This window comes from Pantoea sp. 18069 (genome assembly GCF_902706035.1).
GTDB lineage: Bacteria > Pseudomonadota > Gammaproteobacteria > Burkholderiales > Burkholderiaceae_C > Comamonas.
Genome location: NZ_CACSJA010000007.1, coordinates 55,468 through 166,457, shown reverse-complemented (window position 1 = coordinate 166,457; position 110,990 = coordinate 55,468). Strand labels below are relative to the sequence as shown.

The 110,990-nt window shown below is 66.1% G+C and carries 106 protein-coding genes, 2 pseudogenes and 1 riboswitch (2 of these 109 only partly in view); of the genes and pseudogenes, 44 read left to right on the top strand and 64 right to left on the bottom strand.

Annotated elements, in window-relative coordinates; translation table 11 throughout:
- Nucleotides 1–638: the 5' portion of a tripartite tricarboxylate transporter substrate binding protein gene (locus GVL12_RS08310; RefSeq protein WP_159912739.1), read on the bottom strand. It extends 328 nt beyond the left edge of the window; the window shows 638 of its 966 coding nt (coding positions 1–638); its start codon is at nucleotides 636–638; its stop codon lies beyond the left edge, outside the window.
- Nucleotides 639–690: 52 nt separating this feature from the next.
- Complete coding sequence (locus GVL12_RS08305) at nucleotides 691–1,743, bottom strand: lactonase family protein (RefSeq protein ID WP_159912737.1); 1,053 nt, start codon at nucleotides 1,741–1,743, stop codon at nucleotides 691–693.
- An 85-nt stretch (nucleotides 1,744–1,828) separates the two neighbouring features.
- Between GVL12_RS08305 and acnA the strand changes: the two genes are divergently transcribed.
- From acnA to GVL12_RS08290, 3 genes are read left to right on the top strand one after another with little or no spacing between them, the layout of a single operon-like run.
- A complete protein-coding gene (gene acnA, locus GVL12_RS08300; protein ID WP_159912735.1) occupies nucleotides 1,829–4,477 on the top strand; it encodes an aconitate hydratase AcnA in 2,649 nt (882 codons plus the stop codon).
- Nucleotides 4,478–4,505: 28 nt separating this feature from the next.
- Entirely contained in the window at nucleotides 4,506–5,405 is a 900-nt protein-coding gene (locus GVL12_RS08295; RefSeq protein ID WP_159912733.1) for a GntR family transcriptional regulator, read from the top strand.
- Nucleotides 5,406–5,428: 23 nt separating this feature from the next.
- On the top strand, nucleotides 5,429–6,166 hold the full coding sequence (locus tag GVL12_RS08290; protein ID WP_159912731.1) for an ABC transporter substrate-binding protein: 738 nt from the start codon (nucleotides 5,429–5,431) through the stop codon (nucleotides 6,164–6,166).
- A 206-nt stretch (nucleotides 6,167–6,372) separates the two neighbouring features.
- On the opposite strand, the pseudogene GVL12_RS08285 reads toward GVL12_RS08290, so the two are convergent.
- Nucleotides 6,373–7,656, bottom strand: a pseudogene (locus GVL12_RS08285) (ankyrin repeat domain-containing protein); the annotation flags it as partial.
- Between the two features lie 13 nt (nucleotides 7,657–7,669).
- Nucleotides 7,670–7,843 carry a hypothetical protein gene (locus tag GVL12_RS08280; protein ID WP_159912727.1) on the bottom strand — a complete coding sequence of 58 codons (174 nt, stop codon included), beginning with the start codon at nucleotides 7,841–7,843 and terminating at the stop codon, nucleotides 7,670–7,672.
- Nucleotides 7,844–8,282: 439 nt separating this feature from the next.
- Between GVL12_RS08280 and GVL12_RS08275 the strand changes: the two genes are divergently transcribed.
- The gene (locus GVL12_RS08275; protein WP_159912725.1) at nucleotides 8,283–9,260 is read left to right on the top strand and encodes a tripartite tricarboxylate transporter substrate binding protein; all 978 of its coding nucleotides are present in this window, start codon (nucleotides 8,283–8,285) and stop codon (nucleotides 9,258–9,260) included.
- 238 nt (nucleotides 9,261–9,498) lie between these two features.
- Nucleotides 9,499–10,872, top strand: a complete 1,374-nt coding sequence (locus GVL12_RS08270; RefSeq protein WP_159912723.1) for an MATE family efflux transporter — start codon at nucleotides 9,499–9,501, stop codon at nucleotides 10,870–10,872.
- A 105-nt stretch (nucleotides 10,873–10,977) separates the two neighbouring features.
- Here the strand turns inward: GVL12_RS08270 and metG are convergent, their stop codons facing one another.
- From metG to GVL12_RS08210, 12 genes are all read right to left on the bottom strand, one after another.
- Nucleotides 10,978–12,672: a methionine--tRNA ligase gene (metG, locus tag GVL12_RS08265; protein ID WP_200843590.1), complete on the bottom strand. Its 1,695-nt coding sequence runs from the start codon at nucleotides 12,670–12,672 to the stop codon at nucleotides 10,978–10,980.
- A gap of 29 nt (nucleotides 12,673–12,701) precedes the next feature.
- On the bottom strand, nucleotides 12,702–13,895 hold the full coding sequence (locus GVL12_RS08260; protein WP_159912721.1) for a YcaO-like family protein: 1,194 nt from the start codon (nucleotides 13,893–13,895) through the stop codon (nucleotides 12,702–12,704).
- Entirely contained in the window at nucleotides 13,892–14,431 is a 540-nt protein-coding gene (locus tag GVL12_RS08255; protein ID WP_159912719.1) for a DUF6817 domain-containing protein, read from the bottom strand. The genes GVL12_RS08260 and GVL12_RS08255 overlap by 4 nt, the downstream gene beginning before the upstream one ends.
- Nucleotides 14,424–15,011 (bottom strand): 2OG-Fe(II) oxygenase, encoded by a 588-nt coding sequence (locus tag GVL12_RS08250; protein WP_159912717.1) that lies wholly within the window; start codon nucleotides 15,009–15,011, stop codon nucleotides 14,424–14,426. The genes GVL12_RS08255 and GVL12_RS08250 overlap by 8 nt, the downstream gene beginning before the upstream one ends.
- Nucleotides 15,008–15,943 carry a hypothetical protein gene (locus tag GVL12_RS08245; protein ID WP_159912715.1) on the bottom strand — a complete coding sequence of 312 codons (936 nt, stop codon included), beginning with the start codon at nucleotides 15,941–15,943 and terminating at the stop codon, nucleotides 15,008–15,010. Before GVL12_RS08245 ends, GVL12_RS08250 begins: the two co-directional genes overlap by 4 nt.
- Nucleotides 15,940–16,974, bottom strand: a complete 1,035-nt coding sequence (locus GVL12_RS08240) for a SagB/ThcOx family dehydrogenase (protein ID WP_159912713.1) — start codon at nucleotides 16,972–16,974, stop codon at nucleotides 15,940–15,942. Before GVL12_RS08240 ends, GVL12_RS08245 begins: the two co-directional genes overlap by 4 nt.
- Before the next feature lie 13 nt (nucleotides 16,975–16,987).
- Nucleotides 16,988–18,073 carry a SagB/ThcOx family dehydrogenase gene (locus tag GVL12_RS08235; protein ID WP_159912711.1) on the bottom strand — a complete coding sequence of 362 codons (1,086 nt, stop codon included), beginning with the start codon at nucleotides 18,071–18,073 and terminating at the stop codon, nucleotides 16,988–16,990.
- A 35-nt stretch (nucleotides 18,074–18,108) separates the two neighbouring features.
- Nucleotides 18,109–18,915, bottom strand: a complete 807-nt coding sequence (locus GVL12_RS08230; RefSeq protein ID WP_159912709.1) for a nitroreductase family protein — start codon at nucleotides 18,913–18,915, stop codon at nucleotides 18,109–18,111.
- Between the two features lie 26 nt (nucleotides 18,916–18,941).
- The gene (locus GVL12_RS08225; RefSeq protein ID WP_159912707.1) at nucleotides 18,942–19,850 is read right to left on the bottom strand and encodes an McbB family protein; all 909 of its coding nucleotides are present in this window, start codon (nucleotides 19,848–19,850) and stop codon (nucleotides 18,942–18,944) included.
- A gap of 62 nt (nucleotides 19,851–19,912) precedes the next feature.
- Complete coding sequence (locus GVL12_RS08220; protein ID WP_159912705.1) at nucleotides 19,913–20,089, bottom strand: hypothetical protein; 177 nt, start codon at nucleotides 20,087–20,089, stop codon at nucleotides 19,913–19,915.
- Nucleotides 20,090–20,561: 472 nt separating this feature from the next.
- Entirely contained in the window at nucleotides 20,562–22,676 is a 2,115-nt protein-coding gene (locus tag GVL12_RS08215) for a TonB-dependent siderophore receptor (protein WP_235033828.1), read from the bottom strand.
- A 353-nt stretch (nucleotides 22,677–23,029) separates the two neighbouring features.
- On the bottom strand, nucleotides 23,030–24,019 hold the full coding sequence (locus tag GVL12_RS08210) for a LysR family transcriptional regulator (protein WP_235033825.1): 990 nt from the start codon (nucleotides 24,017–24,019) through the stop codon (nucleotides 23,030–23,032).
- Between the two features lie 55 nt (nucleotides 24,020–24,074).
- Between GVL12_RS08210 and GVL12_RS08205 the strand changes: the two genes are divergently transcribed.
- The 5 genes from GVL12_RS08205 (at nucleotide 24,075) to GVL12_RS08185 (ending at nucleotide 29,103) form a co-directional block, all read left to right on the top strand.
- Nucleotides 24,075–25,385 carry an FAD-binding oxidoreductase gene (locus GVL12_RS08205; RefSeq protein WP_159912699.1) on the top strand — a complete coding sequence of 437 codons (1,311 nt, stop codon included), beginning with the start codon at nucleotides 24,075–24,077 and terminating at the stop codon, nucleotides 25,383–25,385.
- 49 nt (nucleotides 25,386–25,434) lie between these two features.
- Nucleotides 25,435–26,403 (top strand): tripartite tricarboxylate transporter substrate-binding protein, encoded by a 969-nt coding sequence (locus GVL12_RS08200; protein WP_159912697.1) that lies wholly within the window; start codon nucleotides 25,435–25,437, stop codon nucleotides 26,401–26,403.
- Nucleotides 26,404–26,439: 36 nt separating this feature from the next.
- Nucleotides 26,440–26,790: a cupin domain-containing protein gene (locus tag GVL12_RS08195; protein ID WP_159912695.1), complete on the top strand. Its 351-nt coding sequence runs from the start codon at nucleotides 26,440–26,442 to the stop codon at nucleotides 26,788–26,790.
- A gap of 214 nt (nucleotides 26,791–27,004) precedes the next feature.
- A complete protein-coding gene (locus GVL12_RS08190; RefSeq protein ID WP_159912693.1) occupies nucleotides 27,005–27,673 on the top strand; it encodes a response regulator in 669 nt (222 codons plus the stop codon).
- Nucleotides 27,670–29,103: a sensor histidine kinase gene (locus GVL12_RS08185; protein ID WP_159912691.1), complete on the top strand. Its 1,434-nt coding sequence runs from the start codon at nucleotides 27,670–27,672 to the stop codon at nucleotides 29,101–29,103. The genes GVL12_RS08190 and GVL12_RS08185 overlap by 4 nt, the downstream gene beginning before the upstream one ends.
- On the opposite strand, the gene GVL12_RS08180 is transcribed toward GVL12_RS08185, so the two are convergent.
- Nucleotides 29,072–30,052 carry a tripartite tricarboxylate transporter substrate binding protein gene (locus GVL12_RS08180; protein WP_159912689.1) on the bottom strand — a complete coding sequence of 327 codons (981 nt, stop codon included), beginning with the start codon at nucleotides 30,050–30,052 and terminating at the stop codon, nucleotides 29,072–29,074. The genes GVL12_RS08185 and GVL12_RS08180 overlap by 32 nt on opposite strands.
- Nucleotides 30,053–30,191: 139 nt before the next feature.
- Between GVL12_RS08180 and GVL12_RS08175 the strand changes: the two genes are divergently transcribed.
- Nucleotides 30,192–31,208 carry a tripartite tricarboxylate transporter substrate binding protein gene (locus GVL12_RS08175; protein ID WP_159912687.1) on the top strand — a complete coding sequence of 339 codons (1,017 nt, stop codon included), beginning with the start codon at nucleotides 30,192–30,194 and terminating at the stop codon, nucleotides 31,206–31,208.
- On the opposite strand, the gene GVL12_RS08170 is transcribed toward GVL12_RS08175, so the two are convergent.
- The 9 genes from GVL12_RS08170 to GVL12_RS08130 form a co-directional block, all read right to left on the bottom strand.
- Nucleotides 31,195–31,749: a VWA domain-containing protein gene (locus tag GVL12_RS08170; protein WP_200843588.1), complete on the bottom strand. Its 555-nt coding sequence runs from the start codon at nucleotides 31,747–31,749 to the stop codon at nucleotides 31,195–31,197. The genes GVL12_RS08175 and GVL12_RS08170 overlap by 14 nt on opposite strands.
- 98 nt (nucleotides 31,750–31,847) lie before the next feature.
- Nucleotides 31,848–32,909, bottom strand: a complete 1,062-nt coding sequence (locus GVL12_RS08165) for an ATP-binding protein (protein ID WP_159912685.1) — start codon at nucleotides 32,907–32,909, stop codon at nucleotides 31,848–31,850.
- Nucleotides 32,906–36,718 carry a cobaltochelatase subunit CobN gene (gene cobN, locus GVL12_RS08160; protein WP_159912683.1) on the bottom strand — a complete coding sequence of 1,271 codons (3,813 nt, stop codon included), beginning with the start codon at nucleotides 36,716–36,718 and terminating at the stop codon, nucleotides 32,906–32,908. Before cobN ends, GVL12_RS08165 begins: the two co-directional genes overlap by 4 nt.
- Complete coding sequence (cobW, locus tag GVL12_RS08155) at nucleotides 36,718–37,791, bottom strand: cobalamin biosynthesis protein CobW (protein ID WP_159912681.1); 1,074 nt, start codon at nucleotides 37,789–37,791, stop codon at nucleotides 36,718–36,720. The genes cobN and cobW overlap by 1 nt, the downstream gene beginning before the upstream one ends.
- Nucleotides 37,792–37,822: 31 nt before the next feature.
- Nucleotides 37,823–38,614, bottom strand: a complete 792-nt coding sequence (locus GVL12_RS08150) for an ABC transporter ATP-binding protein (protein WP_159912679.1) — start codon at nucleotides 38,612–38,614, stop codon at nucleotides 37,823–37,825.
- Nucleotides 38,614–39,654 carry an iron ABC transporter permease gene (locus GVL12_RS08145; protein WP_200843587.1) on the bottom strand — a complete coding sequence of 347 codons (1,041 nt, stop codon included), beginning with the start codon at nucleotides 39,652–39,654 and terminating at the stop codon, nucleotides 38,614–38,616. Before GVL12_RS08145 ends, GVL12_RS08150 begins: the two co-directional genes overlap by 1 nt.
- Nucleotides 39,651–40,502 (bottom strand): ABC transporter substrate-binding protein, encoded by an 852-nt coding sequence (locus tag GVL12_RS08140; RefSeq protein ID WP_159912677.1) that lies wholly within the window; start codon nucleotides 40,500–40,502, stop codon nucleotides 39,651–39,653. The genes GVL12_RS08145 and GVL12_RS08140 overlap by 4 nt, the downstream gene beginning before the upstream one ends.
- Entirely contained in the window at nucleotides 40,502–41,131 is a 630-nt protein-coding gene (cobO, locus tag GVL12_RS08135) for a cob(I)yrinic acid a,c-diamide adenosyltransferase (protein WP_159912675.1), read from the bottom strand. Before cobO ends, GVL12_RS08140 begins: the two co-directional genes overlap by 1 nt.
- Before the next feature lie 114 nt (nucleotides 41,132–41,245).
- Nucleotides 41,246–41,462, bottom strand: a riboswitch (cobalamin riboswitch).
- Nucleotides 41,463–41,595: 133 nt separating this feature from the next.
- The gene (locus tag GVL12_RS08130) at nucleotides 41,596–42,789 is read right to left on the bottom strand and encodes an MFS transporter (protein ID WP_235033824.1); all 1,194 of its coding nucleotides are present in this window, start codon (nucleotides 42,787–42,789) and stop codon (nucleotides 41,596–41,598) included.
- Between the two features lie 145 nt (nucleotides 42,790–42,934).
- On the opposite strand from GVL12_RS08130, the gene GVL12_RS08125 reads away from it, so the two are divergent.
- From GVL12_RS08125 to GVL12_RS08115, 3 genes are all read left to right on the top strand, one after another.
- Entirely contained in the window at nucleotides 42,935–43,831 is an 897-nt protein-coding gene (locus GVL12_RS08125; RefSeq protein WP_159912771.1) for a LysR family transcriptional regulator, read from the top strand.
- A gap of 113 nt (nucleotides 43,832–43,944) precedes the next feature.
- Nucleotides 43,945–44,223 (top strand): type II toxin-antitoxin system RelB/DinJ family antitoxin, encoded by a 279-nt coding sequence (locus GVL12_RS08120; RefSeq protein WP_159912673.1) that lies wholly within the window; start codon nucleotides 43,945–43,947, stop codon nucleotides 44,221–44,223.
- Nucleotides 44,195–44,524 (top strand): type II toxin-antitoxin system YafQ family toxin, encoded by a 330-nt coding sequence (locus GVL12_RS08115; protein WP_159912672.1) that lies wholly within the window; start codon nucleotides 44,195–44,197, stop codon nucleotides 44,522–44,524. Before GVL12_RS08120 ends, GVL12_RS08115 begins: the two co-directional genes overlap by 29 nt.
- Here GVL12_RS08115 and ada read toward each other — a convergent pair.
- Entirely contained in the window at nucleotides 44,446–45,636 is a 1,191-nt protein-coding gene (gene ada, locus GVL12_RS08110) for a bifunctional DNA-binding transcriptional regulator/O6-methylguanine-DNA methyltransferase Ada (RefSeq protein ID WP_159912671.1), read from the bottom strand. The genes GVL12_RS08115 and ada overlap by 79 nt on opposite strands.
- Nucleotides 45,637–45,824: 188 nt before the next feature.
- Here ada and GVL12_RS08105 point away from each other — a divergent pair, with 188 nt between their 5' ends.
- Nucleotides 45,825–46,304, top strand: a complete 480-nt coding sequence (locus GVL12_RS08105; protein ID WP_159912670.1) for a VOC family protein — start codon at nucleotides 45,825–45,827, stop codon at nucleotides 46,302–46,304.
- A gap of 1 nt (nucleotide 46,305) precedes the next feature.
- Here the strand turns inward: GVL12_RS08105 and GVL12_RS08100 are convergent, their stop codons facing one another.
- Nucleotides 46,306–47,130, bottom strand: coding sequence for an N-acetyltransferase (locus GVL12_RS08100; protein WP_159912669.1), 825 nt, complete (start codon nucleotides 47,128–47,130; stop codon nucleotides 46,306–46,308).
- 188 nt (nucleotides 47,131–47,318) lie between these two features.
- Between GVL12_RS08100 and GVL12_RS08095 the strand changes: the two genes are divergently transcribed.
- The 4 genes from GVL12_RS08095 to GVL12_RS08080 all read left to right on the top strand — a co-directional run bounded on the left by GVL12_RS08095 (nucleotide 47,319) and on the right by GVL12_RS08080 (nucleotide 51,994).
- Nucleotides 47,319–47,834 carry a sigma-70 family RNA polymerase sigma factor gene (locus GVL12_RS08095; protein WP_200843586.1) on the top strand — a complete coding sequence of 172 codons (516 nt, stop codon included), beginning with the start codon at nucleotides 47,319–47,321 and terminating at the stop codon, nucleotides 47,832–47,834.
- Complete coding sequence (locus GVL12_RS08090; protein ID WP_159912668.1) at nucleotides 47,834–48,841, top strand: FecR domain-containing protein; 1,008 nt, start codon at nucleotides 47,834–47,836, stop codon at nucleotides 48,839–48,841. Before GVL12_RS08095 ends, GVL12_RS08090 begins: the two co-directional genes overlap by 1 nt.
- 134 nt (nucleotides 48,842–48,975) lie before the next feature.
- Complete coding sequence (locus tag GVL12_RS08085; RefSeq protein WP_159912667.1) at nucleotides 48,976–51,387, top strand: TonB-dependent receptor; 2,412 nt, start codon at nucleotides 48,976–48,978, stop codon at nucleotides 51,385–51,387.
- 79 nt (nucleotides 51,388–51,466) lie between these two features.
- On the top strand, nucleotides 51,467–51,994 hold the full coding sequence (locus GVL12_RS08080) for a Fur family transcriptional regulator (protein ID WP_159912666.1): 528 nt from the start codon (nucleotides 51,467–51,469) through the stop codon (nucleotides 51,992–51,994).
- A gap of 33 nt (nucleotides 51,995–52,027) precedes the next feature.
- On the opposite strand, the gene GVL12_RS08075 is transcribed toward GVL12_RS08080, so the two are convergent.
- From GVL12_RS08075 to GVL12_RS08055, 5 genes are all read right to left on the bottom strand, one after another.
- Nucleotides 52,028–53,002, bottom strand: a complete 975-nt coding sequence (locus GVL12_RS08075; RefSeq protein WP_159912665.1) for a tripartite tricarboxylate transporter substrate binding protein — start codon at nucleotides 53,000–53,002, stop codon at nucleotides 52,028–52,030.
- Between the two features lie 74 nt (nucleotides 53,003–53,076).
- Entirely contained in the window at nucleotides 53,077–53,835 is a 759-nt protein-coding gene (locus tag GVL12_RS08070) for an SDR family oxidoreductase (protein ID WP_159912664.1), read from the bottom strand.
- Nucleotides 53,836–53,848: 13 nt separating this feature from the next.
- The gene (locus tag GVL12_RS08065) at nucleotides 53,849–54,577 is read right to left on the bottom strand and encodes a fumarylacetoacetate hydrolase family protein (RefSeq protein ID WP_159912663.1); all 729 of its coding nucleotides are present in this window, start codon (nucleotides 54,575–54,577) and stop codon (nucleotides 53,849–53,851) included.
- Nucleotides 54,574–55,557, bottom strand: coding sequence for a tripartite tricarboxylate transporter substrate binding protein (locus tag GVL12_RS08060; protein ID WP_159912662.1), 984 nt, complete (start codon nucleotides 55,555–55,557; stop codon nucleotides 54,574–54,576). The genes GVL12_RS08065 and GVL12_RS08060 overlap by 4 nt, the downstream gene beginning before the upstream one ends.
- Nucleotides 55,558–55,597: 40 nt before the next feature.
- Nucleotides 55,598–56,551 carry a 2-hydroxyacid dehydrogenase gene (locus GVL12_RS08055; protein WP_159912661.1) on the bottom strand — a complete coding sequence of 318 codons (954 nt, stop codon included), beginning with the start codon at nucleotides 56,549–56,551 and terminating at the stop codon, nucleotides 55,598–55,600.
- Nucleotides 56,552–56,657: 106 nt separating this feature from the next.
- On the opposite strand from GVL12_RS08055, the gene GVL12_RS08050 reads away from it, so the two are divergent.
- The gene (locus GVL12_RS08050; RefSeq protein WP_159912660.1) at nucleotides 56,658–57,815 is read left to right on the top strand and encodes a citrate synthase family protein; all 1,158 of its coding nucleotides are present in this window, start codon (nucleotides 56,658–56,660) and stop codon (nucleotides 57,813–57,815) included.
- 88 nt (nucleotides 57,816–57,903) lie between these two features.
- Here the strand turns inward: GVL12_RS08050 and GVL12_RS08045 are convergent, their stop codons facing one another.
- From GVL12_RS08045 to GVL12_RS08035, 3 genes are all read right to left on the bottom strand, one after another.
- Complete coding sequence (locus GVL12_RS08045; RefSeq protein ID WP_200843585.1) at nucleotides 57,904–58,065, bottom strand: DUF3526 domain-containing protein; 162 nt, start codon at nucleotides 58,063–58,065, stop codon at nucleotides 57,904–57,906.
- A 97-nt stretch (nucleotides 58,066–58,162) separates the two neighbouring features.
- Entirely contained in the window at nucleotides 58,163–58,528 is a 366-nt protein-coding gene (locus tag GVL12_RS08040; RefSeq protein WP_159912659.1) for an SH3 domain-containing protein, read from the bottom strand.
- A gap of 161 nt (nucleotides 58,529–58,689) precedes the next feature.
- Nucleotides 58,690–58,908: a RidA family protein gene (locus GVL12_RS08035; protein WP_159912658.1), complete on the bottom strand. Its 219-nt coding sequence runs from the start codon at nucleotides 58,906–58,908 to the stop codon at nucleotides 58,690–58,692.
- A 48-nt stretch (nucleotides 58,909–58,956) separates the two neighbouring features.
- Here GVL12_RS08035 and GVL12_RS08030 point away from each other — a divergent pair, with 48 nt between their 5' ends.
- Nucleotides 58,957–59,949 carry a D-2-hydroxyacid dehydrogenase family protein gene (locus tag GVL12_RS08030; RefSeq protein WP_159912657.1) on the top strand — a complete coding sequence of 331 codons (993 nt, stop codon included), beginning with the start codon at nucleotides 58,957–58,959 and terminating at the stop codon, nucleotides 59,947–59,949.
- Between the two features lie 51 nt (nucleotides 59,950–60,000).
- Here GVL12_RS08030 and GVL12_RS08025 read toward each other — a convergent pair whose 3' ends face one another.
- Together GVL12_RS08025 and GVL12_RS08020 are read right to left on the bottom strand one after the other, a co-directional pair.
- Nucleotides 60,001–60,978: a tripartite tricarboxylate transporter substrate binding protein gene (locus GVL12_RS08025; protein WP_159912655.1), complete on the bottom strand. Its 978-nt coding sequence runs from the start codon at nucleotides 60,976–60,978 to the stop codon at nucleotides 60,001–60,003.
- Between the two features lie 41 nt (nucleotides 60,979–61,019).
- Entirely contained in the window at nucleotides 61,020–62,186 is a 1,167-nt protein-coding gene (locus GVL12_RS08020; RefSeq protein WP_159912653.1) for a mandelate racemase/muconate lactonizing enzyme family protein, read from the bottom strand.
- 322 nt (nucleotides 62,187–62,508) lie between these two features.
- On the opposite strand from GVL12_RS08020, the gene GVL12_RS08015 reads away from it, so the two are divergent.
- A complete protein-coding gene (locus GVL12_RS08015; RefSeq protein ID WP_159912651.1) occupies nucleotides 62,509–63,519 on the top strand; it encodes a LacI family DNA-binding transcriptional regulator in 1,011 nt (336 codons plus the stop codon).
- A gap of 19 nt (nucleotides 63,520–63,538) precedes the next feature.
- Here GVL12_RS08015 and GVL12_RS08010 read toward each other — a convergent pair whose 3' ends face one another.
- From GVL12_RS08010 to GVL12_RS07965, 10 genes are all read right to left on the bottom strand, one after another.
- Complete coding sequence (locus GVL12_RS08010; RefSeq protein WP_159912649.1) at nucleotides 63,539–64,681, bottom strand: hypothetical protein; 1,143 nt, start codon at nucleotides 64,679–64,681, stop codon at nucleotides 63,539–63,541.
- A 317-nt stretch (nucleotides 64,682–64,998) separates the two neighbouring features.
- Nucleotides 64,999–65,973 (bottom strand): tripartite tricarboxylate transporter substrate binding protein, encoded by a 975-nt coding sequence (locus tag GVL12_RS08005; RefSeq protein ID WP_159912647.1) that lies wholly within the window; start codon nucleotides 65,971–65,973, stop codon nucleotides 64,999–65,001.
- A gap of 94 nt (nucleotides 65,974–66,067) precedes the next feature.
- Nucleotides 66,068–66,796, bottom strand: coding sequence for a class II aldolase/adducin family protein (locus GVL12_RS08000; protein ID WP_159912645.1), 729 nt, complete (start codon nucleotides 66,794–66,796; stop codon nucleotides 66,068–66,070).
- Nucleotides 66,793–67,173 (bottom strand): nuclear transport factor 2 family protein, encoded by a 381-nt coding sequence (locus GVL12_RS07995; RefSeq protein ID WP_159912643.1) that lies wholly within the window; start codon nucleotides 67,171–67,173, stop codon nucleotides 66,793–66,795. The genes GVL12_RS08000 and GVL12_RS07995 overlap by 4 nt, the downstream gene beginning before the upstream one ends.
- Nucleotides 67,174–67,176: 3 nt before the next feature.
- Nucleotides 67,177–68,016 (bottom strand): fumarylacetoacetate hydrolase family protein, encoded by an 840-nt coding sequence (locus GVL12_RS07990; RefSeq protein WP_159912641.1) that lies wholly within the window; start codon nucleotides 68,014–68,016, stop codon nucleotides 67,177–67,179.
- A gap of 16 nt (nucleotides 68,017–68,032) precedes the next feature.
- Entirely contained in the window at nucleotides 68,033–69,007 is a 975-nt protein-coding gene (locus tag GVL12_RS07985; RefSeq protein ID WP_159912639.1) for a tripartite tricarboxylate transporter substrate binding protein, read from the bottom strand.
- Between the two features lie 75 nt (nucleotides 69,008–69,082).
- Entirely contained in the window at nucleotides 69,083–70,720 is a 1,638-nt protein-coding gene (locus tag GVL12_RS07980; RefSeq protein WP_159912637.1) for a bifunctional 3-(3-hydroxy-phenyl)propionate/3-hydroxycinnamic acid hydroxylase, read from the bottom strand.
- Nucleotides 70,717–71,499, bottom strand: coding sequence for an IclR family transcriptional regulator (locus GVL12_RS07975; protein ID WP_159912635.1), 783 nt, complete (start codon nucleotides 71,497–71,499; stop codon nucleotides 70,717–70,719). The genes GVL12_RS07980 and GVL12_RS07975 overlap by 4 nt, the downstream gene beginning before the upstream one ends.
- A 7-nt stretch (nucleotides 71,500–71,506) precedes the next feature.
- Nucleotides 71,507–72,331, bottom strand: a complete 825-nt coding sequence (locus tag GVL12_RS07970) for a VOC family protein (RefSeq protein WP_159912633.1) — start codon at nucleotides 72,329–72,331, stop codon at nucleotides 71,507–71,509.
- Nucleotides 72,332–72,739: 408 nt separating this feature from the next.
- Nucleotides 72,740–73,768 carry a LacI family DNA-binding transcriptional regulator gene (locus tag GVL12_RS07965; protein WP_235033823.1) on the bottom strand — a complete coding sequence of 343 codons (1,029 nt, stop codon included), beginning with the start codon at nucleotides 73,766–73,768 and terminating at the stop codon, nucleotides 72,740–72,742.
- Between the two features lie 206 nt (nucleotides 73,769–73,974).
- Between GVL12_RS07965 and GVL12_RS07960 the strand changes: the two genes are divergently transcribed.
- The 7 genes from GVL12_RS07960 to eda all read left to right on the top strand — a co-directional run bounded on the left by GVL12_RS07960 (nucleotide 73,975) and on the right by eda (nucleotide 80,592).
- Nucleotides 73,975–74,466 carry a gluconokinase gene (locus tag GVL12_RS07960; protein ID WP_159912629.1) on the top strand — a complete coding sequence of 164 codons (492 nt, stop codon included), beginning with the start codon at nucleotides 73,975–73,977 and terminating at the stop codon, nucleotides 74,464–74,466.
- Between the two features lie 28 nt (nucleotides 74,467–74,494).
- The gene (locus GVL12_RS07955; RefSeq protein WP_159912627.1) at nucleotides 74,495–75,001 is read left to right on the top strand and encodes a TRAP transporter small permease; all 507 of its coding nucleotides are present in this window, start codon (nucleotides 74,495–74,497) and stop codon (nucleotides 74,999–75,001) included.
- Between the two features lie 11 nt (nucleotides 75,002–75,012).
- Complete coding sequence (locus GVL12_RS07950) at nucleotides 75,013–76,293, top strand: TRAP transporter large permease (RefSeq protein ID WP_159912625.1); 1,281 nt, start codon at nucleotides 75,013–75,015, stop codon at nucleotides 76,291–76,293.
- Nucleotides 76,294–76,357: 64 nt separating this feature from the next.
- A complete protein-coding gene (locus GVL12_RS07945; protein ID WP_159912622.1) occupies nucleotides 76,358–77,365 on the top strand; it encodes a TRAP transporter substrate-binding protein in 1,008 nt (335 codons plus the stop codon).
- A complete protein-coding gene (locus tag GVL12_RS07940) occupies nucleotides 77,362–78,132 on the top strand; it encodes an SDR family oxidoreductase (RefSeq protein ID WP_200843584.1) in 771 nt (256 codons plus the stop codon). Before GVL12_RS07945 ends, GVL12_RS07940 begins: the two co-directional genes overlap by 4 nt.
- Before the next feature lie 13 nt (nucleotides 78,133–78,145).
- Complete coding sequence (gene edd / locus GVL12_RS07935) at nucleotides 78,146–79,954, top strand: phosphogluconate dehydratase (protein WP_159912620.1); 1,809 nt, start codon at nucleotides 78,146–78,148, stop codon at nucleotides 79,952–79,954.
- Nucleotides 79,955–79,962: 8 nt separating this feature from the next.
- On the top strand, nucleotides 79,963–80,592 hold the full coding sequence (eda, locus tag GVL12_RS07930) for a bifunctional 4-hydroxy-2-oxoglutarate aldolase/2-dehydro-3-deoxy-phosphogluconate aldolase (RefSeq protein ID WP_200843595.1): 630 nt from the start codon (nucleotides 79,963–79,965) through the stop codon (nucleotides 80,590–80,592).
- A 220-nt stretch (nucleotides 80,593–80,812) separates the two neighbouring features.
- On the opposite strand, the gene GVL12_RS26255 is transcribed toward eda, so the two are convergent.
- The 6 genes from GVL12_RS26255 to GVL12_RS07900 all read right to left on the bottom strand — a co-directional run bounded on the left by GVL12_RS26255 (nucleotide 80,813) and on the right by GVL12_RS07900 (nucleotide 85,843).
- Complete coding sequence (locus GVL12_RS26255; protein ID WP_200843583.1) at nucleotides 80,813–81,484, bottom strand: helix-turn-helix transcriptional regulator; 672 nt, start codon at nucleotides 81,482–81,484, stop codon at nucleotides 80,813–80,815.
- Nucleotides 81,485–81,727: 243 nt separating this feature from the next.
- Nucleotides 81,728–82,198 (bottom strand): MarR family winged helix-turn-helix transcriptional regulator, encoded by a 471-nt coding sequence (locus tag GVL12_RS07920; RefSeq protein ID WP_159912616.1) that lies wholly within the window; start codon nucleotides 82,196–82,198, stop codon nucleotides 81,728–81,730.
- A 78-nt stretch (nucleotides 82,199–82,276) separates the two neighbouring features.
- Nucleotides 82,277–83,242 carry a PDR/VanB family oxidoreductase gene (locus GVL12_RS07915; RefSeq protein ID WP_159912614.1) on the bottom strand — a complete coding sequence of 322 codons (966 nt, stop codon included), beginning with the start codon at nucleotides 83,240–83,242 and terminating at the stop codon, nucleotides 82,277–82,279.
- Complete coding sequence (locus tag GVL12_RS07910; RefSeq protein ID WP_159912765.1) at nucleotides 83,239–84,309, bottom strand: aromatic ring-hydroxylating dioxygenase subunit alpha; 1,071 nt, start codon at nucleotides 84,307–84,309, stop codon at nucleotides 83,239–83,241. Before GVL12_RS07910 ends, GVL12_RS07915 begins: the two co-directional genes overlap by 4 nt.
- Before the next feature lie 161 nt (nucleotides 84,310–84,470).
- On the bottom strand, nucleotides 84,471–85,433 hold the full coding sequence (locus GVL12_RS07905) for a glyoxylate/hydroxypyruvate reductase A (protein WP_159912612.1): 963 nt from the start codon (nucleotides 85,431–85,433) through the stop codon (nucleotides 84,471–84,473).
- Nucleotides 85,430–85,843, bottom strand: coding sequence for a VOC family protein (locus tag GVL12_RS07900; RefSeq protein WP_159912610.1), 414 nt, complete (start codon nucleotides 85,841–85,843; stop codon nucleotides 85,430–85,432). Before GVL12_RS07900 ends, GVL12_RS07905 begins: the two co-directional genes overlap by 4 nt.
- Nucleotides 85,844–85,959: 116 nt before the next feature.
- Here GVL12_RS07900 and GVL12_RS07895 point away from each other — a divergent pair, with 116 nt between their 5' ends.
- From GVL12_RS07895 to GVL12_RS07885, 3 genes and pseudogenes are all read left to right on the top strand, one after another.
- Nucleotides 85,960–86,820 carry a LysR family transcriptional regulator gene (locus GVL12_RS07895; RefSeq protein ID WP_159912608.1) on the top strand — a complete coding sequence of 287 codons (861 nt, stop codon included), beginning with the start codon at nucleotides 85,960–85,962 and terminating at the stop codon, nucleotides 86,818–86,820.
- 156 nt (nucleotides 86,821–86,976) lie between these two features.
- A complete protein-coding gene (locus tag GVL12_RS07890; RefSeq protein WP_159912606.1) occupies nucleotides 86,977–87,150 on the top strand; it encodes a hypothetical protein in 174 nt (57 codons plus the stop codon).
- A gap of 179 nt (nucleotides 87,151–87,329) precedes the next feature.
- A pseudogene (locus tag GVL12_RS07885) lies at nucleotides 87,330–87,865 on the top strand (flavin reductase family protein).
- A 40-nt stretch (nucleotides 87,866–87,905) separates the two neighbouring features.
- On the opposite strand, the gene GVL12_RS07880 reads toward GVL12_RS07885, so the two are convergent.
- From GVL12_RS07880 to GVL12_RS07860, 5 genes are all read right to left on the bottom strand, one after another.
- A complete protein-coding gene (locus GVL12_RS07880) occupies nucleotides 87,906–88,301 on the bottom strand; it encodes a GFA family protein (protein ID WP_159912604.1) in 396 nt (131 codons plus the stop codon).
- A 62-nt stretch (nucleotides 88,302–88,363) separates the two neighbouring features.
- Nucleotides 88,364–89,788 (bottom strand): RNA-guided endonuclease IscB, encoded by a 1,425-nt coding sequence (iscB, locus tag GVL12_RS07875; RefSeq protein ID WP_306770583.1) that lies wholly within the window; start codon nucleotides 89,786–89,788, stop codon nucleotides 88,364–88,366.
- Between the two features lie 316 nt (nucleotides 89,789–90,104).
- Entirely contained in the window at nucleotides 90,105–90,767 is a 663-nt protein-coding gene (locus GVL12_RS07870; protein WP_159912600.1) for an NAD(P)H-binding protein, read from the bottom strand.
- 144 nt (nucleotides 90,768–90,911) lie between these two features.
- On the bottom strand, nucleotides 90,912–91,892 hold the full coding sequence (locus GVL12_RS07865) for an alpha/beta fold hydrolase (protein ID WP_159912598.1): 981 nt from the start codon (nucleotides 91,890–91,892) through the stop codon (nucleotides 90,912–90,914).
- The gene (locus tag GVL12_RS07860) at nucleotides 91,889–92,872 is read right to left on the bottom strand and encodes a tripartite tricarboxylate transporter substrate binding protein (protein WP_200843580.1); all 984 of its coding nucleotides are present in this window, start codon (nucleotides 92,870–92,872) and stop codon (nucleotides 91,889–91,891) included. Before GVL12_RS07860 ends, GVL12_RS07865 begins: the two co-directional genes overlap by 4 nt.
- 94 nt (nucleotides 92,873–92,966) lie before the next feature.
- Here GVL12_RS07860 and GVL12_RS07855 point away from each other — a divergent pair, with 94 nt between their 5' ends.
- Both GVL12_RS07855 and GVL12_RS07850 read left to right on the top strand, forming a co-directional pair.
- On the top strand, nucleotides 92,967–93,926 hold the full coding sequence (locus GVL12_RS07855; RefSeq protein WP_159912594.1) for a LysR family transcriptional regulator: 960 nt from the start codon (nucleotides 92,967–92,969) through the stop codon (nucleotides 93,924–93,926).
- Nucleotides 93,927–93,954: 28 nt separating this feature from the next.
- Complete coding sequence (locus GVL12_RS07850) at nucleotides 93,955–94,881, top strand: LysR family transcriptional regulator (protein WP_159912592.1); 927 nt, start codon at nucleotides 93,955–93,957, stop codon at nucleotides 94,879–94,881.
- A gap of 65 nt (nucleotides 94,882–94,946) precedes the next feature.
- Here the strand turns inward: GVL12_RS07850 and GVL12_RS07845 are convergent, their stop codons facing one another.
- From GVL12_RS07845 to GVL12_RS07830, 4 genes are all read right to left on the bottom strand, one after another.
- Nucleotides 94,947–95,936 carry a D-2-hydroxyacid dehydrogenase gene (locus tag GVL12_RS07845; RefSeq protein WP_159912590.1) on the bottom strand — a complete coding sequence of 330 codons (990 nt, stop codon included), beginning with the start codon at nucleotides 95,934–95,936 and terminating at the stop codon, nucleotides 94,947–94,949.
- A 13-nt stretch (nucleotides 95,937–95,949) separates the two neighbouring features.
- Nucleotides 95,950–96,960, bottom strand: coding sequence for a tripartite tricarboxylate transporter substrate binding protein (locus GVL12_RS07840; protein WP_159912588.1), 1,011 nt, complete (start codon nucleotides 96,958–96,960; stop codon nucleotides 95,950–95,952).
- A 103-nt stretch (nucleotides 96,961–97,063) separates the two neighbouring features.
- Nucleotides 97,064–97,858, bottom strand: a complete 795-nt coding sequence (locus GVL12_RS07835; RefSeq protein WP_159912586.1) for a class II aldolase/adducin family protein — start codon at nucleotides 97,856–97,858, stop codon at nucleotides 97,064–97,066.
- A 173-nt stretch (nucleotides 97,859–98,031) separates the two neighbouring features.
- Nucleotides 98,032–99,078, bottom strand: coding sequence for a LacI family DNA-binding transcriptional regulator (locus GVL12_RS07830; RefSeq protein WP_159912584.1), 1,047 nt, complete (start codon nucleotides 99,076–99,078; stop codon nucleotides 98,032–98,034).
- 140 nt (nucleotides 99,079–99,218) lie between these two features.
- Between GVL12_RS07830 and GVL12_RS07825 the strand changes: the two genes are divergently transcribed.
- The 6 genes from GVL12_RS07825 (at nucleotide 99,219) to GVL12_RS07800 (ending at nucleotide 106,549) form a co-directional block, all read left to right on the top strand.
- On the top strand, nucleotides 99,219–100,205 hold the full coding sequence (locus tag GVL12_RS07825) for a tripartite tricarboxylate transporter substrate binding protein (protein WP_159912582.1): 987 nt from the start codon (nucleotides 99,219–99,221) through the stop codon (nucleotides 100,203–100,205).
- Nucleotides 100,202–101,035, top strand: coding sequence for an HpcH/HpaI aldolase/citrate lyase family protein (locus tag GVL12_RS07820; RefSeq protein ID WP_159912580.1), 834 nt, complete (start codon nucleotides 100,202–100,204; stop codon nucleotides 101,033–101,035). The genes GVL12_RS07825 and GVL12_RS07820 overlap by 4 nt, the downstream gene beginning before the upstream one ends.
- Nucleotides 101,036–101,049: 14 nt before the next feature.
- Entirely contained in the window at nucleotides 101,050–102,474 is a 1,425-nt protein-coding gene (locus GVL12_RS07815) for an FAD-binding oxidoreductase (RefSeq protein WP_159912578.1), read from the top strand.
- Between the two features lie 72 nt (nucleotides 102,475–102,546).
- Nucleotides 102,547–104,274, top strand: coding sequence for an L-arabinonate dehydratase (gene araD / locus GVL12_RS07810; RefSeq protein ID WP_159912576.1), 1,728 nt, complete (start codon nucleotides 102,547–102,549; stop codon nucleotides 104,272–104,274).
- 13 nt (nucleotides 104,275–104,287) lie between these two features.
- Nucleotides 104,288–104,998, top strand: a complete 711-nt coding sequence (locus GVL12_RS07805; RefSeq protein WP_159912574.1) for a ribonuclease activity regulator RraA — start codon at nucleotides 104,288–104,290, stop codon at nucleotides 104,996–104,998.
- 108 nt (nucleotides 104,999–105,106) lie between these two features.
- Nucleotides 105,107–106,549, top strand: coding sequence for an NAD-dependent succinate-semialdehyde dehydrogenase (locus GVL12_RS07800; RefSeq protein ID WP_159912572.1), 1,443 nt, complete (start codon nucleotides 105,107–105,109; stop codon nucleotides 106,547–106,549).
- A 21-nt stretch (nucleotides 106,550–106,570) separates the two neighbouring features.
- Here the strand turns inward: GVL12_RS07800 and GVL12_RS07795 are convergent, their stop codons facing one another.
- A complete protein-coding gene (locus tag GVL12_RS07795) occupies nucleotides 106,571–107,452 on the bottom strand; it encodes a LysR substrate-binding domain-containing protein (RefSeq protein ID WP_159912570.1) in 882 nt (293 codons plus the stop codon).
- A gap of 131 nt (nucleotides 107,453–107,583) precedes the next feature.
- Between GVL12_RS07795 and phnD the strand changes: the two genes are divergently transcribed.
- The 4 genes from phnD to psrA form a co-directional block, all read left to right on the top strand.
- Nucleotides 107,584–108,459 carry a phosphonate ABC transporter substrate-binding protein gene (gene phnD / locus GVL12_RS07790; RefSeq protein ID WP_159912568.1) on the top strand — a complete coding sequence of 292 codons (876 nt, stop codon included), beginning with the start codon at nucleotides 107,584–107,586 and terminating at the stop codon, nucleotides 108,457–108,459.
- Complete coding sequence (gene phnC, locus GVL12_RS07785) at nucleotides 108,456–109,250, top strand: phosphonate ABC transporter ATP-binding protein (protein WP_159912566.1); 795 nt, start codon at nucleotides 108,456–108,458, stop codon at nucleotides 109,248–109,250. The genes phnD and phnC overlap by 4 nt, the downstream gene beginning before the upstream one ends.
- Nucleotides 109,247–110,077: a phosphonate ABC transporter, permease protein PhnE gene (gene phnE / locus GVL12_RS07780; protein ID WP_159912564.1), complete on the top strand. Its 831-nt coding sequence runs from the start codon at nucleotides 109,247–109,249 to the stop codon at nucleotides 110,075–110,077. The genes phnC and phnE overlap by 4 nt, the downstream gene beginning before the upstream one ends.
- 108 nt (nucleotides 110,078–110,185) lie before the next feature.
- Nucleotides 110,186–110,990 carry the 5' portion of an iron-containing alcohol dehydrogenase PsrA gene (psrA, locus tag GVL12_RS07775; protein WP_159912562.1) on the top strand. Its footprint extends 284 nt past the window's final position, so the window shows 805 of its 1,089 coding nt (coding positions 1–805); its start codon is at nucleotides 110,186–110,188; the stop codon falls past the right edge of the window.

The following is a 110,990-nucleotide window of genomic DNA, read 5'->3' as shown; positions in this document are numbered from 1 at the left end:
GTGGCGCCGGCCAGGCTCACGAAAGTGATGTCGACATTGCCCGAAGCGACATCGACCAGCTGGTTGGCCGCGCCCTTGTAGGGCACATGCTGCATCTTGATGCCGGTGAGCATCTGCAGCAGTTCGCCGTTGAGGTGCTGGGGATTGCCTACGCCGCTGGTGGCGTAGGTCAACTTGCCCGGGTTCTTCTGCGCATGGGCGACGAGTTCGGCGACGTTCTTCGCGGGAAAGCCCGGGTGGGCGACCAGCACATTGGGCACGCGCGTGATGGCCGTGATCGGCGCGAGGTCGCGCTGCGGCACGTACTGCATCTTTTCCTTGAAGATCAAGGGATTGATCGCGGTCTCGCCGGCCGAGCCCAGCAGCAGCGTGTAGCCATCGGGGTTGGCCTTGGCGACCACGCCCGCGCCGAGCATGCCGCTGGCGCCCGGCTTGTTGTCGACGACCACCGACTGCCTGAGCGACACGCGCAGCTTGTCGGCCAGCAGCCGGGCCATGGTGTCTACGCCGCCGCCGGCGGAAAACGGCACGACGATGGTGAGGGTACGGGCGGGATAGTCCTGGGCGAGCGCGCCCAGGGGCAGGCCGGCCAGGGCCAGGGCAGAGCAAAGAAGTGCGCGGCGAGATGTGGTGTGCATGGGGTGTCCTGCGTTCAGAAGTGGGGTGGGAAAGGGGCGGTGGTGCGCGGGCTCAGCGCGAGAACACCATGCAGACCGGGCTGGCGCAGCGCACGCTGGCGCCCGTGGGCTGCAGCCGTCCGGAGGCGGCATCGATGGCAAAGCTGACGATGGAGTCGCTGTCTTCATTGAGCGCAAACAGCAGGCGGGCGTCGGGGCTGGTGGTCACAAAGCGCGGTGTCCTGCCCATGCTGGACACGGACTCGACGCTGGCCAGCGCGCCCGTCGCGGCATCGATGTGGAACACCGCCATGCAGTCCGCGCCGCGGTTCGAGGCATAGAGAAAGCGCCCGCTGGCGTCGATCTGGATCTCGGCCGCGCGGCTGTTGCCGGTGAAGTGCTCGGGCAGGGCCGGGACGATCTGAAAAGGCGTGAGTGCGCCCGAGTCCGCATCGAAACGGTAGGCCGTGACCGTGGAGTCGAGCTCGTTGACCACATAGGCCCATGCCTGGCACGGATGGAAGGCCAGGTGGCGTGGCCCCGCGGCTTCGCGTGTCGGTGTGAACGGCTGGGCCGCAGGAGTGAGGCGCCCCTGCTCGAAACGGAACATGAACACCCGGTCCAGCCCCTTGTCCGCGACGGCGACGAAACGTCCGCCGGGATCGAACGGGTTGCAATGCGGCTTGGCCTGCCTTTGCTCGACGCGGTGCGGCCCTAGCGGGCCATTGAGCGCGACCTGCTGCAGCAGACCGCCGAGCGCGCCGTCTTCGTCGATGGCCAGCACGCTCAGGCTCGCGCCCAGGTGGTTGGACACCACGAGGTAGCGGCCCGAAGGGTCGAGCGCGAGATGCACGGGGTTGTGGCCCTGCGTGTCCTGGCGGTTGAGAAACGTCAGGCGGCCGCTTGCGCGATCGACGCGAAATGCACTGACTTCGCTCGCGTCGCCATGCACGGTGTAGAGGCACTGGCCGTCATGGCCCATGGCCAGGAACGAAGGGTTGACCAGCCCGCCGACGACATCGACCAGGCGCAGCGCGCCGCTGCGCGTATCGACCTCGAAGATGCTGATGCCGTCGCCTCGTGCCTGGCGTTCGCGGGTGGTTCGGCTGCCTACATAGGCGTACATGGAAAGTCCTCGGGTTGGCTGCGGCGCAGACATAAGGGTTTGCGCTTGATTGCATTTTATGAATACAAAATGCAAAATAAGTCCTATGGAAAACACTGATACGCCACCGTTGCTGCACCTTGCGATTGCCAACCGCCGCTATTGCGCGGTCGATCTGAAAGCCCTGTGCGGGGAAAAATGGACGCAGCTGCCCGTGGTGCTGCGGCTGCTGCTGGAGAACGCCGCGCGCAATATGGCGGGCGCCGAGCGCACGGCTGCCATCGCGGCGCTGCTGGCCTGGACCGATACCGCGAGCAGCGCCGCCGAAATCGCGTTCCAGCCCGGGCGCGTGCTGATGCACGACACCACCAGCACGCCGGCGTTGGTCGATCTCGCGGCCATGCGCAGCACGCTGGCCGAAGCCGGAGTCGATCCCACGGTGCTCAACTCCAGCCTGCCGGTCGATGTGTCCATAGACCATTCGCTGGCCGTCGAAGCGTTTGCGCGTGCGGACGCACCCGAGCACAACATGGCCTTCGAGATACGGCGCAATGCCGAGCGCTATGCGTTCCTGCGCTGGGCCTCGCAGGTGCTGCGTGGCGTGCGCATCCATGCGCCGGGCACGGGCATCATGCACACCATCAACCTCGAGCAGCTCGCGACCGTGGTCACGACGCAGGAGCGTGAAGGTGCGACCTGGCTGGTGCCCGACATGATGATAGGCACCGACAGCCACACGCCCATGGTCAATGGCATTGGCGTGCTGGGCTGGGGCGTGGGCGGGCTCGAAGCGCAGACGGTGATGTTCGGCATGCCGACCATGCTGCGCATTCCCGACGTCATCGGCGTGCGCCTCACGGGGCGGCTTGCGGCCGGCGTGCTCGCGACCGATCTGGCGCTGGCCGTGACCCAGCGCCTGCGCGCGATCGGCGTGTCGGGCGAATTCGTGGAGTTTTACGGCACTGGCGTGGCCACGCTCACGGCCGGTGACCGCTGCGTGGTGGCGAACATGGCGCCCGAATACGGCGCGACCACGGGATTTTTCCCCGTGGACCAGCAGACGCTGGACTACCTCGCGGCGACGGGGCGCTCGGCGCAGCAGATCGCGCAGGTCGCGGCCCTGACCCAGGCCACAGGCCTGTGGTTCGACCCCGCGGCCGAGCCCACTTATACGCGCGCCATCCATATCGATCTGGACACCGTTGCCATGCATGTCGCGGGCCCGCGCCGGCCCCAGGATTTGCTGGGCTTTGGCGAGACGCGCAGCGCGCTTGCGGCGCTGGCCTTCCAGCCGGCCGTGGCCGATGCGCAGATGCCGCGCCACCCGGTGGCGATTGCCGCGATCACCAGCTGCACCAACACGTCGGACCCGCGCCTGCTGATCGCCGCCGGTCTGGTGGCGCGCAAGGCGCGCGCGCTCGGGCTCAAGGCCGCGCCCTGGGTCAAGACCTCGCTGGGCCCGGGCTCGCCCGCGGCCGCGGCCTATCTCGAGCGCGCAGGCCTGACCGACGACCTAGCGGCCGTGGGCTTCGATATCGTCGGCTACGGCTGCACGACCTGCATTGGCAACTCGGGCCAGCTGCCCGCGCAGATACAGGAAGCGATGGGCCGGCAGTCGATTTTTCCCGTGGCCGCGCTGTCGGGCAACCGCAACTTTCCGGGCCGGGTCCACCCCGACCTCGAGCTGGGCTTTCTGATGTCGCCGCCGCTGGTCGTGGCGTTTGCGCTCGCCGGCGATGCCGAGCGCGATCTGCGCATCGATGCCGTGCAGACCACGCCCGAGGGTCGGCCTGTGTTCTTGAACGAGCTCTGGCCGTCGCCGCAGGAAATCGATGCCGCGCTTGCGCGCTCGCAGGACCCGCATGACTACCGGCGCAGTTTCGCCATTGCCGCCGCCAACCCGCTGTGGCATGCGCTCGACGCGCCGCAGTCGGCGCTGTACCCCTGGAACCCGGCGTCGACGGCCTTGCGCCGCCCGCCGTTTGCGCAGCTGTCCGAAGGCAGCTTGCTGGGCCGCTACCAGGCCTATGCGCTGCTCGTGGTCGGCGACGACATCACCACCGACCATATTTCGCCGGCCAGCGCGATTCCGCCGGACAGCCTGGTCGCGAATTTCCTCGTGGAGCGCGGCGACGACAGAGGTGACCTCAATGTGTTCGCCTCGCGCCGCGGCAACTGGGAAGTGATGGTGCGCGCGGCCTTCCACAGCAAGACGCTCAGGAACCTGCTCGCGCCCCAGGCGCCGGTCGCGCATACGGTGCACCAGCCCAGTGGCGAGATCCTTCCTTTATGGGATGCGGCCCAGCGCTACCGCGCCGCGGGCGCGTCGGTGGTGCTGGTCGCGGGCGAACGCTATGGCACGGGCTCGTCGCGCGACTGGGCGGCCAAGGGCCAGCGGCTGCTGGGCATACGCGCGGTGCTGGCCAACAGCTTCGAGCGCATCCACCGCTCGAACCTGATCGGCATGGGCATTCTGCCGCTGCGCATGCCCGCGGGCGTGACGCCGTTCACGTTGGCGCTGCAGCCCGGCGACCGCATCGAAATCGACGCCCAGTCCGAGGCCATTGCGCCGCGCAGTGCGGTCAAGGTCTGGATTCGGCGTGCCGATGGCCGCAGCGAAGCGCTGGCGGCGACGGCTGCCGTCGAGACCCAGCTCGAAGTCGCGCTGCTGCGCGCCGGCGGCGTCATTCCCTCGACCTTGCAGCAGATGCTCGCAAGGCACGGCCCCGCGCAGGCGACGAAAAATGCAGCATGAGGCGGCCGGGGAGGTGAGAATCCTATCCATGTGGCCAGAGCAATCCCTTCCTTCGCAAATCCTGCAACTTCTCCAGACCGACGCCATGCCCGCGGGCAGCCATCTGCCCGCGCAGTCGCTGGCCGACCGGCTGCGCGTCTCGCGCTCCCCCGTCAACGACGCGCTGTCGCTGCTTGCCGACAAGGGCGTGCTGCGGCGCCAGCCCAATCGCGGCTACTTCCTGGTCGAGGCGATTGCCGATGAAAGCATAGACGCGCTGGCCGCGCGGCTGAGGCTCGAAGCCGCGGACGCGGTCTCGGCCGTGTATTTCCGGATCGCCGACGACCGCCTGCGTGGGCAGCTGCCCGACGCGTTCTCCGAAGCGCTGATACGCCAGCGCTATGGCTTGACGCCCGCGCAGCTCAACGCCGTGCTGGGCCGCATCGCCAACGAAGGCTGGGCCGAGAAGAAGCCGGGCTATGGCTGGGAGTTCTCGTCGATGCTGACCACGGCCGACAGCCTGCTGCAGTCGTATCGCCTGCGCCTGGCGCTCGAGCCCGCGGCCCTGCTCGAGCCCGGCTACCAGCTGTCGCCCGCGGCGATCGCGCGCTGCCGTGCCGCCGAGCAGCATCTGCTGGGTGGCGGCATCGCCACCGACACCGCCGACCAGCTGCACGACCGCGGCGTGCGCTTTCACGAAACGCTGGTCGAAGGCTCGGGCAATGCGTTCTTCATCGACACCATACGGCGCGTGAACCGCGTGCGCCGCCTGCTGTCCTACCGCTCCATGCAGGAGCGCAGCCGCTACAAGGAGCACTGCGAGCAGCACCTGCACCTGCTCGACCTGCTCGAGCGCGGCCGTAACGAAGAAGCGTCGCAGGCCATGCACGCGCATCTGTCGAGCACGCTGCGCAACCTGAAAAAAATCAGCAACATTCTCACCACCTGAGTCCACCGCGACTCCATTCACCCATGACCATCGCTGCCGCCGTCATCCAGGCCTTCACACCCACGGGCGTTCTGCGCGCTTCCATCAACCTGGGCAATCCCATCCTGGCCCATGCCGACGCGGCGACGGGCGCGCCCGGCGGCGTGTCCGTCGATCTGGCGCGCGCCTTTGCCCAGCGGCTGGGCGTGGCACTTGAACTCGTGGTGTTCGACGCCGCGGGCAAGTCGGTGGACGCCGTGGGCAACGAGCAGGCCGACATCGGCTTTTTTGCCATCGATCCGCTGCGCGGCGCGCACATCGCGTTCACCGCGCCCTATGTGCTGATCGAAGGCAGCTACCTGGTGCGCGAAGACTCGCCGTTGCAGCACAACGACCAGGTCGACGCCAGCGGTCTGCGCGTGGTGGTCGGCAAGGGCAGCGCCTACGACCTCTATCTCTCGCGCGAACTCAAGAACGCGCAGATCCTGCGCGCGCCCACCTCGCCCACGGTGGTGCAGACTTTCCTCGATGCCCACGCCGATGTCGCCGCAGGCGTCAAGCAGCAGCTCGAAGCCGACAGCCGTGCGCGCGCCGGCCTGCGCCTGCTGCCCGGGCGCTTCATGGTGATCCAGCAGGCCATGGGCAGCCCCAAGTCGCGCGGCCCCGAAGCGGCCCAGGTCCTGCGCGGCTTTGTCGAGGAGATGAAGGCCAGCGGCTTTGTCGCGCAGGCGCTCAAGCGCCACGGCATCGAAGGCGCGGGCGTCGCGCCGGCAGCGCACTGAGGGGCTTGGCAGGCAGCTGTCGGGCCCAAACCGGGTGCGTTATTACTGAAAGTCAGCAGCGCCAGCAGCAGCAAGGCCGCGGACTGCAACGTTTGCGTGCCCCGAAATGCCCATCACCACGGACTTGCCCGTGAACAGGCCGATGAACAGCACTGCGCGCAGGGGCAGAGCTTCCGGCCTGATGAAGTCCCCATGGGGGCAGCGAATTATCCAAGATACAGAATGTCTGGCGTGTACATGGCTGCTGCTGAACCTGTCAGGGTCACGTTATCCATGTGGGAATCAGATGCCAGCGGGCACAATTGCACAAGCGAATCCCCATCCATTGGGGGGTATTCGTCGAATGAATATTCCGGAGGGATGTGACGGAAATTCAGTGCATTGGGAGTCGGTGAGAAATGCAGGATTTCGTTTTTCTCATAAGGATATTCTATCTTCAAGAATTTGGTGGTTTCTTTTTCTTCTGGCAGAAGATTTCTATTGCCTGCAGCGTCGCTCTCTTCAAGGAGCTTGTCTATTTTTCTCTCGATCAGGAGGTTTATGGAATCGCTGCAATCCGATTTGTAATCTGGAATTTTGTTGTTGATCAAGTGGTTGAAGATTTTTCTTGCTGCGGGTGGGTCTAGTTCCAGTTTTGGATTGCTTATGAACTTGTTGATTATTTTGAAGCCGATGTGGTATTCGCTCTGCGGGGATTCTTGTGGTTCATCTGCTTCCCCGTCTTCCTCATCTTCCTCTTCGAGATGGCTGTCGACGTGGTCAGCCCAGTCGATCGCGGTCTTGAACAATGCATCAATCATTGAGCATCCATTGTGAGGAATATTTACATCCAGATCCTGGCGCTGGAGAAATTTGCCCACGAGATTTATAGCGTGGAAATGGTCGTGGAAATCGCCTTCAATGTCGGTGGTGGCGCGCAGGGCTTGTGACAACGCCGTCCCGGAGCAGTGGGGGCTCCAGTTGATGCCAACCTCTCTGTCGTTGACATCCAGCAAGGTTTGTATGAGATTTTCATCATCAGGTGATTTCAAGAGCTCGGCAAGAAGACTGTATTCTACTTTTCCTTCATTAGGGAAGACGAGTTGGGCATTTGGGTTCTTGATGTATGCATTCAAGATGGAAGCGGGTGGGAGTTGGGAGTGTAGGTTAATCAGTGCAGGAAGTCCGTCGAAATTCTGATTCAAATTCGTATTTTTGTGGTTGATGATTTCAATGGCGACTTTTTCTTTTTCTTGATTGACTTTGTCTGCGGATGAATAATCAGTGGCGTAATTGAATGCATTTTTTCCTGTTTTATCACCGATGTTGCTGTCTATATCTTCGCGCTTCAGCAGCGCGGAAGCAATTGCATATCTTTCATCGTGAACAGCGATACTCAATGCAGTTCTTTTCAGTGCGCCGCATGTTTCATTTATTGCCAACTCCCAGCCACTCTCGAGCAGAACATTGACCATGTCCAGTCTGCCGGCCATCACCGCAGCTGCCAAGGGCGTAAAGCCCGCATCATTTTTTTTGTGATGGGTTTTTTATTTCTGACGTGAGGGTCAGATCTTCGAGGTCAGAGAGATTTCCACCCGCAATTGCTTCATGAATTTTATTTTGGTGGATGACGTCGTTGAAATGAATCCTTTCCTTTCCGCCCAGGGTGTTGGCTTGTGCGAATTTTCTTTTTCCCATTTCTTGCTCCGGTATGTTGCCTTGGGCGCAGCGGGGAGGTTGTCGAGGTGGTTGACTGTTCCGAATAGGCTGGCGACTGCAGAGAATGCAACTGCGACGATGGCTTCATCGAAGCGCTCGTCAAGTTCAAGTCCAGGCCTGTTGTATTGGCTTAGGCTTTGTGACTTTATTGGTCGATAGGTTCCTTGTATAGATCAAGATTGCGCGCGCCGCTGCCAGGGGTGGGCAAGTCAGGCATGTGTGCTCGTTTGTGGTGCGGGAGAGTCCAGGGAGGCACCAATACCGTGATAAATTGTTCAACAATGATTTGATGATCCTAGTGCAATCACCTATGAATTGAAGAACGTGATGGAGGTGAATTACCACTAATATCGACGCCTTGGTCCGGTTCTTGCAATCGGCACTGCATCGCAGCGTCCCCTCACTTCTTCATTTCACCATGCTTGAATCTTCCATTTCCCGCCGTGCACTACTGGCGACGACTGCCGCAATGGCCGTCACGCCCCTGTGGGCCCAGTCCGCTTACCCCAACAAGCCCATCCGCCTCGTGATTGGCTATGCGCCTGGCGGCTCGGTCGACATGGTCGGCCGTGTGATTGCCGACATCCTCAGCAAGCACCTCGATGCCACGATCGTGGTGGAGAACCAGTCCGGCGCCGCTGGTGTGGTCGCGGCCCAGCGCGTGGTGTCTAGCAAGGCCGACGGCTACACCTTGCTGGCCGGGTCCAGCAATGAAATGGCCGGCACCAAGGCGGTCAACACCGCGCAGAAATACGATCCGTCCAAGGACCTGACCCCCATAGGCCTGGCCGCGCTGGCGCCCAACATGTGGGTCGCGGGCGCGCATGTGCCGGTGAAGAACCTCGATGAATTCGTGGCCTTGGTCAGGAAGAACCCGGGCAAGTACAGCTACGGCAGCCCCGGCATTGGCTCCACGCCGCATTTTTCGGCCGAGCTGATCAAGAAGCTCGCAGGCCTGGAAATCACCCATGTGCCCTACCGCGGCGCGGCGCCCATGACCACCGACCTGGGCGGGGGCAATGTCGATTTCGCGATCATTTCGCCGCTCGCGGCCGCGCCGTTCCTGCAGAACGGCCGCATCAAGGCGCTGGGCGTCACAACGGCCAACCGCCTGCCCACGTTCAAGGAGGTGCCCGCGCTGGGCGAGCATGCTGCGCTCAAGGGCTATTCGCTGGCCGGCTGGTTCGCGTTTGCCGCGCCCAAGGACTTGCCGCCCGAAATCCTCGCCAGGCTGCAGGCCGCACTGCGTGCGGGCCTGAGCGATCCCGTGATCCGCCAGCGCCTCGAAGCCTCGGGCGCGATTCCGGCCCAGGGCGATGAGAACCTGGCACAGCTCATCCGTACCGACATGGACAAGTACGCGGATCTGGCGGCGTTTGCCAAGATCGTGGAATAAGCGTAGGGCAGCAAAGCCCGTGTGAACCCGTGCGGGCGTTTGCTGCGGGCCGGCAGGCGCGCGCGCAGTACGTCTGCGCGCGACCCTCGGAGCGCTTGCGGGGTTAACCATCATTTGCCGCTGGCCAGGCCCAGGGCACACTGTTGGCGGCATTTCGCCAGTCATGGCCAGGCGTTGCAGCGGGCCTGCCGCAGTCTCCAGGCGAACATGGGGCATACACTTTCCACGCCGGCACTCAATGGCATTGCATTCAGGAACACATGCCGACTTCCGCACCGGCTGGAAACGGTTCGCCATTTTTTCCCTGCCGCTGGTGCTCGGCAACATCGTGCAGGCGCTGTCGAACACATTCAACACGATCTATACCGGGCAGCTGCTGGGACCGACTTCCTTTGCGGCCATCGCAGTCGTTGCCCCTGTATTGCTGTTGCTCAGCGCCTTCATCATGGGTTTTGGCAACGGCGCGGCCATTCTATGCGCGCGTGCCTGGGGCGCCAAGGATCTTGCGCGGGTGCGCGAGATCGCCGGAACAACGCTGTTTGCCGGTGCAGCGCTCGGGCTGGCCATTGGCGCGGCAGGACAACTTGTCGTGGGCCACGTCCTGGCATGGATGAACACTCCCGCCGAAGTCATCGCGCAGGCGATCAGCTACGCCAGAGTCATGGTCGCCGCTTTGCCTTTGACGTTCACCGTAATCCTGGCGCTGGCGATGCTGCGCAGCACCGGGGACAGCACCGCCTCACTGATCGCGCTGGCGATCTGCGCCATCGCTGTCTTGTTGTTGACTCCCGCATTGATACTGGGGCTGTTCGGACTGCCTCCCATCGGTGTGGCCAGTGCCGCCTGGGCCAACGGTTGCGGTGCAGGGCTGTCCCTGGGGTGGCTGGCCTGGTATCTGGTGCGGCGTGGGCATCCGCTCGCACCTTCCATGGAATTGCTTTCTCTGATCCGACCGAGACCTGCAGTGCTGTGGCGTATCTTCCAGCTCGGCATTCCCACAGGCCTGTTTTTCGTGATCAGCGCCTGCGCGGATGTCGCGCTGATGCGTCTGGTGAACGGTTACGGGCCGCACGCTACGGCTGCATGGGGGGTGGTCAGCCAGTTGGCGGCCTACGTTCAGTTTCCTGCCGCATCGATTGCCTTGGCGGCCGCCGTTTTCTCTGCCCAGGCCATCGGGCGCGGGCAGCCCGATCAACTGCGTGGTATCACGCGCAGCGCGCTGAATAGCGCGCAGCTTTTTACGCTGCTGGTCGCGGCGCTGGTGGCCGTGCAAAGCGAATGGTTGCTGGGCATCATGACCGCGGATGCAGCAGTTGCCGCGTTGGCCGCGAATCTGCTCTGGGCAGCTCTGGCCGGCAGTTTGATCCTGAGTGTGTCGGCCGTGTTGACTGCGGTCATGCGCGCCAGCGGCTGCATTCTCTGGCCCACCATTATTTCCCTATCGTGCCTGGCATTCGTGCTGTTCCCCTTGGGCTGGGCCTTGGCGCAGACCACTGGCGTGATCGGCATACGCCTGGCCTATCCGCTGACTTTTGCGCTGGGCCTGGCACTGCATACGGCGTTTTTCCATTTCGTCTGGAAAAGACGTTACCAGCAGCTTCCAGGTCTGTGAATCGCCTTGCGAAATCCACCGGCTCCGTAGTCGCAGCCAGGCAGCACCGCATGCACCAGCCGCCGGCCGCGAGCGGTCTGCTGGAAATCAGTGGGCTGAAGGCAGTTACGTGGCGCCAAATGCCTGATCGACCAGGGCGCTGTCCACCCGGTGGGTCAGATGCCGGTATGCACCGATGCGGTGGCCTGGCCCCATGCGCCGCGCCCCCGACGCGAAGTCCAGTTCCGCAATCTGCAGGAAAGTTTCAGCGCGGCCCACCAATTCGGGGATCACGGGTTTGAGCAAAATACACAGCAACCGGAAGCACTCCAGGCTGGCTGTGCACACGGCCAGCAGCTGGGTCTCGCACTCGGGTTTTTTTGCGAGCTCCCAGGGCTTGTTCCTGTCGAAATAGGCGTTCACCTGGTCCGCCATGGCCATGGACTCGCGTATGCATCTGGCGTAATCGCGGGCCTCGTAGCGCGCGCCGGCCTGCTCCACCAATGTTTGCAGATTTCCCAGCAGGTCCAGCCCCTCCTGGTCCGGCAGGCCTAGCGTGGCGTTGAATTTCTTCAGAATGAAGCCACTGCAGCGGCTGGCGATATTGACGAATTTTCCCACCAGATCGGCATTGACCCGGGCCACGAAGTCCTGGGGATTGAAGTCCGTGTCGTCGATTCCGCCATTGAGCTTTGCGGCCAGATAGTATCGAATCCACTCGGCATCCAGGCCGAGGTCCAGGTATCTGAGCGGATCAAGGCCGTTGCCTTTACTCTTGCTCATCTTCTCTCCCTTCACCGTCAGATGGCCATGGGCGTAGATCTTGGACGGCAAGCGCAGACCGGAAAAGTGCAGCATGGCCGGCCAGAACAATGCATGGAAGTAGATGATGTCCTTGCCGATGAAATGAATCTGCTCCAGCAACGGGTCGCCGAGAAATTCGTCAAAGGTTTGAGCGGTCCGCGACGGGACATGCCAATGGTTGCGTGCGCCGCCCTTGTCGAAATGGTTCTTCAGACTGGCGAGGTAACCCACGGGCGCATCCAGCCAGACATAGAAGAATTTTCCGATCTCGCCGGGAATCGATATGCCGAAGTAAGGGGCATCGCGGGATATATCCCAGTCTTGCAAGCCGTCGACAAACCACTCGGAAACCTTTCTGGCGATTTCGGGTTGCAGCGTTGCAGCGGCAGTCCACGAACGCAGGAAAGCCTGAATTGCAGGGTCAGACAGGCGAAAGAAGAGATGCGTTGAATTTCTGAGCTCGGGCACCGCACCGCTCAGAATGGAGCGGGGCTGGCCCACATCGGTGGGTGCATAGACCGCCCCGCAGGCGTCGCATGAGTCTCCATGCTGTTCGGGCGCGCCGCAACGCGGGCAGCTGCCTTTGACGTAACGGTCGGGCAGGAACATGTCTTCTACGGGGTCGTAAAACTGTTCTATGTCCTTGCGTGCGATCAAGTTGCGCGCTTGGAGCTTTCGATAGATATCCTGCGCCAATTGCTGGTTCTCGGTACTGTCTGTCGAGTGCCAGTTGTCAAAGCGGATGTGGAATCCGCTCAGGTACGGCGCGCGCGAACGCGCAATCTCGGCGACGTACTGCTGCGGCGTGAGGCCCGCCTTTTGCGCAGCGATCATGATGGGCGCGCCATGCGCGTCGTCGGCGCAGACGAACTGCACTGCATGGCCGGCCATGCGTTGCGCGCGCACCCAGGTGTCCGCCTGTATGTATTCGAGCAGGTGACCCAAGTGGAGGGGGCCGTTGGCATAGGGCAGAGCAGTCGTGACGAAAAGTTTGCGCGGGGCTTGGTTTAAGGGCATGGGCGTGTAGGCAATGGTGAGGGGCTGCGTCAGGGAAGGCAGGTCGAAGTGCGCAGCTCGGCGCGGGGTTGGTGGATGCCCAACAGGCGGGCGAATGCGTTGTCGAAGTTCAAGGCAATTCCAGGGTCGCTGTGTAGATAAAAATCCGGACCGAAATGCCGCGCGACGAAGAATTCGCCCAGCAGTGAGCTGTCGTGGCCGAGGTACAGGAATGCGGGCGGCCAATGCGCAGCCAAGTCATGCCTAATCTGCGACGCAGCCAGAACCGGCAACTGACAGAACTCCGGTGAATCCAGCGTTGCGTCGGCGCGTGCCAGGAAAGGGATTTGGTCGCGCGCGCGCGGCGTCTGAAATCGCAGAGAGTTGGTTTCCATGCGGCCTGCATGCGGTGATGAGGCCGCCACGGCGCGCGCCGCGAGTTTCTCGGCGGCGAAATGTTGATAGTGGTTGGCCTCGGTAATGGCTTTTTCCAGACTTCGCTGCGGGTCGCCGCTGGCCGCCAGTCCGCACGAAAAGTACGCTTGCGCAGTGCTGCCGGCCATGCGTTGGCCGAAGTAGGCAGCAAAGACGGTGTATGCCGGCAGCCCCGTACGCAGCCAATAGCATTCGAGTCGTTGGCGGACGTGCATCGGCACGAGGGGATCGCGCACGGCAGGTGTGGCAGGCATGGCGATTCGGGTCACTGCTCCTGCTCCCAGCCAGGTCGCCATCCAGCTTTGGCGCTCGATGAATTCCAACGTGGCCGCCGCTATCGCTGCGGCTGCCGTCGTATGTGCCGCCGTGCCGCTGGAATCGCGCTGCGGATGCAGACGCAGGTCAACGCTGCACGGGAGGTCGGACAAGGACACCAGATTCCTGGGCACCAGCATCGGCTCCAAGGTCCGGTAATTCAGCGCCCACACGGCCTGGATCGAGCTGAGGCCCACATCGCTGAGGGACATGTGGGGCGCTGTCTGCCGGTAGCATTCCCGCAGCGATGGAATGTCCGATTCGAAGGCCTCGACCGGCCGCATGACCGCGCATGGCACGCGGTGCATGAAATGACGTCGTTCGACATACTCCGCCAGGCTCGCAATTCCGGCTTGTGCGCCATAGCGCAAGGACGATCCTGCGGCTGTGCCCTCGATCGCTGCCAAATGGGGCGCGCCAAGAGTCAGCGGAGAGGAGTACATCAGCGCATCGATGTCATGTCGATGCAGGGATTCGGATCGCCAGTACGTCATGTAAGTCCCTGCTGAACCTGCATCTGGTTGCGCGCGAGTCCATCCCGCAGGGCGGCAATGATGGGTGGCCGCAGGCGCAAGCCATGCGCTGTTTGCAGCCCGAGAAAATGCTGGACAAAGTCCCATCCGGCGGCCTGGTCCAGAAGATTGGCGGATTCGATTTCCAGCAATCCTGTCAGCGTGACTCGGTCAATGGGATGCATCGCGCCCGTGATGCGATGGCGCAATGCATTGCCTGATAGTGCTTCCAGCCAGGCTTGGGGGCGATCCGCGACGCAAAACAGGAAAGCCAGCCTCTCGCTGTCCCCGCCTATGAGACGCTTGACGAGCTGGCGCTCGGACAGATCGACCGAGCGGTGACCATAGATGCTGGTGCCGTAGATACTGTGGAACAGGCCTGCGCGGCAGACATGCGGATCGCAACCCCAGGACTGCAACAGGCGCAAGGTTCCTTGAAGGTGCTCCAGCAAGGAACCGTGCATGTGACCTGCCTGATCCGCGCCGCGCTGGCGCAGAAAAAGTCGGTATTTATCCAAGGCACGCTCCGTTGATTTGTGTCTTGAAGACTATCGACACGCGCAGCTGTGAACAATCACGGCTAGGAGCACGTGCGCAGTGGGGCATTGCGCCTGGAAATGAGACCGCCCGTCCGGGCCTGGGGAACACGGCGCGAATGATGTCGTCTTCTGTGTCGTTGTAGAAAACCGTGTCGCCTCCCCAGTTCTTGTGCCATGTGGGGTGCGCGTAATAGACGGTCGAAAAATAGTTCTTGGTGTCGAGGCTGTCCCTATGAACATAGCCCTCGACACCATAGGTATGGGCGTTGGCATAGACCAGAAATGGCTCATGCCCCGCAAGCACTCCCGTTTGCAGGCGCTGCCATAGATGGAAGACCGGAGCCAGCAGGGGCTCTTGCCTGAGCTGGGGCAGGCAGTTGGCGCGCGATTGCGTCGAGCCCGCGAAGTGGGAATGCCAATAGGCAAAGCGATCACCCTGCAGGTTTGAGCGCCAGCCGTAGGCCCAGATCGGGCTCTGGATCAGCGCAGTGAGCTGCCTTTGCAAATCCTCCTCCACCAGGTCGTCGACGATGGACAGGCTTGGTTGCTCGTAATTCATGGTGCGTACTCTTTGGCGGGTGTTGGGGTATCGAGGAAACCAATCACGAATGGCTCGCTGACGAGCATCTGCTCGTCAGCGATCAGGTCGGCGGAGACTTCGGCGAATCGCAGGGGCAGCCCGTGCCGAGCGGCATATATCTGCATCGCCGCCAGGATGTGACCCAGGTCGAGGTAGACGCATTGGTATATCCAGGCATTCCTGTAGCGCCACTGGTAACGCTCGTACTGCACGCAGAGTACGAAATGAACCGCTGGAAGCACGCATTGCGCGCTCTGTGCCAACGGGCTGCGTGCCGTGACTTGGGTGCCGTCGGGCATGATCCGGACGTAGCATGTGCGTTGCAGCTCGCCATCCCAATAGGCCAGGAAACCCGCTATTCCATGCCGCGCGCCGAGCGAAGGCACGCGTTTTTTGTCCACCCGCTGCGCATGGAAGTTCTGCTGAAACTGCGCGTCGAGAACGTGATGGGCCAGCGCAAGCAAGGACTGAGCATCCTGCGCAAAGCGCGCTGACGGCAGTTTCCGTCCATCGTGGGGAGGGTGCAGCCGTTCGCCGCCGTGCAAAGCGTAGGTTCGCATGTCCGCTCTGTCCCGTTGCATGGCTTCGGTGTCCGAATAGTCCCAGTAGCGCGTGCCGCAACGCAGCAGCGGCAGATCGTCACAAGGCCTGAATGTCGCGTTGCGTGCGTCGCTCGTGAGCAAGCCGGCTTCAGCCAGGCAGGCCTTGATCGGGCCTGCGACAGGCTTGCCCATCAATCCTGAAAGAAGCCGGCATAGCGCAATGAGCTCAGACTGCGACAGTGCATCGGCCGACCACATCTGCTTGGACCACAGGTTCGCGATCCTGCGCCCGCAGGGCAGCAGCCACAGCACGCACGCCTGCGCATCGGGGATCGCCGGTTCGGCAGAGGGGGGGCTGCCTTTGCTCATCCGAACAGCATCTGGCTCATTGCCGTCTCGCGCAGTCCATCGATGCCCAGAAGGGCTTCCACAGCCTCCTCACCCAACGAATAGGAGCTGAAAAATGGCAACCCTTGTGAACGTGCCACAAGCTGGCATGTCAGAAGCAGATGCCCCAGGTCGAAATGGAGCACGCGATAGCTGCGGGCATCTCGATACCGGTGCATGCTGCGCTCCACTACGGACGTCAGCACCAGCGCCAGTTTGGGCGTGAAGGCAATGCGTCTGTTGAGGCCGAAAATCTGTTCCATGTACAGCGCTTTGAACTCTCCTGTGCGCAGCAGCTCCAGCTCGTGTCTGTCGCTTTGAAAATGGTAGATGCCCGGCGCCAGCCCTGGCAGATCGAAGGCCACGACATAGGCTTCGGTGGGATGGCGGCTGCCGCCAGATGGACTGGTCCTGAGAATGTGTGATCCCGTGACCGCCAACCTCTTGTGGCCTGCCACGCCAAAGACGCGCGACAGGAGATTGGCGAGTTCCGGGTAGTCCATTGGCCTGCGACTGCCGTGCCGCGGATGGGCTTCGAGAACCTCCTTGAATGGCATCGCCGAGGGCGTGCGCGTGGTGGCCACCCGTGCCAGCGCGTGCGGATAGGATTTGGTCGCTTCGGGCGGTGCAGATTCCTGTATCTTTTGTCGCATCGTGGCGAAGTCCTGGAGCCAACCGGAAGCCTTCGCATAGCTGAGCTTGGGTAGCGCATTGGAGTGCAGATAGTGACGCAGGGCGTCGCTCCAGTTCGCAGCCACCCAGGGCTGGACATCTGCGGGGTGGTAGCCGTGGTGGGCGACGATGCCGGCTTCCTCCAGGCAGCGTTGCAAGGCGGCGGGGCGAGGTTGCGATGGCTGGCACAGCGCGTCGCACAACTGCGGGTCAAGCAACGCGCCCGCATCCCAACGCTCGCGGGTGATCGGGTCATAGATGGCTGCCCATTGCGCAGTGAACAAGGCTTCCAGAACTGCGCTGCGGTCGGCAGTGGCGCCAGGCTGGTGATTCGTTGGCATAGGTCCGGACCTTTCAGCCGATGGCGACCATATACAACGGTCCGACATCGGTGCATGGTTTGCCGATGATGGCCTCGGCAACCTCATCGTTGAATGCCGGGGTGATGAAATTGCTCAAGCCTGCGGCGGTGGCGCAGAGGATGTAGTAATGGGCCAACTCGGCGCAGTTGATCAGCAGGTTGCGATAGGCCCTCGGATGTCGGTATCGGCCGTAATACTGTGCCCAGTGCGTGCCGATAACGAGTGCGGCAGCGCAATTGCGCACCTTTGCCTGGCCTATGCACATGTCCACCAGCCGTTCATTGAAATCGCCATGCGAGATCAGCAAAAGGGCTTGCCTGGTGACGCTGTACCGGTAGACCCCTTGGGGCACGCCCTCGACACGATTGACCACAACGTAAGTCTCGAGCGCTGCAAATGATGAGCGATCAAACACAGCCTGTGCGTCGGATGATTTGTCGTTGGCGGTTTCCTCGCGATTACCCAGCGACTCCAGATTGCCGTAGCGCAGGATATCTGCCAGACCATTGCCGTCCATCGGCCGTCCGGTCCATGGCCGGCCCGTGCGCCGTTGGGACATGGCCTCATAGAGGGTGCCCTGAAAACTCTGGCCTGCGCCTGGTGGGAGCGTGATATCACCACGTGATGCACAGACGCTGTCGATGCAGGGAGCGCATGCTGGCGTTTCGATGAGCGCACTGCGCTGCGGACCGATGAAAGCCTGAGCGCCGAAGTCATGGTAGGCCACATTGCGTGAGCGCAGATGCAGCACGAGCGCATCAAGCCATCCGCGTTGCTGCCAGTGTTCGGCGGCGTCCTGAAGCGGATTGCGGTAGTCCTGCGCCACCAGGACGCGCGCACGCAGCAACTCCTGCACCAGTGCCTGCGCCTTGGGCGAGCCTTCTTTCCGGTCCAACGCATATGCCAGTCGATCTGTGCAGATCGGTTGCTCGGCATGTACCACGGCGCAAATGACATCGTGGTCCAGGACTTCAAACGTCTGGTTCTCCAATAAAAGATCAATCTGCATCGGGCGCGTGAAGCGCAGGCGCATGAATGGATTTCGCTTGACGACGGTTACGGCCGCTGATGTGTTCATAGGATTGAGGGCATGTGGGTGGCTGGCATCGTGGCTCAGAGATATCCAAAGATCTGCGTCATGCAGACCAGCATCTTTTTCGGATTGAGCCCGAGAGCGGCACACAGCTCGGCGTCTGGAAATCCCCCGAACATGCAGCTTCGCAGCCCGCGTTGCTGGGTCACCAGAGTGGCCTGCTGGGCCATGAGTCCGGTCTCGATCAACGCGAATCGGTAGCCGCGCTCCGCGTAGCGCAGGGTCGCGACCTCAAGATCGATGACATACACGATGATGAATGCGGCGTTGGCAAACGTGTCGGCCTCCTGACCGGGCATGCCGTCGAGACAGGTGACCGCAGCATTGAGTGCGCCATGTCCGGACAGCGCATAGAGCGCTCGCTCCTGCGCGGCCACATGCAGAATGCTGTCCGCGTCAAATGGTGCGCCTTCGACGGGCACCAGAGGAAGCAGCACCGCATGAACTGGATAACAGCCCCCGGCGGATGCATAAGGGCGGGCCTGCTCGGCGTCCGTATCCGCGCAAAAGCTCAGGTACAGAATGTCCATGAGCAATCGATAGTGCAGCGCAGGCCCGCCGGCAAAGCTCCTGACGGACTTCTTGCGGCGCAGGCCTGGGTCGGCGTGGCAGGCGAGGTCAATCGCATCCACATGGTGCTCGGCGAGTCGCGTCTGACGCCCGTGGGTCAGGGCGTGGACGGCATGCTCTTGATAAGGGGTGATCTCCAGTCCGAAACGGCTGCGCCGCAGCAGTGAACTGCGGCGGTGGAAGCGCTCGGCGGCTTCGATGCATTGCGCGTCGACACCATTGGAGATCTGAATGCGTTCGTTCAGTGTGACCGGCATGGCCTGGCATGGCCTGGCGGCACCCGTCATGGCATGGCGTTCTGGCAAAATTCGCACTCCCTGGAGGAATAAGGGGTATCCCTTTGAAGTTGGTAGCCGTCGAGGGAAAACTGGCACATCTCCAGCATTGACCGGGTCATCACGGGCCGGGAATGCGGCCCGACGATTTCGCGTACCCTGTTTCTGATCAGGGCCTCGCATAGGTGGTAATCGGTTGGAAGAATGGGGTAATCCAAGCCTGTAATGACAGGTTTTTGCGTGATTGCCTTGAATGCAGCCGTCAGGCTCTGAGAAAACCCGCTGCCGTGTGTGCGTTGCACCGTCGAGGCTGCTGTCTGACAAAAATGACAAGGAGTGCGGGCTGCTGGAATATAAGTGCCGTCGATCAAAAAATTGCGTGCTACCAGATAGCAGGTAAGCATGGCGGAGTTATCCTGGCCCATCACCTGCTGCTGAACCCGTTGAATCAGCCTGGCGTCATATTTCGGTGTGTACAACACCACCAATTCGTTGCCTGCAATGCTATTTGGATCCCGCGTGGAATCGCATTTCAGACCTGTGAGGAATTCGATGTCTTCTGCCAGTGTTTCGATTTCCTGAAGCCGGTCGTGAATCAGCCATATTCTATTGAAACGTCCAAAATCCTGATGTACTTGTCGCAGCACGCCAATGTCCGCAAGATATTTCAATGCGGCAGGCAGCTGTGCCTGTGGCAGGTCTACCAGCAGTCGCTCAAGCTGCTGCAAAGTGATGGTGCTGCCCCAACCCATGCCGTGCATTGCCAGCGCAGCCTGGTAAATATCCGAGGAGTCGAGGCGGACGATACCTTGACCTGATGCAAGGAAGAATTTCCCAGTATCCAACTCCATGCATTGAAAAGGAAGGATGAGATATTTCACTTGTTCGGTGATGTCGCTGGATTGGGCGGATGTCACGACGGATATCCGCCCATAACTTTGCTATCGATTGCGATTGCTCTGGCTATTTTGCAAACGGCTTAGTTGTCTCCGCCTGTGCCGCTGTCGGCGCAGCCTTGCATGCGAACCGCTTCGATGTTCAGCTTTGACAGGCGTTTCAAAGCGATAAAAGATCCAAATGGGAAATCTTGCGATTCTTGTTCGTTAGGCTCTCGTAATTCGCAAGAAGCTGCAGCAGCCGAATCTGTGTCGGACATGAGTTGTGGGCTGTACTCTTTCACTATGACTCCTGTTTCGAAACCGAAGAAAATTCTCCGACCTTCAGTCTAAAAAGTTCGATAGTTAAAGACGATCGGTAGAATCCACTAGATTTAAATATTAAATGTAATCTTTCGTTTCTGGCGCTGCACAGGCGTCTCCGTGGGATCGGGCGGCCGGCGCTTTATCTCGGTGAACAAGACGCGCTGGCGGAATAGAAAAAGTCCTGGAGCATGCGCTCAGGACTTTGTGGGGGGCAGTACTTGCCACTGAAGAGGTCGGTGCCGGGCGAGGCAGTGAGATATGGCACAGGTCGAATCCTGTGCGCGGGCAATGGCTGGGAGTTCGCAGAGCGTTCTGGCTAGGCGCAAATCCTATTTGCAGGCCATCGGTGCGCTGTTGCGCGTCGGCCATTGTCCCGTGCGCGCCCGGCGCAGTCGGGCTGCAGCGCAGGCGTCTTCAGGCGCGGTCTCAGAACTGGTAGTTCGCACTCACCAGGAAGCTGCGCGGCGCGCCGGGCATGGCGTTGGAGCGCCAGTATTCCTTGTCCAGCAGGTTCGACACCGCCAGGGTCACGGTCCATGGCGCGGCGCGCCAGCCGATCAGGCCGTCCCAGCGCGTGTAGCCGGGAACGACCGCGGTGTTGGCGGCGTTGGTGTAGCGCTGGCTGGTGTGCGTCACCCCCAGCTCGCCATACCAGGCACCGGCAGGCGCGTAGCGAAGAAAGAGGCTGCCGTTGCGCTTGGCGGTGTTGGGCAGGTACTTGCCTTCGTTGGCCGGCACGCTCAGGTCGCCGTTGACCTTGGCGCTCATGACGCCTACGCCGCCGCGCACGTACCACGACGGTGCGAGCCGACCGGCCGCGCTGAACTCGATGCCGCGCGAGCGCTCCTTGCCACGCACCGCAAACAGGTAGGGGTCGATGTCGGGCTCGGGCCGGTAGCGGATGTTGTAGTGCTCCAGCTCATAGGCCGCCAGCTGCGTCGACAGCTTGCCATCGAGCCAGTCGCTCTTGATGCCGATTTCGACCTGGCGCGAGTGCTGGGGTTCCTCGTCCAGCACCGCCGTGGCGCCGGTATCGACGCTCAGGATGCCACGCCCGCCGTAGGGCGAGAAGCTCTTGTTCCACGAGGTGTAGATGCTGTGCTCGCGAACCGGCTGCCAGACCACGCCGACGCGCGGACTGACGGTGCTGCCGCTGGTGTCACGCTGGAAGCCATTGATCCGATTGGTGCTCTCGAACGTGTAGCTGTCGTAGCGCGCGCCCAGCAGCACCTTCCACTGCGGCGCGAGATGGATCAGGTCCTGCGCATAGAGCGCATGGCCCTTGCCGACGTGCAGGTTGTGCTGCGTGGGCGCGCCCTGCGCGGGGCGCTGGGCATTGAGCACCGGGTTGAACGGGTCGACGAAGCCGTTGCTGGCGGTGGTGGAGAACAGGCGCGGCGCGCGCTCTTCCTCGCTGTACTCCGCGCCCAGCAGCAGTTCGTGGCGCATGCCGGCCAGGTCGAAGCGGCCCGTCAGGTCTACCGTGTTCGACGTGGTCTTGTTGGCTGTTTCCTGCCAGGCATAGCTCTGGCGAACCTGGCCGGGGTTCGTGCAGGCCGCGCCGGCGGACGTGCGGCCCTGCGCGTTGCAGTAGGTGCCCAGGTAGTAGTGGTCGAAGTCCTGGGCGGCTTCGCGCCGGCTGGCGACCCAGCGCACGCTCCAGGCGGGGTTGAAGTCGTAGCTGAGATCGGAGCGCCACACGCGCAGACGGTCTTCCACATAGTCACCGGGCTGGGCGAAGCCCTGGCGTATCGACACGCCTTCCGGCATCTGGTCATATGCCGGACTGCGATCGGGCACGCGCCAGACGTTGTCGTAGGTGTACTGGCCCGTCCAGCGCAGGCCCTTGCGGTTGTCCACCAGGATGCTGGGCGAGATCATCTCGTTCTTGTTGCGTATGCCGCTGCGAAAGCTGTGCGCCTGTTCGCGGTCGGCCGTCAGGCGCACGGCCACGTTGGGGTTGATGACCTGGTTGATGTCTATGGTGCCGCCGACGTTGTCCCACGAGCCGCCGCGCAGCGTGACGCTGCTTTTCGCGTCGAAGCGCGCCTGCTTGCTCACCAGGTTGACCACGCCGCCTCCGGCGCTGCGGCCGTAGAGCACCGAAGCCGGGCCCTTGAGGATCTCGATGCGCTCCACGTTGGCGGTGCTGCGGCGCACCTGGCCGCTTTCGCGCACGCCGTCGCGGTAGATGTCGCCGGCATCGGCCTGGAAGCCGCGAATCATCACGCCTTCGCCACGCATGTCGTAGCTGGTGTTCACGCCGGGCACGCCGTCCAGCATGGTGGCCAGGTCGTTGATGCCGTAGCTCTTGTACTTGTTGACCTCCAGCGTATCGATGGTCTGCGGGATGTCCCTGGGCGCCATATAGGTCTTGGTGGCGGTGGTCACGCCTTCGGGGCGCACGTCATCGGGGTCGTACTGGCTGGCGTTGACCTGGACCGTCGGCAGCATCAGGGCCTGCGAAGCGGCTTCCTGCTGCTGCGCGCCTGCGGCCGCACAGGCCAATCCTGCCAACGTGGCCACGGCGCGCAAGCGCATTGGACGCACGGCCCCCGCTCCCTCATATTTATTTGTCATCAATCACTCCGCTGAAATGGGGTGAGCCGCTTATGTAAAGGGCTCGTATCTGAAAGCGACGAATTGTAATGCCAATGAGAGGCATTCGCATTTCAATAGTCATTGAAATGAGGGGTTGTTACAAGCCGGCTGTTCGCAATTTCCGGGGGCATGGGCGCTGCATTGCGTCCACACCTCGTTCCATGCGTCTGGGAACGTGTTCACGATCCAGCGCGGATTTCAACGCTTTAAAGGGACCGTTTGCCCTGAGCAAGGTCAGCGAGGCCAAGCCTCGCCACGCGGTAGTAGGAAACAGTGAGGCGTGGGAGCGCTGTTCAGTTCTTCTCCCGAAGGGCTTGACGGACGCACTCCATGAGTTCGGAGACCAGAAACTGATCCACGCGATTTTCCCCGCGAACGGCGTAACACGAGAAATTCACACCAGGCTCGAAAGGCACAAGGCGCACGTTTGGAACGGGAAGCGCCTGTTGCAGTTGGGGGCTGACGACGCTGACACCCAATCCCATGCTGACCAAAGTCCAGATAGTGAGCGCAAAAGGTGTTTCATCCGTCAATTTGCGGCGATCCGGCACGAAGGCCGCATCGACGGCAGCACGTTCGTGGGTACTTGGGCCGAAGGAGATGAACGGCTCTCCATCCAGGTCGCTCGCCTGCAGATGTGAACGCTCGGCCAGGCGGTGTGCAGCAGGCACGATGCACACGCCAGGCTCACGGTAGAGCAGCTCGGTTTGCAGGCCTGGCATTTCCTCGACGAAAGCCACCAAGCCGAAGTCGCAGAACCCGTCGGCGGCCCAGCGGGATACCGTGCGCGAATCGCTGGTTTGGATGCAGACCGTGACGTCACGGTGTTTCTGTCTGAACAGGCGCAGCGCTGGCGGCAGCACCGAGACCGACAGCCCTACCGATGCTCCGATCAGAATGCGGCCGCTTCCGCGTTCGCGAATGGATGCCGCGGCCTCCTGGATCGCGGATAGCCCGATAAAGGAGCGCTGCACCTCCCGATACAGCGCTTCTGCTTCGGGCGTTGGAACCAGCCTCAAGCCAACGCGCTTGAACAGCGGCAGGCCCAGCTCCTGCTGCAGCTTGGCGATGAGGCGGCTGATGTTGGGTTGCGTCGTGTGGAGCTGAGACGCCGCGTTCGTCATGGAGCGCGTGAGCATGACGGTACGAAATGCTTCGATCTGGCGGTAATCCATGAAAAGTCCGAGGTGTCGATGAAGGGTTCGCAAGGCGGCAACAGGGATTTTCCCTGCAAGCTCCATGCCGAAAAGGCATGCACCAGCCGCAAATGCTGATTTGACCATGGAGCCGGCCCCTGCAAATACTAGCCCTACAGAACTTATCCAGGAGAAATGTCAAATGCAGGATACCAATCCCGCAGTCCATCACCAGCAATCGCCGCCAAAACGCGCCGATGTCGTGATCATCGGCGGCGGCATCATTGGGCTGTCAACCGCCTACGCGCTGGCACAACAGGGCGTTTCGGTTGTCGTCTGCGAGAAAGGCGAGATCGGAAAGGAGCAAAGCGGCCGCAACCAGGGCTGGGTGCGTATCGCCAACCGCGATCCGGCGGAGATTCCGCTCATGCTCGAAAGCTTCAAGATATGGGAGGATTTGAGCCGCGATGCCGGGGAGCCCACGGGCTTCGTGCGCTGCGGCACGCTGAGCCTGTGCGCTTCGGACAAGCAGCAGCAACAGCAGGAAGCCTGGGTGCGCACGGCGCGCGAGTTCGGCATCGAGGCACGGCTGCTGACCTCGCGCGAGGTTGCGCAAACGTCGCCAGGGTCGACCCTCGACTGGCAGGGCGGTCTGTTCGCCCCGCTGGACGGACGGGCGGAGCCGGGACTGGCGCCCGGCGTGATCGCCCGCGCCGCCATCCGTCTGGGTGCCACGGTGTTGACGCAAAGCGCGGTGCGCGCCGTGGAGACCGCTGCGGGACGGATCTCCGGTGTGGTGACGGAGCATGGAACCATTGCCTGTTCGTCGGTGGTTCTGTGCGGCGGTGTCTGGTCCACGCTGTTCGCCCGCAACATGGGTATTCGCCTGCCCCAGTTGCAGACGATGTCCACGCTGCTGCGCACCGCGCCCATCTCGGGCGCACCCGAGGTATCGACCAAAGGCCCGGACTTCATGTTCCGCAAACGGCGCGATGGCGGCTACACCGTGGGCTACGGCTACTTCAACCGCGCGGAGATCGTGCCTGACAGTTTCCGCTATCTGCCCGACTTCCTGCCCATGCTGCGGTCCGGCGGGAACAACGTCCGGCTCACCGTGGGCCGGCGTACCGTCCAGGAGGCGCTGCGTCGCACGCGGTGGCAGCCTGATCAGGTGTCGCCGTTCGAATTGCACCGCGAACTCGACCCCGTGCCATCGCGGTCGGACTTCGAGCACGCCCGCAGGAATATCGCGCGCGCCTATCCAGCGTTCAAGAACATGCAGGTGCAACAGGTCTGGGCCGGCATGATCGACGTGATGCCGGACGCCGTGCCGGTCATTTCCGCCGTGGACGCCGTTCCCGGCTTTTTCATCAGCAGTGGGTTCTCCGGACATGGCTTTGGCCTTGCCCCTGCCGCTGGCCGGCTGATGGCAGACCTCGTGCGCAACGCCCGGCCATTGGTTGATCCGACACGCTTCAGTTTCGATCGCGTGCGCAGACGCGCATCGCCATAGCCTGCACCCATTGACATACCCCCAACGCAAATCACGAAGAAAGCACACCATGAAGAAAATCCTGAAGGCCTTGCTCGCTCTTGCTGTCGCCGCATCCTGCGCGGGCGCCTCAGCAGCGTATCCGGATCGTCCACTCAAGATCGTCGTTCCATATGCCCCTGGCGGTGCGCCTGACGCGCTGGCCCGCCTGTTCGCGGAAGAGCTCGCCAAGCTTTTGCAGCAACCCGTCATCGTGGACAACAAGCCCGGTGCAGGCTCCGTGATTGGCACGCAGTTCGTCGCCAGTTCCCCCGCCGATGGCTACACCCTTTTGATGGTCGATAGCCCATTCACCACGGCACCGGCGCTTTACGGCAACCGGATCAAGTACCGGGTCGACAAGGATTTCACGCCGCTGGTGTTTGTCGGCACCACGCCCCTGTACCTCTATGCGTCGGGCGATTCATCCATCAGGAATGTGGCGGATCTGGTGCGGCTGGCGGAAACCAACGGAGGCGGTATTTCCTATGGCTCGGGCGGAAATGGCACCCTGACCCATCTGCTGGGCGAAATGCTTCGCCTGGAGACCCGCGCTCCAATGACGCATGTGCCTTATCGCAGCGTCACCCTGGCGATGGGAGACCTGGTCGCTGGCCAGCTTCAGGGGCAGTTCTCCAGCTACGCCAGCGCGCGGGGCTACGTGGATGCGGGGCGTATCAGGCCCATCGCGGTGACTGGAACCTCCCGCACGAAGGAAGCGCCCGAGACTCCCACCTTTGCGGAGCTCGGCGTAAAGGGCTTCGACATGACGCTGTGGTGGGGTGTTGTTGCCCCTGCCGGGGTGAGCCCGGCGGTGCAGGCCCGTTTGACCGGCGCACTGGCCAAGGTGATGTCCATGCCGCAGATCATCGAGCGACTGTCGGCATTGAACATCAACATTGCTGCCGATGTCGGCCCCGAGGCCTTGCGCAAGACCATAGAAACGGACCAGGCCCGTTTCCAGGAAATTGCAACGCGGGCTCAGCTCAAGGCTGAGTGAATGCATTGCTCGGACGCACATAGGAAGGAATGGAACATGGGCCGATTCACCATCGTCAAGGCTGCCGATATCGCCTTGGCACAACTCGTGCCGGCGGGCCGCAGAGCGGGTGCCGATAGCGGAGATCCCCAGATCGCAATCAAGGGGCTGGCACCGGATGCGGCGGGCGACCTGGGTATCTGGGAGTGCCAGCCAGGAGGCTGGCCCGTGATCAACCGTACCAATACGGAATTCACTTACATCCTCTCAGGTCGAGCCATGTTGACAGACGATTCCACCGGCGAAGTGACGGAGATTGCCGCAGGCGATCTGGTCATCCTGCCTCCCGGGTGGACGGGCCGCTGGGACATCCTGGAGCCGGTTCGCAAGATCTACGCGATTTACTAAAGTCCACCGCGTGCGCAGGCCATTCCAGCCCAGTTCGCCCACGGTAATGCCTTCGGGCGCGGTGGCGGACTGGGGCAGGCGCAGCTGCGGCGCGGGGTGCGCGCTGGCCAGCGGCATGGCGGGCCAAGGGTTTCTCCCTGGTGCCTCGGGGTGCAGGCTCCGGTGGCTGTTCGGGACAATGGCGGCATTGATCTGACCTTTTGCGGAAACCTGCATGCGACTCTTATTGGCGGAAGACGAATCGGCGCTGGCCGACTGGCTGGTGCGCGCCCTGGCGCAAAGCGGCTTCCAGGTGGACTGGGTGGCCGACGGCCGGCTGGTGCGCCGCGCCCTGCGTGCCACGCGCTATGACGCCCTGATCCTCGACCTGGGCTTGCCCGGGCTGGCGGGCGAAGAGGTGCTGCTGAGCCTGCGCGAGGACGAGGACCCGGTGCCCATCCTGATTCTCACCGCGCGCGACACGCTCGCGCAGCGCGTTGCGACGCTCAAGGCCGGCGCCGATGATTTCCTCGCCAAGCCGTTCGAAGTCGAGGAGCTCGAAGCGCGGCTGCAGGCCCTGATTCGCCGCTCCAAAGGCCGGGAAGTCAGCAAGTTCAGCTGTGGCAGGCTGGCCTACGACGCCAGCACCAAGCGCTTCGAACTCGGCCATGAGGTGTTCACCTTGACGGCGCGCGAGCATGCGCTGCTCAGGACGCTGATCCTCGCGGGCGGCGAGCCTTTGAGCAAGCGCGAGCTGCTGGAGCGGGTTTTCACCGGCGACGCCGAGGTGCATGCGCAAGCTGTCGAAGTGCTGATCCACCGGCTGCGCAAGCGGCTGCTGCACACCGGCACACAGATCGCCACGCTGCGCGGCCTGGGCTATGTGCTGGAAGCCGTGCCGTGAATTGGGCCGCCTTGCACCGCGTGAGCCTGCGGCGCATGCTGATCGTGCTGCTGCTCGCCGGCGTGATGGTCGGCAGCCTGCTGCAGGTCTGGCTGACCTGGCATACGGCGCGCTCGGCCGTGAACGCGGCGTTCGACCGCTCGCTGTTCGGCGCGATCAAGGCCATCGATGCCAACGTGTCCACCGAAAGCGGCGGCCTCGCGGTCGAGCTGCCCTATGTGCTGTTCGAGTTCTTCGAGCTCACGGCCAACGGGCCGGTGTACTACCGGGTCGCGACGCAGGACGGCCTGGTCGAGATCGGCAGCCCCGATCTGCCCTTGCCCGAGGAGCCGCTGGTCGAGCGCCAGCCGCATTTCGACACCGTCGAATATGCGGGCGCGCAGGTGCGTATCGCCTCTTACCAGCGTTCGCTGCCGCAGCCTATGGGCGCCAGCACCGACACGCGCCTGGTGATCCAGGTCGCCGAGCCGTTTGCTTCGCGCGACCAGTTCAGCCGACGCTTCATTCTCGGCGCCGTGGCGCGCGACGTTCTGCTGGCCGTGCTGGCCGCGGCGGCGGCGGCAGCGGCCGTGGCCTGGGCGCTGCGGCCGCTGCGCCAACTGCGCGAGGAAATCGCAGCGCGCGCGCCCGACGACCTCTCGGCCATAGACACCCGCCGCGTGCCCCGGGACGTGCTGCCGCTGGTCGAGGCCATGAACCAGCATATCTTTCGCCAGCGTGAACTGCTGGACAGCCAGCGCCGGTTTGTCGATGACGCTTCGCACCAGTTGCGCACGCCGCTGAGCACGCTGCTGACCCAGGTGTCGTTTGCCCAGCGCGCGGGCGACCTGCCTACGGTACAGGCCGCGCTGGCGGCGCTGCGCGAGCAGCTGCGCCACACCATTCGCCAGACCAACCAGATGCTGGCGCTGGCGCGCGCCGATACCTGCGACCTTGCGACCGAGTCGGTCGATCTGGCCGAACTCGCGCGCGAAGTGACCCGGCGCTGGTGGCCGCAGGCACGCGGCCAGCACATCGACCTGGGGCTGGAGACGCCCGACCAGGCGGTGTGGGTGCGGGTCCAGCGCGAACTGCTGGAGGAAGCGCTGGCCAATCTGCTGGACAATGCCTTGCGCTATACGCCCGCGGGCGGGCGGATCACGGTCAAGGTCGCGCAGGAGGGCCGCAGCGCCAGCCTGGACGTCAGCGACAGCGGGCCGGGCATTCCGCCCGAGGAACTGGCGCTGGCCATGCAGCGCTTCTTTCGCGCCAGCAACTCCCGGGGCACGGGGTCGGGCCTGGGCCTGGCCATCGTTGCCTCCATCGCCAAGCGCCACCAGGGCAGTTTCGAATTGCGGCCGGCGCCCGACGAGGGCGGCCTCTGGGCGCGCATCACGTTGCCGCGCGCCCAGCCAGACGCTACTTCGCCGTCTGCAGGCCGAACTCCCTGACCAGCTCGCGGTATTGCGCGACCTGCTGGTGGACATAGCGGTCGAGGTCCTTGCCGACCAGCGCCATGGGGAACAGGCCGCGCTCGGCGCGCAGCTGCTGAAAGCCGGGCGTGGCCATCATCTTCGCGAAGGTGTCGCTCCAGACCGCGTAGTCGGCATCCGAGACGCCGGGCCCGAGATAGAAACCGCGCACGATGGGCCAGGAAACCGCCGCGCCGGCTTCGCGCGCCGTGGGCACCTGGGACAGGTCGCCGGGCAGGCGCTGGTCGGACATCACGGCGAGAATGCGCAGCCGCGCGCCGGCCTGGATCTGCTGGCGCGTTTCGGCGGCGTCGCCGGTGAACACCTGGATATGGCCGCCTTCGAGCGCGCGTATCGCTTCACCGCCGCCTTCGAAGGCGACAAAGCGCATCAGCTTGGGATTCGCTCCGGCGGCGCGCGCCAGCAGCGCGGCTTTCATCCAGTCCTGGCTGCCAATCGTGCCGCCCGCGCCCAGCACCACCTTGGCCGGATCGGTCTTCATGGTGCGCATGACGTCGGCCAGCGTCTGGTAGGGCGAGTCCTGCGCGACCACCACCGCGCCGTAGTCGGTGCCGATCGCGGCCAGCCAGCGCACATCGCGCTCGGTATGTCGCCCGAACTTGCCCTGGGCCAGGTTGAGCAGCGAGCCGCCCGAGAACGCGACGATGGCATTCGACTGGGCGGGGCTCTGGGCCACCACGGTGCTGTACGCCACCGCGCCTATGCCGCCGGGCAGGTAGCGCAGGTGCATGGGCGTCGCAATGAAATGGCCGCCGAGCAGCCCGCTTTGCACCAGCTTGCAGCTCAGATCGAAGCCGCCGCCCGGCTTGGCCGGCGCAATGCATTCGGTCTGGTCCAGGGGGCCGGCCGATGCGGCCGACAGACAGAAGGCGCAGGCGAACAGTGCAAGAGAAATTCGGTAGGACATGGGGGCACAGCATATACAGGTCACGGGCCCTGGCGCGCAGGCAATGGCGCGCAGCTAGGGTAAACACCCCGCGGCTGAAAGCCTGTTGAAAGCTCGCCGCAGGCAGCATCGCATCTCCACAAGTATTTCGGAGACAGACATGCATCGCTTTGCTGCCCACGCGTCGGATCTTTCCGCGGCCCCCACACGCCGCCAACTGCTGGGCGCCGGCGGCGCGCTGGCGCTGTCGGGCCTGTTGCCCGGCGCGGCCATGGCCCAGTCCGCCTGGCCGGCCAAGTCGGTGCGCTTTGTCGTGCCGTTCGCGCCGGGCGGCAGCTCGGAAATCGTCGCGCGCTCCACGGCCGCCGAGCTGTCCAGGACGCTGGGGCAAAGCGTGTTTGTCGACAACAAGCCCGGCGCGGCCGGCAATATCGCCATGTCCGAAGTCGCGCGCGCCGAAGACCTGCACACGCTGATCCTGGGCCATATCGGCACGCTGGCCGTGAACCCCTATATTTTCGACAAGCTGCCCTGGTCGCCCAAGGACTTCAAGCCCGTGAGCCTGCTGGCCAAGGTGCCCAGCCTGTATGTGGTCCACCCCGACGTGCCGGCGAAGAACCTGCGCGAATTCATTGCCTACGCCAAGAGCCAGCCCGGGCGCCTGAGCTATGGCTCGGCCGGCAACGGCAGCGCCGGGCAGCTTGCCTTCGAATACCTCAAGATGTCGGCCGACGTGTACATGCTGCATGTGCCCTACCGCGGCACGGGCCCGCTGCTGACCGACCTGCTGTCGGGCCGCGTCGATGCGTCGGCCATAGGCGCCGCGGCCATCCTGCCGTTCATCAAGTCGGGCAAGGTGCGCTGCATTGCGACGGGCTCGGCCCAGCGCCTGGCCCAACTGCCCGACGTGCCCACCGTGGCCGAGCAGGGCTTCCCCGGCTTCGAGATGACCCAGTGGTACGGCATGCTCGCGCCGGCCAACATGCCCCAGGCCAGCATCGACAAGCTGTCGGCCGAGACCATGAAGGCCGTCAAGGCGCCCGATGCGCTGCGCCGCCTGCATGGCGATGCGGCCGAAGTCATTGGCGACACGCCCGCGCAATTCGCGCAGTTCATTGCCGTCGAGCAGGAACGCTGGAAGAAAGTGATCGCGCGCGCGAAGATCAAACCCGATTGAGCTGCGCCGCGCTGATCCACTGCGCGTCCCAGTCGCGCGCCAGCCGCTGGCAGCGGCGCAGTGCCACGGCCTCGATTTCAAAGTCGACGATATGGCAGCTGTCGGCCAGCGGGGGCCGCGCGGGCAGGGTCTCGAAGCGGCCATCGGTCAGCAGCCACAGCGAGAGCAGTTGCTTCGATGCCGCCTGGCGCTGCAGCAGCCGGTGCGCAAGCGCCATGGCGGCCTCGACCGGCGTGCCGCCGCCGCCGCGCAGCGGCGCAATCCATGGGGCATTGAAGGTCGCGACCTTGCCCGGGGCCTGCAGCAGCCGCGCCTCGTCCCCGGAAAAACCAATCACCGCGAGGTGTTCGCGCCGGCGGTAGAAGCTCTCGGTCAGGGCCAGCAGGCAGCCCTTGGCCAGCGCGAGCTTTTCGCCGCGCAGCATTGACGCCGACATGTCGAGCAGCACGCAGTGCAGCGTATGGCTGCCCACGGGCCGTGCGCGGTAGCGCAGGTCGCGCGCCTGCAGCGGCCCGCGGCCTTTGGCGCCCAAGGTCTTCACCCAGTCCAGGCGCGCGCTGGGCGCGCCGGTCAGCCGGCCCTTGCGTGCGGTGTTCGCGCCGCGCCCTGCCTTGGCCTGTCCGGCCAGCGCAGGACGCGTCAGGCTTTTTTTGGCGCAAGTGCCTTCAAAGGCTTGACTGCATGCAAGGCCGCGGCCTGGGGCGGGGGCATGGCGCCCCAGTGCTCGGCCTGGCTTTCGCCTTGTTCCGTGCCGCTGGCCTCGGGTGCCGGTGAAGGCGGGGGCGGGGCGCTCGCAGGGTTGGTCTCGTTCGATGGGGTCTCGGCCGGTGGCGGTGTGCCCGCGCCCGCGTCATGGCTGCGCCGGTGCGCCAGCGCGAGTTCGGCCACGGCATCGACATCGGCCACGCTCACCTCGCCACGCCCTGCAAGCGCCGCATGGGCGCGCGCGGCGCGCAGCATCACCAGGTCGGCGCGCACGCCTTCGACGCCCGCGCCCTGGCACAGCTGGGCCACATGCTCATGCACGGCATCGGGCCAGGCCAGCGCCGCCACGCTATCGCGCGCCGCGGCGATGCGTGCAGCCAGGGCCTGCTGCGCCGCCGCGTGCTGCCGGGCAAAGGCCTCGGGGTCGGCGTCGAAGGCCATGCGGGTCTTGACAATGGCCTTGCGCGTTGCGACGTCGGGCACATTGCCCAGCTGCACGAACAGGCCGAAGCGGTCGAGCAGCTGCGGGCGCAGCTGGCCCTCTTCGGGGTTCATGGTGCCTATCAGCGCGATGCGCGCCGGGTGCTGGTGCGATACGCCGTCGCGCTCCACGCGGTTGATGCCGCTGGCGCTGACATCGAGCAGCAGATCGACCAGGCCGTCGGCCAGCAGATTGACTTCATCGACATAGAGAATGCCCTGGTGGGCCTGGGCCAGCAGGCCGGGGCGAAACTGCACGGCGCTGCTTTGCAGCGCGGCTTCGAGATCAAGCGAGCCCACGAGCTGCTCTTCGGTCGCGCCCAGGGGCAGGTTCACAAAGCGGCCCGCGGGCAGCAGCGCGGCGAGCGCGCGCGCACTGGTCGACTTGGCCGTGCCGCGCGGGCCTTGGACCAGCACGCCGCCGAGCAGCGGGTCCACGGCCACCAGCAGCAGCGCGGTCTGCAGCGGCTGCTGGCCTTGCAGGGCGGTGAATGGAAAGGCCAGGGGGAAAGTCATCGGTTCTCCAGAAGCTGTTCGGCGGCGAGCAGCTGTTGTTCCAGCAGCGACTGGTAGTCGCCGCTGTCCTGCCACAGGCCGCGCTGCACCGCTTCGAGCAGGCGTTCGCAGATGTCGTGGAAGGCCGCGGGATTGTGCCGCTGCAGGAAGTCGCGCATGTCGGCGTCGGCCACGAAGGCATCGGTCACGCGCGCGTACTGGTCATCGCGCACCACGCGCGCCGTCGCGTCGAAGGCAAACAGATAGTCGACCGTGGCCGCGACTTCGAACGCGCCCTTGTAGCCATGGCGCTTGATGCCAGCTATCCATTTGGGGTTGGTCACGCGCGAGCGCACCACGCGGCTGATTTCTTCTTGCAGCGTGCGCATGCGCGGCGCCTGCGGGTTGCTGTGGTCGCCGAAGTAGAGGTCGGGCTGCTGGCCGCTGTAGTGGCGCACGGCCGCGGCCATGCCGCCCTGGAACTGGTAGTAGTCGTCGGAGTCGAGCAGGTCATGCTCTCGGTTGTCCTGGTTGTGCACCACCAGCTGCATGGCGCTCAGGCGCCGCACGAAAGTCTCGGGCAGCGGCGTGCCGTTGTCGTGCTGGCCGTAGGCATACGCCCCCCAGTTGCGGTAGGCCGTGGCCAGGTCTTCATCGGTTTCCCAGTTGCGCCCGTCCATCAGCCCCTGCAGGCCCGCGCCATAGCTGCCGGGCTTGGCGCCGAACACGCGCAGCCCCGCCTGGTGGCGCGCGTCCCTGGCGTCCATGCCTTGGCTTTGCAGCTGCGCGGCTTCCTGCAGCACGCGCGCGCGTATCGGGTTGGTGTCCGCGTCCTCGTCTTCGAGGTCAGCCACCTTCTGCACCGCGGCGTCAAACAGCCGTATCACATTGGTGAACGCGTCGCGGAAAAAGCCCGAGACGCGCAGCGTCACATCGACGCGCGGGCGGCCCAGCACGGCCATGGGCAGCACTTCGAAATCGACCACGCGCCAGCTGCCGTCGGCCCATTTGGGACGCACGCCCAGCAGCGCGAAGGCCTGGGCGATATCGTCGCCGCCGGTGCGCATGGTGGCCGTGCCCCAGACCGACAGGCCCAGCGTGCGCGGGTAGTCGCCATGCTCCTGCGTGTACTTCTCTATCAGCAGATTGGCCGACTGCAGGCCCAGCGTCCAGCTCGTGGGTGTGGGCACGGCGCGCGTGTCGATGGAAAAGAAATTGCGCCCCGTGGGCAGCACGTCGGGCCGCCCGCGCGTGGGCGCGCCGCTGGGGCCCGCGGGCACGAAGCGGCCTGCCAGGCCGCGGCTGAGCTGCAGGATTTCCTGCGGGCCGCAGGCGTCTAACCGCGCGCGCAGGTCCTGCTGCACGCGCGCCAGCACGGCCAGCGTCTGCGCCATGGCGGGCGCGCTGGCGCTGATTTCCTCCAAGGGGCGCTCGAGCCAGGCGAGCGCCAGCAGTTCGAGCCGCTCGCGCGTATCGCCCGTGTGGCGCCAGGGCTGGGCGTCGATCTGTGCCAGCAGTTCGGGGCGCGGCCCGGTCCAGGGCGTTTCCCAGGCCGCGTCCAGCGGGTCGAAGTCGGCGCCCAGTTCGAAGTCCAGCGCAAGCGCGCGTATCAGGCTGTTGTTCGCGCCCTGGCCCGTGCCCACCGGGTGGCGCGCCAGCGCCAGCAGCGTGTCGCGCGCCAGCCGCCCCGTGGGCGACTGGCCGAAGATATGCAGGCCGTCGCGAATCTGGCTTTCCTTGAGTTCGCACAGATAGGCGTCGGTCTTGTTGAGCAGCTGCTGCTCGTCCTCGGCGCTGCGCGGCGCGGCCAGCCCCAAGTCCTGGTGCAGGTCGTGGGCCAGGATATGGTCGAGAATCTGTTTGCGCAACAGCTGCGCGCGCCTGCGGTCCATGGTGATCGCGTCGTAGTACTCGTCGACCATGCGTTCGAGATCGCGTGTCGGCCCGTAGCTTTCGGCGCGCGTGAGCGGCGGCATCAGGTGGTCGACGATCACCGCCTGGGCACGGCGCTTGGCCTGCGTGCCTTCGCCCGGGTCGTTGACGATGAACGGGTACAGATGCGGCATGGGGCCGAACACCAGGTCGGGCCAGCAGGTGTTGGCCAGCGCCACGCTCTTGCCCGGCAGCCATTCGAGGTTGCCATGCTTGCCCACATGGACCATTGCATCGGCATTCCATTGGCTGCGCAGCCAGTGGTAGAACGCGAGGTAGTAATGCGGCGGCACCAGATCGGGGTCGTGGTAGCTGGCCGCGGGATCGAGGTGGTAGCCGCGCGCGGGCTGTATGCCCACGAAGATGCGGCCGCAGCGCAGGCCGGCAATCATGAAGCGGCCCGCGCGCAGCATGGGGTCGGCCTCGGGCGCGCCCCAGCGTTCGAGAACGGCCTGCTGGTTGGCTTCTGGCAGGCTGGCAAAGAACGCCTGGTAGCTTGCGAGGTCCAGGCTTTGCTGCGCGGGCCGCAGCGCCCAGGAATCGGGGTCGTTGGTAATGCCTTGCTGCAATTGCACCATCAGCGCATCGCCGTCGGCGGGAATCGCATCCAGCACATAGCCTTGTTTGTCCAGCGCCTGCAGGATATGGATGACGGAAGCGGGCGTGTCCAGCCCCACGCCATTGCCCAGCCGCCCTTCCTTGGTCGGGTAGTTGGCCAGGATCAGCGCCAGGCGCTTGTCGGCATGGGCCTTGCCGCGCAGCCGGCACCAGCGCTGGGCGAGCTCCACCACGAACGCCAGGCGTTCGGCATGCGGCTGGTACTGCACCACATCGGACTGCGTCCATTCGCTGCGGTGCGAGCGGCCCTTGAAGCTGATCGCGCGCGTGATGATGCGGCCGTCGACTTCGGGCATGGCCACATGCATGGCGATGTCGCGCGGCTGCAGGCCGTGGGCGTCGTCCAGCCAGCTTTGCTCGTTGGCACCCGACATGATGACCTGCAGCACGGGAATGTCACCCGCGAGCGCATGGTCGCCCGGCGTTTCCAGCGACGACTGCGAGAACGAGGTGGTGTTGAGGATCAGCGCCACCTGGTGGTCGGCGCACAGCTGGTGCAGCATGGCCATGCAGGCCGTGTCCTTGAGCGACAGCAGGGCCAGCGGCAAGGGGTTCATTCCGCGCGCCAGCAGCTGTTCGCTCAATGCCTTGAACACCTGCGTGTTGCCCGACTGCAGATGGGCGCGGTAGAACACGATCATCACCACGGGCGCGCCGGCTATCCACTGCAGCGGCCCGGGCTGCTGCCAGGTCGCGATGTCCGCGGCGTCGTGTTCGGGGTGGTACACGGCGACCGAAGGCAGCGGCCGCGGCGGCAAGGCCTGTTGTTCGCCGCCGAGAAAGCTGTGCCACAGGTAGCGGAACATCTCGCGCGCATTGGCCGCGCCGCCTTCGCGCAGATAGCGCCAGATGCAGCGGCACTGCTCCATCGTGGCCGTGCTTTTCTGCAGCAGGTTCAGGTCTTCGCTGGTGTCGCCCGAGAACATCACCAGCTCTATGCCCTTGAGGCGGCAGATTTCGCGGATGCGTTCCGTGCCATAGGGCCAGTAGCTTTCGCCGCCCAGGTGGTCGATGACGATCACGCGCGCGTGCTGCAGCACCTCGTCGACATAGAGATCCACCGACGCCGGCTGGCGCAGGTGCATCAGATTGGCCAGGCGCACCGTGGGCAAGTGCTCGCCGTCCAGACCGCCGCGCAGCTGGGCATAGACCTCGGCGAGCAAGGCCAGCGTGGTGTCCGCAGCGCTCAGGAATACCACCTGCGCCGGGGTCTGGCCCATGCTGGCGACGAAGGCTTCATCGTCGACAAAGCCGCCGGGCTGGACAGCGAGCAAATGCATCAGCGCGCTCCCAGCTTGTCGAGTTCGGCGGTGATCGCCGCCTGGTCGAGATCATGGCCGATCAGCACCAGATGGGTCTGCGGCGTTTCGCCCGCGGCCCAGCGGCGGTCGAAGTAGCTGTCGAAGCGCGTGCCCACGCCATGCACCACCAGGCGCATGGGCTTGGCCGGCACCGCGACAAAGCCCTTGACGCGGTAGACCGTATGTTCGGAAACGATACGCCCGAGCGTGGCCAGCAATGCATCGCGATCGACTTCGGGCAGCTTGACGACGATGGAGTCGAACGCGTCGTGGTCGTGTTCGTCATGGTCGCCGTGGTCGTTTCCATGGCCGTGGTGGCCCTGGCGCTGGTCAATGCTCTCTTCCGACGCGCTGGCCAGGCCCAGCACCACGCCCAGATCGATCCTGCCCTGGTCGGCGGCAACGATCTTGACCTGCGCCGGCACTTCCTCGCGCACGATGGCTTCGACCTTGGCACGGTCTTCGGCGCTGGCCAGATCGAGCTTGGTCAGCACCACCAGGTCGGCCGACATCAGCTGGTCTTCGAACAGCTCGTGCAGCGGCGATTCGTGGTCGAGGTTGGGGTCCTGGCGGCGCTGGGCGTCGACGGCGGCCGGGTTGGCCGCGAACTGGCCGGCTGCCGTGGCGGGCACGTCGACCACGGTGATCACGGCATCGACCGTGCAGGCGTTCTTGATCTCGGGCCAGTTGAAGGCCTGGACCAGGGGCTTCGGTAACGCCAGGCCGCTGGTCTCGATCAGGATATGGTCGATGTCGTCACGGCGCGCGATCAGCTCGCGCATCACCGGGTAGAACTCTTCTTGCACCGTGCAGCACATGCAGCCGTTCGCAAGCTCATAGAGCTGGCCTTGCTGCTCGACACCGTTGTCGTCGCAGCCAATGCCGCAGCTGCGCAGGATGTCGCCATCGATGCCCAGTTCGCCGAACTCGTTGACGATCACCGCGATGCGGCGTCCGCCCGCGTTCTCCAGGATATGGCGCAGCAGCGTGGTCTTGCCGCTGCCCAGGAAGCCGGTGACGATGGTGGCGGGAATCTTGGCGTTGGGGTGCATTGGGGTCTCCTGTTGGATACGGAAAGGAATGTCAAAGGGGGGCGGGCGGCTGGCAGCGCCAGGGCACGACATAGCCCTGGCTTTCATGCTCGCCGTGCATGGCCTGTACCTGGTAGACGTTTTGCAGATGGGCCGGCGTGAGCACGCTGCGCGGCGCGCCGCAGGCCACGGTCCGGCCTTGGTCGAGCAGCAGCACGCGGTCGCAAAAGCGGCTGGCCAGCGTGAGGTCGTGCAGCACCACGACCACGGCGCGGCCCGCATTGCACTGCGCGCGCAGCAGCTCCATCACGCTGAGCTGGTGGAAGGGGTCCAGCGCCGACACCGGCTCGTCGGCAAGCAGCAGCGGCGCTTCGACGGCCAGCGCGCGCGCCAGCCGGGCGCGCGCGCGCTCCCCGCCCGACAGCTGGTCGAGCGCGCGCCGCTGCATGGCCGTGAGGTGCATGGCTTCGAGCGCGCAGTCAATCGCTGCGCTGTCCGCGGCAGTGAGCACGCGCGGCCCCCAGCGGCGCTGGTGGGGAATGCGGCCCAGCGCGACAAAGTCCCGCACTGCGAGCGGCCAGGCGACGGCGTCGCCCTGCGACAGATAGGCCAGGCGGCGCGCGCGCTGCAGCGGCGCCATCGCGGCCAGGTCTTCGCCTTGCAGCCGCACCTGGCCCGTATGGGGCAGCAACTGGGCCAGGGCCTTGAGCGCCGTGCTCTTGCCCGCGCCGTTGGGGCCTATCAAGGCAAACAGCTCGCCCGCGCGCACGTCGAACGACAACTGGTTGACACAGGCCTTGCCTGCCCAGTGCACCTGCAATGCGGCAATCGACAGCATGGGCATTACCGGCTCCTCCAGCGCTCGCGCAGCACCAGATAAAAGAAGAAGGGCGCGCCGATCAGCGCGGTCACCACGCCCAGCATCAACTCCACGCGCCCGCTGAGCAGGCGCAAGGCGATATCGGCGGCCAGCAGCAGCACCGCGCCGCCCAGCGCGCTGGGCAGTATCAATGCCGAGGGCCGGTAGCCGACCGCGCGGCGAAACAGGTGGGGCACGACCAGGCCGATAAAGCCTATGGTGCCGGTGACTGCGACGCTCGCGCCCACGCACAGCGCCGTGCCCGCGATGATCTGCGCGCGCAGCCGCGGCAGGCTCACGCCCATGCTCGCGGCTTCGTCCTCGCCCAGCGTCAGCGCATCGAGCTGGCGGCTGCTGAACGCCAGGATCAGCAGGCCCAGCACGATGAACGGCAGGCTCAGGCGCACTTCGTCGAAGCTGCGGTCGGCCAGGGACCCCATGAGCCACAGCACGATGTCCTGCATGTCGGTGGGCGTGGGCGCGAGGTTGATCGCCAGCGAGATCAGCGCGCCGGTGAGCGCCGACATCGCGACGCCCGCCAGAATCAGCGTGAGATTGCTTGCGCCGCGGCGCGCGATGCGGTAGAGCACGAACGTGGCCAGCGCCGCGCTCGCCATGGCCACCGTGGGCAGCAGCCAGGCATTCCAGTGCCAGAGTCCGAAATAGATGCAGACCACGGCGCCCAGGCCCGCGCTCGAGCTCACGCCCAGAATGCCGGGCTCGGCCAGCGGGTTGCGCAGCAGCCCCTGCAGCGACGCGCCGCACACGCCCAGCGACATGCCCACGAGCACGCCCAGCAGCACGCGCGGCAGGCGGATTTCCTCGATGATCGCCTGGTGGCGCAGCGCCAGCCCCTCGGCCATGCCGGGAGACGCTACCGCCTGCCACCAGTCGGCGACGCCGATGGGCACCGAGCCAATGCCCAGCGAGATGGCGCTGAGCAGCAGCAGCGCCGCGAACAGGCCCGCGTTGAGCAGCCAGGGGTGCGGGGCGCGGGCGGCCGCATTCTTGTGCCTGTGCATCATGGGCGTCCTTCGGGTTGCAGATGCAGCGCGTCAATCTGCGCGGCCACGGCTTCCGCCGCCTCAATCAGCTGCCAGTTGCTGCAGCCCCAGTCGTTTTGCTGCAGCGTCACAAGGGGAATGCGCTGCAGCAGCGTTTTCATCTGCGGATGGCGCGAGAGCGCCGAGCGCGCATAGGCCAGGTCGTTGACCATTGACGGGGTGATGAACATATCGGGCGGGTTGTGCAAAATGCGTTCGAGGTCGATGCGCCCCCAGCCCTTGAGGCCCAGCGCCGTTGCATGGTTGCGCAGGCCTGCGGCCGTGAGCACCGCGTCGACATGGGTCCCGGTGCCCGCGCTGCCGCCGTTCGGCCGCAGATACAGTGCGCTGAACGGCCGCGGCGTGGCCTGCAGCTGCGCGCGCCGCGCCCGGGTGTCGGCCAGCAACTGCTGGGCGGCCGCCTCGCGCCCGATCGCGCGGCCGATCTGCACGGTGCTGCGGTCTATGCCTTCCCAGTCGGTGGGGAAGGGCACGGTGACAATGCGCACGTCATGGCGCTTGAACAGGGTTTGCTGGTGGCGCGCATTCCAGCGCCGCGAGGCCAGCACCAGATCGGGCTTGAGGTGCAGCACATCCTCGGCCGTGGCCTCGTTGGCCGTGAACTGCCTGGCCTTTTCCGCCATCGAAAAGCGCTGCGCGTCCTGGCTCTGGCGCGACAGCGAGACGATCTGCGCGGAATCGGCCAGGCTCAGCGCGAGCACATCGGCGCAGATATTGGTTGACATCAGGCGCGGCAAAGGCGTGGCCGCAGCCAGCAGGGGCAGGGCTGCGCCACAGGCCATGGCCCAGGCGCGGGCGGTGCGCTGCATCAGAAGTCCAGGCCGGCCTGGGCCTTGACCCCGGCGCGGAAGGCATGCCGGGTGTCGGCGATTTCGCTCACGGTGTCGGCGAGCGCCAGCAGTGCAGGCGGCGCGCTGCGGCCGGTGATCACCACATTTTGCTGCGGCGGCCGGGCGCGTATCGCCGCGGCCACGTCGCTCGCGTCGAGATAGCCGTACTCGAGCATGAAAGTCAGTTCGTCCAGCAGCACCAGGTTCAGCGTGGGGTCGGCGAGCATGCGCCGCGCAGCCTGCCAGGCGATATCGGCGGCGGCCTTGTCCGCGGCCCAGCCCTGGCTGTTCCAGGTGCAGCCCGTGGCCATCGCATGGTAGGCGACGCGCGCGAACGCGCCGGGCCCGAGCAGGCCTTGCTGCAGCAAGAACGTAATTTCGCCATTGGACTGCGTGCCGGTGATGAACTGCACGACGCCTGCGCGCTGGCCATGGCCTAGCGCCCGGTACAGCGTGCCGAAGGCGGACGTGGTCTTGCCCTTGCCGTGGCCGGTCATCAGCACCACCACGCCATGCAGCGCGTGCGAGCGTTCGACGGCCGCATCCACCTGGGCTTTTTTCTGCTGCATGCGCCGGGCATGCGCTTGTTGAAACTGGTCGTCCGTCATGCTCTCCCCGAGCCAAACCGTATGAAGGGCGCCAAGGGGGGGAGATGTCAGCGAAGGGCAGGCTGCGCGAAGGCGCAGCAGCGGCCGGTCAGCAAACGGCCCACACCCCGTGGCATACAAAGCTTTCGTACAGGTCGGTATTCTGGCTCGCCGTCATCCAGCGCACACCACCTTCCCGGGCAGGCGCCCAGTGGCATTGAAGTGTGTCTGTCAGGCTTACAGCAGCGGGGGCTGCGCCGGAATGGCCAAGGAAATCCTCGGGGTCACCGGTCTTCCCGTTTCACCCCGGGCCGAGGCTTCGGCATGGGACTCCTGTACGGGTGCTGCGATTATAGGAGCGGACAGCGGCTGTTGGGCGCACAGGGCAATTGCAGGTGGCATTCGGCATAGGTACGCTTGAAATCGCGCAGATGCGGCGCACGGCCGGCGAGCATCAACGCCAGGGCATTTTCGCTGCCCCCTTGTCATTGGAAGCCATGCTGGCGCGCCTTGGCCACGATGGCCAGCGCCGCGGCCATCAAGGCCAGTACCGTCCAGGCAAACGTCTGTGCCCCCCAGGTCTGCAGCAAAAAGGCCCCGGCCAATCCGCCGCCCGCGATGCCCAGATTCCATACCGTCACGATCATCGATTGCGCGATGTCGCCTGAGGCACCCGCGGTACGCGCCGACGCTGTCTGGAACAGGGTCGCGGTGCCGCCAAAGGCCAGGCCCCACAGCGTCACCGCGGGCAGCACCGCACTCGGGACCTGTCCCAGCAGTGCCAGCACAAGCGCCGAGATGCCAAACGCGGCCATGCTGGCCAGGACCAGCGCGCGCAGCCAGCGGTCCACAAGCAGGCCCACCCCCCAGATGCCCAGCAAGGCCGCAGCACCGAACACCAGTAGCACCACATCGACCCGTTGCACGGACCGGACCGACGTCAGCCATGGTGCGATATAGGTGTAGAGAATGTTGTGGGCGAGCACGAACAGCAAGGTCACGGCGAGCACCGAGCGCAGCCCCGGCAGCATCAGCACCGCGGTCATCCGCGTCCTCTCGCCGGCCGTCCGGCCCGCGAAGTCGGGCAGCTGGTAGCGAATCCACACCATCAACAGCACCGAGAGCGCCGACATGATCGCAAACGCGGTGCGCCAACCGACCAGGTCGCCGAGCAGCGTGCCGCCCGGTATGCCTATCGACAAGGCCAGCGGCGTGCCGACCATGGCCACTGCGATGGCCTTGCCCTGCATCGCCCGGGGCACCATGCGGCCCGCATGGCTTGCCAGCAGCGCCCAGACCAGGCCTGCGAACACGCCGGCGCCAAAGCGGGCGACCAGCGTCAGCGTGTAGGAACTCGACAGCGCCGTGATCAGGTTGACCACGAGGAAGCCGCCGATCGCAAGCAGCAGCAGCGTTCGCCGCCGCCAGGAGCGCGTCGCGGCCATCAGCGGAATGGCCGCGACCAGCGAGCCTATGGCATACAGCGTCACCAGTTGCCCGGCCATGCCTTGGGAGACTCCCAGGTCGGCGCTGATCTGCGGCAGCAGTCCTGCGGGCAGGGCCTCGGTCAGTATGGTCAGAAAGCCCGCGGTGGCCAGCGCGAGCAGGCCGGCCCAGGGAAAGGCCGGCGCCGGCGTGGCTTCGTGGTCGATCACCGCATCGACCTGTGGGCCAAGCAAAGAAGAGGAAGTGGGAGAGTTGGGCAAAGCGAATCCAGGCACAAGTAAGCAGGAGTTGCCACGATAGGCTTGAAGCAATTGCGGATAAAGACGGCTATATTTCCTTTTTGTCAGGAGAAAAATGTCCGTAATGAATGCCTTGTCACTGGATAGCGTGGGCGACTTCGCGGTGTTTGTGCAGGTGGCCGAAACCCGCAGCTTTGCCGAAACCGGGCGCCTGCTGGGCGTGTCGGCCTCGGCGGTGGGCAAGCGCATGGCCAGGCTCGAAGCGCGGCTGGGCGTGCGCCTGTTTCACCGCAGCACGCGCAGCATCACGCTGACCGCCGAAGGCAGCATGTTCCTGGCGCGCTGCCGGCGCGTGCTGGCCGAAATCCAGGATGCCGAACTGGAACTGTCGCAGTCCGCGCAGACGCCGCGCGGGCGGCTCAAGGTCGGCTTGCCGCTGGTCGGCTCGCTGTTCCTGCCGGTGATCGCGGATTTCATGCAGGCCCATCCGGAAATCGATCTGCAACTGGACCTGACGGACCGCGTCGTCAATGTGATCGAAGAAGGCTTCGATGCGGTGCTGCGCACCGGTGAGCCCGAAGACTCGGGCCTGTCGTCGCGGATACTGGGCAGCTTTCCCATGTGGCTGGTGGCGTCGCCTGCGTACCTGGCACGCCGGGGTCTGCCCCAGCGCCCCGCCGATCTGGCGCAGCACGCATGTCTGCATTACTGCTTCACCAACACCGGCAAGCTCGAAACCTGGCCGCTGCGCTGGCCGGCGCACAAAGCGCAAATCGGCTTGCCCGCTTCCATGGTCTGCAACACCATCGAAGCCCGTGTCTGTTTTGCCGAGCGCGGGCTGGGCATCACCTGCCTGCCGGAGTTCGCCGCGCGCGAAGGCCTGGCGCAGGGCCGCCTGCGCCGGGTGCTCGCGGAACACACCGAGCCGCGGTTCGCGACGTTCCGCATGCTGTGGCCTTCGGGAAGATATCCCTCGCCCAAGCTGCGCGTGTTCATTGATTTTCTCGCCGAGCGCTTTCAGCCGCCGGACGCTTGAAGCCTGGCCGCAGTCGCTGGCGTTCAGCTTCAATCTCTACCGCAACCGTGATTCTGATCGCACGTTTGAGGCCTTGAGATACAATGTATCTCAATAGATATCAAGGAGTCTCCATGGCAACTACCACGATGGTCCATGTTCGCATCGATGAGCGCATCAAGGCGGAGGCGACAGAAACCTTGGCTGCAATGGGACTGACCGTTTCCGATGCAGTTCGTGTATTCCTGACCCGCGTGGTCGCTGACAAGGAGCTGCCCTTTTCGCTTCGGGCGCCGAACGCCGCCACACAGACGGCGATGCAGGAGGCCAGCGAGATCATCCAGAGCCGCCGCGCCCGTTTTGACAATGTCGAGGCATTGATCAGTGAACTCGAAGAAGACGGCCGCCAGTAAACGGGCCAATCTCCCGCGCGCATCTGATTACACCAAGGAGTTCCTGAAAGACTGGCAGCGTCTTTCGCACTCGGGTCGATACGACATGAATCGCCTCAAAGAGGCCATGACGCTGCTTGTGGGCAACAGTGGACAGTTGCCTGCCGAGTGGAAAGACCACCCGTTGGCCGGGAACTGGAGCGGTTGCCGGGAATGCCACATCGGCGGAGACTTTCTGCTCATCTACACTTTGGATGACACCGGCAAGCATGGCCTTGTGGTGTTTGTGCGCGCAGGAACCCATTCCGAGTTGTTTGGTTGAGCCGGTCCTCCCTGGGCAGGGGGCGTGGAAATCTCCCGGCCTTGCGCCTCGCGCAGCAGCAGCGCGCGCTTGCGCTCCAGGCCCCAGCGGTAGCCTGACAGGTTGCCATCGCTGCGCAGCACGCGGTGGCAGGGAATGGCCACCGCCAGCGGGTTGGCGCCGCAGGCGCTGCCCACGGCGCGCACGGCCTTGGGCGAGCCTATGCGCGCGGCGAGTTCGGCATAGCTCACGGTGCTGCCCGGCGGAATTTCGCGCAGCGCCTGCCAGACGCGTTCCTGGAAGGCCGTGCCGCGCACGTCGAGCGGCAATTGCAGGCCCAGCGACGGCGCCTCGATCAGGCCCACGACCTGGGCGACCTGCTGCTCGAAGGCCGCGTCGGCGCCTATCAGGCGGGCCTTGGGAAAGCGGTCCTGCAGGTCGTGCAGCAGCGCCTCGGGGTCGTCGCCCAGCAGGATGGCGCAGATGCCGCGCGGGCTTTGCGCGACCAGGATGCCGCCCAGCGAACATTGGCCCAGCGCAAAGTGGATTTGCGCACCCGCGCCGCCATCGCGGTAATCGCGCGCCGCCATGCCCAGCCGCTGGCTGGCGGTTTCGTAGAAGCGGCTGCTTGACTGAAAGCCCGCGCCATAGATCGCTTCGGTGACGGATGCCTGCGGCGCGGCGAGCTGGGCACGCAACCGGCGCGCGCGCGCGGCCAGTGCATAGGCTTTGGGCGTGAGCCCGGTCTCGGCCTTGAACAGGCGGTGGAAATGGAAGGCGCTGAGCCCGGCCTGGGCGGCCAATGCATCGAGCGTGGGCGCGGTGTCGGCCGCATCGATCGCGCGGCAGGCCGCGGCCACCATGTCGGCGCGCGCGGTCGCGGCCAGCGTCTGGTCGCCCTGGGCGCGGCGGCTGGCGCGAAAGCCCGCGGCTTCGGCGGCCTGCGCGTTGTCGAAGAAGCGCACGTTCTCGCGCCGCGGCAGCCGGGTCGCGGCGCTGGGCCGGCCGTAGACGCCCGTGGTGCGCACCGCATAGACGAAATGCGCGTCGGCCCGGGCATCGCGCTGCTGCACCGCCTGCCAGCGCTGCGCGTCGCTCGCATAGCGGGGCGTGTCATCAAGGGGGGAGTGCATGCAGGGTTCCTTCAAGTGCGGAGACTGTCTGCACGATAGCGCTGGATTCAGGCGCAAGCACTCCGTATCTTGCGGTGGAATTGCGGCCATTGCCAAAATTTCCCTGATGCACACGCGGTCCCTGGTGACAGCAACAGGCCTGGCGCTAGACAATGCAGCGCACGAAGCCACTTCCCAGGAGCCTGGCCATGATTCCCAAGAACACCATCTGTCTCTGGTACGACGGCACGGCCGAAGACGCCGCGCATTTCTATGCCGCCACCTTCCCCGACAGCGCGGTGCAGCGCGTGTACCGCGCGCCCAGCGACTACCCTTCGGGCAAGCAGGGCGATGTGCTGACGGTGGATTTCACCGTCGCCGGCATTGCCTGCATGGGCCTGAACGGCGGCCCGGCGTTCAGGCACAACGAGGCGTTTTCCTTCCAGATCGCGACCGACGACCAGGAGGAAACCGACCGGCTGTGGAATGCGATCGTCGCCAATGGCGGCCAGGAAAGCGAATGCGGCTGGTGCAAGGACCGCTGGGGCGTGTCCTGGCAGATCACGCCGCGCGTGCTGACCGAAGCCATGGCCGACCCCGACCCCGCCGTGGCCCGGCGCGCGTTCGCGGCCATGATGACCATGCGCAAGATCGATATCGCGGCGATCGAGGCCGCGCGCCGGGGCTGACCTATCGCTTCATGCGGTAGTGGTAGCCGTAGACCGGCGCAAAGCCCAGGCTGGCATAAAGCTGCTGCGCGGGCGCATTGCCGCCGCGCACCTGCAAGTCGGTATGGTTCGCGCCTTGCTGGCCCGCCCATTGCAGCAGTCCTTGCACCACCTGCCGGCCCAGCCCCTGGCCGCGGTGGCCGGGGTGGACCAGCACTTCATACAAGCCGACCGCGTCGCGCTCTAGCACCGCCAGGCCCCAGGCCAGAACCTGGCCGGCGTGCACCAGCGAGGCATAGGCGCAGCGCATGCGCATGGCCTGCAGAATCAGGCGATGCGCGCGCTGCTGCTCAGGCGGGTGGGCGCTGGCCGCGCAATAGCCTTCAAGCCAGGGTGCAGGCAACTGGGCATCAAGCCGCAGGCTGCAATCCGCGGCGGGCTGCCAGTGGCGGTCGCCCGGCTGCGTGGCGCGCTGCATGAATACCGACGGGTCAACGACCTGATAGCCATTGGCCCGCAGCAGGGCGTCGACGCCCTCGTCGGCCAGCGGGCTCAGACGGAAAATGCTGGGCAGTTGCTGGCGCGCATAGTGGTCCTCGATCTGCTGCAGCAACTGCGGCGTCAGCGCCGCGCCGGGCTGCAGTGCATTGGCGGAGTTGGCGCGCTTGGTATAGCCGCCCGCGCTGCGCAGCAGCCAATCGCCGACCACCGCATTGCACGGCGCGGGCCAGGCGTTGAAGCTGCGCTGTTCGAGCTGCTGCACGCTGGCCGCGCCCTGGTGGGGCAGGGGGCTGCGCAACGGCAATCTGGTCTGGGGATGGCTGGCGGGCGAGAAGGCAGTGTCCATGGGTGCGGGAACGGTGGCTGCGCCAACTGGGGCGAGGTATGGCGATGCATAAAGGCTGGTTCATTCTCGTTGAATTCCACCGGCCTTACCCTGCGCGGTACGCAGCCGGTGACGCATGGGCACCACAGGAGGTCCCTGCTTGCGAATGGCCTTGTATAATTGAGAAACATTCTCATTCAATATATTTCGTGTCCAGCACTCCCATGCCGGCGGCCGATGCAGCGGCCGCCGCCGCTTTGTTCACCGCCCACCAGCCCTGGCTGCTCGATCGCCTGCGCAAGCGCCTGCGCGATGCGGCCGAGGCCGAGGACGTGAGCTCGGAAACCTTTCTGCGCGTGATGGGCTACAAGCGCCTGCATGCGATGCACGAGCCGCGCGCCTATCTGACGACCATTGCCAAGAACATCCTCACCGAGACCTGGCGCCGGCGCGATCTCGAACGTGCCTGGATGGACGCGCTCGCGGCGCTGCCCCAAGCCTGTGCGCCGTCGCCCGAAGAGCGCGCGGTATTGCGCGAGTCGCTCGAAGCGATCGCCAATGCCTTGGAGCGTTTGCCCGCCAAGGCGCGCACGGCGTTTCTGCTGAGCCAGCTCGACGGCCTGACCTATGCGGAAATCGCGCAGCGCATAGGCATGTCCGAGCGCATGGTCAGGCGCTATATGGCCGACGGCTTGCGCTGCTGCATGCTGGCGCTGCAATCCTGATGGCGCGCAGGACTTCCCTCGATGCGGTCACGGAGCAAGCCATCGATTGGATGGTTGAGCTGCGTTCGGGCGCCGTGGGCGAGGCCCAGCGCGCGGCGTTTCGCGCCTGGCTGTCGGCGGACACCCGGCATCTGCACGCATGGCAAAGCCTGGGCGTAGCCCTGGACGCGACATTCGGCCTGGCGAGCGCCGGCAAGGTAAAGCCCAGCGGCGCAAGAGCCGACGCCGTCGCCAGCGCGATCGAGCAAGCAGCGGTGCTGAGCGCGCGCCGGCGCCGCGTGCTGCGCGCGGCGCTGGGCGTCGCAGGCCTGGGCCTGGGCAGCAGCTGGGTGGCACGCAGCAGCGGGCTGCTCGCGGACTGGCGTGCCGACCTGCATACCGCGACGGGCGAGCGCAGGACCTTCACCCTGGCCGACGGCAGCCGCCTGCAGCTCGATGCGCGTTCCTCGGTGGACGTGCGTTTCAGCGACGGCCTGAGGCTGGTGCAGCTGCGCCAGGGCCAGCTGCGCGCCGAAGTGGCCGCCAACGCGCATGTGCCGTTTGTCGTGCGCACCGAGCACGCCAGCATCCGTGCGCTGGGTTCGCAGTTCATGGTGCGCCAGGAAGAGGCGCGCACCCAGGCGGTGGCGCTGCGCGATGCGCTGGAGATCAGCACGCTTCTTGCCGAGCCGGCGCAGCGCGAGACCCTGATGCAAGGGCAGGGCGCCTGGATCGATGGCGCGCAGATCGCGCGCCTGGCGCAGGCAGGGCTGGCCGCCTCGGCCACGGCCTGGACCCATGGCGTGCTGCATGCCGAAGACCAGCGCCTCGGCGAAGTGCTCGCCGCGCTCAAGCCCTATCGCCTGGGCTATATCCGCGTATCGCTCGCGGCGGCGCGTCTGCGCGTGACCGGCATCTTCGGTCTCGACGACAGCGATGCGGCGCTGCAGGCGCTGGCCGAAACGCTGCCCATCGACGTCCATCGCCATTCGGGCGGGTGGCTGGTGCGCGTGGAACTCGCGGCCTGAGAGCGAACGCCAAACATTGCTGGCGAAATCTGGAGAAATTTGGAGAAAGGACGGCCGCTTTTGCGCGCGAGTCCCTCATACAGAGGAAAGCCCAGGTTCTTCTGGTTCTGCATCCTCTCTTCCTCAGTCCAACCATGTCCTCCAAGTCTTCGTTTCGACTTCGCTTTCTGGCCAGCGTGTGCCTGCTGGCCTGCGCCGGCGCCCAGGCCGCCAGCGGTGTGCCGCAATCCTACGACGTGCCTGCGCAGCCGCTGAGCGCCAGCCTGCTGCGCATCGCGGACGAGGGCGGCACGGCGCTGTCGCTCGATGCCGATCTGGTGCGCGGGCTGCCCGCGCCCGCGGTGCGCGGCCAGCTCACGCCCGAGGCCGCGCTGCGCCAGGCGCTGGCCGGCACCGGGCTTGACCTGCACCGCACGGGCAGCGGCATTCTCACGGTGCGCAAGGCGCAGGCGCCTTCCGCGGATGCAGCGGCCGCAGGCCAGACGCTGGCCACGGTGACCGTGAAAGCTGCGCCCGAGGGGGACGGCGCCACGACCGAAGGCACGGGCCGCTACACCGCGCGCGCGACTTCCGCGGCCACGGGCCTGCTGCTTGCGCCGCGCGAGACGCCGCAGTCGATCGAAGTCGTCACGCGCCAGCGCATCGAGGACCAGGCCGTGCGCAGCCTGTCCGAAGTCCTGCGCACCACCACGGGCGTGGCCGAGTCCAGCTACGACAGCGAGCGCTCGTCGTTCTCCTACCGCGGCTTCAATGTCGACAACTACCTCTATGACGGCGTTGCAACGACTTTCAGCTCGCCCTATGCAGCCGGCGAGAACGAACTCGATGCCGCCATCTATGACCGCATTGAAATCATCCGCGGCGCGACGGGCCTGCTCACGGGCGCGGGCAATCCCGGCGGCTCGGTCAATCTGGTGCGTAAGCGCGCGACCAGCAGGCAACTGACGGGCGAAGTCTCCGTCTCGGCCGGCTCCTGGGACAACTACCGCAGCGATGTCGACGTCTCGACGCCGCTCAACGCCGAAGGCAGCGTGCGCGGCCGATTCGTGGCGGCGGGCCAGCGCGCCCACACCTTCCAGGACCGCCAGGAGAAGAACAAGAACCTGCTGTTCGGCACCGTGGAGGCGGACCTGACGCCCGCTACCTTGCTGCGCGTGGGCGCGGACTACCAGGTCAACCGGCCCAAGGGCTCGTCCTGGGGCGGCGTGCCGATCTGGTTCACCAACGGTGAAGTGATCGACTGGGACCGCTCCACCAATCTGGCGCCGGGCTGGAACCACTGGAGCACCACCACCAGGAGCGGTTTTGTCTCGCTCGACCATGCGCTGGACAACGGCTGGAAGACGCATGTCGGCTACACCTACAGCAAGCAAAGCTATGACGCTCAGCTCGCGATGGCGGTCGGCCGTGTCGAACCCGTGAGCTACAACGTCGACGCCACGCCCTACAGCTACTGGTACCGCGGCCAGCGCGCGCAGGACGCGATCAATGCCAAGGCCGAAGGCACTTTCGAGTGGTTGGGCCGCCAGCACGAAGCGGTGTTCGGCGGCAATGCGTCGCGGCAGGAGCAACTGATCATAGGCGCGCCCTTGGTGCAGATCCAGCGCTATACCGGCAGCCTGCTGGACTGGAAGGGGGCGCTGCCCATGCCCGGCTGGGGCGAGACCTATGTCGAGTCCGATATGGCGACGCGCCAGAATGGCCTCTATGGCGCCGTGCGGCTGTCGCTGACCGATCCGCTCAAGCTCATCGTCGGCGCGCGCTACAGCAGCTGGGAGCGCAAGGAACTCGACAAGTTCACGCACCTGTCACCGTATGCGGGGGCGGTGTATGACTTCGGCAACGGCCTCTCGGCCTATGCCAGCTACACCGACATCTTCCAGCCGCAGGACGCGCTGGACCGCAATGGCCGCTACCTGGACCCCGTCGTCGGCAAGAGCCGCGAGGTCGGCGTGAAGGCGGCCTCGGCCGACAACCGCCTCAATGCTTCGTTCTCGGTGTTCAACATCCTGCAGAACAATCTGGCCCAGCCCGACATCGACGCGATGACGCCCGACGGCCTCACGCAGGCCTACTACGGCGCCAAGGGCGCGAACAGCAAGGGCTTCGAGTTCGAAGTCTCGGGCGAACTGCTGCCGGGCTGGAACGCCAAGCTCGGCTACACGCACTACAACATCAGGGACCAGGCGGGCAAGGACCTGAGCACCACGCTGCCGCGCAGCATTTTCGATCTGTTCGCGACCTATCGCGTGGCGGCCACGGGCGGCAAGCTGGTTGTCGGTGGCGGCCTGCGCTACCAGGGCGATATCTGGGGCCTGGCCTGGGGCGCGGACAGTTCGGGCACCGTTTTGCAGCGGCGCAGCGAGCAGGCAAGCTATGCGCTCGTGAACCTGATGGCGCGGTATGAATTCACGCCGCAGACGTCGCTGCAGGTCAACCTGAACAATGCGTTCGACAAGAACTACCTGACGCAGCTGAACTTCTACCAGACCAAGTCATATGGCACGCCGCGCAATCTGCTGCTGACGCTCGTGCACCGGTATTGACAATGCTGCACCCTGAGTGGGTGCCTTGGGCCTGGGACGCGATAAACTCGGGGCTGTTACAGCATAACGTCCGCAAGCCATGTCGCCAGCCACCCACACGCACCCTCCCGAGCTGACCCGGCACCAGACCCTGGTGCTCAGCGCACTGGCCCGCGAGGAGAGCCCGGCCAGCGCCTATGCGCTGCTCGCCCAGTTGCAGGCCGACGGGCTGCGCGCGCCGCAGCAGGTGTACCGGGCGCTGGACAAGCTGATCGAATACGGGCTGGTGCACCGCGTCGAGACGATGAACTCGTTTGTCGCCTGCGCCCATCCGCACGACCACCAGCATGGTCTGGTGGTGTTCGCGATCTGCGACCAGTGCGGCCGTGTCGATGAGTTCTCCGACACCGCGATCGAGCGGCGCCTCAAGGGCTGGTCCAAGGACAACGGCTTTCGCATGAGCGCGGCGACCGTGGAACTGCATGGCCAATGCGCGCGCTGTGATGCTGCGGTGGCCGGTGCTGCGGCGGCCGGTGCCGCGCCTGCCGTGAAGGCAGCTCCCGCCGAACCCGCGGCAAAACCGGCGCGCCGCGCGCGCCAGGCGCCGGCGGCTGCGGGCCAGCCCTGAGGTATTTGCGACCGCCGCCTCGGCAAGCCGGCCTCAATCCGGCTGTATGCCCGCTTCCTTGACCACCTTGCCCCACTTGGCCAGATCGGACTTGATCAGCGCCGCGTATTCCTGCGGCGTTCCGCCCTGGACCTCGATGCCCGCGGCCTCGAGCTTGGCGCGCACGTCAGGCAGCTTGAGCGCTGCGTTGATCTCGGCATTGAGCCTGGCCACGATCGCCTTGGGCGTGCCGGCTGGCGCGAGGAAGCCGCCATTCGTGTTGGCGTCGTAGTCCTTGAGCCCCTGTTCGCTTGCGGTCGGCACGTCGGGCAACGACTGGCTGCGCTTGCGTGTAGACACCGCAATGGCGCGTACGTTGCCGGCCTTGGCCTGCGCCTGGATCGCGCTGATCGTGTCGATGTAGAGCGCGGTGCGCCCGGCCAGCAGATCGGGGTGGGCGGCCGAAGATCCCTTGTAGGGCACCAGCAGCATGGGCGCGCCGCTGGCCATGCGGAACATCTCGGCCGCCATTTCCTGCGCGCTGCCGCGGCCCGAGGTGGCCACCTTGGCCTCGCCGGGGTTGGCCTTCATCCAGGCGACGAACTGGGGCAGCGTCCTGGCAGGAATCTGCGGGTAGATGGCGAACACCAGCGGCACCTCGTGGGTGTAGACGATGGGCTCGAAGCTGTTCTCCGGGTCCCAGCCCAGGTTCTTGAACAGGAACTTGTTGATGTTGTGGCTGCCGCCCACGATGCCTATCGTGTAGCCGTCGGGCGCTGATTTGGCGAGCGCATCCGTGCCCAGGTTGTTGGAGGCGCCGGGCCGGTTGTCGACGACCACGGCCTGGCCCATCGATGCGCCGAGCTTGTCGCCCACGACGCGCGCGATGGTGTCGATCGCGCCGCCCGGAGGGGCCGGAACGATGATCTTGATGGGCCGCGTCGGATAGTTCTGCGCCGAGGCCAGCGTGGGTGCGAGGGCCAGGGCGGCCGTCGCGGCCAGGATCTTGAAAAGTGCTGTGCGTTGCATGCTTGTCTCCTTTGTGGTTTTCTCTGTCGTCTTCCAGCGCCGCGGTCGGGCGCTATACGCTGTTCACCAGGCCGTCAGCCGCGGCCCACGAAGGGCATGGCGCTGGCCATGATGGTCATGTTGAGGATGTTGGCTTCCAGCGGCAGCGCGGCCACATGGCGCACCGCGTTGGCCACGTGGCTGGCGTCCATCATCGGTTCGGGCGCGGTCGTGCCATTGGCCTGCAGCACGCCGCGCGTCATGCGCTCCGACAACTCGGTCAGCGCATTGCCGATGTCGATCTGGCTGGCGACGATGTCGAACGCGCGCCCGTCGAGCGCCAGCGCCTTGGTCAGGCCCGCGACTGCGTGCTTGCTCACCGTGTAGGGTGCGGTGAAGGGCCGGGGCGTGTAGGCCGAGATCGAGCCGTTGTTGATGATGCGCCCGCCCTGGGGCGACTGGCGGCGCATCAGCCCGAAGGCCGCGCGTGCGCACAGGAACATGCCCGAGACGTTGGTGTCGAGCACGCTGAACCATTTGTCCAGCGGCAGTTCGTCTATCGGCACGGCCGGCGCATTGACGCCTGCGTTGTTGAACAGCACATCGAGCCGGCCGAAGCGCTGCTCTATCGCATCGAACAGCGCCTGCACGCTGTCGGGGTCGGTGACATCGGTGGGCACGGCCAGCGCGGTCTGGCCGCGTTCGGCGGCATCGGCGGCCAGCGCCTGCAGCGGTTCGGCGCGCCGGCCGGCAAGCACCACGCTCCAGCCGTCGGTGAGCAGACCGAGTGCCGTGGCGCGGCCAATGCCGCTGCCGGCGCCGGTGACCAGCGCTATTTTCGGGGAATTGTTCAAGGGGAAGCTCCTGTCATGGTTGATGAATGCCCGTCGCGCCCCGGTCTGCGGGACTGCCTACGGTCATGGAAAACTGGCCTATGCCCGCGACGCCGCCCGTGACGACGTCTCCGGGCGAAAGCGGCCCCACGCCCGCGGGCGTGCCTGTGAGGATCAGATCGCCGGGCAGCAGCGTGACCGAACGCGACAGCATGGCCACGAGTTCGGGCACGGACCACAGCAGATCGCACACATCGGCGCGCTGGCGTGCTACGCCGTTGACCGTGAGCCATACCGCGCCCAGTCTCGGGTGGCCCAGGGTTTCGGCCGGCACCAGCGGCGTGCAGGGCGCGGAATGATCGAAAGCCTTTGCGGGCTCCCAGGGGCCGCCGGCCTGCTTGGCCTGTTGCTGCAGATCGCGCCGCGTGAGGTCCAGGCCCGCGGCATAGCCCCAGATATGCGATTCGGCCTGGGCCGCGTCGATGTCGCGACCGCCGCGGCCCATGGCCACAACGAGTTCGATCTCATGGCAGAAGTCGCGCGTCGCGGATGGATAGGGCAGCGCGCCTTGCGCTGCGCAGACCGCGCTCGCGGGCTTCATGAACCAGGCGGGCAGCTGCGTGGGCGCGGCCTCATCGGCCGACCAGCGATAGTTGCGGCCTATGCAGAATACGCGGCCCAGCGGGAACCGGGCGCTGCTGCCTGCGACAGCCAAGGTGGCCGGCGCGGGCGCCGGAAAGACCAGGTCGATCACGGCGCTCATTGGGTGGTGATCTTGCGGCTGCGGATGATTTCGGCGTAGCGCGCCTTGTCGGCCGCGATCAGCTTGCCGAAATCCTGCGGCGAGGTGGCGCGCGGCACGCCGCCCAGCGCCGCAAAGCGTGCCTTGACGGCTTCGTCGGCGAGCACGGCGCGTACGTCGGCGGCGATCTTCTCGACGATGTCCTGGGGCGTGCCCGCGGGCGCGAGCAGGCCTATCCACGAAATCGCGTTGAAGCCCGGCAGCGCGCCTTCGGCCAGCGTGGGCACTTCGGGCAGCGCAGGCAAGCGTTTGTCGCTGGTCACCGCCAGCGCGCGCAGCTTGCCGGCCTTGATATGGCCCGAAGCCTCGAGCGCCGTCATGAACGACAGATCGACATGGCCCGCGAGCAGATCGGCAATCGCCGGGCCGCCGCCGCGGTAGGGCACATGCACGATGAAGCTGTGCGTCTGGTCCTTGAACATTTCCGCCACCAGGTGCGGCGCGCCGCCCGCGCCCGAGCTGCTGTACGACAGCTTGCCGGCCTGGGCCTTGGCCAGCGCGATGAATTCGGCGGGTGTCCTGGCGGCGACGGTGGGGTTGATCATCATCACCAGCGGCAACTCGGCGACCAGCGAGACCGGAGCAAACGCCTTGTCGGGGTCGTAGGGCAGCTTGGCGTAGAGCGAAGGGTTGATGGCCTGCGTGCCGATGTTGCCCAGCAGCAAGGTATAGCCATCGGGCTTGGCCTTGGCCACCAGATCGGCGCCGATCTGGCCGGCCGCGCCGCCCTTGTTCTCGACGATCACGGTCTGGCCCCAGCGCCGGCTCAGCTGTTCGGCGATCACCCGCCCGCCGGTATCGGTGCCGCCTCCGGGCGGGAAGGGCACGACCAGGGTCACGGGGCGAGACGGATAGGACTGGGCAAAGGCCGCGGGCGCAAGAGCGGTGGCGCCCAGGGCCAGGGCGAGGGTGAAGGCGAGGCGGCGGGTGGTGGTGGTCATGGTGGTTTGTCTCCTGTTGTTATCTTTTGGGGCGGAGCGCCTAGGTCGTGAGGCTCATGGTGGGGCGCTGGCCCGCGAGCGCCTGGGCAATGCCGGCGAGCACCATCTCGCCCATGGCGGTACGCGTCTCCCAGGTCGCGCTGGCGCGATGCGCCTGCAGGGTCACGGCGTCGGACTCGCGCAGCGCCAGGGGCACGCGGGGTTCGTCGACGAATACGTCCAGGCCCGCGCCGGCAATGCGCCCGGCGACCAGTGCCGCAGTCAGGTCGGCTTCATTGACCAGGCGGCCACGCGCGACGTTGACCAGGAAGCCGCGCGGCCCGAGCGCTTCGAGCACGGCCGCGTTGACAATGCCTTCGGCGCTATCGGCCGCTGCGCACAGCACCAGCGCGTCGCAGTCACGTGCCAGATCGATGAGATGAGGCACAAACCGGTGCGCGATGTCCTCCATTGGGCGTAGATCGGTGTAGCTGATGGGGCAGCCAAACGCTGCGGCCCGCACTGCGACGGCGCGCCCCACGCGCCCCATGCCGACGATGCCCACGCGCATTCCGCTAAAGCGCCGGGCGAGCGCAGTGGCGCTGGGCTGGGGGTTGAGTTCCCACTGGCCGTCGCGCACGAAGCGGTCGCCCGCGCACAGATTGCGGCAGGCCGCGATCAGCAGGCCAATCGCCAGATCGGCGACGTCTTCGGTCAATGCGCCCAGCGTGGCCGTGACGGGCAGGCCGCGGCCGCGGCAGTAGGCCAGATCCACCGCATCGGTGCCCACGCCGTTGACCGCGACCACCTTGAGGGCGGGCAATTGTTCGAGCAGCGCCTGCGAAATGCCGGTGTGGCCGCCCGTGATCACGGCGGCGACGGACGCGCCATGTTCGGTCAGCCAGGCTTTCTGATCGGCCAGCTCGTAGAACTTGTGCACGGTATAAAGCGCCGCGAGCTGCTCGTTGATCGCCGGAATCAGGATGGGGTTGAGTTGAAGGATGTGGGCTTTCATGGCGGTCACCAGGTTTTTGCAGGAATGTCTGCATCCTAGTTTTCACTTGATAATCTGGTCAATATTGATGTATAAAATCAACATATATAAAGCATAGGTGTTTCCCATGGCTTCCTGGATTTCGATGAACGAGGCCTGCGCGCTGCTCGGCGTGCGCCCGCAGACGGTCTATGCCTACGTCAGCCGCGGCAAGATCGAAGTAATGGCCGACCCCGGCGATACGCGCCGCAGCCTGTACCGTGCCGAGGACGTGGCGGGCCTGGCCAAACGCAAGGAGGCGGGCCGAAAACATGAGACCCTGGCCGCCAACACGCTGTTCGGCTCGGAGCCCAGCATCCCCACTGCCTTGAGCGCCTTCTTTCGCGGGCGCCCGTATTACCGCGGCCAGGACGCGGTGGAACTGGCGCGATCCGCCACGCCGGAAGAGGCGGCGCAACTGCTGTGGGGCGCCGAGCAGGCCGTCGATTTCTCCTGCTCCGCGCCACCCGCGCACCTGCGCCCGGCCACGCCCGGGCGGATCGCAGCGTTCACCACCCTGGCGGCGCTATCGGCCACCGGGCATTCCACGCGCGGACGCCTCACGCGCGTGCTGCATATCGAGGGCCAGAGCCTGGTGGGCCAACTGGCCGATGCGTTTGGCGCGGCGCCGGGCAACCAGCCGCTGCACCTGCGGTTTGCCAAAGGCTGGAAGCAATCGACCAAGGTGGCTGATCTGCTGCGCACGGCCATGGTGTTGCTGCTCGATCACGAGTTGACCAGTTCAGCGTTTGTCGCGCGCATCACGGCCTCGACCGGCGCCTCGCTGCCTGCCTGCCTTCTGGCCGGATTGACCACGCTTTCGGGGCCCTTGCATGGAGATGCCTCGGGCCGGGTGCAGGCGCTGTTCAGCGAAGTCGAGCGGCTGGGCGCGGACAAGGTGCTGGAACACCATCTGTCCATGGGGCTGCCGCTCGCCGGCTTCGGCCACCACATCTATCCCGACGGCGATCCGCGGGCCGCGGCCTTGCTGGCGTTGACCGAGCCGCCGGAGGTGATCGCGCGCTTCATCGAGAAGGCAACGCTGCTGACCGGCTTGCAGCCCAACATCGATGTCGCCCTGGCGGCGCTGATGGCGCGCCACAGGCTGCCGCATGACGCGGCTTTCAGCCTGTTCGCCACAGCGCGCAGCATAGGCTTGCTGGCGCATAGCCTGGAGCAGCTCGAGGTGGCGCAGGTGATACGCCCACGCGGGCGTTATATGGGGGTGGTGCCGGAGATGGGGTAGGGCTCGGCTCGCGCTGGAGGCAGGCCGTTCATCCTTCGATCCTTCGACGGGCTCAGGACGCTTGAGAAACAGATTTTCGTCTCATAAATCAATGACTTAGAAAGTCCTTGGTTTGAGCAAGCAGTGCGGCCGTGTCTTTCCACTCGGGGTGGCTCGCAAAGAAGCGCTCCATGGTATCTTCGCGCGGCATGTCCCAGGCGCCATGCACGGCCTGGCGCTGGGCCGGCATCAGGTCCAGGCCCTGATGCATGGGCAGGGCGCGGGTGAGTGCCCCGTTGGCTATCTCGAAGTGGGGCGGGGAAGTGTTTCTGTCGGCCAGGTTCGGCTTCTGAGCGGGGTGCAGGCGATCATTGCCCTGCGTCCCGCAGATGTGAAAGCGGCACCCAGCCCGACTCCGCTGTCCTTGGGTTCTCGCACCAGACCCAGCCGTTGAGCGTTCTGCCGCCGATCAGCGCTTCGCCGACACGTACATTCAGTTCCCTGGCCGTGTAGTCTTCAAGCGCACGGGCCGTCTGGTTGTCGATGAACGCGAGGACTTGCACCGGAACCCAGCCGCCGTCCTGTCCCGCGAGTTCACAGAAATACCAGTCGTCCCAGCCCTCGGGTCCGGCATATTTCTCACCGACGGCAAGAATAGTTCCTTGGGAAAAGGTGATGGGCTCGGGGTATTCGCTGGTGTGGGCCTGGGTGGCCAGATAGTTCCTGGTGTTCATTCTCAATGGTCCTTACCGGGCGCCATCGCGCGCGCACCGTGCTATGGCCTTTGCGGGATTTGGTCTGAAAGGCGAGCAATGCATGGCATGCTAACCAGGTTCGTCCATGTGCCGAGGGAACTCCGGTATCCGCTGTCCGTGTGCTCGGCGGCGGCGCGCAATCAAATGACTGCGCGCTGCCTGTCCAGCGCCTGCACTTCGACTTCCACATTGAATGCTGGGCCAGCCTGGAAATAGGCGGCGTAGACCTCATTGAACGCGGCGAAGTCCGCCAGGTCGGAGAGCCAGACATTGACTTTCACCACGTTCTCAATGGCGCTGCCTACCTGCGTGAGCGTGCGGCACACGCTGTCCATGACCACTCGAGAAATACCGGGCATGAGGATCGATAATGCAGGCCACACCAACCATGCGCTGTAGGGACGAAGATGAAGATTGCCGTACTCGATGACTACCAGAATGCCGTCAGCCAACTGGGCTGCTACACGCTGCTGAACGCGCACGACGTGACCGTTTTCACGCAGGCGATGGACGAGGACCAGCTCGCCGCCGCGCTGCAGGACTTCGATGCGCTGGTGCTGATCCGCGAACGCACGGAAATCACCGCGCGCCTGCTGGCCCGGCTGCCCAGGCTGAAGCTGATATCGCAGACCGGCAAGGTCAGCGGCCATATCGATGTGCCGGCCGCAACCGAGGCCGGCGTGGCGATTGCCGAAGGGGTGGGCGACCCCACGGCACCGGCCGAATTGACCTGGGCGCTGATCATGGCCGCGTACCGCAAGATTCCGCAATATGTCGCGCACATGAAGGCCGGGCGCTGGCAGACGTCGTCGCTGGACGCGCGCTTCAACACCCCGGGCCGCGCGCTGCAAGGCGATACGCTGGGCATCTGGGGCTACGGCAAGCTGGGCAAGCGCGTCGCGGGCTATGGCAAGGCCTTTGGCATGGACGTGCTCATCTGGGGCCGCGAAGCCAGCCGTGCGCAGGCGCTCAGCGACGGCTATCGCGTTGCCGATTCCAAGCAGGGCTTCTTCGCGCAGGCCGATGTCGTGAGCCTGCACCTGCGGCTCAACGCTGCCACGCAGGCCATCGTGGCCCTTGAGGACCTGCAGGCCATGAAGCCTTCGGCCTTGCTGGTCAACACCAGCCGCGCGGAGCTGGTGGCGCCGGGCGCGCTGCAGCAGGCGCTGGCCCAGGGGCGGCCCGGCTACGCGGCGCTCGACGTGTTCGAGACCGAACCCGTGGCCGGAGATGCACCGTTTCTCTCTGCCGACAATATCGTTGCCACGCCCCATCTGGGCTATGTCGAGCAAAAGGGCTACGAGCTGTACTTCCGCGCGGCCTTCGAGAACGTGGTCAGCTTCTTTGCGGGATCGCCGACCAATGTCTGCAATCCCGCGGCGCTCGGCAAACCCGAATGAAGCGCTGATATTTTCCAGCTGTCATGGGGGAGGCCCCAAGGCCCGGCCTGCTCACTGCAGCGAGATATTGCCGTCCTTGATGACCTTGCTCCACACCGTCGATTCGCTGTGCAGCAGGGCCGCGAGTTCATCGGCAAGGCCTGCCTGGGGCTCGGCGCCCAGGCCTGCGAGCTTGTCGCGCGTGTCGGGTGCCGAGGCGGCGGCGTGCACGGCATTGCGCAGCGCGGCCAGCACGTCGGGCGGCACCTTGCCTGTGACGAATACGCCGAACCAGCCCATGGCGCGAAAGTCGGGCAGGCCGCTGGCGGCCACGGTGGGCAGCTCCGGCAGCAGCGCGGTCCGGCTGGCGCTGGTCACGGCGATGCCCCGCAGCTGGCCGCTCTTGATGTAGGGCGTGAGGATGGCGACGTTGTCTATGCCGGCCTGCAGGCGGCCTGCCAGCAGATCAGGCATCAGCGCGCTCGTGCCTCTGTAGGGCACGTATTGCATGTCGGTCTCGGTCTTGCGCTTGATCATGTCCCAACCAAGATGCTGGGCCGAGCCTGGCGTGGAGCCGGCGTAGGAGATCTTGCCCGGATTGGCCTTGGCATAGGCAATCAGCTCGGGCAAGGTCTTCACCGGCAGCGAGGGATGCACCACCATGACATAAGGCGAGGTTGCGATCAGGCCCAGGGGCAGCAGCTGTTTTTCAGGATCGAAGCTGGTGGTGGGATAGAGCGCGCGGTAAGTGGCCAGCTGCGAGGGCGCCATCAGTATGGTGTAGCCGTCGGCGCTGGCTTTTGCCACGCTCTCTGCGGCGATCAGCCCGCTGGCGCCGGGCTTGTTCTCCACGACGACGGTCTGGCCCAGGGTATCGGCCATCTTCACGGCGATCAGGCGCGCGACCACATCGGTCGTGCCGCCGGCCGGCGTGCCGACCAGCATGCGCACCGGCGACGTCGGGTATTTGTCGGCCGCGCTGGCGCCAAGGGCGCCGCAGGCCATGAGCACGGCGGCTGCGCAATGCAGGGGAGTGAGAGAAAGGCGCATGTTGTCTCCTTTTTGTAGTGGGAAGGGGCAGGGGGTTCAGGTCAGGGCCGTTTGCCGATTTCCGCGACTTCGCGCGTCCAGACCCTGGCCTGTTCGCTCAGGCTCAGGCCCAGGCCGGGGCGCGTGGGCACCTGCATGCGCCCGTCCTTGATTTCCAGTCGCTCGTTGAACAGCGGCTCCAGCCAGTCGAAATGCTCGACCCAGGGCTCGGTCGCATAGACCGCGCCCAGGTGCACATGCAATTCCATCGCGAAATGCGGGCCCAGCGCCAACCCGGCGTTCTCGGCCTGGGCAGCAATCCGCAGGAACGGCGTGATGCCGCCCACGCGCGGGGCATCGGGCATCAGGTAGTCGGCCGCGCGGTGGCGTATCAGCTCGGCGTGCTCGGCCGCCGAAGTCAGCATTTCGCCGGTGGCAATCGGTGTGTCGAACTGCGCGGCCAGCGCGGCGTGGCCCTCGAAGTCGTAGGCGTCCAGAGGCTCCTCTATCCACACCAGATTGAACTGCTCGAAGATGCGGCACATGCGCTGCGCTGCGGGCCGGTCCCATTGCTGGTTGGCGTCGACCATCAGCGGCATGTCGTCGCCCAGGTGCCTGCGCACGGCTTCGACGCGCTGCACGTCCAGCGCCTGGTCGGGCTGGCCGACCTTGAGCTTGATGCCGCCTATGCCGCGCTCGCGCGAGGCCGCGGCGTTGACCAGCAGTTGCTCGAGCGGCGTATGCAGGAAGCCGCCCGACGTGTTGTAGCAGCGCACGGAGTCGCGCTGCGAGTCCAGCAGCTTGGACAGCGACAGGCCCGCGCGGCGTGCCTTGAGGTCGTAGAGCGCGACGTCGAAGGCGCCTATGGCCTGTACCGCCATGCCGCTGCGCCCCGCCGACGCGCCGGCCCATTGCAGCTTGGTCCATAACCTGGAAATATCGCTCGGGTCCTCGCCTATCAGCGCCGGAGCGATTTCCCTGGCATGCGCGAACTGGCCCGGTCCGCCCGCGCGCTTCGAATAGCTGAAGCCCAGGCCCTGGTGGCCGTCCTTGGTCGCTATCTCCACGAACAGCATGGCGATTTCGGTCATGGGCTTCTGGCGCCCGGTCAGTACCTTGGCATCGCTGATCGGATTGGCCAGCGGCAGATAGCACGAGGAAACGCGCACCCAGGCGATGCTGTCTGCGGGCACAGGGGTGTTATCGGGCAAGGGCTGGGAAGCGTTCATTTTGTGGCTCTTCAAGATAGATAACGTTGTCATTTTCAGGAATTGAAAATTGGCTGCTGGAGGTTTTGCAGGGCTTTCATTTGTCAAAAAAGGAACATGTCTTTCGTTCCCTCAGTGCTATGTTTCCTCCATAAACTTTGAAAATGATAACGTTGTCATTTTGTGAGTCAAGAGCTTGGCGACGGGGTTTTCCCTGTGCGTGTTGCAATGATCTGCGGGCACGGCCAGCCGCCTGCGGCATTGCTGTCTTGTGCCGCGGCCCTGACGCAGGCCGTAAACTAGCCACGTTGTCAGGCTGCCCGCACCGGGCGGACCCATGTCCATGAACACTTCCGTCCCCTTCAAAGCCGCCACCTTGCACGACGTCGCCCGCACCGCGGGTGTGTCGCTGATCACCGCCTCGCGCGCGCTGACCAATCCCAAGCTGGTATCGAACCATACGATCCTCAAGGTGCAGGCGGCGGCCGAGGCCGTGGGCTATATACCCAACCTGCTGGCCGGTGGCCTGAAGTCCAAACGCAGCATGATGGTCGCGGGGCTGGTGCCGGCGATTTCCGTGGCGCAGTTCCTGCCCACGGTGCAGTCGCTGACCGATCTGCTGTCGGATGCCGGTTACCAGCTGATCCTCGGGCAGACGGGTTACGACCATGCACATGAGGAAGCGCTGATCAACACCATGATCAGCCGGCGCCCGGACGGCATCGTCTTTACCGGCCTGGTGCATTCGGCCAGCGCGCGCGAGCGCCTGCGGCGCGTGGGCATTCCCGTGGTCGAGACCTGGGACCTGAGCGAGCGCCCCGTGGACATGCTCGTGGGTTTTTCGCATGTGAAGGTGGGCAGCGCCATCGCGGGTTACTTTCTTGCCAAGGGCTGGCAGCGCGTGGGCATCGCCACCGGCGACGACCACCGCGGCGGCTTGCGCCGTGAAGGCTTTCTGGCAGCGATCGGCAGGGAGGTTCCCACGGCGGTCGTGCCCGCGCCCAGCAGCCTGGGCCTGGGGCGCCGGGCGCTGACCGAGTTGCTGGAAAAGGACCCCGGCCTGCAGGCGATCTACTGCAGCTCAGACCAACTGGCGCAAGGCGTGCTGGCCGAGGCGCAGGCCCGCGGCATACGCGTTCCCGAAGAGCTGGCCGTGTGCGGCTTCGGCAATGCCGATTTCGCGGCCGACATGCAGCCGTCGCTGACGACGGTGCATGTAGACGGCGGCGCCATTGGCCGGATCGCGGCCCAGCTCATCATCGATCGCAGCAACGGCACGCCGGTCGCGAATGCCATCGTCGATGTCGGCTTTCGCATCATCGAGCGGCGCTCGACATCACTGGCGCACCGCTAGCGCTGCGGGGTGAATGGCGTCAGGGGGCGGGCACGATATTGGTCACGGCGAAGTTGACCAGTTGGGCATTGTCTTTGTCATCCCCGGATTCGGCGGGCAAGACAGAGCTTTCGCTGTGCTTCATCCACTCCAGCTCGTGATTCTTGATGCGGATGGAGTAGCGCGAATTGGCCCAGGCCACAATTTCCTTGGGCCTGAGCGTGAGCAATAGCTTCTTCCCGGTTTTCTGGTCAACGGCAGGGAGCGTGACCGCACCTTTGATCGAGAGCGTTGTCGCGCCGGCCAGCGTGCCTTGAAGGCTGATGGTCAAGCGGTCGAAGTTCTCTGCATCCGGAATGCTCACCTGCCTGATCACCTGGACCGTGGTGGGCGCCGTGTCTGCATCGTTCCAGCGGATCTGTGCCTCGTCCTGCGCATGCAGCAGGTCCACAATCTTCTGCAGGTTCAAGCGGGCGACATCCTCGGGCCTGATACGGCCCAGGTCGATCGGCTGGAACATCTGAAAGCGGCTCTTCTCGCGCTTGTGCGCGCGCTCCTGCCCTTGGTGAACATAGGTTTCATCGAGGTCGAAGGACCAGCCAGGGAGGGTGTCGAGACGGAATAACTCCGAAAACAAGGCCAGAAATTGCTGCGGATCCTGCTCCTTGGAAAACACATCGCTGTCGAGCTTGAACTCCCACTCGCCCGCTGCATTGCGCTTGTTGAATGGCGCGAGTTTTTGCAGACCGACGATGAACGCATGGGTGTCAACGCTGCCGTAGGAGGTGTATGCCGCGTGAATCAGTTCGATGAACTGCGCCGCAGCGGTGCGGGCATCGGGGTCTTGCGTCGTTGTCCTGAAGCTTTCGAGATGGTCCAGCAGCTTTTTCGGCCCTATCGCGCTGATCAGCAGCTTGAGCGAGCTGTTCGCATAGCTGTGGTGCCAGAAGGCGCGAAAGCCCTGCATGTCGTAGAAATGGAAATCCTCGGGCGCAATCGCCTTTCTTGCGTCAGCGCCCGTGATGAGGTTGACATTGCCGCCCGCCACGATGGAAGGCCTGGTGGTCGTGCTTGAACGCTCCACCGTCTCGCCGCTGCCGTCTCCCGACCCTCCGCCGCATCCGGACACCACTCCCGCCACTACGATCATTGCGCCCCAGTGGGGCCGTCGGCCGTTCATCATCTTGGATCTCCTTTGGCAGGGTGCTGGCGGAATGCCTCGTTTCCAGAGGCGCGGGGCGCACGCGTTCAATGGCCTGCAAACATCGAATGCAGTGCGTGATGAGTCGCCTCCATTGAACTGTGTGGGGCCGCGACCCCATGCCGGAGCGGCGCTCGCCCGCTTGCTGGCGCCGCTACCGGGCCCGCGTCGGCGCGCGCCGACGCCGGTCGCCGGAGCGAAATTCAGGTGCTCTCGCGCACCACGAGTTCATAGCCCGGCTGAACGCAGCCCGTCGCGGCCGACTTCGGTGGTGAGCGCGGGCGCCGTCAGGTGCGTGCTCACTCCGCCTTGATGTTTGCCGACCTGGCCAGTTGTGCGTAGCGCAACTGCTCCGCGCGGATCAGCTTGAGCAGGTCCGCGCCGTCGCCGGGATACGGCTCCACGCCGGCGGTCGACAGCCGGGTCTGGACCGCAGGGTCGGCGAGCACCTTGCGAACATCGGTGGCCACGCGCGTCACCACTTCGGGGGGCAGTCTGGCCGGCCCCATCAGCGCAAACCAGGTGGAGAACTCCATGGGCTGCAGACCCTGCTCCTCGAAAGTGGCCGCGTCGGGCAGCAACGGGTAACGCGCCGTCGTGGCCACGCCTATCACCTGCAGTTTTCCTGCCTTGACATAGGGCACGACCAGGTTGGCGCTGAGCACCGCCAGCGGAATCTGCCCGCCCACCACGTCGGTCAGGGCCGGAGAGCAGCCCTTGTAGCCGGCATGTACCGCGTCCAGCCCGGTTCTCTGTTTGATCAGCTCCATGGCGAAATGCATGGGGGTGCCTATGCCGCAGGAAGCGTAGCTCAAGCGGCCGGGATGGGCGCGGGCGTACTCCCGCAGCCCCTTGAGGTCCGTGATGCCGAGGGCGGGGTGCGCCACCAGCGCAATCGGCGTGCTGCCGAGCAGCATGATGGGCGTGAGGTCCTTCTCCGGGCTGTAATTCATTTTGACGCCCAGGCCCATGTTGGCGACCATGGTGCTGTTTTGCAGCAGCAGGGTATGGCCGTCGGCGGGCGAGCGCACCACGGCGTCCGAGCCGATGTTGCCCGAGGCGCCGGCGCGATTTTCCACCACCACGCCTTGGCCCCAAAGCGGCTGCAGGCTGGCGCCAAGCTGGCGTGCCAGGGTATCGGCGCCGCCGCCGGTGCCGTAGGGAACGATCAGGCGCACCGGCTTGCCGGGAAAGGCTTGTGCCAGGGCCGCCGGTGTCAGCGCCAGGCAGGCCAGGGCCAGGCCGAGTGAACCGAGGATATTCTTGAAAATCATGCTTTGTCTCCGTGCGTTGTATGTTGTTCCATCAGAGGGTCAGGTCTCTTGCGCACGAGCCTCTGCGGCTGTTGGCCGCAGGGACCCGCGAGGCTCATCCAGAGCAGCCCTGGCCTGGTGTCTGCTTCAGCGCATGCGCCCACAGCGCCCAGGTGCGCCCGATCTGGCCGTCGTTGGCGGTGGCGGCGCGTTCGGCTTCGTTGGGGCTGAGGTAGGTGACCGGGCCCAGCGCCATCGCTGTGGCCTGCATCCGGGCATTGACCTCGGTGTAGACGGCGCGGAACACCGCCTGCTGCAGCGAGTGGCCCACCACCGTGCTGCCATGGCCGCGCATCAGCGCGCAGCTGCAGGCGCCCAGCGATGTCGCCAGCGCGCGGCCGAGCGCGGGGGTGCTCACCAGAAGGTCGCTGTCGCCCACGGCATCGCGAATCTCGAAGTGGGCCGAGCCGCTGCCGAGAAAGCCCGCCATGTGGAAGATCGGACGCAGCCGCTGGCCGGTGACGCCGAACGGAATCACGCTGGCCGAATGGCTGTGCACGATGGCCATCACGTCGGGCCGGGCCCTGTAGATTTCGCTGTGGATGAAGCGCTCCAGATAGGGCGCGCCGTTCACCTGGGCGAGCGGCCTGCCCTCAAGGTCGTAGACGCCGATGTCCGCGGCCTCGACCAGCGCCGGCGCGCGGCTGCGCGAGAGCAGGAAGTGGCTGGCGTTGTCGGGGTGGCGCCGGCTCACGTGGCCGAAGCCGTCGACCACGCCCTGGGCGTGGAGAATGTGGTTGGCCAGCACCAGCTCCTGCACCACGGCGGCGGCGGGCGCTTTCATGGGGCAGCTTCCGGCGAGGCCTGCACGGCCAGCAGTGTCCAGCCGGTGGCGCCGTGCTCCCAGACCGCCAGGGTGCTGCTCGCCACCGCGTGCTGGCCGCCGTCGCGCAGCACGGTGGCGCGCATGAGGGAGTGGACCATGCCTGCGCGGCCGATCAGCCGGATCTGCGGCGCCGCAAATTCCAGCGTGGCGTAGCGCAGGCGGCCGCTGGCGAGCTTGTCCAGGTAGCTGTCGCGGTTGTCGCGCCCGCCGTTGGAGTGCACGTAGACCAGTTGCTGCGACAGCAGCTCGGACAGCCGCTGGGTGTCGGCCGCCAGCATCGCCTGGCGCCGGCTCTCTTCCGCGGCCCGCAGGCCGGTTTCGTCTGGCGTGTTCATGCTTCAGACCGCTTCGTTGGCTATGGTGTTCGCCAGCACGCCCACCTGGCCGACTTCGATCTCGACGCGGTCACCCGGCTTCATCCACACCGGTGGCGTGCGCTTGGCGCCCACGCCGCCCGGGGTGCCGGTCACGATCACGTCGCCGGGCTGCAAGGTGGTGACGGTGGAGATGTAGGCGATCAGCACCGGAATCGGGAAGATCATCGATGCCGTGGTGGTGCGCTGCATTAGCGCGCCGTTGAGCCGGGTCTCCAGCGACAGTTCGGCCCCATCGGCGATCTCGTCGCGCGTCACCAGCCAGGGGCCGAAGGCGCCGGTGCGGCTGAAGTTCTTGCCGGCGGTGAATTGCATGGTGTGGCGTTGCCAGTCGCGGATGGAGCCGTCGTTGTAGGCGCTGTAGCCGGCGATATGCTCCCAGGCCTCGGTTTCCCGGATGCGCCGGCCGGCCTTGCCGATGACGATCGCGATCTCGCCCTCGTAGTCGAGCTGGCTGGATTCGGCTGGCAGTTCGATGGGTTGCAGGTGGGCGGTCTGCGATTCGGCCACGCGCATGAACAGCAGCGGGTTCTGGGTCTTGTCGCGCGCGGTTTCTATGCGGTGTTCTTCGTAGTTGTGGCCTACGCAGAAGATCTTGCCGGGCGTGGGGATCACAGGCAGGAACTGGATGTCGGCGAGAGCGATGGCGGGCGCATGCGCGGCGGCGGCGATGGCGTCGAGCTGGCCGCCCTCCAGGGCGCTGAGCAGTGTCGGGTATTGAGCGCTGTGCAGGGGCAGCACGGCGCTGGCCTGGACCACGCCCCAGCCGGCTTGGCCGTTATGCAGGTAGCTGATGAGTTTCATGAGGGTCTTTCTGTGCTTAGTCGAGGGAAATGTGGTTTTGGCGGATGGCGTCGCCATAGCGCTGGGTGTCGGCGCGCAGCTGCTGCAGGAACTGTTCGGTATCGAGCGCATAGGGCTCGTAGAACATGGCGGTGTACTTGTCCTTCACTTCGGGGTCGGCGAGTACCGCTGCCACGTCCTGCTGGATTTTTTCGAGTACCTGCCTGGGCGTGCCCTTGGGGGCCAGCAAGGCCGTCCAGGCGCTGAGTTCGAAGCCCGCGGGGCCGCCCGATTCGGCGATGGTGGGCACGTCCTTGAAGCCGGCAACGCGTGTCGGGGCTGCGACGGCGAGATAGCGCGCCTTGCCCGCACGCTGCATGGCGCCGGCGCTGGCCGCGCTGCCGAACGCCCAGTCGAGCTCCTGGTTGCCCACGGCGACGTACAGCTGCGACATCTCTTTGTAGGGCACATGGGTCATCTTCGTGGCGGTGGCCGTCTCCAGCATCGCCGCGCCGATATGGCCCGGGCTGCCGACGAACCAGGATCCGTAGTTGATCCGGCCCGGCGCGGCCCTGGCCGCCGCGAGCAGGTCGCCCAGGTTCCTGTAGGGGCTGGCCGCGGGCACGGTCACGAAGAAGTAGTTGCGCAGAATGGGCGTGATGGGCTCGAAGTCGCGCAGCAGCTCGTAGGGCAGCTTCTTGAACAGGAAGGGCTGGGCGGCCATCTGCGCGTTGTCCATTTGCAGCAGCTCGTGGCCGTCGGGGTTCGCACGTTTGACGGCCTCGATGGCGATGAAGCCGCTGGCGCCGGGGCGGTTGTCGACGATGACCGGCTGGCCCCAGCGCTTGCTCAGGCGGTCCGCGACCAGGCGCAGCGCGACTTCGGGCCCGCTGCCGGCGGGGAAGGGCGTGACCACCCGCACGGGCCGGGTCGGATAGTTCTGCGCCTGGGCGGGCAGGGCGAGGGCGGCGAGCATCGCAGCGCCCAGAAGGCGGGGGAACAGTGGGTTCATGCTTGTCTCCTGAACAAGGGAAAGGAGCGGTCTTGTCGCCGCCTGGAAGGGTACGGAAGGGAAGGAGCGTGCGGCTCAGCGCGCAGCGACGCGCGCCGGCGCGTAGCGCTGGATCAGCGAAGCCAGCTGCCCATCGTCGGCGCCGGGACGGCCCAGGTAGGCCAGTACGTAGCGGTCGGGGCGCAGCAGCAGCGCATTCGCGCCGGCGCTGCGCAGGATGCCTTCGAGCGTGCCCTGCACGTCGCGCAGCACCGTGTCCACATGGGGGTCTGGCTGGAGGAAGTCGTCCTGCTGCGCCACCAGGCGCACGCGGCGGCAGGCAAGGCCCAGCCCTTCGGGCGGCACGGCGCCGGCCAGGCCTATCCAGGCAAAGTCGTGGCCCAGCATGTCGTCGAGCCACACCTGGCTGCCGTCGGGCCGTTCCATGCGCGGCTGTGGCAGCAACTGTCCCGCGACCACCGCCGCACCCGCGTTCTCCCCGGGCAGGAAGAAGCCTTCATGAAAGCGCGGCTTGGGCTTGAACTTGAGCTGCAGCACATAGTCGCGCACCGGCCTGTACAGGCTGCACAGCTTGAGCGCCACCTGGGCCATGGATGCAGCCAACACCGACTTGGGCTGCATGAAGCGGCCTATGCGCATCGCCATCTGGATCAGCGACCAGGCATGGGGCTTGCGCTCCTGCTGGTAGGTGGCCAGCAGGCTGGCGTGCAGGTCGCCGCGCACAACGGCAGCGAGCTTCCAGGCCAGATTGGTCGCGTCGCGCACGCCGCTGTTCATGCCCTGGCCGGCGAACGGCGGCGTGAGGTGGGCGGCGTCGCCGGCAAGGAACACGCGACCCGATTGCCAGCGTTCGGCAACGCGCGCATGGAAGGCGTAGACCACGGTGCGCGTGATGGCCAGCGCGGCGTCGCCGGGTTCGCGCGCCCGGATCAGGTCGCGCACCAGCGTTTCGTCCAGCATGCTGTCGGGGTCCTCGCCCGGATGCAGCATGAATTCGTAGCGCAGCGTGCCGGCCGGTCCGGGCAGGCGGATCGCCGGCCGCGCTGGATCGCAGTAGGTACGCGTGTGGCGGAAGGGGCTGTCGCGTTCGAGCAGGTCGACGATCAGCCATTTTTCATCGTAGGTGTTGCCGGTGAGGGCGATGCCCAACTGCTCGCGCACGCCGCTGCGCCCGCCATCGCAGGCCACAAGCCACTGGCAGGTGATGTGTTTGCTCGCGCCGGCATGGGACAGCTCCAGGTGCACGGCATCGCCGTCCAGGCCTTCGTCGCGGAACTTCACCAGGCTGTGGCCGAACCAGATCGTGGCATGGGTGAAGCGTTGCAGTCCGTCACGCAACTGGCCCACCAGCACCTGCTGGCGGAAGGCATTGCGCTTGGCGTGGCCGTATTCCAGGCTCTGCGGCTCGATGCGTGCGAACTCCTTGCCGCGCCAGGAGAAGTAATGCACACCGTAGCCCTGGACTATCTGCGGCAGTACTTCGCCGATCAGGCCGGCGGCCTGCACCGTGCGCAGGCTTTCGTCGTCTATGCTCACCGCTCGCGGCTCGCCGACGGTGTTGTTGCTGCGCTCTATCACCAGGGTCTCTATACCCTGGGCGCCGAGCAGGTTGGCCAGCATCAGGCCGGTCGGTCCGGCGCCGACGATGACCACCGGGAAATGGGCATCGGCCGCCGAGGGCGGCGTCAGCGACTGGGGCAGGGCTGCATTCATGGAGTCTCCGTTTTTTTGGTTGCGCGCGCTTTCTGGCGCTGGTCTTGCAGTCGGCCCTCGATGCGGCCTGCGGCGCTTTGCAGGCGATGGAGCGTGCTTTTGCGCCGGGCCTCGCTCAGGTCAGCCGCGGGCATCACCACGCTCAGGCTGCCGAGCAGGTGCTCGCCGTCCCGCTGCGGCACGGCAAAGCCCACGGCATCCGGGTCCACTTCGCCGGCGGTGATGCAGTACCCGGTGTCGCGCAGGTCCGCAAGCTCCTGGGCGAGCAGGGTGAAATCGTCGGGCAGGCCCGCGGCCACCAGCGCCGTGCGCTCGCTGGCCCACAGCTGCTTGAGCTGCTTGAGCGGCAGGTAGGCCAGAATGATCTTGGAGGTGGCGCCGCGGTACAGCGGCATGGCCCGGCCGCGCTCGTAGCTCACCGACAGCGCCGGGTTGCGGCCGTTCACCTGGTGGATGCACATCACCTTGCTGCCATGGAAGCGGCACAGCAACACCGTTCCGCCGGTCTCTTCGGCGAGCTGCGCCGGCAACTCCTGCGCGGCCTCGAGCAGCGGGTCCGACAGGCGGATCTGGCGGTCCAGCTCGACCACCAGCGGGCCGAGTACATAGCCGCGCTCGGCCACGCGTTCGAGCATGCCGGCCCGGGCCAGCTGGCCGAGGTCGCGGTAGACGCTGGCGCGCGAAACGCCCAGTTCGGTGATCAGCCACTCGGGGCTGATCACCGGGCGCTCCAGGCTGAACATCCCGAGGATGCGCAGCATGCGGTGGGGGCTGGACATGTGCGGCTCAGCTGCGCAGGATGGCCTTGCCCCACAGATTGAGCGTGTGCTCCTCGTGTGGCCACTCGCCGGCCGGGCGGCCCGGCGCGCATTCCTCGATCTCCGACGAGATTTCGGCCAGATTGCCGTCGGGGTCGCGGACCATGAAGAAGACATCGTTGCCGGGGCCGTGGCGGCCCAGGCCCCAGACGATGGGCACGCGCTGCGCGGCCATGTGGTCGCCCCAGGTCTTCATGCTGTTCCAGTCGGGGGCCTCAAAGGACTGGTGGTCGAAACAGGCCTCGGGAGCGAAGAACAGGGCCAGCGCGTGGTGCAGCGCATCGCTGCGCAGAAAGCAGGCGCGCAGATGGCCTTGCGGATCACGCACGGCGTCGGAAAGCACCAGGCCGAGCTGCTCGGTGTAGAAGGCCAGCATCACCGGCATGTTGGGCGTACGCAGCGCGAAGTGCTGCAGCGTCGCCGGCGGCAGGGGCGCTTCGAGGGCGTGGGCATCGGCCTGCGGCGCGCTGAAGACCACCAGGTTGCCGTCCGGATCGCGCAGTGCCATTGCCTGCCCATCGCAGCAATTCGCGGGCACGGCGTGCTGGGGCAGGCTGGCGACCCGTGCCTGGAACGCGTGCCATGCGGCCGGCGTGCTCAGCGCGAAATGGGCATGGTGCAACTGGTGCGCCGCACCGGTGGACACCCGCAGTTCACGCCCCGGGCCGCGGCAGCGAAAGCCGTTTTCCAGCGCTTGCATCTGCATGCCGTAGGTGCGACTGTAGAACTGGGCCATGGCCAGGGGGTCGGGAGAGGTGAGGTGAATGCTGTGCAGCGTGGCTTGCAGTTCCATGATCTGGCTCGCTTGGGAAATGGGTGGGTCGGGGCTTGTCTTGGTGCTGCCACTTTCGCCGCGCGGCAAATGGCTGTCAAAGAGAAATCTCACTGGGTGAGACTCTTGCCTATCTTTGTTGGGCGCGGCTGCAGGCCTGGCATGCCGGATCGGTCCGGTTCGCGCGCGAGCCCGTGCGCCGCGCCTGAGCAATGGGGCGGCTTGTAGCTGTCTACGGTGAATGCACCGGGTGTCTTTGCGCGAGGCTGCGCTGCCAGCGACAAGAACGTGTTTGCGTTCCAAAGAAAACAGACCCGGCCGCTTCCCCCTTGCAAACGCTGCAGCACCAGGGTGGTCCGGCAGGCATCATCCAGAATGCAGGTTTGCGGGGCGCCGCGCGACCGGACTGGCACGCCCCGGGGGGGGGGCTCAGGTGCTTTCCCGCACCACGAGTTCATAACCCAGCTGAACGCAGCCCGTCGCGGCCTGCGAGCCGCGCATCATGCCCAGCAGCATGCTTGCGCCTTCGCGGCCGACTTCGCTGCGCGGGGTGCGCACGGTGGTGAGCGCGGGCACCATCTGGTCGCTGCCCGCGAGGTCGTTGAAGCCGGCCATGGCGATGCGCGCGGGCACCTGAACGCCCAGGCGGTGGGCGGCAAGCAGGCCGCCCTGGGCGATGTCGTCGTTGCAAAAGAAGATTGCATCGATGTCGGGCATGCGCTGGAGCATTTCCTCGAACAGCCGCGCGCCCAGCGCGATCGACGAGCGTTCGGGGCTGAGCATTTCCAGCCGCGGGTCATAGAGGCCTGCTTCGCGCAGGCAGCGGCGGTAGCCTTCGGCGCGCTGCAGCACGCGCGGGTCGAGCTGCGCGCCGCAAAACGCGATGCGCCGCCGGCCACGGTCAAGCAGGTGCTGGGTGATGGCCGCGCCGGCATCTGTCTGCGAGAACCCTACGCAGGCCACGCCCGGCGCGCTGCTGGTTTCCATCAGGTGCACGCAGGGCACGCCGCTGTGGGCGATGAGCTGGCGTGCGGTCTCGCTGCGGTCGAAGCCCGTGACCAGCAGGCCCGCGGGGCGGTGGGGCAGGTAGGTGCGCAGCAGCAGCTCTTCCTCGGCGCTGTCGTAGTGGGTCACGCCGATCAGCGGCTGGAAGCCTTCGGGAAACAGCGTGCGGTGCACGGCCTCGAGCAGGTCTACGAACAAGGTGTTGGACAGCAGCGGCACGAGCACCAGCACCTGGGTGCTTTTCTGCGAGGCCAGCGCGCGCGCCGCGGGGTCGGGCACATAGCCCAGTTGGGCCACCGCCTGCTGCACTTTCTGCACCAGGACCGGGTCGACGCCGCGCTCGCCGCGCAGGGCCCGGGAGACCGTGATGGGGCTGACGCCCGCGAGCTGGGCAACGTCGGCGAGTGTGGTGCGGCCGCTGGAGCGGCGCGCGCGGCGCGGGGCTTCGGTCAAGGGTTTGTCCTGATTTCTGGGGAGAAACGAAAAATCTATGATAGCGCTATCCGAGCGTGAAAACATCGCTATTTTCCCGCGATAATCCATCGCAAATTTTTCAGTACGAGGAATCATGACCTCGTTTTTTTATGACCAACACGGATAGCGCTATCCAAGCCTCAATCTCTACAGCGGAACCGCCCAAGCCCCAGGCCCTGGTGGTCATGGGGGTGTCTGGCTGCGGCAAGTCCAGCGTGGCACAGATGCTGGCCGCATCGCTGGGCTGGACGCTGCATGAAGGCGACGCCTACCACTCTGCCGAGAGCGTGCGCAAGATGCAGGCCGGCATTGCCCTGACCGATGAGGACCGCGGCAGCTGGCTGGCGCATCTGTCGGACATCCTGGCCACGGCCCGGGCCGGCTCCGGCATCGTGCTCACCTGCTCGGCCCTGAAGCGCAAGTACCGCGATCGCCTGCGCCTGGCGCAGCCGGCGGGCGCGCTGGGCTTTGTGTTTCTTGACCTGGACTACGCCACGGCCTTGCAGCGCGTGCAGGCGCGGCCCGGTCACTTCTTCTCGCCCGATCTGGTGGCCAACCAGTTCGCCACGCTCGAGCGCCCCGACAGCGAAGCCGCCGTGTTCGGCATCGACGCCACGCTGGTGCTGCCGGAGATCGTGCGCCGCGTGAACGACTGGCTGGCGCCGGTCCAGTCCTGACCTGTTTATCTCTGAGAAAGAATCATCCATGCGTTCAGAAACCCCCAAGCCCAAGCCGCGCCTGCAGCGTCTGGCCGAGTTGTTCATGGTGCTGGCCTTGGCCGGCATGGTGGTCGCGGTATTCGTCAACGTCGTGCTGCGCTATGTGTTCAACACCAGCATCGTCTCGTACGAGGAAATTTCGCGCCTGCTGTTTGTCTGGCTGGTCGCCGTCGGCTCCATCGTGGCGGCGTTCGAGTGCAGCCATCTTGGCTTCGACATGGTGACTTCGCGCGTGAGTCCACGCGTGCGCACGCTGCTGTTCTGGCTGACCCAGGCGCTGGTCGTGATGTGCATGCTGATGCTGCTGTGGGGCTCGTGGGCCCAGGTGCAGGCCGGCCTTGCCAGCTACAGCACGGTGATGGGTTACCCGCTGGCGCTGGGCGCTGCGGCGACCCTGGTGCTGGCCGTGGGCATGCTGGTGGTGGCGTTGCGCGACATGCGCCGCGGTGCGCCCCGGCCCTCGCATGACGGCTCCGTCCTGGATATCGAATAAGGAGCACGCAAATGGTTGTGACCTTCATTTTCCTGTTCGTGCTGATCGGCGGCATGGTGATCGGCATGCCGATCGCGCATTCGCTGGTGCTCACCGGGGTGGCGCTGATGTGGCACCTCGACTTCTTCGACACCCAGCTGCTGGCGCAGAACCTGCAGGCGGGCTTCGACAACTTCCCTCTGCTGGCCGTGCCGTTCTTCATTCTGGCCGGTGAGCTAATGAACGCCGGCGGACTGTCGCGGCGCATCATCGACCTGGCGAGCGCGTTTGTCGGCCATATCCGCGGCGGCCTGGGCTTCGTGACCATTGGCGCGGCCGTGCTGCTGGCCTCGATGAGCGGCTCGGCGATTGCCGACACCGCGGCGCTGGCCACCATCTTGCTGCCCATGATGCGCGACCAGAAGTACCCCGACAGCTACAGCTCCGGGCTGCTGGCTTCGGGCGGCATCATCGCGCCCATCATTCCGCCGTCCATGCCTTTCGTGATCTATGGCGTGACGACCAATACCTCGATCAGCAAGCTGTTCCTCTCGGGCATCGTGCCCGGGCTGATCATGGGGTGCTTTCTGGTCGTCGCCTGGTGGACGATTGCACGCAAGTTCCAGCTGGGCGGCGGCGAGCGCATGCCCTGGGGCACGCGGTTCAGGACGCTGGGCAAGAGTTTCTGGGCCATGATGATGCCGGTCATCATCCTGGGCGGCTTGAAGGGCGGGGTGTTCACGCCCACCGAAGCGGCCGTGGTGGCCGCGGTCTATGCGCTGTTCGTGTCCATGGTGATCTACCGCGAGATGAGCTGGAGCCGGCTCTACGAAGTGTTCCTGGCCGCGGCCAAGACCACGGCGGTGGTGATGTTCCTGTGCGGCGCCGCCACGGTGACGGCCTACATGATCACGCTGGCCGACCTGCCCAACATGCTGGCCGAGAGTTTCTCCGGCCTGCTGGGCAACCCCATGCTGTTCATGGCCACGATGATGCTGTTCCTGCTGGTCGTGGGCACGGCGATGGATCTCACGCCCACCATCCTGATCTTCGGCCCGGTGTGCGCGCCGCTGGCGGTCAAGGCCGGCATCGACCCGGTGTACTTCGGCTTCATGTTCATCTATGTGGGCTGTATCGGCCTGATCACCCCGCCCGTGGGAACGGTGCAGAACGTGGTCGCGGGCGTGGGCAAGCTGCGCATGGAGACCGTGATCAAGGGCACGACGCCGTTCCTGCTGGCCTATGTGCTGCTGGCCGTGCTGCTGGTGATCTTCCCGCAGATCGTGCTCGCGCCGCTGCGCTGGATGCATTGAACAAGGCAGAACAGTTTTTCAAAACCGGGGGCAGGGTGCCCCTTGTATCAACCAGGAGACAGACATGCGAATCAAATTTGCCCTCGGCGCACTGGCCGTATTGATGGCGGCCGGCACCGTTCAGGCCCAGGACTTCAAGCCGCGCATCGTGCGCTTCGGCTACGGCCTGGTCGATGACTCCAACCAGGGCCGCGCCGTGCGCCTGTTCGCCAAGGAGGTCGAGAAGGCCACGGGCGGCAAGATGAGGGTGCGCGCCATCGGCAACGCCTCGCTGGGCTCGGACACGCAGATGCAGCAGGCGCTGATCGGCGGCGCCCAGGAAATGATGGTCGGCTCCACGGCCACGCTGGTCGGCATCGCGCCGCAGATGGCGCTGTGGGACACGCCTTTCCTGATCAACAACACCCGTGAAGCCGACGCGCTGCTCGACGGCCCCGTGGGCGACAAGGTGCGCGCCACGCTGGAGCCCAAGGGCATCGTCGGCCTGGTGTACTGGGAAAACGGTTTTCGCAACCTGACCAACAACAAGCACCCGGTCACCAAGCTCGAAGACATGAACGGCATCAAGCTGCGCGTGATGCAGAACAATGTCTTCCTCGACAGCTTCAAGGCCCTGGGCGCGAATGCCGTGCCGCTGCCGTTCTCCGAGCTGTTCACCGCGCTTGAAACCAAGGCCGTCGACGGCCAGGAGAACCCGTTCAACACCGTGGTGTCGAGCAAGTTCTATGAAGTGCAGAAGTACCTGACCATCACCAACCACGTCTACAGCCCCTGGATGGTGTCGGTGAGCAAGAAGTGGTGGGACGGCCTGAGCAAGGATGAGCAAAAGGTGCTGCTGGACGCCGCGAAGACAGCCCGTGATTTCGAGCGCAAGGACACGCGTGACGAAGCCACCAAGGCGCTGGCCGACCTCAAGGCCAAGGGCATGCAGGTCAATGAACTGTCCGCAGCCGAAGCCGGGCGCATGCGCGACAAGCTGACCCAGGTCAATGCCACGGTGGCTTCCAATGTGGGCCTGGACCTGTGGAAGCAGACGCAGGACGAGCTCGTCAAGATCCGCGCCGCGAAATGAGCATGGCCGCAGCTTCGACCGGAACCCGGGGCGCCGCCACGCGGCGCGTGGCCTGGGTGACGGGCGCGGGCACGGGCATAGGCCTGGCAGGGGCCCGTGCCCTGGCCGAAGGCGGCTGGCATGTGGTGCTGTCGGGCCGGCGTGAGGACATGCTGGCCGGCGCCTGCGCGGCCATCACTGACGGCGGCGGCAGCGCCGAGGCCCTGGCGCTGGATGTCGTCGACGCGGGCGCGGCCGAGGCCGCTGCCACGCGCATCGCCGAACGCCACGGCCGCATCGATCTGCTGGTCAACGCCGCGGGCATCAACGTCCAGCGCCGCAGCTGGGCCGACTGCAGCGCCGCCGACTGGGAGCGCGTGCTCGACATCAACCTCAAGGGCACGGTGCACACCATGCGCGCCGTGCTGCCTTTCATGCGCGCGGCCGGCGGCGGCGCCATCATCAACGTCGCCTCCTGGGCCGGGCGCTTCACCGCGGCCATGCCGGGCGCGGCCTATACCGCCAGCAAGTCGGCCGTGGCCGCGCTGACGCACGAATTCAACATCGAGGAGTTCCGCCACGGCCTGCGCGCCTGCTGCCTGCTGCCCGCCGAAGTGGCGACGCCCATTCTCAAGCAGCGGCCCGTGCCGCCGTCCGACGACGACATGGCGCGCATGCTCCAGCCCGAAGACCTGGGCCAGACCATTGCCTTTGTCGCCAATATGCCCGCACATGTGTGCGTGAACGAAATACTGATCAGCCCCACCTGGAACCGCATGTTCCTTTGAGAGAACTTTCCGCATGACATTGAACGCCACCGTCGAAGCGGTCACGCGCCGCATCCGCGAGCGCAGCGCGCCCGAGCGCGGCGCCTATCTGCAGCGCCTGCAGGCCCTGGCCCAGCGCCCACCCGGCGCCCAGCGCCTGGGCTGCGCCAACGTCGCGCATGCTTTCGCCGGCCTGCCCGGCAACGACAAGCTGCGCATCGTCGCCGAGCGCGCGCCCAACATAGCCATCGTCACGGCCTATAACGACGTGCTGTCGGCCCATGCGCCGCTGCAGCACTACCCCGATCTGATCAAGGACGAAGCGCGCAAAAATGGCGCGACGGCCCAGGTCGCGGGCGGCGTGCCCGCCATGTGCGACGGCGTGACCCAGGGCACGCCCGGCATGGAGCTGAGCCTGTTCAGCCGCGACGTGATCGCCATGGCCACGGCGGTGTCGCTGAGCCACGATGTGTTCGACGCGGCGCTGCTGCTGGGGGTGTGCGACAAGATCGTTCCCGGCCTGCTGATCGGCGCGCTGCAGTTCGGCCATCTGCCCACGGTGTTCGTGCCCGCGGGGCCCATGACCTCGGGCCTGTCGAACAACGCCAAGGCCAAGGTGCGCGAGCAGGCGGCCCAGGGCCTGGTCGGCCGCGCCGAGCTGCTGGCCGCCGAATCCGCGGCCTACCATGGCGAAGGCACCTGCACGTTCTACGGCACGGCCAACAGCAACCAGATGCTGCTCGAGGCCATGGGCCTGCATGTGCCGGGCACCGCCTTCGTCAACCCCGGCCAGGCGCTGCGCCAGGAGCTCACGCGCGAAGCCGCGCGCACGCTGCTGCAGCCGGGCTGCACTCCGATTGGCGAAGTCGTCGACGAACGCTGCATCGTCAATGCCATGGTCGCGCTGCTGGCCACGGGCGGCTCGACCAACCACCTGATCCATTGGGTGGCGGTGGCGCGCGCGGCCGGCATCACCATCGACTGGAACGATTTCTCCGAGCTGTCGGCCGTAGTGCCGCTGCTGGCGCGCGTCTACCCGAACGGCAGCGCCGACGTGAACCACTTCCAGGCCGCGGGCGGCCCCGGCTATGTGCTGCGCGAGCTGCTCGATGCAGGGCTGATGCATGAAGACGTGCTCACCGTGCGCGCGGGCGGCATACGCGAGTTCACACGCCTGCCCATGGGCGACGCCGACCACCGGCTGCACTGGGCCGAGATCGCAGAGAGCCTGGACGACAGCGTGCTGCGCCCGGCGAGTGCGCCGTTCAGCGCCACGGGCGGGCTCAAGCTGCTGCACGGCAACCTGGGGCGCAGCGTGATCAAGGTCTCGGCCGTGCCCGAAGCGCTGCATGTGGTCGAGGCGCCGGCGCGCGTGTTCGGCTCGCAGGCTGAATTGCAGGACGCTTTCCAGGCCGGCGAGCTCGACCGCGACGTGGTCTGCGTGGTGCGCTGGCAGGGCCCGCAGGCCAATGGCATGCCCGAGCTGCACAAGCTCACGCCGCCGCTGGCGGTGCTGCAGGGCAAGGGCTTCAAGGTGGCGCTGGTGACCGATGGCCGCATGAGCGGTGCATCGGGCAAGGTGCCGGCCGCCATCCATGTCTCGCCCGAAGCCTGCGCGGGCGGGCCGCTGTCGCGCGTGCAGGACGGTGACGTCGTGCGGCTCGACGCCGTGGCCGGCACGCTCGACGTGCTGGTCGACGCCGCCGAATGGCAGGCGCGCACGCCCGCGCAGATCCCGGCCGCCCAGGCCGTGGACAACACCTTCGGCTTTGGCCGTGAACTGTTTGCCGGTTTCCGGCGCAATGCGCTCAGCGCGGAAGAAGGAGCCTGCTCGTGGCTGTAGACACAACAATATTGAGCGCACGCGACGTGATGCGCGACGCGCCGGTGATTCCGGTCATCGTGCTGCATGCAATCGAACATGCCGTGCCCATGGCGCGCGCGCTGGTCGCGGGCGGCATACGAATGCTCGAAGTCACGCTGCGCACGCCGCAGGCGCTGGCCTGCATAGAAGCCATCGCGCGCGACGTGCCCGAAGCCGTCGTTGGCGCAGGCACGGTGCGCAGCGCGGCCGACGCAGCCGCGGCCGCGCGCGCCGGCGCCCGCTTTGCCGTGAGCCCGGGCTATACCTCGGCCGTGGGCGACGCCTGCCGGGCCCAGGGCCTGGCACTGCTGCCCGGCGTGGCCACGGCCAGCGAAATCATGGCCGCGCAGGCCGATGGCTTTGACGCGCTCAAATTCTTCCCGGCGCTGCAGTCGGGCGGCAGCGCCATGCTCAAGGCTTGGGCAGGCCCGTTCGGCGATGTGCTGTTCTGCCCCACGGGCGGCATACAGCCGGGCAATGCCGGCGAGTTTCTCGCACTGGCCAATGTGGCCTGTGTCGGCGGCTCGTGGCTGGTGCCTGCCGACGCGCTGGCACAGGGCGACTGGGAGCGGATCACGGCACTCGCGCTAGAAGCGAGCCAGATCAAACGGGCTTGATGCGCAGCCAGGCCGTTCGCCCTCGCCCAGAGCTTTTCGAAGGGGCGAAGGGCCGTGTGGAGCTAGACAAACGCCTGCCTTTGCGCCTTGAGTGCGTCGCGGTCTATGCTCGCGGCCAGCAATTCCATGTCGGCCGGTGACACGCCCTGGTCGGGGCGCCTGGGTTGATCAGATGTGAAGGCGGTCCTGAGGGAGGTAGCTGTGGGCGCCGATGTGCATTTCAGTCATTTCCATCGTCTTCAGACTTCAGCCGCATGGGCTCGGATGCCAAGTCCGCCGCCATACGGCTGCTGGCGACCCGCCGGGACTTCAGCATGTCTGCGGATGGATACAGCCCATGACCGGCAAGGTCAGGTGCTTTCATCGCGCTGTGCGGCGCGTTTTTTGTGCCGTTCTCGGTGAGCAGTGACCAGAGTCCTTTGGCAACTGCCGAGGTGCGGCCGGCTCCAGGCCGAGGCTGCAAGTGGACAGCCGATGGAGCCGTGCCAAGGCGCGCAGGCGCAGGGCCGTTGCCATCCGCATGCGTTGCCGCTTCCGCAGCGGCGGCCGAAGACCGGGGTGCACCCGTCTTTCGGGGCGGCTGGCGCCGGGCGCGGACTTTGGCCACTTCCTTCTCCAGCGCGGCATGGTCGGCCAGCGGAGCAATCAAATCCGCCAAGCCCTGCGCCTGGTTAATCAACCACATGCACATGACATAGGACGCCATGGACACCGCCGGATCGCCGCGCTCGATGCGCGCCATGGTGGGCTGTGAAACGCCCAGCTTCCTGGCCCACTGCGCTTGTGACTCAGCGCGCCGCTTGCGCGCGATGGCGATGTTTTGCCCGAGCTGCTCTATCTGCTGAAGAACAGCCTGCGGAAATTCGGTAGGGGCAGTATTTTGACGCGGCATTCATAGATGATAGCAAAATGCAAAAAAACCAAACTTTGTGAATAATTTTGAAATCTGGAGTCGGGGATGCGATGAATGCGAACTTTGCGGCCATCCTGTACTGATGCGGTTGGCGCACTGCATTTTCATATAATTTATTCATAAATATTGAAATCAAGTGAAAATTGAAAACTCTATGAATAATATGGGAGTGAATCTGCAGCGCAAAGCAAGGGAGTCGCAGCCCCGCGCTAAGACGCGGCGCTAGTCTGCGCCAGAACGCAGCGGCGCGCGGCTCTTTTCGTTGTTCATGTCGACGAACTGCTGCAGCAGCCGCAGGAAATGCTCTCGGTCCGCTGTGGAGAAACCTTCGAGCAGCGTCTGCTGCATCGCCGGCATCCTGGCGTCAAGCGCGTTCAGCAGTTCGCAGCCCGCGTCGCTCAGCCGCAGGCTGCGCTGCCCGCGCGCCACGCGCTCGCGCACTATCCAGCCCTTGGCCTCCAGACGCACGGCGACGGACGCGGTGGTCGAGGTGTCGAGCGCGACTTCCTGGGCCAGCGTCACCTGGTCGATGCCGGGCCGGCTTTCCAGGCATTTGAGCGCCGCGTACTGGATGGGCGTGACGTCGCGCCCCAATATGCCCAGAAAGACCGACACCGAAATCTGATGCGCGCGCCGGATCAGGTGGCCGGGCTGGTCGTGAAGGTCGATGGCGGTCGGATCGGGTCTTTGCATGGCGGTGAACGGGGGCGGGCACCCCGGTGGGAAAGCACTGATTATTCACGCGATTGCAGCGCCCGGCGCCTTCATGGGCTACAGATCCAGCACCAGCTCGGGCGACAGCGAACGCGAGCAGCAGGGCAGGAATTGGTCGTTGCGCGCCTGCTCGTCTTCGGTCAGGTACATGTCCTTGTGCTCGGGCCGGCCGGCAAGCACGCGCGTGAGGCAGGTGCCGCAGACGCCTTGCTCGCACGAGGTCTGGATCTCTATGCCGCCAAGTGCCAGGGCCTGGACGATGGTCTGGTCCCTGGGAATGGAAATGCACCGGCCGCTGCTGGCGATCTTCACCTGGAAGCTGCCCGCGGCGCTCAGGTCCACGGCCTCACCGGCGAAGAATTCACAGTGCAGCCGGGCTTCGGGCCAGCCCAGCGTGCGCGCGGTCGACAGCACCCAGTCGATGAAGCCCTTGGGCCCGCAGACGCTCAGGTGCAGGCCCTCGCGCGGCGCGCCCAGCGCTGCCGCGAGATCCAGCGCGGGCGCCGCTGCGTTGCTGCTGAAGTGGTGCGTCACATGCGGCTGCAGCGCCGTTGCCGCGAGTTCAGCGCGAAACGCCGTCGCGGCCTCGGAGCGCGTGCAATAGAGCAGGCGAAACGGCGTGGCCGCGGCCTGCAGCTGCCGCGCCATGCTCAGGATAGGCGTGATGCCTATGCCGCCAGCGAACAGCAGGTGCTCGGTGGCCTGTTCGGCGAGCGCGAAATGGTTCTTCGGCGCGCTGATCTGCAGCACGCTGCCTTCGTGCACCGCATCGTGCATGGCCTGCGAGCCGCCGCGCGAGGCCGCGTCGCGCAGCACGCCCAGTACATAGCGCTGGGTTTCGCGCGGATCGTTGCTCAGCGAATACTGGCGCACCAGGCCGCCGGGCAGATGCACGTCGATATGCGCGCCCGCAGTAAACGCGGGCAGGGCCTGGCCGCCGGCGGCGACCAGCTCGAAGCGGCTGATGTCGGGCGTCTCGGCGCTTTTGTGCGCCACGCGCACCTGCAGTGTGGCTGCGTTCATGCCGTGACGCCCTCGGCCGCCGCGGCATCGGCCGCCGCGCCCTCGGCCGCCGCACGCTCGGCCAGCAGGAGCCGGTCGATGACGCGCCGCGACTGCACGCCGCCCGCATCGATATTGAGCATCAGCAGCTTGCGCTCGGGGTGGGCCAGCAGGTTGCGCTGCTGGCGCTCCAGCATTTCGAGGTCTTCGGAAAAAATCCTGCCCTGGCCTTCGCGGATGCTGGCCGTGAGCGCCTGGTCGTCGGGCCTGAAGTTGCGCGCCATGCCCCAGAAGTAGTGGATGGACGTCTCGGTTTCGGGCGTGATGAAGTCGACGACGATGCTCGACGCCTTGAGCTGTGCGGGTGCGTCCTGGCCGCCGTTGCCCGCCAGCGCCACGCCGACTTCGATCAGCACATTGCTTGGCGGCGTGAAGTGGCAGACCTGCCAGCGATCGACGCGCTGGTCGTCGGGCAGGCCATTGCCGCGCAGCGCCATGCGCCAGAACGGCGGCGCGTTGACGTTTTCCATGTAGCGGCTGGTGATGACTTCGTCGCCGTTCACCCGGGTCGTGACCGGCGCCTCGTCGATTTCCTTCTGGCCTATGCTGCTGGCGTGCACATAGGTCTCATGGGTCAGGTCCATGAGGTTGTCCACCATCAGCCGGTAGTCGCACTGGATGTGGAACAGGCCGCCGCCATAGGCCCACTCGGGGTTGTCGGCCCAGGCAAGCGCGGGCAGCGCGGTAGGCGCGCCCGTGCCCGGCCAGATCCAGACGAAGCCGTGGCGTTCGATCACCGGGTAGGCGCGGATCGGCGGAAAGCCGCGCACGCGCTGGCCCGGCATGGACACCGTTTTGCCGTCGCAGCCCATCTCCAGCCCGTGGTAGCCGCAGACCAGCTTGCCGTCGACCACCTTGCCCAGCGACAGCGGCGCGCCGCGGTGCGGGCAGAAGTCTTCGAGCGCAACGGCCTGCTGCTCGCCGTTGCGATACAGCACGATGGTCTCGTTGCATATCTTGCGGGACAGCGGCGCGGCGTCGATTTCGTCGGGCATGCAGGCCACATACCAAGCATTCTTGGGGAACATCGAAGGTCTCCTGAAGTCGTGGGGGTAATAGTTGTTCAGTGTGCTCAATGTGATTCAGTGTACTGAATCATGCGGCGTAAGGCGACCCGCTGAAGCTAGCTTCTTTCACCTATTGACAATGGACGCGGAAATAAAGCAAGGGCGTGAACCCCTGCGTTGGATCAGTAGCGGCGCTGCTTGTCGACCAGCGCCGGCATGGCGCCGGTCTCGCGGTAGTAGCGCACATTGGCCGCGACAATCGCCGAGGCCGTGCCGCGGTGGGTCGGCGCCGAGATATGCGGCAAGACCGTCACGCGCGGGTGCTGCCACTGCCATTGCGGCGCGGGCAGGGGCTCTTCGCGGAACACATCGAGCACGGCGTGTGCCAGGCGCTGCGCGTCCAGTGCCGCGCGCAAGGCCTCGTCATCGACAATCGCGCCGCGCGCGAAGTTGATCAGCGATGCACCGGGGCGCAGCAGCGCCAGCGTTGTGGCGTTGAGCATTCCCTGGGTCTGGGGCGTCAGCGGCAGCAGGCAGACCAGGATGTCGGCGCTGGCGAGCATGGCGGCCAGTTCGTCCTCACCCGCGTGGCATTGCACGCCGGGCACGGCCTTGCGGCTGCGGCTCCAGCCCGCGACGCGAAAGCCCGCGGCCAGCAGCTTGGCGGCGCTGGCCATGCCCAGCTCTCCCAGGCCCAGCAGCGCGACGGTCTTTTCCTGCGGCGGCACATAGTCGTGGGCCAGCCACTGGCCCTGGGCCTGCTGGCGGGCGTAGCGTGGCATGTCGCGGTGCAGGTACAGCGTCCAGGCCAGCACGGCTTCGGCCATGGTGTCGGCGAGCTGCGGGTCCACCAGGCGCACGATCTCGAGAGGGCTGTGCTGCAAGTCCTCGACCAGCCGCTCCACGCCGGCCCAGACGCTGTGCACCCATTTGAGCCGGGGCAGCGTCGCCAGGTCACGCGTGTCGGGGTTGGCAACAATGGCGAAGTCGCAGGCCGCGCGCGCGTCGGCGTCGAGCGTATCGAGCGCCACCACGCGTTCGTGCGGCATCGCGGCCTGCAGCGCTGCCTGCCACTGCGCGGCAAACGGATAGCCGGGCGCACAGACAAACGGGATGACGGGGGCCAGGGGCAGCTGCCGGTTCATTGCGCGTAGACCTTGTCGAGGTCTCTGAAGCCCTTGACCTCGATGGGGTTGCCGCAGGGGTCGAGAAAGAACATCGTCGCCTGCTCGCCGGGCTCGCCCTCGAAGCGGATGTGGGGCTTGAGCACGAACGCCATCTGCTGCGCCGTCAGGCGCGCGGCAAGCGCCTGCCAGTCGTCCATGGCCATCACCAGCCCCAGGTGCGGCATGGGCACCATGTGCTCGCCGACGCGGCCGGTGTTGGTCACGGGAAAAGGCTCGCCCAGGTGCAGCGAGATCTGGTGGCCGAAGAAGTCGAAATCGACCCAGGTATCGGTGCTGCGGCCTTCCTGGCAGCCGAGCATGCCGCCGTAGAAGGCGCGGGCCTGGTCGAGGTCACGGACGTGGTAGGCGAGATGAAAGCAGGTACGCATGGAAAAAGCAGTCTGTTCGTGGGCTCCGCGCAGGCGGAATGGATATGCAGGCGAGCTTAACGGGCATACTTCAAAAGATATAGCCAATATTGTTTTCTCATGCAAAAGGATTTCTTTTGGAGATTCGTTATCTGAAAAGCCTGATCGCCGTCGTCGACAGCGGCTCGATCGCCGAGGCGGCGCGCACCGAACACCTCACGGCGGCCGCCATCGGCCAGCGCGTACAGGTGCTCGAGCGCGAACTGGGCTTTGCGCTGCTCTCGCGCACGGGCCATAGCGCCCAGCCCACGCAGGCCTGCACGCTGCTGCTGCCGCGCGCGCGCCGGCTGGTGCGCGAAGCCGCGCTGCTGCACAGCGACGCCAGCGTCGACGGCCTGCGCGGCAGCCTGCGCATTGGCGCGGTCTCTACCGCGCTCACGGGAATGCTGCTGCGTGCCCTGCGCGGCTTCAATCAGGCCGCGCCCCAAGCCAAGGCGGTCATCGTGCCCGGCACCTCGCGCGGGCTGTTCAAGATGCTGCAGGCCGGCGAGATCGATGCGGCGCTGATCGTCGAGCCGCCTTTCGCGCTGCCCAGGACGCTGCGCGCCGTGCACCTCAGGCAGGAACCGCTGGTGCTGCTTGCGCCTGCGGGCGCGAATGCCAATCCTGCGGCGCTGCTGCGCGATCTGCCCTATATCCGCTATGACCCGAATGCCTGGGGCGGGCGCCATGCCACGGCCTGGCTCGCCGACCAGGCCATCGCGCCCACGGTGCTTTGCGATCTCGATGCGCTCGAAGCCATTGCGCTGCTGGTGGCCGACGGCATGGGCGTCAGTCTGGTGCCGCAATGGATGGGCATAGAGCGCTTTGCCGGCGACTGCCTGAGCATTCCGATTGCGGGAGCGGCTTATGCGCGGCAGATGGTGATGGTCAGGGCCGTGGAAGCGGATTGTGGGGAGATGCTCGAGGTGTTGGAGGGCGTGCTGGGCGAGGGCTGAGGCGCTTGCGCGCCTTCAGGCAATTGCGTATCCGCGGGCCGGGCGCATGGGGTTTTTAATCCTGGCAGGCGCGGTTTGCAAGGCGTAAGCGGCATGAATGCTTACGTGCGCCAGGCGAAAGGCTGCCGAAACTTGGACGCGAAAGGATTCCACACCATGGAGATCACCGCACAAACCATTCCGAACCGTCCTGCCATCCGCCCGCAGCCCGATGAGCCCGCCAAGCCGCAGCAGCCCGCCTTGCCTCCCGAGATTCCGGTCCCTACCGACCCGCCGCTGGGTACGCCGCCGCTCGAAGTGCCGCCTGAGCAGGCTCCCCAGCACACCTGAGCCATCCCAAGGAAACCTTTATGCGTCTGGCCTGCCTGCCGCCCCCAGTGCCCGAAGAACCGATGGAGGGCGGCCCGCCGCTTTCTCCGGAGCAAGAAAAAGAGATCCCGCAAGACCCTGAAGCAGTGCCTCCACCCAGCGAGCAGCAGCGCTGAGAACGACGCCTGGAGTACCCGTCGATGGCTGCAAAAAAGCAGGATTTCCCGGTCGAGCAGATCCGGCGTTTCCTCGAGCCCGGGCCCGTGGTTCTGGTGTCTTCCAGGTGGCGCGACCAGACCGATGGCATACGGTCATGGAGTTCACGCCGTCCCTGGTCGGCTGCGTGATTTCAAGTGCGAACCACAGCTTCGAGCTGGTGCGACAAAGCGGCGAATGCGTGATCAATTTGCCGACCACCGCGCTGACCGATGTCGTGGCGAAGATAGGCAACACTTCGGGCGCCGAGATCGACAAGTTTCAAGCGTTTGGCCTCACGGCCGAGCCTGCGCACCAGGTCGGCGCGCCCCTGATCCGCGAATGCCATGCCAGTTTCGAGTGCAAGCTGGTCGATGACGCGCTGGTCGAGCGCTACGACTTCTTCATCTTCAAAGTCGTGAAGGCGCATGTGGCACGCTTGCCCAGGCACCCGCAGACCCTGCATTACACCGGCGATGGCGTCTTCATGCTGTCCGGAAAAACCATCAGCCGCAAGGCCTTGTTTACCAAGGTCGGCTGAGGCCCGTATGCTTCAGCGTGCGTGGCGGCATCCAAAGCGGTCATTCGAACGAGGAGCAGGATGGCGGAATTTCATACCAGCTCGCTTTCGAGGCCGCGTGCACATGTTTCTGCTGGCGCGGTGCAAAAGGCGTGTCCAAAGTGGCCAGCGCCACCGAAATCCACTGGGCGTATTCGCCTTGGGATCTTGACCAGAACAAGGTGGAGCCGCAGTGCGAACAGAACTGGCGCAGCACCGTTTCCGAGGAAGCATAGGACTTGATGGCCGCTGCCCCGCTCAGGATGCGAAGATCGCTGCGCGGAACACTGCCGTACGTGGCGAATGCCGCCCCATGGGATTTGCGGCACTGGCCGCAATGACAATGGCTGACGGCCTTTGGCACAGACAGCAGCTCGTAACTGACCGCCGCACACAGGCAGCTTCCGTGGAAAACCATGGTTTATCCCTGCTTTCCGCGGTAAGAGGACAGCCTCATCAGGCTGACATGGGCGTTTTTCATCAGAGTGCGCGTGAAACCTCGGCATTCATGCCGGGGAGGTAGAGCGCCGGATGCGAAGCATCCGATGCTTTTGGCCTTACCTGATCACGTTTTGTGTGATTGGCCGGGTTAAGAAAATAGCCATACCCGTCGTTCCTTTGAACGATACGGCAGTGTCTGTAGTGGATTCCCTGCACCACCGCTGAAACGCCAGCTTGGTTCAATTGGATGTTGAACCTGCCCGTTGCCCGAATCGCCACGCGGCCCGTGTGGACGCCGGCCTTGAGACCTTTGGGTACATCCGCGCGCACCATGTCGCCCGTGGCAAAGTCGTGGACGCGCTTGCTGCGCATGAGGTAACCCCTGGGGAAACCGAATTTATCCAGGCGCGTGCGTTGGTAGCTGCCGCGGCCCATCGCCTTCAAGGCCAGGGTCGGGCTATTCCAGTTTTCAATGGAGTGGACCTGGCCCACGCAGGCCGCGTCCAGCGCATGGGTTTTAGGCACACCCAGCGCACTGCGGTTGAATTTGGTCCGCCCGCCCGAGGCCAGCTCCACGGGCAGGCCCGTAGCCTGCAAGGCGTTTGCCAGTGCCCAGCGCGTGGCGTTGACGGCTGCCGCATCGCGCAGCGGCTTTTGGGCCTGCGCAAGAATGGCGTTTAGTCGCTTGTGGTCTTGGGACAGAAAATCCTCGATGCTGCGCGCCGCTTTTTTCTGATTGCAGCAGGCGCAGGCCAGGGTCAAGTTGGAAGCGCGGTTGCTGCCGCCATGGGCCCTGGCTCGGATGTGTTCGATCTGCAGGGGCAGATTCCTGGCGCCGCAGTAGGCGCACTGGCGGCCCCATTTTTCCAGCAGATACTCGCGCAACTCGTAGCCGAACAACGTGCCTTGCTGGTATTCGATGCCATCGATCTCAGGATTTTGCAACGCTTGCATGTCGAAGCGCACAAGCTCCGAGCTGATGGCACGCACGGGTGCCCAGCGCTGGATGCGCCGAACCCAGGTCATGGTAGTGTCCACGCGGTGCTGCAGCGATGGGGCGAGCCTGCCAGTCTTGTCGCCGCCCCGGTTCAGAAATCTTGGAGCGCGATAGCGCAGATTGCTGCGACGTCGACGGCGCATCTGACGGCGCACCGTCATGGCCTCGGAAATCTGCCGGCCGCGGTGGACCAGCTCCAACAGGTTCAGCACGGCTACGCCCAGCTGGACTTCGCCAGTCAAAGCGTCCACTGCCGCCACCTCGCGGACCAGCGCGAGCCCCGTAGTCTTGCTCCCCGGGTCGATTTTCAGACGCAGAGGCTGGAATTCGCAGTCGCCGGCCTGACGGTCGACCAGTCGGACGACCATAGGCAGGAGGCGATGCACGCGCGCCCGGCCGCGGTCCAGCAACAGCCGGGCCCGCTTTTCGGTGCACGGCATCAAAGCCTTGCCATGGATGTCCAACACAAAAACCGCCACATCGACTCCTGATCATAAGCGCTGCAATCTGTACAGCCAGGCTGTCTTTCCAGCAGTCAGCCCTTACGGGCCTGGTGACGGGGCGCGTGATTTCTCACGAACCCGCTCCCCTCGGGAATGTCGACAACCGGCTCCAGCCCTTGCGGGCTGCGATCCAGACCTTCGGACCTTTACCTTTGTCCTGCATGATCCGGACCTTGCAGAGCAGCGAACTGAGGAAGCATTCGCTGGTGCGTCTGAACGACCTGTTATCGACGCAGCGGGTTGGGTACCGCTTTCCCTGGTCAATCTGGCTTGATTCCTTTCAGTTCCAAGCCCCGTCTTTTAGGGCGGGGTAATTGACGGCTTCGGCGGGAATGACATGCACGCCGGGCTGGGCCAGCAGGGCGGCAGCGAGCATTGCCTGTGCAATGTTTTGCGCTGGATACAGGCGCCAGCTCCGCGGCAGCAGGGGCCCGAGCGCGGACAGCGCGACGATCGCCGCGCGCTCGGCCGGACGTGGTTCGCCGCGTTCGCCGCCGATCAGGCCGGGGCGCGCATAGGTGAGCGAAGCAAAGCCCAGTTGAGCCAGCGCCTGTTCGAGTTCGCCTTTGACGCGGTTGTAGAAAAAGCGCGACTGCGCGCTGGCGCTGGCCGCGGAGTTGAGCACATAGGTGGGCGTGCCCTGCGCGCGCGCGAGTCGCGCCACGGCCAGCGGGTAATCGTGGTCGACGCGTCGAAATGCGGCTTCGGAGCCCGCGGCCTTCATGGTCGTGCCCAGCGTGCAGACCACGGCATCGGCCTGCCACCAGGCGGCGCCTTCGGGCAGGGCGTCGTAGTTGACGACGGGGGCCAGCAGCTTGGCGTGGGTCAGGGGCAGCGCGCGGCGCACGGGTGCGGTCACCTGGGTGATGCGCTCGTCGGCAAGCGCCAGACGCAGTACATGGCTGCCGACCAGGCCGCTCGCGCCTGCAAGTAAAAGCTTCATGGATTCCTTCGTGCGCTGCAGGCGGGCGGCAGCGCGATGTGCAGGATAGGACAGGGCGGTGGGGTAACAGCGCGCATTGGGCCATTATGTCGGTCCATTCCCTATGGGTCTGTACAGAATACCTGCTCGCAGCGCCTGCTGCCTTCAATCCTTGAGCGCACGCGCCAGCCACCCATGCACCAGGTCGGCGATGTCCAGGTGGTTGCGGTCCATCATCAGCATATGCGAGTTGCCGCGCATGCCCAGATCGGGCAGCGAGAGGATTTCCACGCAAGCGTGGCGCCGCGCGAACTGCTCTATGCGCTTGCGCATCGCGGGCCAGCGCGCGTCGCCTTCGATGCGGTCGCCCAGGATGATCAGCGTGGGCACGGCGCAGGCTTCGTCCTGCGCCGAAGGCGGCGGCACGGCGGCGGGCTCGAGCGCGACGACGGCGCGCACGCGGTCGGGCCGGCGCTGGGCCATGGTCAGGCCGAACATGCCGCCTTGCGAATGGCAGACCACCACGCTGGGCGCGACGCGTTCGAGCAGCGCTTCATACGCGCCGAGAATCACCGCATCGGTATGCGCCCAGCGCGGCACGAGCTGGCGCGCCAGCGCTTCGAAGGCTTCGGCGGGGAACTGCCCTTCGGGAAACGCCTGCTGCGCGGCGTCGGCCAGCGCCACGCCGTCCAGTGACGGGCCGAGGCGAAAGCGCGCGAATACGGCTTCGGCGGTCTGCGACAGCGGAGCGCCCCAGAGCTCGCGCGGCGCATAGCCCGCGCGCCCGCGCTCGGCGGCGTCGCACAGATAGGTGTCCCAGCCGCGGCGCACGAAGTAGTGCAGCCAGCCGGGCCGGCCGTCGGGCGTCGTTTCCCAGCAGGCGCCCGTGAGCCCGCCGCCATGCCACAGCTGCAAGGGCGTGGACTGCGCCGGCGCCTGGGGCAGGAAGTACTGGGCATACATCTGGCCCACCCAGTAGCTGCCGTTGGGGTCGAGCAGCACGGGCTCGCCGCCCGCGGCCAGCACGGCGCGTGTCGCCGGCTGGCCTTGCAGGCGCACCGCCTGGCCGCCGACATGGAAAGCGCCCATGTCGCGCAGGCACAGCGGGCCCGCGCGGCCGGGGCGGGTGTCGAAGTCGTTCGTCATTCGGGCTTGATCGCGTTCTTGCGAATCACGTCGGCCCAGGCGCTGGTCTCGGCGGCGAGAAAGCGCTTGAGCGCCGCGGGCGTGCCGGGCGCGGCGACCAGGCCCAGTTCCTCGAGGCGCTTGCCCAGCGCGGGGTCCTGCAGCGCCTGGTTGATCGCCTGGTTCAAGGTGTTGACCGCGCCCGCGGGCGTGCCGGCGGGCGCGAGCACGCCGAACCAGGGCGTGATCAGGAAGTCGGGCAGGCCGGCTTCGCTGAACGTGGCAACGTCGGGCACGGCCGCGGCGCGCGCCTTGCTTGCCACGGCCAGCGCGCGCAGCTTGCCCGCGCGAATGCTTTGCAGCGACGCGGGCAGGTTGTCGAAGTACATGTCGACCTGGCCGCCAAGCAGGTCGGCCGCGACCTGGCCCGCGCCCTTGTACGGCACATGGGCGATCTCGATGTCGGCGCGGTTGCGCAGCAGCACCAGCGCCAGATGCGCCGAGCCGCCCACGCCCGACGAGGCCGCATTGAGCTTGCCGGGGTGGGCCTTGGCGTAGGCAATCAGTTCCTTGAGGCTTCCGGCCGGAACGCCGGGGTGCACCACCAGCACGCTGGGCACGGTGCCCAGCAGCGCCACCGGCTCGAAGTCACGCGCCAGATCGAAGGGCGCGGGCGTGTAGAGCGACGGCGAGACCGCGCAGCTGAACGCGCAGACCAGCAGCGTATAGCCGTCGGCCGGCGACTTGGCGGTCGACTGCGCACCGATGTTGCCGCCCGCGCCCGCGCGGTTCTCGACCAGCACCGGCTGGCCCAGCGACTTGCCCACATGCTCGCCGATGATGCGGCTCAGTATGTCCGGCGTGCCGCCGGGCGGGAAAGGCACGACCAGCCGTATCGGCTTGGCGGGAAACGTCTGGGCGGCGACGGGCAGGGCGGCCAGCGCGGCCAGCGCGGTCAGGGTGGCGCAGGACAGCTGCCGCAGGAATCGGGAAAGGGCCATGCTTGTCTCCATTCTTGATTGATGCGTGACTGTAGAAGCGCGGCCCTGCACGCGTCCAATCATGATTTGCCAAGTTGCCCATATCATTTCGGGTATGGACGATGAAATTTCGGCGCTGCGGCGCCTGGACCTGAACCTGCTGCTGACCTTCGACACGCTGATGGCCACGCGCAGCGCGACCCAGGCCGCGCATGCCTTGCACAAGACCCAGCCCGGCGTGAGCCGCGATCTGGCCAAGCTGCGCCATGCGCTGGCCGATGCGCTGCTGGTCGCGGTCCACGGGCGCTTTGTTCCCACCGAGCGCGCGCTGGCGTTGCACGCGGCCGTGCGCCCGGCGCTGCGCAGTCTGGGCCAGGCGCTCGCGGTCGACGAGTCCTTCGATCCCGCGCAGGCGCAGGGCGTGGTCGATATCGGCATTGCCGCGCATTTCGAGCTGCTGCTGGCCGGCCCGCTGCTGCAGCGCCTGGCGCAGCGCGCGCCGCGCGTGGTGCCCAAGCTGCACCCGGTGCATGGTGAGTTCGATCCCGCCCATCTTGACGCCGAGCGCCAGGACATCGCCATCGGCCTGTTCGCCGAAGTGCCCGGCCGCTTCAGCCAAAAGCCGCTGTTTCGCGATGAGCGCGTGGCCGTGATGGGCCCGCACCATCCGCTGGCCGGCCGCAAGCAACTGTCGCTCGACGACCTCGAGAACCTGCGCTGGTTTGCCTATACGCAGATGCATGGGCGGCGCACCAACTTCGATCGCGCGCTCAAGGGCACGCAGCGGCGCATGCAGTTCGCGGCCTATATCTCGGGCTTTGGCCACAGCCCGCATGTGCTCATGGAAAGCGATTACGCGACCACGATGCCCGCATTCGCCGCGGCGCTGCACCGCCGGTATTTCCCGCTGGTCACGAGCCGGCTGCCGCAGCCGCTGCGCGAGATCACGTTCCGCATGGCCTGGCCCAGGCGTCAGGATGCTTCGGAGCTGCACCGCTGGGTGCGCGCCGAGATCAGCCAGCTCGTCGCCGGCCATATCGAAAGCGGCCTGCTCAAGCCGCCGCCGCGCGCCTGAAGCCGGCGCCAACACAAGGACTACCGCCATGGAAATCAGGCAACTGCGCTACTTCATCAAGATCTGCGAGCTGGGCAGCATGGGGCGCGCCGCGATCGAGCTCGACGTCGTGACTTCGGCGCTGAGCCAGCAGATGAGCCGCCTCGAAAGCGAGCTGTCGACGCGGCTGCTGCAGCGCTCGCCCGCGGGCGTCATTCCCACCGAGGCCGGCACGGCCTTCATGCACCACGCCCAGCTTGCGCTGCGCAATATCGACAACGCCGCGCAGGCTGCCAGGCACGCGCGGCTTTCGGGCCAGGTCAGCGTGGGGTTCGCGCCGACCACGGCCTCGGTGCTGGGCCTGCCGTTCCAGAAAGTCATGCGCGAACGCTATCCCGATATCCGCCTGCACCTGGTCGAAGCGCTGTCGGGCAATCTCGCGGCCATGCTCAATGCGCGGCGTATCGACCTGGGCATCATTTTCAAGGCCGATGCGCACCGGCATTGGCATACTTCGCCGCTGCTGGAGGAAAGGCTTTTTCTCGTGGCGTCGCCGGCGCTGCCGGGCCTGGTTCACAAGGACCGGGTCTTTCTGTCCGAGCTGGCCGATGTGCCGCTGGTGCTGCCCAGCGCGCCGCATGGACTGCGTGCCCTGGTGGACGCGGGCTTCATGCGCGCCAACGTGATTCCCGACATCGCGCTCGAAGTCGACGGCCTGGCGATGCTGATGGACGCCGTCATGGATGGCGGCGCGGCCTCGATACAGCCCGGCGCCGCGACCACGCGCCATGCCGGTGCGGGCCTGTTGCACATGGAGATCGCCGACGAAGGCATGGCCAGGCAGAACCTGCTGGCCAGCCTGTCCGACGAGGATCTGTCGCCCGCCGGCCTTGCGGCGCGCGTGGTCATCGCCGAAGTCGTGCGCGCGACGGTGCGCGAAGGGCGCTGGAAAGGCGCGCAGCTCTACCAGCCTTGAGCGCGCGGCGCAGGCGGCCCGGCCTGCGCGGCCCGACCTACGCGGCTCGACCTACGCGGCCCGGCCTACGCGGCGCGCCCCAACTGCGCCAGCGTCTGTCCCTGCGCGTAGCGGCGCAGGTTGGCCAGAAAGATCTTCACCACGCGCTCGGCGTTGCCCGCGGAAAAGCCCGCGCTGTGCGGCGTGGCGAGCACTTGCGGCATGGCCCATAGCGGCGAGCCGGCCGCAAGTGGTTCATGGGCAAAGACATCGAGGTAGGCGCCGGCGAGGTGCCCGCTTTCGAGCGCGGCGATCAGCGCGGCTTCGTCGAGCACATCGCCGCGCGCGACATTGATCACGCCCGCGCCCGGGGGCAGCGCGCGCAATGCCGCGGCGTCGATGAGCTGCTGGGTGCGGGACGTCAGCGGACAGGCGAGCACCAGCCAGTCGCTGCGCGGCAGCACCTGGCCTATGTCTTCGTAGGCCCAGGACGCAAGGCCCTGGGCCGTGGGCGCGTTGCTGCTGCGCACGACCTGGATATGCAGGCCCACCGCCTGCAGGATGCGGCCTATGGCCTGGCCGATCTCGCCCCAGCCGACGATGGTCGCGGTCTGGCCGTGGATATCGGGGGGCAGCGGGCGGTGGATCAGCGGCGACCATTCGCCACGCCGCTGGGCCGCGATCAGCTCCGGAAACCGCCGCCCGAGCGCGAGCAGGCCGGCGACCGCGGTCTGCGCGACGACTTCGGCGTTGCTGCCTGCCGACGTGGTGAGCATGACCCCCTTGGCCTGCAGCTGCGCGTAGATCGCGCGGTCCGCGCCGGCCGAGTGCACCTGCACCCACTTCAGATCGCGCGCCGCGGCCATCGCGTCGTAGAAGCGCTGGGTCTCTGGATGGATCTCGTGCTTGGTCGACAGGCCGGTGACATCGCGCGAGACAAAGGCGATTTGCGCCGACAGCGCGGCGCTGTCGCCCGGCGTGACGAGCGCATGCGGGCGCCCGTCCAGCGCCTGGGCGATCGCCGCGCCATGGCGTTCGCGCGCCGCGGCGGAGACAAGAATGCAAAGAGGCGTCATGCGAAGTCTTCCATCAATCCACCGACGCGCCCGAGTCCTTGACGATCTTCTGCCACTTGACGAACTCGCGCTGGGTCATCTGGCCAAACTGCTCGGGCGAACCGCCGACGGGATCGGCGCCTTCGCGCACCATCTGGTCGTTGAGCTGGGGCAGGATGGCGTTGACTTCCTTGTTGATCAGCTGCACGACGCTCTGCGGCGTGCCCTTGGGCGCGAAGAAGCCGAACCACGAGCCGGCCTCGAAGCCCGCGATGCGGCTGGACACCGTAGGCACCTTGGGCAGGGCGCGCGAGGGCTGGGCGCTGGATACCGCCAGGGCCTTGAGCTTGCCCGCGTGGATATGCGAGACCACCGACGGAATGGTCGCGAACATGAACTGCAGCCGGCCCGCGAGCAGGTCGTTGAGCGCGTTCGCTCCCTTGTAGGGAATGTGCAGCGCTTCGATGTCGAGCTGCTGCATCAGCATGAAGCTCGACAGGTGGGACGAGGTGCCCACGCCAGTCGAGCCGTAGTTGAAGTCGGCCGGCCGCGTCTTGGCATAGGCGAGGAATTCGTCGAAGGTATTGGCCGGCACCGAAGGGTGGACAACGAGCACATTGGGCACATCGGCGATCTGCACGACGGGCACCAGGTCCTTCAAGGGGTCGTAAGTCATCTTCTTGTAGAGCGACTGGTTGACCGAGATCGGCCCCACCGAGTTGACGATCAGCGTGTAGCCATCGGGCGCGGCGCGCACCACGGATTCCGTGCCGATATTGCCGCCGCCGCCCGGGCGGTTCTCGATCACGAACGACTGGCCCAGTTTTTCCGAGAGCTTTTGCGACACGCTGCGCGCCAGCAGGTCGGTGGTGCCGCCCGCAGTGAAGGCGACGATGATCTTGACCGGCTTGGCGGGATAGGCCGCGGTCTGCGCCTGCGCCGCGAACGGCAGGGCCAGTGCCAGGCCCAGGCCGGTGCACAGCGCGCGGCGCAGGGTGCGCAGGGGAGGGCGGGTGCCTGGGGGGGAAGAGGATGCGAATTTCATGGGCTTGTCTCCTTGTTGTGAATTCTTTTGTGCACGCGCCAGGGCGCGCAGCGGCTTCACAGGCTTGCCGGGGCAGCCTGCGGGCCTGGGCGGCGCTGGCGTGTCAGAGCCGGTAGCCCGGATCCATGCGGTCGAGCTTGCGCAGCAGCGCCGGCCATTCCATGAGGCCGTAGGGGCGGCGCGTGCCGGGCTGGTAGTTGTTCCAGGTTTCCTCGAGCACGGCGGGCGCGACGGCGGTGAACGGCGTGTTGCAGGCCATGGCCGCGAGCTGCGCGCGGCAGGCGAGTTCGAGCCTGTGCATCCAGTTGAAGGCTTCGCCGACCGAGCGGCCCACGGTCATCGCGCCGTGGTTGCGAAGGATCAGGGCCTCTCCCTGGCCCAGGTCGCGGATGATGGACGCCTGCTCCTCGAGGTTGAGCACCACGCCCTGGTAGTCGTGGTAGCCGATCTTCAGAAAGCGCATCGCGGTCTGCGTCAGCGGCAGCAGCCCGCAGGCCAGCGACGAGACCGCCATGGAAGCCCAGCTGTGGGTGTGGATCACGCAGTCGACTTCGGGGCGCGCGGCGTGCACCGCGCTGTGGATCACATAGCCGGCCTTGTTGACGCCGTAGTTCAGCGCGCCGAAGTCGGGCCGGGACAGCACGTTGCCGTCATGGTCGACCTTGATCAGGCTGGAGGCGGTGATTTCCTCGTACATCATTCCGTAGGCGTTGATCAGAAATGCACCGTCCTCACCGGGAACCCGCGCGGAAATGTGGTTGGCCATCATGTCGGCCATGCCGTAGTGCTCGATCAGTCGGTAGCAGGCCGCCAGGTCGACACGCGCCTGCCATTCGGCTGCGGAGCACTGGCCGCGCATCGAGGGAATGTTCAGCGGCTGGGAATCGGGGGATGTCATCGGGGTCTCCTGGAGTTTTGTCGTCGCATGCCATGCAGCGCCAGTGCAGAACACTGGACTGATGGCTTGGGAGGACTGTAGGCAGGGACCGGGCGCGCGGATAGTCTGGGAACTGCACCCCCTCTTCACATTGCGTGAAGAGCAGCGCCCGTCGGCAACGTGAGAGGGGCGCTTCAGTTCTGGCGCGTGGCCGGCGTCGCCGGCGCGCGCGTGCTGGCCCTGGCAATCACTTCAAAGCCCACATCCTGCGCGGGCTCCACGCTGTCGCCGCGCATGCGCGCAATCAGCGCCGTCGCGCCCAGGCGGCCGATATAGGCGCCGTCCACCTTCACCGTGGACAGCGCCGGAATGGCGTCGGCGGCGAGCGCCTGGTCGCCAAAGCCCAGCACGCCCAGTTGCTGCGGCACTTGCAGACCCAGGGCATGGGCCTGGGCGAGCACGCCTTGCGCCAGCGCGTCCGAGCTGCAAAAGACCGCATCCACGTCGGGCGCCTGGGCCAGCAGCGCGCGCAAGGCCTCGCGCCCGCGGCCGGCCTGGGGGCTGTCTTCGGGGAACACCACCTGCCGGGGCTCGCGCGCCCCGGTTTCCGCCGCCGCGCGCACAAAGCCCAGGGCGCGCCGGAGGGCCCGGCTGTCGTCGGAGCGCAGGATCGCCGGCCGCTGGTAGCCGCATGCGGCCAGATGGCGAAACGCGGCCCGGCCCGCATCTTCCTGCGAAAAACCGATGATCACGTCCAGCGGGTGGGGCGTGTAGTCCCAGAGTTCCACCACCGGGATGTCGGCGTTGAGCAGCAGCCGGCGCGCGCGCGCCGTGTGTTCGGTGCCGGTCAGCACCACGCCTTCGGGCCTGCGGCTGAGCATGGCGGCGAGCCAGGTTTCCTCGTGCTCGGGGTCATAGCGGGAAATGCCCAGCGTGGTCTCGTAGCGTTGCGCCGCCAGGCCGGTGACCAGCGCGTCGAGCATGTCCGAGAACAGCGAATGCCCCATAGAGGGCACGATGGCCGCGACCAGCCGGGTCTGGCGCGAGGTCAAGCCGCCCGCGAGGGAATTGGGCACATAGCCCGATTGCTCCACCGCCTGGGCCACGCGCGCGCGCGTCGCCTCGGCCACGAGCTCGGGCCGCTGCAGGGCGCGCGAAGCGGTGATCGGCGACACGCCGGCCAGACGCGCGAGGTCTTTGAGCGTGGGGGCGGAGGAAGGGCGCGAAGGACGGTGGGACATGCTGCTCCATGGTTGAAATGATTGCGTTGTCATGATAAGCATGATCGCACTCATTTCAGAATGATTTCTTATTGGTGAACGTCCCGATGAAACAGCAGGGGAAAAGAGGAATGATTGCGCAATCATTTCTGGAGACCTTGATGTACCGAACCAAGCTTGACCGACGTATTGCCCTGGCGGGCCTGCTTATCGCGGCGACAGCCCCGCTGGCCGTGCTGGCACAACCGGCCTATCCCGCCAAGTCCATCACGCTGGTGATTCCCTTTCCTCCAGGCGGGCAAACGGATGTGCTCGGGCGCCTGTTCGGCGAGCGTCTGTCGCAGCGCCTGGGCCAGCCCGTGGTCGTGGAAAACCGGGCCGGTGTGAATGGCTCGCTTGCCTCCGAAGCCGTGGCGCGCGCCAGGCCCGACGGCTACACGCTGGTGATCGGCGGACCGGGCACGCATGCGATCAACCAACTCGTCAATCCGAACGTGAAGTACGACACGCGCAAGGACTTCACGCACATTGCGATGCTCAGCCGGGTGCCCATGCTGATGCTGGCCTCGCCGGAACTCAAGGCGGGTTCGGTCGCCGAACTCGTGTCCCTGGCCAAGGCCAGGCCCGGAGCCTTGAACGTGGCCTTGACCGGCATAGGCTCGTCGGGACACATGACGACGGAGTTGTTCAAGCAGACGACGAACACCTCCCTCAATGACATTCCCTACAAGGGCGACATGCCGGCGATGACCGACCTGATCGGCAGCCAGGCCGATCTGCTGTTCGTTCCCGCGACTTCCGCGCTGCCGTTCGTGCAGGGCGGCAAGCTGCGGGCCCTGGCCGTTGCCGGCAGCAAGCGGCTGGCAGGGCTGCCCGATGTGCCTACGATGGCCGAGGCCGGTCAGCCGAGCGTCGTCAATTATTCCTGGACCAGCCTCGCGGGCCCGGCGGGCATGCCGGCCGACATCGTGCAAAAGCTCAACCAGGCATGCCAGGAAATTCTTGCCCAGCCCGACGTGATCGCACGCATGACTACCATGAGCAATGAACCCACGCCCGGAACGCCCGCGCAGGCTGCGAGCTTCATCGCCGCCGAAGTCGCGCGCTGGACCGATGTGGTGAAGACCGGAAACATCCGTATCGAATGAACATGCTGCCTACCAACCATTTCAAACACGCGCTGCGCGCGGGCCGCGCCCAGATCGGCGTCTGGTCGACGATTCCCTCGCCCTATGTCTGCGAGCTCATTGCCGGTGCCGGCTACGACTGGATGCTGCTGGACACCGAGCACACGCCCAGCGACGTGCCGCTGATGCTGCAGCAACTGCAGGCCGTGGCCGCGGCCCAGCCCGCGCCCCAGGCTCTGCCCACGCAGGCCGTCGTGCGCCCCGCGTGGAACGATGCGGTGCTGATCAAGCGCTATCTGGACATAGGCGCGCAGACCCTGCTGCTGCCATTCGTGCAGAATGCCGAGGAAGCCCAGGCCGCGGTGCGTGCCATCCGCTACGCGCCCCACGGCATACGCGGCATGGGCGGCTCCACGCGCGCGGCCAACTTCGGGCGCACTGCCGACTACGTGGCCCGCGCCGCCGACGAACTGTGCCTGCTGGTGCAGGTGGAAACTGGCGAGGCGCTCGAGCAGATCGAAGCGATTGCGGCCGTGGACGGCATCGACGGCATCTTCATCGGCCCCGCGGACCTGTCGGCCAGCCTAGGCTACCCGGGCCAGACGCGCCATCCGCAGGTCAGCCGGGCGATAGACGACGCCATCCGCCGCATCCGTGCCTGCGGCAAGGCGCCGGGCATTCTGATGGTCGACGAGGCGCGCGCGCGCGAATGCCTGGACCTGGGCGCGCAGTTCGTCGCCGTGGTGCTCGACACGCTGGTGCTGCGCGACGGGCTGGACGCCACGGCGCGGCGCTTTCGTGGCCCGGCGCAGGTGGCGGCCCCCGCCGTCGCTGCAGCCAGCAGCTATTGAACGAGGCCGAACGCATGACTTTCGACACCTCCTCCTGGCTGGCCGAAGCCCGCACGCTGATCGGCCCGGCCCATGTGCTCAGCGAACTGAACGGCGACGATGTATCGGCCTATACCCATGACTGGCGCGGCAAGTTCGAGGGCCAGGCGCTGGCGGTGCTGCGCCCGGGTAGCACGGCCGAAGTGCAGGCCCTGGTCCGGCTCGCCGCGCGCACGGGCGTGGCGCTGGTGCCCCAGGGCGGCAATACCGGCCTGTGCGGCGCCTCGGTGCCGATGGCCGGCGGCCTGCAGGCTGTATTGCAGCTGGGCCGGCTCAGCCGCATACGCGAGATCGATGCCGAGAACAACACCGCCACCGTCGAGGCCGGCTGCATACTGCAGACCCTGCAGGAGCAGGCGGCCGCAGCGGGCCGGCTGTTCCCGCTGTCGCTGGGTGCCGAAGGCTCGTGCCAGATCGGCGGCAATATCGCGACCAATGCCGGCGGCGTGCAGGTGCTGCGCTACGGCAATATGCGCGAACTGGTGCTGGGCCTCGAAGTGGTGCTGCCCGATGGCGAATGCCTGGACCTGCTGCGCGGGCTGCGCAAGGACAACACCGGCTACGACCTCAAGCAGCTGTTCATAGGCGCCGAAGGCACGCTGGGCATCATCACCGCCGCCACGGTCAAGCTGTTTGCCGCGCCCAGCGCCGAAGTCGTGGCCTTCGCGGGCCTGTCCTCGATTGCCCAGGCCGTGCGCCTGCTGGGCGCGCTGCGCGGCCATCTGGGCGAGCGCTTCACGGCCTTCGAGCTGATCTCCGGGCCGGCCGTGGCGCTGGTGCGCGACTATTTTCCCGAAACGCCCGCGCCGCTGGAGGGCGACTGGCCTTGGTACGTGCTGATGGAAGCGGCCGACGGCGGCAGCGACGAAGTGCTGCGCGAGGCGCTGCAGACCGCGCTGATGGCCTGCCTCGAGGGCGGCTGCCTCGAAGACGTGGTGCTGGCCGGCAACCTGGCCCAGGGCCAGACGCTGTGGTCGCTGCGCGAGAACATCACCCACGCCCAGCAGATGGACGGCAGCAACATCAAGCACGATGTCTCGTTGCCGATCTCGCGCATTGCGGCCTTTGTCGAGCAGATGCTGGTAGAGCTGCCGCAGGCGTTTGCCGGCGCGCGGCCCATCGTCTACGGCCATCTGGGCGACGGCAATCTGCACTTCAACCTGAGCGCACCGAAAGGCATGGACGCCGCTGCCTGGCAGCACCAGACCGAGGCCGTCAACCAGTTGCTGCACGACGCCGTGGTCGCGCTGCGCGGCAGCATCAGCGCCGAGCATGGCATAGGCCAGCTCAAGCGCGATGAAATGGCGATGTACAAGACCGTGGCCGAGCTGGCCGTGATGCGCCGCATCAAGCAGGCGCTGGACCCGCAGGGCCTGATGAACCCCGGCAAGGTCCTCTAGGCTGCGCGGTCCGCCTTTTTTCTTGAAGCAGCCCGCGCCATGCGCGGGCACCGACCCGGAAGACAGTCTTTCATGCAACGTTCCCCTGAGTCCCTGCGCAGCGCGCGCTGGTTCGCCCCCGATGATTTCCGCTCCTTCGGCCACCGCTCGCGCGTGCTGCAGATGGGTTATGGCTATGAGGACTGGATGGGCAAGCCGGTCATCGCCATCATCAATACCTGGAGCGACGCCAACCAGTGCCATGCGCACTTCAAGCAGCGCGTCGAGGACGTCAAGCGCGGCATCCTGCAGGCCGGCGGCTTTGCGCTGGAGCTGCCCGCGATCTCCCTGTCCGAAAGCATGGTCAAGCCCACGACCATGATGTACCGCAACTTCCTGGCGATGGAAACCGAGGAACTGCTGCGCAGCCACCCGGTCGACGGCGCGGTGCTCATGGGCGGCTGCGACAAGACCACGCCGGGCCTGACCATGGGCGCGCTGAGCATGGGCCTGCCCTTCATCTACCTGCCCGCGGGCCCCATGCTGCGCGGCAACTGGAAAGGCAAGGTGCTGGGCTCGGGCTCGGACGCGTTCAAGTACTGGGACGAGCGCCGCGCGGGCCGCCTCTCGGACCAGGCCTGGAACGAGATGGAGGCCGGCATTGCGCGCAGCCACGGCACCTGCATGACCATGGGCACGGCGGCGACGATGACCGGCATCGCCGAGGCCGTGGGCCTGTCGCTGCCCGGCGCCTCGTCGATTCCCGCGGCCGACGCCAACCATATCCGCATGAGCGCCGCCACCGGCCGGCGCATCGTCGACATGGTCTGGGAAGACCTCACGCCGGCGCGCATGCTCACGCGCGCCAACTTCGAGAACGGCATTGCCTGCGCCATGGCCATGGGCTGCAGCACCAACGCCATCATCCATCTGATCGCCATGTCGCGCCGCGCGGGCCATGCGGTCAGCCTCGACGACTTCGACGCTTTCAGCCGCCGCGTGCCCGTGGTCGCCAATATCCGCCCCAGCGGCGATGCCTACCTGATGGAGGACTTCTTCTACGCCGGCGGCCTGCGCGCGCTGCTAGAACGCATACGCGGCCACCTCCAGACCGAGGCGCTCACCGTGAACGGCCGCACGCTGGGCGAGAACATCGCCGGCGCCGAGGTCTACCATGACGACGTGATCCGGCCGCTGGACAAGCCGATCTACGCCGAAGGCGCGCTGGCCGTGCTGCGCGGCAACCTCGCGCCCGGCGGCGTGGTCATCAAGCCCAGCGCCTGCGCGCCGCACCTGCTGCAGCACACCGGCCGCGCGCTGGTGTTCGACGACTACCCCAGTCTCAAGAAGGCCGTCGACGACCCGGACCTCGACGTGACGGGCGACGATATCCTGGTGCTGCGCAACGCCGGCCCGCGCGGCGCGGGCATGCCCGAGTGGGGCATGCTGCCGATTCCCACCAAGCTGCTCAAACAGGGCGTCAAGGACATGCTGCGCCTGTCCGACGCGCGCATGAGCGGCACGAGCTACGGCGGCTGCCTGCTGCACTGCTCGCCCGAATCGGCCGTCGGCGGCCCGCTGGCGCTGGTGCGCAGCGGCGACCGCATCACCGTGGACGTGCCCGCGCGCAGCATCCATCTCGAGATCAGCGACGAGGAACTGGCGCGGCGCAAGGCCGCGTGGACTGCGCCGCCCGCGCGCCACGAGCGCGGCTACGGCTGGCTGTTCGGCCAGCATATCCTGCAGGCCAACGAAGGCTGCGACTTCGACTTTCTTGAAACCAGCTTCGGCAAGGCCGTGCCTGAACCCGACATATTCTGAAGCGAGACCACCCATGACACCCGAAACCCGTGAACTGCTGATGCATGTGAGCACCGCCACGCTGTGCACCGCACTGTTCAAGCGCGGCCTGCGCAACCAGTTCATCCAGGACGTGCGGCCGCTCAACCCCGGCCTGCCCAACATGGTGGGCGAAGCCTTCACGCTGCGCTACATGCCGGCGCGCGAAGACCGCAATATGCTCAGCGTGTTCCAGAACCGCGAGCACCCGCAGCGTCAGGCCGTGGAGCAGTGCCCGCCGGGCGCGGTGCTGGTGATGGACAGCCGCAAGGACGCGCGCGCGGCCTCGGCCGGCGGCATCCTGCTGGCGCGGCTGATGCAGCGCGGCGTGGCCGGCGTGGTCACCGATGGCGGCTTTCGCGACAGCCCCGAGATTGCGCAGTACCGCATGCCCGCCTACCACTGCCGCCCGAGCGCGCCGACCAACCTCACCTTGCACGAGGCCATAGAGATCAACGGCCCCATAGGCTGCGGCGATGCACCGGTGTTTCCGGGCGACGTGGTGGTCGGCGATGCCGAAGGGGTGATCGTCATTCCCGCGCATCTGGCCGATGAAGTCGCGGCCGAAGCCGTGGAAATGACGGTGTTCGAGGACTTCGTGCAGGAGCGGGTGATGCAGGGGCACTCCATCCTGGGCCTGTACCCGGCGACCGATGTGCATAACCACCATGACTTCGCGGCATGGCGAAAGGCTTGCGGGCGCTGATTTCATGTCACTATCTACGGTGCCGCCCGCAGCACGCGCCCATGGCGCCCCTGCGTTTCGACCCGTGACCGGCTTCCGGTCGTCAGAATGATGGAAAGAAGATCCCTTATGAGCGTTTCCTACCCCAATGTCCAGTTGCTGATTGCCAACAACTGGGTCGATGCCGCCAGCGGCAAGCACATTGACGTGCGCAACCCGGCCACGGGCCAGGTCATTGGCACTGTTGCCCATGCGGGCATTGCCGACCTGGACCTTGCGCTGGCCGCGGCGCAAAAAGGCTTTGAAGTCTGGCGCGATACCTCGGTCTACGAGCGCGCGGCCGTCATGCGCCGCGCCGCTGCGTTGCTGCGCGAACGCGTCGAAGAGATCGCCAGCGTGCTGACGCAGGAAAACGGCAAGCCCCTGGCCGAAGCCCGCGTGGAAATCAACGCCGGTGCCGACATCATCGACTGGTTCGCCGACGAAGGCCGGCGCGTCTACGGCCGCATTGTGCCGGGCCGCAATGTCGCCGCGCAGCAGATGGTGATCAAGGAGCCTGTCGGACCCGTCGCGGCCTTCACGCCCTGGAACTTCCCGGTCAACCAGATCGTGCGCAAGATTGGCGCGGCGCTGGCCACGGGCTGCTCCTTCCTGTGCAAGGCGCCCGAGGAAACCCCGGCTTCGCCGGCCGCGCTGCTGCGCTGCTTTGTAGACGCCGGCATTCCGGCCGGTGTCGTGGGCCTGGTGTTCGGCGACCCGGCTGAAATCTCCAGCTACGTGATCGCCCACCCGGTGATCCGCAAGGTGACCTTCACCGGCTCCACGGTCGTGGGCAAGCAGCTGGCCGCGCTCGCGGGCCAGCACATGAAGCGCGCGACCATGGAGCTGGGCGGCCATGCCCCCGTGATCATTGCGGAAGACGCCGATGTGGCGCTGGCCGTCAAGGCCGCGGGCGCGGCCAAGTTCCGCAATGCGGGCCAGGTCTGCATCTCTCCCACGCGCTTTCTGGTGCACAGCAGCCTGGTTGGCGAGTTCAACCAGGCCTTTGTGCAATATGCGCAGTCGCTCAAGCTCGGTGACGGCCTGGCCGAAGGCACGAGCCTGGGCCCATTGGCCAACCCACGCCGCGTGACCGCGATGCAGCAGGTCGTGGCCGATGCGCGCCAGCGCGGCGCCGAGATCCTCACCGGCGGCGAACGCGTGGGCGAGACCGGCAACTTCTTTGCGCCCACGCTGATCGCGAACCTGGAGACCGACGCCGACCTGTTCAACCAGGAGCCGTTCGGCCCCATCGCCGGCATTCGCGCCTTCGACCGCCTCGAGGAAGCGATTGCTGAAGCCAACCGCCTGCCTTACGGCCTGGCAGCCTATGCGTTCACGCGCTCGTTCAAGAACGTGCAACTGCTGTCCAGCCGTGTCGAGACCGGCATGCTGTGGATCAACCAGCCCGCAACGCCTTCGGCCGAGCTGCCTTTCGGCGGCATCAAGGACTCGGGCTATGGCACGGAAGGCGGCCCGGAAGCACTGGAAGCCTATCTCAACACCAAGGCGGTGTCCGTCGTCGGCATCTAAAAGCCGCAGCCGCCGCGCCGTTCAGGCCGGCGGCGTTTCGCGCGGCGCAATGCGCTGCGCCTGCAGAAACGACTGGATCAGCAGGCTGCGGCGGCGCTCGCGCGCATAGTAGAGATAGGTGCTGGTGGTGGCCGGGTCGCCGTCAATGCGGATCGGCACAAAGCGCGGGTCGGCAATGAACTCGGCTTCCGACACCGCGCCCACGCCCAGCCCGCGCGCGACGGCCTCGCGCAAGGCTTCGCGGCTGCCGACTTCCAGCGAGCAGCGCGTGCGCACGCCTGCGCCTTGCAGCGTGGCGTCCATCGTCGCCTGGGTCGTGGAGCCGGCTTCGCGGCGCAGCAATTCCATTCCCTGCAACTGCTCCACGCGCACGCTCGCGTGGCGCGCGAGCGGGTGGTCGCGGTGGGCGAAGAGGATGATGGGGTGGCGCGCATACAGCACGCATTCGAGCGCCGGGTTGTCGTGGCTGCCCGCGAGCACGCCGATGTCGGTGGTGTATTGCTCCAGGTCCGCGAGCACCTGCTTCGAATTCCCCATGCGTATCGACACCTCGATGCCCGGGCGCCGCAGCCGGTGCGCGGCGACCATTTCAATCACATGGAACGGGCCGACCGCGCCCAGGTGCAGCCGGCCCTGGTTGAGCTGGCCCGAGTCGCGCAGGAAGAAGTCGGCCTCGGCTTCAAGCGCGAGGATTTTCTGCGCGATCGGCAGCAATTGTTCGCCCGCGCTCGACAGGCTCATGCGGTAGCCGCGCCGGTGGAACAGCTCCACGGGGCTGTGTTGTTCCAGCGCGCTGATCTGGGCGGACACCGTGGGCTGGCTCAGCTTCAATGCGCGGGCTGCGGCGCTGAGGCTGCCCTGGTGGGCAACGGCGACAAAGGCGCGGTAGCGGGCGGTCGACATCTATAGGTTCCATCTATAAAAACACAGTGGAACAAGTCTAAAAATTTCACATGAAAGAAATATGTCGTTCCTACCATCGAGTGGTCAGACAGCTTGTCTCCCTCCACTTGATGCCCACCAGGAACGCCACCATGAAGACCACCCGAAGAAACTGCCTCCAGCTCGCCGGCGCCGCCGCGCTGGCTTTCGCCACAGTGAGTACTGCCTTCGCACAGACCGCCGAGTTGCGCGTCGGCCTGATCCCGTCCGAGGACGCGCAGGCCATGATCCGCGCCAGCCAGCAGGTCATGGACCAGCTCGCCGAGAAGACAGGCATGAAAGTGCGGCCCTTCGTCGCCAACGACTACAACGGCGTGATCGAGGCGCTGCGCTCGGGCAAGCTCGACATCGCCTACCTGGGCCCGTTCTCCTATGTGCTGGCCAGCAGCATGGCCAACGCCGAAGCGTTTGCCGTGGCCGTGACCAAGAAGACCGGCAAGAGCGCCTACCACAGCGTGGTCATCACGCGCAAGGATTCGGGCCTGGACAGCGTCGCCAAGCTGCAGCGCAAGACCTTTGCCTTTGTCGACCCGACTTCGGCGTCCGGCCATCTGTTTCCCAAGGCCGGGCTGCTGGCCGATGGCTTCGACCCGGAAAAACATTTCTCGCGCGTGATCTTCTCGGGCTCGCACGACGCCAACATCATGGCCGTGGCCAACGGCAAGGTCGACGGCGCGGCCGTGGCCGACCGCATCTTCGAATCGGCCGTCGCCAAGGGCGTGGTCAAGGCCGAGGACTTCCAGGTCGTCTGGCGCTCGCAGCCCATTCCCGAGTCGCCCATGGTCTGGCGCAAGAGCCTGGACGCGGCGACCCAGCAGAAAGTCGCTGCCGCGCTGGCCGAGATCAAGGGCCTGCCCTGGGGCGACCAGGGCGAGCTCAACGGCTTCGCACCGACTTCCGACAAGGCCTACGACGTGGTGCGCCAGACCGCCAGGACCTTGAACCTCGACCTCGGGAAAATGAAATGATACGCGCCCGCCAACTGCGCAAGAGCTTCGGCGGCAACCATGTGCTGCACGGCATAGACCTCGATGTACAGCCCGGCGAGTTCGTGGTGATGCTGGGCCTGTCGGGCGCGGGCAAGTCCACGCTGCTGCGCTGCATCAACGGCCTGGCCCGGCCCGACAGCGGCACGCTGCAGGTCGGCGGCATCGACCTGATGGCGCGCCACTCGCGCCGCGCACTGGCGCGCGAAGCGGCCATGGTGTTCCAGCACCACAACCTCGTGCCGCGGCTGTCGGTGCGCAAGAACGTGCTCACGGGCCGGCTGGGCGCGCTGCCCACGCTGCCGTCGCTGCTGCAGCTGTTTCGCCAGAGCGATCTGGATCTGGCGCACGAATGCCTGGAACGCGTGGGCCTGTCGCACAAGGCGCATGAACGTACCGAGTCGCTGTCGGGCGGGCAGATGCAGCGTGTGGGCATTGCGCGCGCGCTGGCCCAGCAGCCGCGCGTCATTCTGGCCGACGAGCCCGTCGCGAGCCTGGACCCCAAGACCGCGCGCACCGTGCTGCAGTACCTGCGCGAGGCCACGCGCGGCCTGGGCATTGCCGTGGTCTGCAATCTGCACCAGGTCGACTATGCGCGCGAGTTCGGCGACCGCATCGTCGGCCTGGCCCAGGGCCGCATGGTCTTCGACGGCCGCGCCGACGCGCTCGATGACACCGCGCTGCAGGCGATCTACCACGCGCAGCCGGCGGCCGTGACGCCGGCTGCTCCCCACCACTGGCAGCAAGCCATTCCCGCAGGAGGCCTGCTGTGAGCCATACCGCCAACAAGAATTCCTACCGCTGGACCGTGGCCGCGCCCGAAGGCAGGAGCGGCTGGCTGGCTTACGCCGCCATCGCGCTGGCCCTGGGCTGGGCGCTGCAGTGGAGCGCCACGGGCGCGCAACTGAGCTGGGGAGAACTGGCCAGCGGCATGCCGCAGATAGCCGACTTCCTGTCGCGCTCGGTGCCGCCCGACCTGAGCATCCTGCCGCGGCTGTGGGCGCCGGCGCTGGAAACCATACAGATCGCGATCTGGGGCACGCTGCTGAGCATCGTGCTGGCGCTGCCGCTGTCCTTCATCGCGGCGAGCAATCTGCACAGCTGGCACGGCCTGCGCCGCGTCACGCGCCAGTTCCTCAACGTGGTGCGCAGCATCAATGAACTGATCCTGGCGCTGGTGTTTGTCTCGGCCGTGGGCCTGGGGTCTTTTCCCGGCGTGCTGGCCCTGGCGCTGCACGGCATGGGCATGCTGGGCAAGTTCTTTGCCGAAAGCATTGAGGAAATAGACAGCGGCCCGCTCGAGGCGCTGCGCAGCGCGGGCGCCAGCCAGCTGCAGATCATTGTGTTTGGCGTCGTGCCCCAGGCCATCACCGCCTGGATCGCCGTGGTGCTCTACCGCTTCGAAGTCAATCTGCGCTCGGCCACGGTGCTGGGCATGGTGGGCGCGGGCGGGCTGGGCTTCGAGCTGGTCGGCAGCCTCAAGCTGTTCCGCTACCAGGAGACCGCGACCTGCATCATCGTGATCACCGCGATGGTGATCGCCGCCGATCTGGTCTCCAACCTGTTGCGCCAGCGCATTCAGCGCGGCGCTCGCCACTGATCCCGGCCGCCGGCGGCTCCTCCCCCAAGACCTTATTCGGAGCCTGGCAGCGTGGATCGCCGCCCTGGTGGGCTACGCCGTTTCCTTCCTCTTTTCTGGCAAATCACCGTGTGGACTTATCACAACCCCGTCAATATCCATGCCGCGCCGGGCGCGCTCGCGCAGCTGCCCCAACTGCTGGCCGGCCGCGACTGCATTCTCGTGACTTTTCCCCAAGCCCATGGCCTGGGACTGGTCGACAGGCTGCAGGCGCTGCTGGGCACCCAACTGCGCGCCGTCATCAGCGAGATCCAGCCCAATCCCGATGTGCAGTGGCTCGCGCCGCTCTACGAGCAGGTCCAGCGTGACCATGGCGACGTGCCCTGCGTGGTGGCACTGGGGGGCGGCAGCGTGATCGATACCGCCAAGGCCTTGCTCTGCGCCACGCCCTCGGGGCGGTTTGCCGAGTTGCTCGCGGCGCTGGAGCAGGGCGCGCAGCTGCCGCCCGGTGCGCACAAGGCCTTGATTGCCATTCCCACGACGGCCGGCACGGGCAGCGAAGTCACGCCCTGGGCCACGCTCTGGGACCAGGCCGGCGGGCGCAAGCATTCGCTGCACCAGCCCTGGACCTGGCCCGAGGCGGCCCTGATCGATGCCGAACTGATGCGCAGCCTGCCCGCGGGCGCGACGCTGGCCAGCGGCCTGGACGCGCTGTCGCATGCGCTCGAGGCGCTGTGGAACGTCAACCGTAACCCGGTCTCGAGCACGCTGGCCGTGAATGCGGCGCGGCGCATCCTGCAGACGCTGCCGCGGCTGATGCAGGATCTGGACGACGCCGGCCTGCGCGCAGAAATGGCCGAGGCCGCGCTGCTCGCCGGCCTGGCGTTCTCCAACACCAAGACCGCGCTGGCGCATTCGCTGTCCTACGAAATCA

Bases quoted from the DNA above. Each gene is read 5' to 3' on its own strand.
- GVL12_RS07910 (WP_159912765.1), bottom strand. From the start codon at position 84,309: ATGTTCCCCAAGAATGCTTGGTATGTGGCCTGCATGCCCGACGAAATC.
- GVL12_RS07900 (WP_159912610.1), bottom strand. From the start codon at position 85,843: ATGCGTACCTGCTTTCATCTCGCCTACCACGTCCGTGACCTCGACCAG.
- GVL12_RS07890 (WP_159912606.1), top strand. From the start codon at position 86,977: ATGGAGATCACCGCACAAACCATTCCGAACCGTCCTGCCATCCGCCCG.
- GVL12_RS08010 (WP_159912649.1), bottom strand. From the start codon at position 64,681: ATGATGAACGGCCGACGGCCCCACTGGGGCGCAATGATCGTAGTGGCG.
- GVL12_RS07815 (WP_159912578.1), top strand. From the start codon at position 101,050: ATGACTTTCGACACCTCCTCCTGGCTGGCCGAAGCCCGCACGCTGATC.
- GVL12_RS08060 (WP_159912662.1), bottom strand. From the start codon at position 55,557: ATGACCACCACCACCCGCCGCCTCGCCTTCACCCTCGCCCTGGCCCTG.
- GVL12_RS08040 (WP_159912659.1), bottom strand. From the start codon at position 58,528: ATGAACACCAGGAACTATCTGGCCACCCAGGCCCACACCAGCGAATAC.
- GVL12_RS07950 (WP_159912625.1), top strand. From the start codon at position 75,013: ATGGTTGTGACCTTCATTTTCCTGTTCGTGCTGATCGGCGGCATGGTG.
- GVL12_RS08215 (WP_235033828.1), bottom strand. From the start codon at position 22,676: ATGCGCTTGCGCGCCGTGGCCACGTTGGCAGGATTGGCCTGTGCGGCC.
- GVL12_RS08030 (WP_159912657.1), top strand. From the start codon at position 58,957: ATGAAGATTGCCGTACTCGATGACTACCAGAATGCCGTCAGCCAACTG.
- GVL12_RS08090 (WP_159912668.1), top strand. From the start codon at position 47,834: ATGGCGCGCAGGACTTCCCTCGATGCGGTCACGGAGCAAGCCATCGAT.
- GVL12_RS08150 (WP_159912679.1), bottom strand. From the start codon at position 38,614: ATGCCCATGCTGTCGATTGCCGCATTGCAGGTGCACTGGGCAGGCAAG.
- GVL12_RS08190 (WP_159912693.1), top strand. From the start codon at position 27,005: ATGCGACTCTTATTGGCGGAAGACGAATCGGCGCTGGCCGACTGGCTG.
- GVL12_RS08200 (WP_159912697.1), top strand. From the start codon at position 25,435: ATGAAGAAAATCCTGAAGGCCTTGCTCGCTCTTGCTGTCGCCGCATCC.
- GVL12_RS08230 (WP_159912709.1), bottom strand. From the start codon at position 18,915: ATGCCGGTCACACTGAACGAACGCATTCAGATCTCCAATGGTGTCGAC.
- GVL12_RS08085 (WP_159912667.1), top strand. From the start codon at position 48,976: ATGTCCTCCAAGTCTTCGTTTCGACTTCGCTTTCTGGCCAGCGTGTGC.
- GVL12_RS08055 (WP_159912661.1), bottom strand. From the start codon at position 56,551: ATGAAAGCCCACATCCTTCAACTCAACCCCATCCTGATTCCGGCGATC.
- GVL12_RS07995 (WP_159912643.1), bottom strand. From the start codon at position 67,173: ATGAACACGCCAGACGAAACCGGCCTGCGGGCCGCGGAAGAGAGCCGG.
- GVL12_RS08180 (WP_159912689.1), bottom strand. From the start codon at position 30,052: ATGTCCTACCGAATTTCTCTTGCACTGTTCGCCTGCGCCTTCTGTCTG.
- GVL12_RS08305 (WP_159912737.1), bottom strand. From the start codon at position 1,743: ATGTACGCCTATGTAGGCAGCCGAACCACCCGCGAACGCCAGGCACGA.
- GVL12_RS08005 (WP_159912647.1), bottom strand. From the start codon at position 65,973: ATGATTTTCAAGAATATCCTCGGTTCACTCGGCCTGGCCCTGGCCTGC.
- GVL12_RS08210 (WP_235033825.1), bottom strand. From the start codon at position 24,019: ATGGTCAAATCAGCATTTGCGGCTGGTGCATGCCTTTTCGGCATGGAG.
- GVL12_RS07980 (WP_159912637.1), bottom strand. From the start codon at position 70,720: ATGAATGCAGCCCTGCCCCAGTCGCTGACGCCGCCCTCGGCGGCCGAT.
- GVL12_RS07905 (WP_159912612.1), bottom strand. From the start codon at position 85,433: ATGAACCGGCAGCTGCCCCTGGCCCCCGTCATCCCGTTTGTCTGTGCG.
- GVL12_RS07865 (WP_159912598.1), bottom strand. From the start codon at position 91,892: ATGACGAACGACTTCGACACCCGCCCCGGCCGCGCGGGCCCGCTGTGC.
- GVL12_RS08050 (WP_159912660.1), top strand. From the start codon at position 56,658: ATGGCTTCCTGGATTTCGATGAACGAGGCCTGCGCGCTGCTCGGCGTG.
- cobO (WP_159912675.1), bottom strand. From the start codon at position 41,131: ATGACGGACGACCAGTTTCAACAAGCGCATGCCCGGCGCATGCAGCAG.
- GVL12_RS08260 (WP_159912721.1), bottom strand. From the start codon at position 13,895: ATGACGTACTGGCGATCCGAATCCCTGCATCGACATGACATCGATGCG.
- GVL12_RS08145 (WP_200843587.1), bottom strand. From the start codon at position 39,654: ATGATGCACAGGCACAAGAATGCGGCCGCCCGCGCCCCGCACCCCTGG.
- GVL12_RS08080 (WP_159912666.1), top strand. From the start codon at position 51,467: ATGTCGCCAGCCACCCACACGCACCCTCCCGAGCTGACCCGGCACCAG.
- GVL12_RS07920 (WP_159912616.1), bottom strand. From the start codon at position 82,198: ATGCAAAGACCCGATCCGACCGCCATCGACCTTCACGACCAGCCCGGC.
- GVL12_RS08000 (WP_159912645.1), bottom strand. From the start codon at position 66,796: ATGAAAGCGCCCGCCGCCGCCGTGGTGCAGGAGCTGGTGCTGGCCAAC.
- GVL12_RS08235 (WP_159912711.1), bottom strand. From the start codon at position 18,073: ATGAACACATCAGCGGCCGTAACCGTCGTCAAGCGAAATCCATTCATG.
- GVL12_RS07990 (WP_159912641.1), bottom strand. From the start codon at position 68,016: ATGAAACTCATCAGCTACCTGCATAACGGCCAAGCCGGCTGGGGCGTG.
- GVL12_RS07850 (WP_159912592.1), top strand. From the start codon at position 93,955: ATGGAAATCAGGCAACTGCGCTACTTCATCAAGATCTGCGAGCTGGGC.
- phnC (WP_159912566.1), top strand. From the start codon at position 108,456: ATGATACGCGCCCGCCAACTGCGCAAGAGCTTCGGCGGCAACCATGTG.
- GVL12_RS08205 (WP_159912699.1), top strand. From the start codon at position 24,075: ATGCAGGATACCAATCCCGCAGTCCATCACCAGCAATCGCCGCCAAAA.
- GVL12_RS07825 (WP_159912582.1), top strand. From the start codon at position 99,219: ATGTACCGAACCAAGCTTGACCGACGTATTGCCCTGGCGGGCCTGCTT.
- GVL12_RS07805 (WP_159912574.1), top strand. From the start codon at position 104,288: ATGACACCCGAAACCCGTGAACTGCTGATGCATGTGAGCACCGCCACG.
- GVL12_RS07960 (WP_159912629.1), top strand. From the start codon at position 73,975: ATGGGGGTGTCTGGCTGCGGCAAGTCCAGCGTGGCACAGATGCTGGCC.
- GVL12_RS08270 (WP_159912723.1), top strand. From the start codon at position 9,499: ATGGCATTGCATTCAGGAACACATGCCGACTTCCGCACCGGCTGGAAA.
- araD (WP_159912576.1), top strand. From the start codon at position 102,547: ATGCAACGTTCCCCTGAGTCCCTGCGCAGCGCGCGCTGGTTCGCCCCC.
- GVL12_RS07975 (WP_159912635.1), bottom strand. From the start codon at position 71,499: ATGTCCAGCCCCCACCGCATGCTGCGCATCCTCGGGATGTTCAGCCTG.
- GVL12_RS08025 (WP_159912655.1), bottom strand. From the start codon at position 60,978: ATGCGCCTTTCTCTCACTCCCCTGCATTGCGCAGCCGCCGTGCTCATG.
- GVL12_RS08120 (WP_159912673.1), top strand. From the start codon at position 43,945: ATGGCAACTACCACGATGGTCCATGTTCGCATCGATGAGCGCATCAAG.
- phnD (WP_159912568.1), top strand. From the start codon at position 107,584: ATGAAGACCACCCGAAGAAACTGCCTCCAGCTCGCCGGCGCCGCCGCG.
- GVL12_RS08195 (WP_159912695.1), top strand. From the start codon at position 26,440: ATGGGCCGATTCACCATCGTCAAGGCTGCCGATATCGCCTTGGCACAA.
- metG (WP_200843590.1), bottom strand. From the start codon at position 12,672: ATGCCCTTAAACCAAGCCCCGCGCAAACTTTTCGTCACGACTGCTCTG.
- GVL12_RS07945 (WP_159912622.1), top strand. From the start codon at position 76,358: ATGCGAATCAAATTTGCCCTCGGCGCACTGGCCGTATTGATGGCGGCC.
- GVL12_RS07800 (WP_159912572.1), top strand. From the start codon at position 105,107: ATGAGCGTTTCCTACCCCAATGTCCAGTTGCTGATTGCCAACAACTGG.
- GVL12_RS08140 (WP_159912677.1), bottom strand. From the start codon at position 40,502: ATGCAGCGCACCGCCCGCGCCTGGGCCATGGCCTGTGGCGCAGCCCTG.
- GVL12_RS08295 (WP_159912733.1), top strand. From the start codon at position 4,506: ATGTGGCCAGAGCAATCCCTTCCTTCGCAAATCCTGCAACTTCTCCAG.
- GVL12_RS08220 (WP_159912705.1), bottom strand. From the start codon at position 20,089: ATGTCCGACACAGATTCGGCTGCTGCAGCTTCTTGCGAATTACGAGAG.
- GVL12_RS08065 (WP_159912663.1), bottom strand. From the start codon at position 54,577: ATGAGCGCCGTGATCGACCTGGTCTTTCCGGCGCCCGCGCCGGCCACC.
- GVL12_RS08035 (WP_159912658.1), bottom strand. From the start codon at position 58,908: ATGCCCGGTATTTCTCGAGTGGTCATGGACAGCGTGTGCCGCACGCTC.
- GVL12_RS07860 (WP_200843580.1), bottom strand. From the start codon at position 92,872: ATGGCCCTTTCCCGATTCCTGCGGCAGCTGTCCTGCGCCACCCTGACC.
- GVL12_RS08240 (WP_159912713.1), bottom strand. From the start codon at position 16,974: ATGCCAACGAATCACCAGCCTGGCGCCACTGCCGACCGCAGCGCAGTT.
- GVL12_RS07830 (WP_159912584.1), bottom strand. From the start codon at position 99,078: ATGTCCCACCGTCCTTCGCGCCCTTCCTCCGCCCCCACGCTCAAAGAC.
- GVL12_RS08045 (WP_200843585.1), bottom strand. From the start codon at position 58,065: ATGCATCAGGGCCTGGACCTGATGCCGGCCCAGCGCCAGGCCGTGCAT.
- GVL12_RS08165 (WP_159912685.1), bottom strand. From the start codon at position 32,909: ATGACTTTCCCCCTGGCCTTTCCATTCACCGCCCTGCAAGGCCAGCAG.
- cobN (WP_159912683.1), bottom strand. From the start codon at position 36,718: ATGCATTTGCTCGCTGTCCAGCCCGGCGGCTTTGTCGACGATGAAGCC.
- GVL12_RS08175 (WP_159912687.1), top strand. From the start codon at position 30,192: ATGCATCGCTTTGCTGCCCACGCGTCGGATCTTTCCGCGGCCCCCACA.
- GVL12_RS07840 (WP_159912588.1), bottom strand. From the start codon at position 96,960: ATGAAATTCGCATCCTCTTCCCCCCCAGGCACCCGCCCTCCCCTGCGC.
- GVL12_RS07845 (WP_159912590.1), bottom strand. From the start codon at position 95,936: ATGACGCCTCTTTGCATTCTTGTCTCCGCCGCGGCGCGCGAACGCCAT.
- GVL12_RS08245 (WP_159912715.1), bottom strand. From the start codon at position 15,943: ATGAGCAAAGGCAGCCCCCCCTCTGCCGAACCGGCGATCCCCGATGCG.
- acnA (WP_159912735.1), top strand. From the start codon at position 1,829: ATGGAAAACACTGATACGCCACCGTTGCTGCACCTTGCGATTGCCAAC.
- GVL12_RS08250 (WP_159912717.1), bottom strand. From the start codon at position 15,011: ATGAATTACGAGCAACCAAGCCTGTCCATCGTCGACGACCTGGTGGAG.
- GVL12_RS07820 (WP_159912580.1), top strand. From the start codon at position 100,202: ATGAACATGCTGCCTACCAACCATTTCAAACACGCGCTGCGCGCGGGC.
- GVL12_RS07915 (WP_159912614.1), bottom strand. From the start codon at position 83,242: ATGAACGCAGCCACACTGCAGGTGCGCGTGGCGCACAAAAGCGCCGAG.
- GVL12_RS08015 (WP_159912651.1), top strand. From the start codon at position 62,509: ATGAACACTTCCGTCCCCTTCAAAGCCGCCACCTTGCACGACGTCGCC.
- GVL12_RS08105 (WP_159912670.1), top strand. From the start codon at position 45,825: ATGATTCCCAAGAACACCATCTGTCTCTGGTACGACGGCACGGCCGAA.
- GVL12_RS07880 (WP_159912604.1), bottom strand. From the start codon at position 88,301: ATGGTTTTCCACGGAAGCTGCCTGTGTGCGGCGGTCAGTTACGAGCTG.
- GVL12_RS26255 (WP_200843583.1), bottom strand. From the start codon at position 81,484: ATGCCGCGTCAAAATACTGCCCCTACCGAATTTCCGCAGGCTGTTCTT.
- ada (WP_159912671.1), bottom strand. From the start codon at position 45,636: ATGCACTCCCCCCTTGATGACACGCCCCGCTATGCGAGCGACGCGCAG.
- GVL12_RS08290 (WP_159912731.1), top strand. From the start codon at position 5,429: ATGACCATCGCTGCCGCCGTCATCCAGGCCTTCACACCCACGGGCGTT.
- GVL12_RS08020 (WP_159912653.1), bottom strand. From the start codon at position 62,186: ATGAACGCTTCCCAGCCCTTGCCCGATAACACCCCTGTGCCCGCAGAC.
- GVL12_RS07970 (WP_159912633.1), bottom strand. From the start codon at position 72,331: ATGGAACTGCAAGCCACGCTGCACAGCATTCACCTCACCTCTCCCGAC.
- GVL12_RS08075 (WP_159912665.1), bottom strand. From the start codon at position 53,002: ATGCAACGCACAGCACTTTTCAAGATCCTGGCCGCGACGGCCGCCCTG.
- GVL12_RS08280 (WP_159912727.1), bottom strand. From the start codon at position 7,843: ATGGGAAAAAGAAAATTCGCACAAGCCAACACCCTGGGCGGAAAGGAA.
- GVL12_RS07870 (WP_159912600.1), bottom strand. From the start codon at position 90,767: ATGAAGCTTTTACTTGCAGGCGCGAGCGGCCTGGTCGGCAGCCATGTA.
- cobW (WP_159912681.1), bottom strand. From the start codon at position 37,791: ATGCACCCCAACGCCAAGATTCCCGCCACCATCGTCACCGGCTTCCTG.
- GVL12_RS08275 (WP_159912725.1), top strand. From the start codon at position 8,283: ATGCTTGAATCTTCCATTTCCCGCCGTGCACTACTGGCGACGACTGCC.
- GVL12_RS07835 (WP_159912586.1), bottom strand. From the start codon at position 97,858: ATGACATCCCCCGATTCCCAGCCGCTGAACATTCCCTCGATGCGCGGC.
- GVL12_RS07985 (WP_159912639.1), bottom strand. From the start codon at position 69,007: ATGAACCCACTGTTCCCCCGCCTTCTGGGCGCTGCGATGCTCGCCGCC.
- edd (WP_159912620.1), top strand. From the start codon at position 78,146: ATGACATTGAACGCCACCGTCGAAGCGGTCACGCGCCGCATCCGCGAG.
- GVL12_RS08100 (WP_159912669.1), bottom strand. From the start codon at position 47,130: ATGGACACTGCCTTCTCGCCCGCCAGCCATCCCCAGACCAGATTGCCG.
- GVL12_RS07795 (WP_159912570.1), bottom strand. From the start codon at position 107,452: ATGTCGACCGCCCGCTACCGCGCCTTTGTCGCCGTTGCCCACCAGGGC.
- GVL12_RS07940 (WP_200843584.1), top strand. From the start codon at position 77,362: ATGAGCATGGCCGCAGCTTCGACCGGAACCCGGGGCGCCGCCACGCGG.
- GVL12_RS07955 (WP_159912627.1), top strand. From the start codon at position 74,495: ATGCGTTCAGAAACCCCCAAGCCCAAGCCGCGCCTGCAGCGTCTGGCC.
- GVL12_RS07855 (WP_159912594.1), top strand. From the start codon at position 92,967: ATGGACGATGAAATTTCGGCGCTGCGGCGCCTGGACCTGAACCTGCTG.